The 114965-nt window shown below is 69.0% G+C and carries 113 protein-coding genes, 2 tRNA genes, 1 pseudogene and 1 riboswitch (1 of these 117 cut by a window edge); of the genes and pseudogenes, 102 read left to right on the forward strand and 14 right to left on the reverse strand.

All coding sequences use genetic code 11. The annotated features are described in order from the left end of the window. Positions 1-16: 16 nt before the first annotated feature. From R2910_06660 to asnS, 4 genes are all read left to right on the forward strand, one after another. On the forward strand, positions 17-1807 hold the full coding sequence (locus tag R2910_06660) for a hypothetical protein (protein MEZ4412645.1): 1791 nt from the start codon (positions 17-19) through the stop codon (positions 1805-1807). 105 nt (positions 1808-1912) lie between these two features. Next, complete coding sequence (gene ftsY / locus R2910_06665; protein MEZ4412646.1) at positions 1913-2758, forward strand: signal recognition particle-docking protein FtsY; 846 nt, start codon at positions 1913-1915, stop codon at positions 2756-2758. Beyond that, complete coding sequence (recG, locus tag R2910_06670) at positions 2742-4829, forward strand: ATP-dependent DNA helicase RecG (GenBank protein MEZ4412647.1); 2088 nt, start codon at positions 2742-2744, stop codon at positions 4827-4829. The genes ftsY and recG overlap by 17 nt, the downstream gene beginning before the upstream one ends. Before the next feature lie 47 nt (positions 4830-4876). Further along, positions 4877-6172 carry an asparagine--tRNA ligase gene (gene asnS / locus R2910_06675; GenBank protein MEZ4412648.1) on the forward strand — a complete coding sequence of 432 codons (1296 nt, stop codon included), beginning with the start codon at positions 4877-4879 and terminating at the stop codon, positions 6170-6172. Here asnS and mazG read toward each other — a convergent pair. Beyond that, positions 6169-6966 carry a nucleoside triphosphate pyrophosphohydrolase gene (gene mazG / locus R2910_06680; GenBank protein MEZ4412649.1) on the reverse strand — a complete coding sequence of 266 codons (798 nt, stop codon included), beginning with the start codon at positions 6964-6966 and terminating at the stop codon, positions 6169-6171. The two genes, asnS and mazG, sit on opposite strands and share 4 nt — an antisense overlap. 35 nt (positions 6967-7001) lie before the next feature. Between mazG and alr the strand changes: the two genes are divergently transcribed. The 45 genes and pseudogenes from alr to R2910_06905 all read left to right on the forward strand — a co-directional run bounded on the left by alr (position 7002) and on the right by R2910_06905 (position 50313). Next, positions 7002-8084: an alanine racemase gene (gene alr / locus R2910_06685; GenBank protein ID MEZ4412650.1), complete on the forward strand. Its 1083-nt coding sequence runs from the start codon at positions 7002-7004 to the stop codon at positions 8082-8084. Further along, positions 8081-8335 carry a DUF1844 domain-containing protein gene (locus R2910_06690; GenBank protein MEZ4412651.1) on the forward strand — a complete coding sequence of 85 codons (255 nt, stop codon included), beginning with the start codon at positions 8081-8083 and terminating at the stop codon, positions 8333-8335. Before alr ends, R2910_06690 begins: the two co-directional genes overlap by 4 nt. Then, entirely contained in the window at positions 8332-9501 is a 1170-nt protein-coding gene (locus R2910_06695; GenBank protein MEZ4412652.1) for a phosphopentomutase, read from the forward strand. The genes R2910_06690 and R2910_06695 overlap by 4 nt, the downstream gene beginning before the upstream one ends. Next, complete coding sequence (locus R2910_06700; protein MEZ4412653.1) at positions 9494-9889, forward strand: cytidine deaminase; 396 nt, start codon at positions 9494-9496, stop codon at positions 9887-9889. Before R2910_06695 ends, R2910_06700 begins: the two co-directional genes overlap by 8 nt. Further along, positions 9886-11115 (forward strand): hypothetical protein, encoded by a 1230-nt coding sequence (locus R2910_06705; protein ID MEZ4412654.1) that lies wholly within the window; start codon positions 9886-9888, stop codon positions 11113-11115. Before R2910_06700 ends, R2910_06705 begins: the two co-directional genes overlap by 4 nt. Beyond that, a complete protein-coding gene (locus R2910_06710) occupies positions 11116-12258 on the forward strand; it encodes a hypothetical protein (GenBank protein MEZ4412655.1) in 1143 nt (380 codons plus the stop codon). Position 12259: 1 nt separating this feature from the next. Next, positions 12260-13588 carry a tRNA (N6-isopentenyl adenosine(37)-C2)-methylthiotransferase MiaB gene (miaB, locus tag R2910_06715; protein ID MEZ4412656.1) on the forward strand — a complete coding sequence of 443 codons (1329 nt, stop codon included), beginning with the start codon at positions 12260-12262 and terminating at the stop codon, positions 13586-13588. Continuing rightward, positions 13585-13869: a late competence development ComFB family protein gene (locus R2910_06720; protein MEZ4412657.1), complete on the forward strand. Its 285-nt coding sequence runs from the start codon at positions 13585-13587 to the stop codon at positions 13867-13869. The genes miaB and R2910_06720 overlap by 4 nt, the downstream gene beginning before the upstream one ends. A 13-nt stretch (positions 13870-13882) precedes the next feature. Next, positions 13883-16141, forward strand: a complete 2259-nt coding sequence (locus R2910_06725) for a DNA internalization-related competence protein ComEC/Rec2 (protein MEZ4412658.1) — start codon at positions 13883-13885, stop codon at positions 16139-16141. Beyond that, positions 16138-17160: a class 1 fructose-bisphosphatase gene (fbp, locus tag R2910_06730; protein MEZ4412659.1), complete on the forward strand. Its 1023-nt coding sequence runs from the start codon at positions 16138-16140 to the stop codon at positions 17158-17160. The genes R2910_06725 and fbp overlap by 4 nt, the downstream gene beginning before the upstream one ends. Next, on the forward strand, positions 17157-18710 hold the full coding sequence (locus R2910_06735; protein MEZ4412660.1) for a methylmalonyl-CoA mutase family protein: 1554 nt from the start codon (positions 17157-17159) through the stop codon (positions 18708-18710). Before fbp ends, R2910_06735 begins: the two co-directional genes overlap by 4 nt. A gap of 71 nt (positions 18711-18781) precedes the next feature. Then, positions 18782-19120: a zinc ribbon domain-containing protein gene (locus R2910_06740; GenBank protein MEZ4412661.1), complete on the forward strand. Its 339-nt coding sequence runs from the start codon at positions 18782-18784 to the stop codon at positions 19118-19120. Beyond that, entirely contained in the window at positions 19117-20754 is a 1638-nt protein-coding gene (argS, locus tag R2910_06745; protein MEZ4412662.1) for an arginine--tRNA ligase, read from the forward strand. Before R2910_06740 ends, argS begins: the two co-directional genes overlap by 4 nt. Before the next feature lie 4 nt (positions 20755-20758). Next, positions 20759-21679: a PfkB family carbohydrate kinase gene (locus R2910_06750; GenBank protein MEZ4412663.1), complete on the forward strand. Its 921-nt coding sequence runs from the start codon at positions 20759-20761 to the stop codon at positions 21677-21679. Next, positions 21676-22713, forward strand: a complete 1038-nt coding sequence (gene purM, locus R2910_06755; protein MEZ4412664.1) for a phosphoribosylformylglycinamidine cyclo-ligase — start codon at positions 21676-21678, stop codon at positions 22711-22713. The genes R2910_06750 and purM overlap by 4 nt, the downstream gene beginning before the upstream one ends. An 18-nt stretch (positions 22714-22731) precedes the next feature. Then, positions 22732-23808 (forward strand): bifunctional diaminohydroxyphosphoribosylaminopyrimidine deaminase/5-amino-6-(5-phosphoribosylamino)uracil reductase RibD, encoded by a 1077-nt coding sequence (gene ribD, locus R2910_06760; GenBank protein MEZ4412665.1) that lies wholly within the window; start codon positions 22732-22734, stop codon positions 23806-23808. Continuing rightward, positions 23808-24407 (forward strand): riboflavin synthase, encoded by a 600-nt coding sequence (locus tag R2910_06765; protein ID MEZ4412666.1) that lies wholly within the window; start codon positions 23808-23810, stop codon positions 24405-24407. Before ribD ends, R2910_06765 begins: the two co-directional genes overlap by 1 nt. Beyond that, positions 24407-25609 (forward strand): bifunctional 3,4-dihydroxy-2-butanone-4-phosphate synthase/GTP cyclohydrolase II, encoded by a 1203-nt coding sequence (locus tag R2910_06770; GenBank protein ID MEZ4412667.1) that lies wholly within the window; start codon positions 24407-24409, stop codon positions 25607-25609. Before R2910_06765 ends, R2910_06770 begins: the two co-directional genes overlap by 1 nt. 6 nt (positions 25610-25615) lie before the next feature. Then, entirely contained in the window at positions 25616-26095 is a 480-nt protein-coding gene (ribH, locus tag R2910_06775) for a 6,7-dimethyl-8-ribityllumazine synthase (GenBank protein MEZ4412668.1), read from the forward strand. Beyond that, positions 26082-26489 carry a transcription antitermination factor NusB gene (nusB, locus tag R2910_06780; protein ID MEZ4412669.1) on the forward strand — a complete coding sequence of 136 codons (408 nt, stop codon included), beginning with the start codon at positions 26082-26084 and terminating at the stop codon, positions 26487-26489. Before ribH ends, nusB begins: the two co-directional genes overlap by 14 nt. Then, positions 26486-27004, forward strand: a pseudogene (locus R2910_06785) (glycosyltransferase family 4 protein). The gene nusB and the pseudogene R2910_06785 overlap by 4 nt, the downstream one beginning before the upstream one ends. A gap of 33 nt (positions 27005-27037) precedes the next feature. Further along, entirely contained in the window at positions 27038-27595 is a 558-nt protein-coding gene (locus R2910_06790) for a glycosyltransferase (GenBank protein ID MEZ4412670.1), read from the forward strand. Between the two features lie 24 nt (positions 27596-27619). Further along, positions 27620-27937, forward strand: coding sequence for an HPF/RaiA family ribosome-associated protein (locus R2910_06795; GenBank protein ID MEZ4412671.1), 318 nt, complete (start codon positions 27620-27622; stop codon positions 27935-27937). After that, positions 27934-28899 carry an HPr(Ser) kinase/phosphatase gene (gene hprK, locus R2910_06800; GenBank protein MEZ4412672.1) on the forward strand — a complete coding sequence of 322 codons (966 nt, stop codon included), beginning with the start codon at positions 27934-27936 and terminating at the stop codon, positions 28897-28899. Before R2910_06795 ends, hprK begins: the two co-directional genes overlap by 4 nt. After that, complete coding sequence (locus tag R2910_06805) at positions 28892-29266, forward strand: hypothetical protein (protein MEZ4412673.1); 375 nt, start codon at positions 28892-28894, stop codon at positions 29264-29266. Before hprK ends, R2910_06805 begins: the two co-directional genes overlap by 8 nt. Next, entirely contained in the window at positions 29266-29739 is a 474-nt protein-coding gene (locus R2910_06810) for a PTS sugar transporter subunit IIB (GenBank protein ID MEZ4412674.1), read from the forward strand. Before R2910_06805 ends, R2910_06810 begins: the two co-directional genes overlap by 1 nt. A gap of 279 nt (positions 29740-30018) precedes the next feature. Continuing rightward, positions 30019-30429 carry a hypothetical protein gene (locus tag R2910_06815; GenBank protein ID MEZ4412675.1) on the forward strand — a complete coding sequence of 137 codons (411 nt, stop codon included), beginning with the start codon at positions 30019-30021 and terminating at the stop codon, positions 30427-30429. Continuing rightward, positions 30426-31169 carry a PTS system mannose/fructose/sorbose family transporter subunit IID gene (locus R2910_06820; protein MEZ4412676.1) on the forward strand — a complete coding sequence of 248 codons (744 nt, stop codon included), beginning with the start codon at positions 30426-30428 and terminating at the stop codon, positions 31167-31169. Before R2910_06815 ends, R2910_06820 begins: the two co-directional genes overlap by 4 nt. After that, complete coding sequence (locus R2910_06825; protein ID MEZ4412677.1) at positions 31166-31432, forward strand: HPr family phosphocarrier protein; 267 nt, start codon at positions 31166-31168, stop codon at positions 31430-31432. Before R2910_06820 ends, R2910_06825 begins: the two co-directional genes overlap by 4 nt. Further along, positions 31429-33240, forward strand: a complete 1812-nt coding sequence (gene ptsP / locus R2910_06830) for a phosphoenolpyruvate--protein phosphotransferase (protein ID MEZ4412678.1) — start codon at positions 31429-31431, stop codon at positions 33238-33240. Before R2910_06825 ends, ptsP begins: the two co-directional genes overlap by 4 nt. 31 nt (positions 33241-33271) lie before the next feature. After that, the gene (metK, locus tag R2910_06835) at positions 33272-34507 is read left to right on the forward strand and encodes a methionine adenosyltransferase (GenBank protein MEZ4412679.1); all 1236 of its coding nucleotides are present in this window, start codon (positions 33272-33274) and stop codon (positions 34505-34507) included. A 7-nt stretch (positions 34508-34514) separates the two neighbouring features. Beyond that, complete coding sequence (locus tag R2910_06840) at positions 34515-35006, forward strand: bifunctional nuclease family protein (protein ID MEZ4412680.1); 492 nt, start codon at positions 34515-34517, stop codon at positions 35004-35006. A 91-nt stretch (positions 35007-35097) separates the two neighbouring features. Next, positions 35098-36102: a hypothetical protein gene (locus tag R2910_06845; GenBank protein ID MEZ4412681.1), complete on the forward strand. Its 1005-nt coding sequence runs from the start codon at positions 35098-35100 to the stop codon at positions 36100-36102. Between the two features lie 43 nt (positions 36103-36145). Then, positions 36146-36255, forward strand: a riboswitch (cobalamin riboswitch). Positions 36256-36367: 112 nt separating this feature from the next. Further along, a complete protein-coding gene (locus tag R2910_06850; protein ID MEZ4412682.1) occupies positions 36368-37261 on the forward strand; it encodes a helical backbone metal receptor in 894 nt (297 codons plus the stop codon). After that, positions 37258-38232, forward strand: a complete 975-nt coding sequence (locus R2910_06855; protein MEZ4412683.1) for an iron ABC transporter permease — start codon at positions 37258-37260, stop codon at positions 38230-38232. The genes R2910_06850 and R2910_06855 overlap by 4 nt, the downstream gene beginning before the upstream one ends. Further along, complete coding sequence (locus R2910_06860) at positions 38229-39023, forward strand: ABC transporter ATP-binding protein (protein ID MEZ4412684.1); 795 nt, start codon at positions 38229-38231, stop codon at positions 39021-39023. Before R2910_06855 ends, R2910_06860 begins: the two co-directional genes overlap by 4 nt. Further along, positions 39020-41065: a TonB-dependent receptor gene (locus R2910_06865; protein ID MEZ4412685.1), complete on the forward strand. Its 2046-nt coding sequence runs from the start codon at positions 39020-39022 to the stop codon at positions 41063-41065. The genes R2910_06860 and R2910_06865 overlap by 4 nt, the downstream gene beginning before the upstream one ends. Beyond that, positions 41062-42111 carry a hypothetical protein gene (locus tag R2910_06870; protein ID MEZ4412686.1) on the forward strand — a complete coding sequence of 350 codons (1050 nt, stop codon included), beginning with the start codon at positions 41062-41064 and terminating at the stop codon, positions 42109-42111. Before R2910_06865 ends, R2910_06870 begins: the two co-directional genes overlap by 4 nt. Before the next feature lie 17 nt (positions 42112-42128). After that, on the forward strand, positions 42129-42881 hold the full coding sequence (gene recO / locus R2910_06875) for a DNA repair protein RecO (GenBank protein MEZ4412687.1): 753 nt from the start codon (positions 42129-42131) through the stop codon (positions 42879-42881). After that, complete coding sequence (gene selB, locus R2910_06880; protein MEZ4412688.1) at positions 42878-44713, forward strand: selenocysteine-specific translation elongation factor; 1836 nt, start codon at positions 42878-42880, stop codon at positions 44711-44713. The genes recO and selB overlap by 4 nt, the downstream gene beginning before the upstream one ends. Positions 44714-44830: 117 nt before the next feature. Continuing rightward, the gene (locus tag R2910_06885; GenBank protein MEZ4412689.1) at positions 44831-45268 is read left to right on the forward strand and encodes a T9SS type A sorting domain-containing protein; all 438 of its coding nucleotides are present in this window, start codon (positions 44831-44833) and stop codon (positions 45266-45268) included. 139 nt (positions 45269-45407) lie between these two features. Continuing rightward, positions 45408-48017, forward strand: coding sequence for an ATP-dependent chaperone ClpB (gene clpB / locus R2910_06890; GenBank protein MEZ4412690.1), 2610 nt, complete (start codon positions 45408-45410; stop codon positions 48015-48017). Further along, positions 48010-48477, forward strand: a complete 468-nt coding sequence (gene tadA / locus R2910_06895; GenBank protein ID MEZ4412691.1) for a tRNA adenosine(34) deaminase TadA — start codon at positions 48010-48012, stop codon at positions 48475-48477. The genes clpB and tadA overlap by 8 nt, the downstream gene beginning before the upstream one ends. 70 nt (positions 48478-48547) lie before the next feature. Continuing rightward, positions 48548-49579: an endonuclease/exonuclease/phosphatase family protein gene (locus R2910_06900; GenBank protein ID MEZ4412692.1), complete on the forward strand. Its 1032-nt coding sequence runs from the start codon at positions 48548-48550 to the stop codon at positions 49577-49579. Between the two features lie 101 nt (positions 49580-49680). Continuing rightward, on the forward strand, positions 49681-50313 hold the full coding sequence (locus tag R2910_06905) for a sterol desaturase family protein (GenBank protein MEZ4412693.1): 633 nt from the start codon (positions 49681-49683) through the stop codon (positions 50311-50313). 85 nt (positions 50314-50398) lie between these two features. Here R2910_06905 and R2910_06910 read toward each other — a convergent pair whose 3' ends face one another. Beyond that, positions 50399-52003 (reverse strand): peptide chain release factor 3, encoded by a 1605-nt coding sequence (locus tag R2910_06910; GenBank protein MEZ4412694.1) that lies wholly within the window; start codon positions 52001-52003, stop codon positions 50399-50401. A 99-nt stretch (positions 52004-52102) separates the two neighbouring features. Between R2910_06910 and R2910_06915 the strand changes: the two genes are divergently transcribed. Continuing rightward, positions 52103-52189: transfer RNA gene (locus R2910_06915), tRNA-Ser, on the forward strand. A 138-nt stretch (positions 52190-52327) separates the two neighbouring features. Here the strand turns inward: R2910_06915 and R2910_06920 are convergent. Next, positions 52328-53245, reverse strand: coding sequence for an SPFH domain-containing protein (locus tag R2910_06920; protein ID MEZ4412695.1), 918 nt, complete (start codon positions 53243-53245; stop codon positions 52328-52330). 79 nt (positions 53246-53324) lie between these two features. On the opposite strand from R2910_06920, the gene R2910_06925 reads away from it, so the two are divergent. The 9 genes from R2910_06925 (at position 53325) to R2910_06965 (ending at position 61109) form a co-directional block, all read left to right on the forward strand. Further along, positions 53325-53642: a PQQ-binding-like beta-propeller repeat protein gene (locus R2910_06925; GenBank protein MEZ4412696.1), complete on the forward strand. Its 318-nt coding sequence runs from the start codon at positions 53325-53327 to the stop codon at positions 53640-53642. Between the two features lie 10 nt (positions 53643-53652). Further along, positions 53653-55281, forward strand: coding sequence for a serine/threonine-protein kinase (locus tag R2910_06930; GenBank protein MEZ4412697.1), 1629 nt, complete (start codon positions 53653-53655; stop codon positions 55279-55281). Positions 55282-55354: 73 nt separating this feature from the next. Next, positions 55355-55443, forward strand: a tRNA-Ser gene (locus R2910_06935). Between the two features lie 265 nt (positions 55444-55708). Then, a complete protein-coding gene (msrP, locus tag R2910_06940; GenBank protein ID MEZ4412698.1) occupies positions 55709-56614 on the forward strand; it encodes a protein-methionine-sulfoxide reductase catalytic subunit MsrP in 906 nt (301 codons plus the stop codon). A gap of 7 nt (positions 56615-56621) precedes the next feature. Continuing rightward, positions 56622-57218: a protein-methionine-sulfoxide reductase heme-binding subunit MsrQ gene (locus tag R2910_06945; GenBank protein MEZ4412699.1), complete on the forward strand. Its 597-nt coding sequence runs from the start codon at positions 56622-56624 to the stop codon at positions 57216-57218. A gap of 52 nt (positions 57219-57270) precedes the next feature. Beyond that, a complete protein-coding gene (pyrR, locus tag R2910_06950) occupies positions 57271-57792 on the forward strand; it encodes a bifunctional pyr operon transcriptional regulator/uracil phosphoribosyltransferase PyrR (protein ID MEZ4412700.1) in 522 nt (173 codons plus the stop codon). Further along, positions 57782-58756 (forward strand): aspartate carbamoyltransferase catalytic subunit, encoded by a 975-nt coding sequence (locus tag R2910_06955; GenBank protein ID MEZ4412701.1) that lies wholly within the window; start codon positions 57782-57784, stop codon positions 58754-58756. Before pyrR ends, R2910_06955 begins: the two co-directional genes overlap by 11 nt. Further along, positions 58753-60042, forward strand: coding sequence for a dihydroorotase (locus tag R2910_06960; GenBank protein MEZ4412702.1), 1290 nt, complete (start codon positions 58753-58755; stop codon positions 60040-60042). The genes R2910_06955 and R2910_06960 overlap by 4 nt, the downstream gene beginning before the upstream one ends. A 140-nt stretch (positions 60043-60182) precedes the next feature. Beyond that, complete coding sequence (locus R2910_06965) at positions 60183-61109, forward strand: hypothetical protein (protein MEZ4412703.1); 927 nt, start codon at positions 60183-60185, stop codon at positions 61107-61109. Between the two features lie 77 nt (positions 61110-61186). On the opposite strand, the gene rpsT is transcribed toward R2910_06965, so the two are convergent. After that, on the reverse strand, positions 61187-61441 hold the full coding sequence (gene rpsT / locus R2910_06970; GenBank protein ID MEZ4412704.1) for a 30S ribosomal protein S20: 255 nt from the start codon (positions 61439-61441) through the stop codon (positions 61187-61189). Between the two features lie 260 nt (positions 61442-61701). On the opposite strand from rpsT, the gene R2910_06975 reads away from it, so the two are divergent. From R2910_06975 to R2910_07070, 20 genes are all read left to right on the forward strand, one after another. Then, complete coding sequence (locus tag R2910_06975; protein ID MEZ4412705.1) at positions 61702-62397, forward strand: ScpA family protein; 696 nt, start codon at positions 61702-61704, stop codon at positions 62395-62397. After that, positions 62372-62956, forward strand: a complete 585-nt coding sequence (gene scpB / locus R2910_06980; GenBank protein ID MEZ4412706.1) for an SMC-Scp complex subunit ScpB — start codon at positions 62372-62374, stop codon at positions 62954-62956. Before R2910_06975 ends, scpB begins: the two co-directional genes overlap by 26 nt. A gap of 5 nt (positions 62957-62961) precedes the next feature. Continuing rightward, on the forward strand, positions 62962-63684 hold the full coding sequence (locus R2910_06985; protein MEZ4412707.1) for a pseudouridine synthase: 723 nt from the start codon (positions 62962-62964) through the stop codon (positions 63682-63684). A 46-nt stretch (positions 63685-63730) separates the two neighbouring features. Continuing rightward, complete coding sequence (locus R2910_06990) at positions 63731-64711, forward strand: MoxR family ATPase (protein ID MEZ4412708.1); 981 nt, start codon at positions 63731-63733, stop codon at positions 64709-64711. A 34-nt stretch (positions 64712-64745) separates the two neighbouring features. After that, entirely contained in the window at positions 64746-65630 is an 885-nt protein-coding gene (locus R2910_06995; GenBank protein ID MEZ4412709.1) for a DUF58 domain-containing protein, read from the forward strand. After that, positions 65630-66379 carry a hypothetical protein gene (locus R2910_07000; GenBank protein ID MEZ4412710.1) on the forward strand — a complete coding sequence of 250 codons (750 nt, stop codon included), beginning with the start codon at positions 65630-65632 and terminating at the stop codon, positions 66377-66379. The genes R2910_06995 and R2910_07000 overlap by 1 nt, the downstream gene beginning before the upstream one ends. Next, on the forward strand, positions 66376-67347 hold the full coding sequence (locus tag R2910_07005) for a VWA domain-containing protein (protein MEZ4412711.1): 972 nt from the start codon (positions 66376-66378) through the stop codon (positions 67345-67347). Before R2910_07000 ends, R2910_07005 begins: the two co-directional genes overlap by 4 nt. Next, complete coding sequence (locus R2910_07010; protein MEZ4412712.1) at positions 67344-68975, forward strand: VWA domain-containing protein; 1632 nt, start codon at positions 67344-67346, stop codon at positions 68973-68975. The genes R2910_07005 and R2910_07010 overlap by 4 nt, the downstream gene beginning before the upstream one ends. Continuing rightward, a complete protein-coding gene (locus R2910_07015; protein ID MEZ4412713.1) occupies positions 68969-71317 on the forward strand; it encodes a BatD family protein in 2349 nt (782 codons plus the stop codon). Before R2910_07010 ends, R2910_07015 begins: the two co-directional genes overlap by 7 nt. Before the next feature lie 9 nt (positions 71318-71326). Then, on the forward strand, positions 71327-73039 hold the full coding sequence (mutL, locus tag R2910_07020) for a DNA mismatch repair endonuclease MutL (GenBank protein MEZ4412714.1): 1713 nt from the start codon (positions 71327-71329) through the stop codon (positions 73037-73039). Then, positions 73026-73943, forward strand: coding sequence for a tRNA (adenosine(37)-N6)-dimethylallyltransferase MiaA (miaA, locus tag R2910_07025; protein MEZ4412715.1), 918 nt, complete (start codon positions 73026-73028; stop codon positions 73941-73943). Before mutL ends, miaA begins: the two co-directional genes overlap by 14 nt. Continuing rightward, positions 73940-75067: an N-acetyl-alpha-D-glucosaminyl L-malate synthase BshA gene (gene bshA / locus R2910_07030; GenBank protein MEZ4412716.1), complete on the forward strand. Its 1128-nt coding sequence runs from the start codon at positions 73940-73942 to the stop codon at positions 75065-75067. Before miaA ends, bshA begins: the two co-directional genes overlap by 4 nt. After that, the gene (locus R2910_07035) at positions 75067-75876 is read left to right on the forward strand and encodes an undecaprenyl-diphosphate phosphatase (protein MEZ4412717.1); all 810 of its coding nucleotides are present in this window, start codon (positions 75067-75069) and stop codon (positions 75874-75876) included. Before bshA ends, R2910_07035 begins: the two co-directional genes overlap by 1 nt. Further along, on the forward strand, positions 75873-76577 hold the full coding sequence (locus R2910_07040) for a biotin--[acetyl-CoA-carboxylase] ligase (protein MEZ4412718.1): 705 nt from the start codon (positions 75873-75875) through the stop codon (positions 76575-76577). The genes R2910_07035 and R2910_07040 overlap by 4 nt, the downstream gene beginning before the upstream one ends. Positions 76578-76620: 43 nt before the next feature. Further along, positions 76621-77400 (forward strand): type III pantothenate kinase, encoded by a 780-nt coding sequence (locus R2910_07045; protein ID MEZ4412719.1) that lies wholly within the window; start codon positions 76621-76623, stop codon positions 77398-77400. Next, positions 77397-78338, forward strand: a complete 942-nt coding sequence (locus R2910_07050; protein ID MEZ4412720.1) for a UbiA family prenyltransferase — start codon at positions 77397-77399, stop codon at positions 78336-78338. The genes R2910_07045 and R2910_07050 overlap by 4 nt, the downstream gene beginning before the upstream one ends. A gap of 63 nt (positions 78339-78401) precedes the next feature. Then, a complete protein-coding gene (locus R2910_07055; protein ID MEZ4412721.1) occupies positions 78402-79031 on the forward strand; it encodes a hypothetical protein in 630 nt (209 codons plus the stop codon). 4 nt (positions 79032-79035) lie between these two features. Then, complete coding sequence (locus R2910_07060; protein MEZ4412722.1) at positions 79036-79338, forward strand: hypothetical protein; 303 nt, start codon at positions 79036-79038, stop codon at positions 79336-79338. Beyond that, entirely contained in the window at positions 79335-79739 is a 405-nt protein-coding gene (locus R2910_07065; protein ID MEZ4412723.1) for a hypothetical protein, read from the forward strand. The genes R2910_07060 and R2910_07065 overlap by 4 nt, the downstream gene beginning before the upstream one ends. 14 nt (positions 79740-79753) lie before the next feature. Next, positions 79754-80713 (forward strand): C40 family peptidase, encoded by a 960-nt coding sequence (locus tag R2910_07070; GenBank protein ID MEZ4412724.1) that lies wholly within the window; start codon positions 79754-79756, stop codon positions 80711-80713. Positions 80714-80757: 44 nt separating this feature from the next. On the opposite strand, the gene R2910_07075 is transcribed toward R2910_07070, so the two are convergent. Beyond that, a complete protein-coding gene (locus R2910_07075; GenBank protein MEZ4412725.1) occupies positions 80758-81813 on the reverse strand; it encodes a hypothetical protein in 1056 nt (351 codons plus the stop codon). 324 nt (positions 81814-82137) lie between these two features. Between R2910_07075 and R2910_07080 the strand changes: the two genes are divergently transcribed. From R2910_07080 to R2910_07095, 4 genes are all read left to right on the forward strand, one after another. Then, on the forward strand, positions 82138-82452 hold the full coding sequence (locus tag R2910_07080; GenBank protein MEZ4412726.1) for a co-chaperone GroES: 315 nt from the start codon (positions 82138-82140) through the stop codon (positions 82450-82452). A gap of 32 nt (positions 82453-82484) precedes the next feature. Further along, positions 82485-84116: a chaperonin GroEL gene (groL, locus tag R2910_07085; GenBank protein MEZ4412727.1), complete on the forward strand. Its 1632-nt coding sequence runs from the start codon at positions 82485-82487 to the stop codon at positions 84114-84116. 73 nt (positions 84117-84189) lie between these two features. Beyond that, positions 84190-84612: a hypothetical protein gene (locus R2910_07090; GenBank protein MEZ4412728.1), complete on the forward strand. Its 423-nt coding sequence runs from the start codon at positions 84190-84192 to the stop codon at positions 84610-84612. Positions 84613-84817: 205 nt separating this feature from the next. Next, entirely contained in the window at positions 84818-85471 is a 654-nt protein-coding gene (locus R2910_07095; GenBank protein MEZ4412729.1) for a hypothetical protein, read from the forward strand. Between the two features lie 58 nt (positions 85472-85529). Here the strand turns inward: R2910_07095 and R2910_07100 are convergent, their stop codons facing one another. From R2910_07100 to R2910_07120, 5 genes are read right to left on the reverse strand one after another with little or no spacing between them, the layout of a single operon-like run. Further along, positions 85530-87032 (reverse strand): glycosyltransferase family 39 protein, encoded by a 1503-nt coding sequence (locus R2910_07100; GenBank protein MEZ4412730.1) that lies wholly within the window; start codon positions 87030-87032, stop codon positions 85530-85532. 49 nt (positions 87033-87081) lie between these two features. After that, positions 87082-87891 (reverse strand): MBL fold metallo-hydrolase, encoded by an 810-nt coding sequence (locus R2910_07105; GenBank protein ID MEZ4412731.1) that lies wholly within the window; start codon positions 87889-87891, stop codon positions 87082-87084. Beyond that, positions 87888-89063 (reverse strand): putative sugar nucleotidyl transferase, encoded by a 1176-nt coding sequence (locus R2910_07110; GenBank protein ID MEZ4412732.1) that lies wholly within the window; start codon positions 89061-89063, stop codon positions 87888-87890. The genes R2910_07105 and R2910_07110 overlap by 4 nt, the downstream gene beginning before the upstream one ends. Further along, positions 89056-90081, reverse strand: a complete 1026-nt coding sequence (locus R2910_07115; protein MEZ4412733.1) for a sugar phosphate nucleotidyltransferase — start codon at positions 90079-90081, stop codon at positions 89056-89058. The genes R2910_07110 and R2910_07115 overlap by 8 nt, the downstream gene beginning before the upstream one ends. Further along, on the reverse strand, positions 90081-90431 hold the full coding sequence (locus tag R2910_07120; protein ID MEZ4412734.1) for a roadblock/LC7 domain-containing protein: 351 nt from the start codon (positions 90429-90431) through the stop codon (positions 90081-90083). Before R2910_07120 ends, R2910_07115 begins: the two co-directional genes overlap by 1 nt. Positions 90432-90547: 116 nt before the next feature. On the opposite strand from R2910_07120, the gene R2910_07125 reads away from it, so the two are divergent. The 7 genes from R2910_07125 to gatB are packed head-to-tail and all read left to right on the forward strand — an operon-like array spanning position 90548 to position 98939. Beyond that, a complete protein-coding gene (locus R2910_07125) occupies positions 90548-91114 on the forward strand; it encodes a hypothetical protein (GenBank protein ID MEZ4412735.1) in 567 nt (188 codons plus the stop codon). Between the two features lie 4 nt (positions 91115-91118). Further along, positions 91119-92402, forward strand: a complete 1284-nt coding sequence (serS, locus tag R2910_07130) for a serine--tRNA ligase (GenBank protein MEZ4412736.1) — start codon at positions 91119-91121, stop codon at positions 92400-92402. Further along, positions 92395-93564, forward strand: coding sequence for a HAMP domain-containing sensor histidine kinase (locus R2910_07135; protein MEZ4412737.1), 1170 nt, complete (start codon positions 92395-92397; stop codon positions 93562-93564). Before serS ends, R2910_07135 begins: the two co-directional genes overlap by 8 nt. Further along, positions 93561-95810 carry a UvrD-helicase domain-containing protein gene (locus R2910_07140; GenBank protein MEZ4412738.1) on the forward strand — a complete coding sequence of 750 codons (2250 nt, stop codon included), beginning with the start codon at positions 93561-93563 and terminating at the stop codon, positions 95808-95810. The genes R2910_07135 and R2910_07140 overlap by 4 nt, the downstream gene beginning before the upstream one ends. Continuing rightward, positions 95807-96106 (forward strand): Asp-tRNA(Asn)/Glu-tRNA(Gln) amidotransferase subunit GatC, encoded by a 300-nt coding sequence (locus R2910_07145; protein MEZ4412739.1) that lies wholly within the window; start codon positions 95807-95809, stop codon positions 96104-96106. The genes R2910_07140 and R2910_07145 overlap by 4 nt, the downstream gene beginning before the upstream one ends. Continuing rightward, entirely contained in the window at positions 96103-97506 is a 1404-nt protein-coding gene (gene gatA / locus R2910_07150; GenBank protein ID MEZ4412740.1) for an Asp-tRNA(Asn)/Glu-tRNA(Gln) amidotransferase subunit GatA, read from the forward strand. Before R2910_07145 ends, gatA begins: the two co-directional genes overlap by 4 nt. Further along, positions 97506-98939, forward strand: a complete 1434-nt coding sequence (gene gatB, locus R2910_07155) for an Asp-tRNA(Asn)/Glu-tRNA(Gln) amidotransferase subunit GatB (protein MEZ4412741.1) — start codon at positions 97506-97508, stop codon at positions 98937-98939. The genes gatA and gatB overlap by 1 nt, the downstream gene beginning before the upstream one ends. A gap of 14 nt (positions 98940-98953) precedes the next feature. Here gatB and R2910_07160 read toward each other — a convergent pair whose 3' ends face one another. The 3 genes from R2910_07160 to R2910_07170 are packed head-to-tail and all read right to left on the reverse strand — an operon-like array spanning position 98954 to position 101023. Then, the gene (locus R2910_07160; GenBank protein ID MEZ4412742.1) at positions 98954-99610 is read right to left on the reverse strand and encodes a hypothetical protein; all 657 of its coding nucleotides are present in this window, start codon (positions 99608-99610) and stop codon (positions 98954-98956) included. Continuing rightward, entirely contained in the window at positions 99600-100550 is a 951-nt protein-coding gene (locus R2910_07165) for a zinc dependent phospholipase C family protein (protein MEZ4412743.1), read from the reverse strand. Before R2910_07165 ends, R2910_07160 begins: the two co-directional genes overlap by 11 nt. Then, complete coding sequence (locus R2910_07170) at positions 100547-101023, reverse strand: hypothetical protein (GenBank protein MEZ4412744.1); 477 nt, start codon at positions 101021-101023, stop codon at positions 100547-100549. The genes R2910_07165 and R2910_07170 overlap by 4 nt, the downstream gene beginning before the upstream one ends. An 86-nt stretch (positions 101024-101109) precedes the next feature. Here R2910_07170 and murA point away from each other — a divergent pair, with 86 nt between their 5' ends. Then, complete coding sequence (gene murA, locus R2910_07175; protein MEZ4412745.1) at positions 101110-102393, forward strand: UDP-N-acetylglucosamine 1-carboxyvinyltransferase; 1284 nt, start codon at positions 101110-101112, stop codon at positions 102391-102393. Positions 102394-102429: 36 nt separating this feature from the next. Here the strand turns inward: murA and R2910_07180 are convergent, their stop codons facing one another. Then, positions 102430-103194 carry a hypothetical protein gene (locus R2910_07180; protein ID MEZ4412746.1) on the reverse strand — a complete coding sequence of 255 codons (765 nt, stop codon included), beginning with the start codon at positions 103192-103194 and terminating at the stop codon, positions 102430-102432. A 131-nt stretch (positions 103195-103325) separates the two neighbouring features. Between R2910_07180 and R2910_07185 the strand changes: the two genes are divergently transcribed. The 11 genes from R2910_07185 to R2910_07235 all read left to right on the forward strand — a co-directional run. Further along, entirely contained in the window at positions 103326-104099 is a 774-nt protein-coding gene (locus R2910_07185; protein ID MEZ4412747.1) for a polyphenol oxidase family protein, read from the forward strand. A gap of 291 nt (positions 104100-104390) precedes the next feature. Then, positions 104391-105719: a transcription termination factor NusA gene (gene nusA / locus R2910_07190; GenBank protein ID MEZ4412748.1), complete on the forward strand. Its 1329-nt coding sequence runs from the start codon at positions 104391-104393 to the stop codon at positions 105717-105719. An 8-nt stretch (positions 105720-105727) separates the two neighbouring features. Continuing rightward, complete coding sequence (locus R2910_07195) at positions 105728-106033, forward strand: ribosomal L7Ae/L30e/S12e/Gadd45 family protein (protein MEZ4412749.1); 306 nt, start codon at positions 105728-105730, stop codon at positions 106031-106033. Continuing rightward, entirely contained in the window at positions 106034-108808 is a 2775-nt protein-coding gene (gene infB, locus R2910_07200) for a translation initiation factor IF-2 (protein ID MEZ4412750.1), read from the forward strand. A 3-nt stretch (positions 108809-108811) separates the two neighbouring features. Continuing rightward, positions 108812-109171, forward strand: coding sequence for a 30S ribosome-binding factor RbfA (gene rbfA / locus R2910_07205; GenBank protein MEZ4412751.1), 360 nt, complete (start codon positions 108812-108814; stop codon positions 109169-109171). Positions 109172-109185: 14 nt separating this feature from the next. Further along, a complete protein-coding gene (truB, locus tag R2910_07210; GenBank protein ID MEZ4412752.1) occupies positions 109186-110016 on the forward strand; it encodes a tRNA pseudouridine(55) synthase TruB in 831 nt (276 codons plus the stop codon). Continuing rightward, entirely contained in the window at positions 109964-110950 is a 987-nt protein-coding gene (locus tag R2910_07215) for a bifunctional riboflavin kinase/FAD synthetase (GenBank protein ID MEZ4412753.1), read from the forward strand. The genes truB and R2910_07215 overlap by 53 nt, the downstream gene beginning before the upstream one ends. Positions 110951-110972: 22 nt before the next feature. After that, the gene (gene secD, locus R2910_07220; protein MEZ4412754.1) at positions 110973-112610 is read left to right on the forward strand and encodes a protein translocase subunit SecD; all 1638 of its coding nucleotides are present in this window, start codon (positions 110973-110975) and stop codon (positions 112608-112610) included. A gap of 2 nt (positions 112611-112612) precedes the next feature. Continuing rightward, positions 112613-113587 (forward strand): protein translocase subunit SecF, encoded by a 975-nt coding sequence (secF, locus tag R2910_07225; GenBank protein ID MEZ4412755.1) that lies wholly within the window; start codon positions 112613-112615, stop codon positions 113585-113587. Between the two features lie 4 nt (positions 113588-113591). Next, positions 113592-114359, forward strand: a complete 768-nt coding sequence (locus R2910_07230) for a TatD family hydrolase (protein MEZ4412756.1) — start codon at positions 113592-113594, stop codon at positions 114357-114359. 81 nt (positions 114360-114440) lie between these two features. Continuing rightward, on the forward strand, positions 114441-114965 hold the 5' portion of the coding sequence (locus R2910_07235) for a formate--tetrahydrofolate ligase (GenBank protein MEZ4412757.1). Its footprint extends 1152 nt past the window's final position; the window shows 525 of its 1677 coding nt (coding positions 1-525); it begins with the start codon at positions 114441-114443; its stop codon lies off the right edge, out of view.

A 114965-nucleotide genomic window follows, 5' to 3' on the forward strand; every position in this document is an offset into this window, starting at 1 on the left:
GATTCTCCAGACCGCCATGCTGACACTCCTCCTCATCCCCCTCGCGGCATCGCTCGCGCTGATCGCCTATCGCCGGCTGGAAGCCCGGGGCGAACGGACCTGGATCCCGATGCTCCTCCGGGCAATCGCCTGGGGCGGGCTCGGCGCGTTGCTGGTCAACCCCAGCTGCCCCGGGCCGGTCGATACCCGCCCTCCCCTCGTGCTCCTCGATGCGTCGCTCAGCATGCTCGCCGACTCTGCACACTGGAGCATTGCCGTCGACACGGCGCGCAGCCTTGGCCGGGTCCGCTGGTTCGGCGACGCCCGGCCCTGGACCGATTCGGTCCCCGGCCGCGGGCAGAGCGACCTCGCCCCGTCACTTGCCGCCGCGTCGGCCATCGGACGGCAGACGGTTGTCGTCACCGACGGGGAACTCGACGACCTGGGTGACGCACCCGCGGACCTGCTCGCATCCACCGGGTTCGTCGTGCTCCCGCGGACGCGGGGCCGCGACCTCGCGGTGCGGCAGGTTCGGGCGCCCGCCCGAGCGACGGTCGGCGACACCATCATCGTGAACGTGGAAATTTCCTCCGGTGGGACAACGACGCCCGAGAGCGTCTCGGTGCTCGTGCGGGCGGGGCCGCGAGTCATTGGACGAACGACCGCGATCCTGCCGCCGGACGGCTCCCTGCCGCTGCGTGTCGCGGCCGCGACTCGTGGCGTCGCGGTCGGGACGCAGTTCCTGACCGTGGGCATCGAGGCGGCCGCCGACGCGGAGCCGCGAGACGATGCGCGCCTCGTGGCGGTCGACTTCAGCGGTACGCCGGGCATCGTGCTGCTGGCGAGCCCCGGCGACTGGGACGCACGGTTTCTCTACCGCACACTGCGCGATGTGGCCGACTTGCCCGTGAAAGGGTTCGTCCGGCTCGACGGGGAACGGTGGCGCGATATGGACGGCCTGGCCGTGGTTGGTGCGGCGTCCGTGCGCGCATCCGCCGCCGGCGCGGATCTGCTGATCGTGCGCGGGGAAGCGCCCGCACTGGTTGACATCTCCAGGGCGCGCGGGCTCCTGCGGTGGCCTGAGGCCGAGTCCGGCGCGGGCGAGTGGTATGCGTCGGCCGCACCTGTCTCTCCCGTCGCGTTGGCCTTCCTCGGCGTCCCCGTCGATTCGCTCCCGCCGCTCACGGGTATCAGGACGCTCACCCCCGCCGCGGGGGACTGGGTCGGTCTTATGGTCCAGCTCGGGCGGCGGGGCGCCGTGCGGCCGGTCATGGTCGGGAAACAGCTTGGGAGACGCCGGGAAGTCGTGCTCGGGGCAGATGGCCTCTGGCGATGGGGGTTCCGGGGTGGTCCGAGCGCGGATGTCTATCGTGCGTTGGTCGCCGCCGCCGTGTCCTGGCTGCTGGCAGAACCGGACGCGGGAAGTTCCGAGGCGCGCATCCTTCAGCGGGTCACGGAGCAGGGGATGCCTCTCACCTTCGAGCGGGCAAACGATTCGCTGACGATACTGCCCATCACTTTCGAGCAGCAGGGACGGGAACAGCTTGACACCCTTCGTTTCGGCGGCGACGGGCGCGCGTCGATCTGGCTTTCACCGGGGATCTACCGCTACCGGCTGGGCGGGCCTCGAGGGGGCACCGGCGTCGCCGCCGTGGACAGCTGGTCCCGAGAATGGCTCCCACGGGAGGCGGTCGTCTCCTCTCGCCCCGTCCCTGCGGCTGGGGCGGGTGCCCGGCGTTCCGCGCGGCAGTCGGCATGGCTCTACCTGCTGGTGTTGTTGTCGCTGGCGGGGGAGTGGCTGGCCCGCCGCCGCCTCGGTCTGCGTTGACTCCCGGCGTTAGATTCCGTCCATGAAACGCGACCGTGTCACCGAACAGAAAAAGCTGGGCCTCTGGGGCCGCCTCAAGCGGTTGGCGCTCACCGACGTGGGGCGATGGTCCGGGGCTTCAACGCCGCCGATCTCGAGTCGGTGGAGCGGCTGTTGCTGGAGGCCGACTTTGGCGTTCCCGCCACGATGGACCTCATGGCGGTGCTCGAAAATGGGGTCCGGCGAGGGACCTGGAAGAGCGAGGCCGACCTCAAGGAGGCGCTGGTCGACCGGATTGCGGAGCTGCTCGCCACCGCGGAGGGCTCGGGCGAGATCGCCCGGGCCGCGTCCGGCCCCACGGTCGTGCTTGTCATGGGGGTCAACGGCGTCGGCAAGACGACGACGGTGGCGAAGCTGGCGCATCGCCTCAAGGGGCAGGGACGGAAGGTCCTTTTGGGCGCCGCCGACACCTGGCGGGCCGGGGCCATTGCGCAGCTGGAGGTGTGGGCGGAACGACTCGACGTGCCGTGCGTGTCGGGCGCGCCCGGAGGGGATCCCGCCGCGGTGGCCTTCGACGCCGTCGAGGCGGCGGTAGCCCGCGGTGCCGACACCGTGCTGGTGGACACGGCCGGCCGGCTGCACACGCAGGAAGGGCTGATGGACGAACTGCGCAAGGTGGCACGCGTGGTCGGCCGGCGTGCCCCGGGCGCTCCTCACGAGTCGCTGCTCGTGCTCGACGGCACCGTCGGACAGAATGCGGTGCAGCAGGGCCGGCTCTTTGCCGAGGCCGTGCCGCTGACCGGGCTGATCATCACCAAGCTCGACGGCACCGCCAAGGGCGGGGCGGCGGTCGCGTTGCGACGCGAGTTGGGCGTGCCGATCCGGTTCCTGGGCCGCGGGGAGGGCGTGGCGGACCTTGTCCCCTTCAATCCGCGAGACTTCGCCAGGCACCTCCTTGCCGACGAAGGGTAGCGCCCCCTCCAGCCTCCGGCTCGACACGCCCGTCAAGTTCCTCAAGGGGGTCGGCGAGCGGCGCGCCGACGCCTTTGCGCGACTCGGTGTCGTGACCGCGCAGGATCTTCTCTGGCATCTCCCGCATCGATATCTCGACGCCTCGTCCGTCATTCCGGTGGCCCGCGCCCGGGTTGGGGATGAAGTCGCCTGTATCGGACGCGTCGTGGACAAGGGCGTGGTGCCGACCCGTAAGGGACTCCGGATCTTCCGCGCGGTGCTGCGCGATGCGTCGGGCGTTATCGAATGCGCGTGGCCAGGTCAGGCATTTCTCGATCGGACCATCGAGGTTGGGCAGACGTTGCTGGTCGCCGGTACCGTCCGCTTCTACCACGGCAGGCAGCTCGCTCCCTCCGAATTCCTGATCCTGGCGGATGAGGACGAGGCGATTGCGCCGGAAAGTGGCCGGGTGCTGCCGGTCTACCCCGCCACCGAGGGACTCAGCCACAAGATGATCCGCTCCCTCGTGGACCGGCATCTTGACCACCTCCTCCCGTTGGTGAAAGACGCGCTGCCGGCGTCCATCCGGTCGGAACTTGCCCTCCCCACGCTGGTGGACGCGCTGCGCGACGTACACCGGCCCGCCACCGTGACGGACGCCGAGCGGGGCCGGAGGCGTCTCGCCTTCGATGAGTTGTTTGACTTGCAGCTGATGCTGGTGCGGGCCCGGACGCTCGCCAAGCGCCAGCGCAGCGGCATCGCCTTCGAGGTCAAGCGCGACCTCACGTCGGCGCTGAAGGCGGCGCTTCCCTACGAGCTGACGACCGACCAGAAGCAGGCCATTCGGGAAATCACGACGGACATGACCGCCCCGGAACGGATGCATCGCCTGCTGATGGGCGATGTCGGGACCGGGAAGACCGTCGTGGCGCTCTTTGCCATGCTCCTGGCGGTCGAGAACGACTTCCAGGCGGCGCTGATGGCGCCCACGGAGTTGTTGGCCGAGCAGCATGCGCGGACCCTCACCGAACTCCTGGCCCCGCTCGGCATCGTGCCGGAGCTGCTGCTGGGGAAGATGACGGCGGCCGCGAAGAAGGCGGCAAAGGCCCGGCTGGGGCAGGGTGGCGCGCGCATCGCGGTCGGGACGCACGCGCTGATGCAGGAGAGTGTAGCCTTTCGCCGGCTCGGCCTTGTGGTCATCGACGAACAGCACCGGTTCGGCGTGGAGCAGCGCGCCGCCCTGATCGGGAAGGGATCCTCCCCGGACGTCCTGCTGCTTTCCGCCACGCCGATCCCCCGGTCGCTGGCGCTCACCCTCTATGGCGACCTCGACCAGTCCCAGCTGCGGGAGCGGCCGCCGGGGAGAGGGACGGTCCGGACCACCATCCGCAGCGAACAGCATCGCGAACGGGTCATGGCGTTCATCGAGGCTGAGTGCCGCGCGGGGCGGCAGGCGTATGTCGTCCTGCCGATCATCGACGAATCGGAAAAGGCGGATCTCCGTGCAGCCACCACGATGGCGGAGATGCTCGATGCACGGTGGCCTGACCTCGTGGTCGAGCTCGTGCACGGCCGCCTCAAGGCGGACGAGCGCGACCGGGTCATGCGCCGGTTTCGGGATGGCGCGGTGCAGGTGCTCGTCGCCACCACGGTCATTGAAGTGGGAATCGACGTGCCGAACGCCACCGTCATGGTGATCGAGCACCCGGAGCGGTTCGGGCTGGCGCAGTTGCACCAGCTGCGGGGCCGCATCGGGCGCGGTGCAGGGGACAGCCACTGTATCCTGCTGCCGGGTGGGCGGACGCCGGACCGGTTGAAGGCGTTCGCGGCCACCAATGACGGGTTTGCGATCGCGGAGCTGGATCTCAAGGAGCGGGGGATGGGCGACCTGATCGGCGCGCGCCAGTCTGGCGGCATCGAGGTCCGGCACGCGCGGCTCCCCGAGGATACGGCCCTGCTGCAGCGCGCGCGTGAACTGGCGGGGCAAGTGCTGGCCGCCGACCCGATGCTCCAGCGGACCGTCAACCAGTCGATCCGGGCCCGTGCGCTGGCCCGCTTTCCGAGAGCGACGGAGTTGTTTCGCATCGGGTAGGGGGTGTACAATCCTACCCTCAACGACCCTTACTGCAGCAGAGCCCCATGCCATACGTCAGAATCAACGAACTGGATCGCCACGTCGGTCAGTCTGTCACCGTCCGCGGATGGGTCGCCACGACCCGATCCAGCGGCAAGATCGCCTTCGTGGTGCTCCGCGACGGTTCCGGGTACCTGCAGACGGTCTTCTCGAAGCGCGAGGTCCCGGAGGCCACCTGGCTCCGGCTCTCCGAACTCACCCAGGAAGCCTCGATCGCGGTGACTGGCGAGGTGCGGGCGGATGCGCGCGCGCCCGGTGGCCATGAGCTCACGGCAACCGAGGTGGAGATCCTCGGTACCAGCCCGGATTATCCCATCTCGCCCAAGGAGCATGGGAGCAGCTTCCTCTTCGAACACCGGCACCTCTGGCTGCGCAGCCGTCGCCAGGTGGCCATCGCCAAGGTGCGCAATGAGGTGGTGCAGGGCATCCGGGACTTCTTCTACGACCGCGATTTTGTGCTGGTGGACACGCCGATTCTCACCGGATCGATCGGCGAGGAGGCGGGCAACCTCTTCAGCACCGATTACTTCGACCTGGGCAAAGCGTACCTCGCGCAGACGGGCCAGCTCTACGTCGAGGCGGCGGCCGCCGCACTCGGCAAGGTGTACTGCTTCGGTCCGACCTTCCGGGCGGAGAAGTCGAAGACGCGGCGCCACCTGACCGAGTTCTGGATGGTGGAGCCGGAGGTCGCGTGGAACGACTCCGACGCCAACATGACCCTACAGGAGGAGTTCATCTCCGCCGTGGTGGCGCGCGTGCTGGACCGCCGGAAGGAAGAATTGAAGGAGCTCGAGCGTGACACGGCGCCGCTTGAGCGGGTGACCGGCCCCTTTCCGCGCATCAGCTACACCGATGCCGTGGCAAAGCTGCAGGGGCTCGGCTCCGACATCACGTGGGGGAAGGACCTCGGGGGAGACGACGAGACGCTGCTGGCGAAGGAGTACGACCGGCCTGTATTCGTCTTCAACTACCCCAAAGAGGTCAAGGCCTTCTACATGAAGGAGAACCCCGACGACCCCCGGACGGTGCTGAACAACGACTGCCTGGCCCCCGAGGGGTACGGGGAGATCATCGGCGGTTCACAACGCGAGGATGATCACGATCGGTTGCTGGCCAGGATCCTCGCCCAGGGGCTCGACCCCGAGGCGTATCGCTGGTATCTCGACCTGCGAAAGTACGGGACCTTTGTGCACAGCGGTTTCGGCCTCGGCGTCGAGCGCACCATCGCCTGGATCTGCGGCAACCCGCACATCAGGGAGTCGATCGCGTTCCCGAGGCAGATTCACCGGCTCTACCCCTAGCGCGACTTCACCTCGTCCCAGAGCTCGTCCAGTTTTGTCAGCCCCGCCGAGTGGAGATCGATTCCCCGCTCGGCGGCAAGCCGTTCTACCCCCCGGAAGCGCTCGATGAACTTCCGGTTGGCCCTGTCGAGTGCGACACCGGGTGCCACGCCCGCCTTCCGTGACAGGTTCACCACCGCAAAAAGCAGGTCCCCAATCTCCTCGATCAACTCCGGCGACGCAGCCTGCTCAGCAGTGTGCTCCACATACGGCCCCGCTGCCTCGCTGCCCCGCTGCCCAGCCGCGGGAAGTTGTTCCACAACTTCCGCGATCTCCTCGCGCACCTTTTCCAGCGGCCCCTGTACGTCGTCCCAGTCGAACCCGACGGATGCCGCTCGTTCCTGCAGCCGGAATGCGTGGAGCAGGGGAGGAAGCGTCGGGGGAAGGCCCTCGAGGGTGCCACGGGGGCGCTCCTGCCGCTTCAGCTGCTCCCAGGGCTGCGCGGGGCCCAGATCGAAGAGGTGCGGGTGCCGACGCTGCATCTTGGCGACCAGGTCATCCGCCACCTGCTTGGCGGTAAACTCGCCGAGCTCCTCGGCCAGGACGAGTTGCCAGGCGAGATGAAGGAGAAAGTCCCCCATCTCATCGCGTAACAGCGCCGGGTCACCGGAGCCGATGGCCTGATCGACTTCCAGCACCTCCTCGACCAGGTAGGGCCGCAGCGTCTCCCGGGTTTGCGCACGGTCCCAGGGGCACCGGACACGCAGATCCCTGACCATCTCCATGGCACGTCCAAGCGCTGAATTCTCTTGCATTTATCCTCCGTGAACGGTATCATACCCGCCGTCTCGTGAGCGCGTCAAACCCTATCCCGCCAGCCCGTGCCTGGGCCGATATCGACCTTGGCGCCCTCGTCGCCAACGCCCGGACCGTGCTCTCGGTCTCCGGCTCCCGACTCCTCCCCATGGTCAAGGCCAACGCCTACGGCATCGGCGCCGCAGCGGCGACGCATGCCCTCGAGGCGGTCGACCCATGGGGCTACGGTGTCGTGACCCCGGAGGAAGGGTTGGCGCTTCGCCGGGAGGGGATTCGTCGGCCGATCGTCGTGTTCGGGCCGCTGTCGCCCGAGGGGATGGACCACTGTCTCCGCGGCGACTTGCGCCCGGTCATCGGCGACCTGGAGCAGCTGCGACGCTGGCTGGCCGCAGGCGATCGGCCGTTCCATGTGGAAATCGACACCGGCATGAGCCGGCTCGGATTTTCCTGGAACGATCGTCATCTCCTCGGGGAGGCTGGGTCGCTCCTCGAGAAGGCGTCGGGATGGGAAGGTGTATTCACCCACTTCCATTCGGCCGACACCGACCTGGATTCAGCGGGTGGCCAGTGGGACCGGCTGCAGGCGGTGATTGCGGCGTTCCCGCGGCGCCCGCCGCTGGTTCATGCGGCCAACAGCGCCGCGGCCATGCAGGGACATCGCTTCGCGGGCGATCTGATTCGGCCAGGCATCTTCCTCTACGGTGGCGTGGCCGGGATGGCGTCGCCCGAGGTCGTCGTGCGGTTTCGCGCGCCGGTTGTGTCGAGTCGGCGGGTCGCGGCGGGGGAATCGGTCAGCTACGGTGCGACGTGGCGCGCTGGGTCCGACGTCAATATCGTCACGCTCGGGGCCGGTTACGCGGACGGCCTGCCGCGGTCGCTGAGCGGCGTGGGGAAGGTGGAGCTCGGCGGCATCCTCCGCCCGATCGTCGGGCGGGTGACCATGGACTTCACGATGGTCGATGTGGGCGACGCCGAGGTTCCGGTCGGAGCGGTCGCCACCATCTTCGGCAGCGCCCCGTCGCTCGACGCACAGGCGTCGGCGGCCGGGACGATCAGCTATGCACTGTTGACGGGGCTTGGGCCTCGGGTGATCCGTCGCTATTCGGAGGGAGTATGAACCAGCATTTCATGTCGCTCGTGCTCGGGTTGGCCCAGCAGGCGGAGGGAGCCTTGGCGGGCAACTTGCCGCCCGGTGCGGAAGGGCTGAGCCCGGCCGACGCCCGACAGGTGGGACAGGCGTTGATCGATACGCTCGGCATGCTGCAGGAAAAGACCGCAGGGCAGCTCGAGCCGGACGAGAAGAAGCTGCTCGACGAGGTCGTCACCGCGCTTCGCTTCCGGTTTGTGCAGGGGACTGCCAAACCATGAGCCGGCGGGCAGTGATCATTGTGCTGGACGGTCTGGGGATCGGACCGGCGCACGACACCGCCACCTATGGCGACACCGGGAGCGACACGCTCGGCAACACGCTCCGGAGTGTCGGAGGGCTCTCGCTCCCGAATCTCGAAGCATTCGGGCTCGGCTGCTGCGCTCCGCTGCCCGGGATCGCGGAGGTGACCGCACCGTCGGCTGCGTACGGAACCTGCCAGCCTGCCGGCGCGGGCAAAGACTCGACGACGGGGCACTGGGAACTCTGTGGATTGACGCTTGAGCGGCCCTTCCCGACGTATCCAGATGGATTCCCGGACGAGGTCATCGCGGAGTTCTCGCGCCGCACGGGGCGAGGGGTGCTGGGGAACGTGGCGGCATCGGGGACCGCGATCCTCGATCGGCTGGGTGAGGAGCACCAGCGGACCGGCTCGTGGATCGTCTACACGTCGGCGGACAGCGTCTTCCAGGTGGCGGCGCATGAGCAGGTGGTGCCGCTGGAGGAGTTGTACAAGGCCTGTGCGGAGGCGCGCGACATCCTGCAGCCCCCGCATGGCGTCTCCCGCGTCATCGCGCGGCCCTTCCTCGGGGCGCCCGGCGCCTGGACCCGCACCTCCCACCGGAAGGACATCAGCCTGCCGCCGCCGGGCCCCACGCTGCTCGACCGGCTGGCCGAGCGGCATATTCCGAGGCTCGGCATCGGGAAGGTGGACGATCTCTTCGCGAGCCGGAACATTGCCAGCGTGCACGCGGCCACCAACGCCGAGGGCTACCACCTGATCGGCTCCGCCCTGCAGACGGCCAGGCGGGGGCTCATCTTCGCGAACATTCTCGAGTTCGACCAGTCGTGGGGCCACCGGAACGACGTACCGGGATTCGCCGGCGGGCTCCGGGAACTCGATCGGGCACTGCCGGGACTTCTGGCAGGGGTGCGGGAGGAGGACCTCGTTATCTTTACCGCGGACCACGGGAACGACCCGACCACCCCGTCCACCGACCATTCGCGTGAACGGGTGCCGCTGCTTGTGTATGGTCCCCGGGTGCGGCCGGTCCCGCTCGGTGAACGGTCGACGTTTGCGGACATCGGGCAGACCGTCGCCGAGTTCCTCGGCGCCGCGCCGCTCGAGTCGGGGCGCTCGTTCCTCGGGGAGATCTGGAATGCCTGACGATGTGCTGCTCGAGGCGGCTCGTGCCGTCCAGCTCCATGCCTACGCGCCCTACTCCGGCTTTCGGGTGGGGGCCGCGCTCGAGGGGATGGATGGCCAGGTGTTTGTCGGTTGCAACGTGGAGAGCGCTTCGTTCGGGCTGACCATCTGCGCGGAGCGGTCGGCGCTGGTCGCCGCCGTCGCGGCGGGTCACAGGGCATTCCGCCGGATCGTCGTGATCAGCGACAGCGACCCTCCGGCCTCGCCCTGTGGCGCCTGCCGCCAGATGCTGGCCGAGTTCGGGTTGGACCTCCGTGTGGACGCGGTCGGGCCAGGGCGGGCACAGACCTGGACGCTGGCCGAACTGCTGCCTGACGCATTTACCTCGCACCGTCTTGAGGCACCTTGATCGACTTTCTTTCCCGGCTCGGCGCAGGGCGCGTGTTCCTCGGAGCGGTTGGCCTGCTGGTGCTTGGCCTGGCCGGATGCACCGAGGACTTTACCACCCCAGGTTCCTGTCCCCAGACCTGTCCGGGGGGGAACATCGTCATCCGCGACACCGTCATCGACGCGGTGTTCGACGGTGACAGCACCTACTCCGGTTACGTTGCCGCGGGTGACGGCACGGGGCTCCTCGTGTCCACCGCCGACTCCGCCGATCAGATTCTGACGGCGATGCGTTTCGGTCTGCTGCCCGACTCCGTCAGTATCCTCGACACCCTCTACACCTTCACGATCGACAGTGTCGCGATCAGTCTCGGGGTCCTGGCCCGGGATTCCTCCGCGACGGGCCTGGCGCTGCAGGTGTACCGGGCGCCGGCAACCCTCGACAGCGGGGTCACCTATACGGACGTGGCCGGGTATCTGACGCCCGGGACGTTCGTGGACAGCCTCCTAATTCCCGATACGCTGCAGAACGGGAACGTGCGGGCGGTGTTTGCCGGAGCCGACCTCGCCAAGCTGGAAATCCCGGCGGCCGACAGCGGCGTGCTGGCCCTCGCGGTGTCCCTCACGGCCGACGCCAGCACCGGGGTCGAACTGGGCAACCTCACCGCCGGCACCTTCATCCCGACGGTCACCTGGTACATCAGCGTGCCGGAAGTCGACTCCGCGAACCAGCCGGCGGCCATTCGCCGGGTGCCCAACTTTGCCACTTTCGTCCAGCAGAACCCGCCTGTGCCCACGGCGAATCAGCTGCTCGTCGGCGGCGCACCATCGTCACGGTTCATCGTCCGGTTCAACGTTCCCGACAGCATCCTGATCGGCGTGCAGATTCTTCGGGCGGAGCTGCTGCTCACGCCCGTCCAGCCGATCCAGGGCGTGCGGGACATCGGTACGACGCTCACGGCCCGCGGTGTGCTCAGTGACCAGGGGGCCAAGTCGCCCTTGGTCCCGTTGCTCGCTGCCGTGACACCGGTGACGGTCGGCTCGGCGGACTCGGTGGTCATGGAAGTGGTGGACATCGTGCGCACCTGGCAGGTGATCAACAATCCGCCCGCGCAGGCGTTCTTCATCTCGCTGCAGCCGGAAGCGTCCTCCTTCACGGTGCCGATCTTCGCGTCGACCCGCAGTGGCTCGGGCGTCCCGCGTCTTCGCGTCACCTACGTGGCCCCGCTCGACTTTGAGGAGCCCTGAGTGCGACGCTTCCTGACGGTCCTGGCACTCGTGTGCGGCGTCCAGGGCACCGCAGCCGCGCAGTCGTCGATCTTCGACACGCGTGCCCTTGGCATCCCCCAGCCGCCCCTCTCGGCGCGCGCGGTCGGCATGGCCGGCAGCATGAGCCTGCTCGATGGCATGTCCGCCACCAACCCGGCCGCGATCACCTCCATCGTCGGGCTCACCATCGGCTTCAACGTCTTCCAGGACTGGAGAAGCAGCACGAGTCCCGGGGGGACGGGGTCCGGCTCGGATGCCGGCATGCCGAACATCATCGTCATCAACCGGATCAAGGAGTCGCCGTTCTACGTCTCCGGGAGCTTCGGGTCCTATACCGACCGCGATTTCGGGTTCGTGACCACCGACTCCACGCCGGTCAACGGGCAGCCGGTCGGCTATCGCGATTCGCTGGAGTCGCGCGGCGGCACCTCAGATTTCCGGCTGGCCGTCGGGTACCGGGACGGCAAGAAGCTGGCGCTCGGATTCGGCCTGCACTTCCTCACCGGTTCGAACCGTTTCTTCCTGAGCCGCGTCTTTGACGACTCGCTCTTTGCGCCGGTGCGCCAGCGGTCCGAACTCGCCTACAACGCCGTCGGTCTGAGCGTCGGCGCGGTGTACCACCCGATCGAGCCGCTCCTGGTCACCGCCCTCGTGCGTCACGACGGGTCGATGAACGTGGACCGCGATTCGCTCCAGGCGTATACCTTCGCCCTCCCCTGGACCATCGGTGGCGGGGCGCAGTACCAGCTGAAGCGGCGCGGGACCATCAGCGCCGAGGTGACCTACACGACATGGGCGGACGCCAACGCCGAGTTGCTTGCCAATGGGGGGGCCGGGGCGGAAAACACCCTCAACGCTGCGCTGGGCGCGGAGCTCTACACCTCGCCGCTGAACCCCGGCAAGTTTCCGCTTCGGCTCGGTGTGCGCAGCCGGCAACTCCCGTTCCCGCTGACGCCAGGGATACAGCCCTCCGAGTTCAGCGTGTCCGCCGGGACCGGCGGGCGGTTCGCCAAGGGGCACGCCGCCGCCGATGTCGCCCTCCAGCGCCTCTGGCGGAAGGACGACAACGGTTTCTCCGAGGATGCGTGGGTCCTTTCCTTCGGCCTGACGCTGAAGCCCTGAGATGAGCCCCGAACCCGCACCGCGCCGCGTGTACGTCGAGACGTACGGCTGCCAGATGAACGTGGCGGACTCGTCGCTCATTCTTGGCGCGCTGGGGCGTGAGGGCTTCGTCGCCACCGACAACCCGGATGGCGCCGATGTGCTCCTGGTCAATACCTGCGCCGTCCGCGACAACGCGGAACAGCGCGTCCTCGGCCGGGTGGGGGAGCTGCAGCGGTATACCCGCCCGGGCACCGTCCTCGGGGTCGTCGGGTGCATGGCTCAGCGTCTTGGCCCCGAGCTGCTCGCGCAGGTTCCCCGGGTCGACCTCGTGGCGGGACCGGACGCCTATCGCCATCTGCCTGACCTGATTCGTCAGGCGCTGGCAGGCGAACGGGTGTCCGACACCGAGTTCCGGTCGTGGGAGCACTACGAGGATGTCCCGCAGGCGCGGGAGTCCGGCCCGATGGCGTTCGTGACCGTCCAGCGGGGCTGCGATTACAAGTGCACCTTCTGCATCGTTCCGTACACGCGTGGCACCGAGCGAAGCCGCACGTTGGATGAAGTCGTCGGAGAGGTGCAGCGACTGGTCGCCACCGGCACCACCGAGGTGACCCTCCTCGGCCAGACCGTCAACAGCTACCACGACGGCACGCACGACTTCGGGGACCTGCTGCGCGCCGTCGGCGCCGTGGACGGCTTGCGGCGGCTGCGCTTCACGAGCCCCTATCCGACCGACTTCACGCCCCGGGTCATCGAGGCCATGGTGGAGACGCCCGCGGTCTGCGAGCACGTCCACCTCCCGGCCCAGAGCGGCTCGGATGCCGTGCTGCGGCGCATGCTGCGCCGATACACCCGCGCGCGGTTCCTCGAGGTCGTGGCGGAATTGCGCGCCGCGATGCCCGGGCTCACCATCTCGACGGACCTCATCGTCGGATTTCCGGGCGAAACCGAGGCCGACCTCAGCGACACCATGTCGCTGGTGGATGCGGCCGGGTTCGACGAGGCGTATACTTTCCTGTATTCGCCTCGTGACGGCACACCGGCGGTGCGCATTCCCGGCCATGTGCCCGAGGCAATCGGGTCGGAGCGGTTGCAGCGGCTCATCGCGCACGTCCGGGGCGGGACCCGTCAGCGGAATGCCGCGCGGGTGGGCGGAGTCCACGAGGTGCTCGTCGAGCGGCCGGCGCGGCGTGGCGGGCAGATGCTGGGACGGACACGCTCCAACCTGCTGGTGGTGCTTGACCTCCCGGCCGACAGTATTGGCGAGTATCACACGGTGCGGCTCACTGGCACCACAGGATCCACGTTCACGGGCGCCGTGGTCGCCCCCCAACTGGCGGTCCTATGATTCACAACCTGGTGGAAGAGCACGTGGTCGCCGCCTATGAGGCGCTGAAGGGGCATTTCCCCGACTTTTGCGGTTGCGAAATCTGCCGGAGCGATGTGCTGGTCTACGCGCTCAATCGCCTCCCCGCGCGGTACGTGGCGAGTGTCGAGGGCAAGGTGGTCACGGAGCTGAATCTCGACAAGGACCAGACCAGGGTCACGATCGAGATCCATGTCATGGAAGGCTTTCGCAAGGTCACCCGGACGCCCCGGTGCGGCAGGGTGGCACCTCCCCCCACATGATTTCACCGGGCCCATGAGGCCCCCGCTGTCTGCTTCCATCGCAATTGCCTACGGGGCCGGTCTCGCGACCGGCCTCGCGCATTTTCCGGCCCCAGTTGTCGTTCTCCTCCTCCTGATTCCGATGCTGGTCTCCCTCCCCGGCTGGCCACGGCGGGTGAGCGTCGCCGGCATCCTCCTCGGCCTTGCCGCCGGTTCGTTCGCCAGAGGAGCGGACCAGGCCAGTTGTGCGGCGATCCTCCCGGCGGGTCGACTCGCGCTCACCTTGCGCACCGAGGAGCCGGTCGATTCGGGAGGCGGACGAACGCGGGCCTCCCTGCCGGCGGCCGGATGCCAGGGGAGTATTGCCGTGGCCTGGCCGCGGACCCTTGAGGCGCCGGCCGGCACGGAATTGGACGCCGTGGGACAATGGCGGCCAAGGCAGGCACGATTCGGCCGCCCGGGCGGGATTCTGCTTGTCGCGGAGGTAAGCCATGCGGTGACCAGGGCCACCCTGGGCGACCGGATCAGGACGCGCATTCACCTGTCGGCCCGGCGCCTCTACGGCCGGCGGGCACCGCTGATTGACGCACTCGTCCTGGGGCGGAGGACCGATCTCGATCGAGACCTGCTCGAGAACTTCGCCGGCGCAGGGTTGATGCATCTCCTGGCCATCAGCGGCTTCCACCTCGGCCTGCTCGCCGGGTGGGTCTTCATCCTGCTGCGGCTCCTCGGGCTCCGGCGGGAATCCGCCGGCTTCGGGGCCGCCCTGTTTGCCGTCGCCTACACCCTGTTTCTCGGGTGGCCCGCCCCCGCCGCGCGCGCCGCCACCCTCGCCGTGCTGCTCGCGCTCGAACGAAGCCGGCAGCGGATGCCGCGGGGAGGGGCATTGCTGGGCGCGACAGCGCTCCTCGTGCTGATCGTTGATCCGTGGGCGGTCCTGGCGGTGGGTGGTTGGCTCTCCATCGCCGCGCTCTGGGGGGCCGTGACCTTTGCCGGGTGGGCCGGGAAGCGGCTGAACAGCGGGGCACTGGTCCGGACCCTCGCCACCTCGATCGGGGCGACCTTCGCCACCGCGCCGATCACGGCCGCGGCCCTCGGAACAGTGGCGTTGGTCGGCATCGGGCTGAACCTCGTCGCGATTCCGCTGGCGGCACTCGTCGTCCCTGCCGTGGTGGCAAGCCTGGTCTTCGGGTCGGTGCTGCCCGCGATTGCTGCCCCGCTCGCCGCCGGGGCCGGCGTCGGACTCGGGCTGCTGCAGGAAGTGGCGCGCTGGGGCAGCGCGCTTCCCGGCGGGCACCTGATCATGCCCGCCACTCCAGGGGCGGCGATCCCCTGGCTCGGCGCGCTCCTCGCACTCCTCTGGTCAATCCGTCGGACCACCCGGACGGAGGCACTCCGGCGGCTGGGGTGGATGTCGGTGGTGGGGGTCTGGGGCTGGATTGCCCTTGCGGGGCTCTCCGATCTTCGGATTCGACCTGACGAGGGGTCGGAACTGGCGTTACATTTTCTCGATGTCGGGCAGGGGGATGCCGCGGCCATCCGGACCCCCGGCGGGCACTGGATCCTGGTCGATGGCGGTCCGATCGGGCGTTCCTCCGATGCCGGCCGGAGCGTGGTGCTGCCGTTTCTGAGGCGGCATGGTGTTCGTCGGCTGGATGCGATGGTCCTCTCCCACGCCCACGCCGACCACCTCGGCGGCTTCCCGTCGATCCTCGACCGGATGACGGTCTCGGAGGTCATCGACCCGGCGGTGGCAAGCGCGGAGCCGCTCTACGCCGGGTTCCTCGCGCAAGTTGATGAAGTCGACGCGCCGTGGATGCGGGCGCGACGCGGAGACGGCTTCGTGCTCGACAGTGTGCGATTCCTGGTCCTGCACCCGGATACCGCCTGGGACGGGTGGGGGCAGGACCTCAACGAGAATTCGATCGTCCTCCTGGTCGAATATCGTGGGTTTCGGGCGGTACTGGCGGGCGACGCCGGCCTCCCGGCGGAGGCGGCACTCGCAGGCCGGGTCGGCCGGGCCGACCTGCTGAAGGTCGGGCACCACGGAAGCCGAGGGGCCACGGGGGCCAGCTGGCTGGCGGAATTGCAGCCGACGACGGCGGTGATCAGCGTCGGCGACGGCAACCGGTATGGCCATCCGGCGCCGGAGGCGATGGCCCGCCTGACCGCGGCGGCGGTCGAGATCTTTCGCACCGATCGGGACGGTACCATCGAGGTTCGGACGGACGGCCGGGCCATGACCATCCATTCCCGCAGGGGAGTGGTCACGCACACAGTGAGTGAGCCATGATCGGAACCACGGCGGTCACGACCATCGAACGCTTCATCATCGACCAGGAACACAAGTATCCCGAGGCCACCGGGGAACTGTCGAACCTGCTCTATGACATCGCGCTGGGTGCCAAGCTCATCGCCGCCGCCACGCGGCGGGCCGGGCTGGTGAACGTGCTCGGGGCAATGGGAAGCGTCAACGTGCAGGGCGAGGAGCAGCAGAAGCTCGACGTCTTCGCCAACGAGATCCTGAAGAACGCGCTGAACCATACCGGCCGGGTCTGCGTCATGGCCTCGGAAGAGGACGACGGGCCGATTCCCATTCCCCCCGAATATCCGGCCGGCAAGTACGTCGTGCTGTTCGACCCGCTGGACGGGTCCTCCAACATCGACTCGAACGCCTCCGTCGGGACCATCTTCAGCGTCTACCGCCGCGTCTCGATGGAGGGGCGCGGGACGATGGCCGACGTCCTCCAGCCGGGTCACAAGCAGGTGGCCGCCGGGTACGTGCTGTACGGCTCCAGCACGATGCTGGTGTACACGACGGGCCAGGGCGTGCACGGCTTCACGCTCGACCCCACCATCGGCGAGTTCCTCCTCTCGCATCCCGACATCAAGACGCCCGAGGTCGGGAAGTACTACAGCGTGAACGAATCGAACTACGCGCGCTGGAACCGCGGGAGCCAGATGTCGGTGCGGGGCTTTCACGGTGACACGCCGGAGCGGATGAAGGGGAAGAACAGTCGGTACATCGGCGCCTTCGTGGCGGACTTCCATCGCAACCTGATCAACGGGGGGATCTTCCTCTATCCGGCCGACACCAAGAACCCCAACGGAAAGCTGCGCCTGCTGTACGAGTGCAGCCCGATGGCGTTCCTGGTGGAGCAGGCGGGGGGGGCGGCCACCGACGGTGTGCGTCGCATCCTCGACCTGCAACCGGAGTCATTGCACCAGCGGGTGCCGCTCGCGATCGGGTCGAAGGCGGACGTCGAGTTCGTGACGCGCACGATGCTGGAATTCGGGACCGACGCTCCATGACCGAGCGGGCGCCCAAGGCGCTGTACGGGCCGGCGGACTGGGCGGGCGACCCCGCGCGCGACCTCGGCGCGCCGGGCCGCTTTCCGTTCACGCGCGGGCCGTACCCCACGATGTACACCGAGCGGCTCTGGACGATGCGCCAGTACGCCGGTTTCGGCACCGCCGAAGAGACCAACACCCGCTTCCACCACCTGCTCGCGGCCGGCCAGTCGGGGCTGTCAACGGCGTTCGACCTGCCGACGCAGATGGGGCTCGATTCCGACCACCCGCTGGCCGAGGGGGAGGTGGGGCGGGTGGGCGTGGCGATCGACACCGTGGACGACCTGGCCCTCCTCTTCCGCGGCATTCCGCTCGACCAGGTGTCCACGTCGATGACGATCAACGCCACCGCCGCCATCCTCCTCGCGATGTACATCGTGGTGGGCGAGGAGCAGGGGGTGGCACCGGCGGCCCTGAGCGGCACCATCCAGAACGACATCCTGAAGGAGTACATCGCGCGCGGCACCTACATCTTCCCGCCGACGCCCTCCCTCCGCCTGATCGGCGACATCTTCCGGTACGTCTCGGAGCAGGGGATGAACATCAACCCCATCTCGATCAGCGGCTACCACATGCGCGAGGCGGGCGCCACTGCCGCGCAGGAAATCGGGTTCACCCTCGCCAACGCCCTCGAGTACGTGCGTGTCGGGGTCGACGCGGGGTTGCCGGTCAACAGCTTCGGCCCGCGGCTCTCCTTCTTCTTCGCCGCGCACAACAATCTCTTCGAGGAAGCGGCCAAGTTCCGCGCGGCGCGGCGCCTCTGGGCGCGGCTGGTGCAGGCCCGGTTCGGCGCCGACGACAAGACCGCCCGGCTACGCTTTCACACCCAGACCGGCGGTGTCACCCTGCAGGCGCAGCAGCCGCTGAACAACGTGGTGCGCGTCACGGTCCAGGCCCTCTCCGCCGTCCTGGGCGGCACCCAGTCGCTGCACACCAACGGCTTCGACGAGGCGCTGTCCCTGCCGACAGCCGACGCCGCCACGCTGGCGCTGCGGACCCAGCAGATCCTCGGCTACGAGAGCGGGGTGGCGGAGGTGATCGATCCGCTGGGCGGGAGCTATTTCGTGGAGGCGCTCACCGACCGGATCGAGGCGGAGGCGTTGGCCCTCATCGAGGCGGTGGACGCGCTCGGAGGCGCTGCGGCAGCGGTGTCCAAGGGACACTTCCAGGAGGCGATCGCCAAGAGCGCCTGGGAGGCGCAACAGCGCCAGGAGGCGGGGGCGCAGGTCGTGGTCGGGGTCAACCGATTCACCGATGATGAACCGCCGCCGGTCATCGCGATGCCCGACTTCGCCGAGCTGGCGGGCCGCCAGCGCGCCCGCCTGGAAACGATCCGCAGCGAGCGCGATGGCGGCCGTGTCGCCTCCGCCCTGGCCGCCGTCCGGGGGGCCGCCGGGGGCAGCGACCCGATGATGCCGACGATTCTCGAGGCCGTCCGGAGCAGGGCCACGCTGGGCGAGATCAGCGATGTGCTGCGCGAAGTCTGGGGGACCTACCGACCCGGGCGGTGACGCTTCCTTGAACCCCGCTTCCTGAGAGGCTAAGTTTATCGGCTGGCTTTACTTAGACCGGATGGAGCGGCATGCCGACGTACGATTATCAGTGCTCCTCAGGGCACAATTTCGAAAAGATCCACAAGATGTCCGAGTCGCCACGGGTCAAGTGCCCGATCTGCGGCAAGCCGGCAGCTCGCCAGATTTCCGGCGGGGCCGGCCTGGTCTTCAAGGGCAGCGGGTTCTACATCACCGACTACGGCAAGGACGGGAAGGGCGCCCGGAAGGCGGACACCGGAGAGGGGGCGGGGTCTTCGCCGGCCAAGCCGGATGCCGCGGCACCTGCAACGCCCGCCAAGCCCGAATCGAAATCGGGCAAGGATGCGGGTTCGAAGTCGGGCAGCGGCTCGAAGAAGGCGGCCGAGTGAGCGACGCGCTGCGGGAGGCGCTGGCCCGCGTGGCCGCGGAGCTGGGTGCGGCTGACGCCGAATTTGTGCTGGAGCGCCCGAAGGATGCCGGCCACGGTGACCTCGCCACGAACCTCGCCATGGTGCTCGCCCGGGTGCAGAAGACCTCCCCCCGCGCGGTCGCCTCGCGGATCCTCGAATCGCTCACATTGCCCGACGGGATTATCGAGAAGACCGAGATTGCCGGCCCCGGCTTCATCAACTTCTGGCTCGCCACCGACGAACTTGCCGCCGCGCTCCATGCCATCATTGAGGCCGGCGATCGGTATGGTGCGCACGACTACGGCAAGGGGACGCGGGTCAACGTCGAGTTCGTCTCGGTCAATCCCACGGGGCCGCTGCACGTCGGGCACGGGCGGGGCGGGGCGCTGGGTGACGCTGTCTCCTCCCTGCTGGAATGGACCGGGCACGAAGTCACGCGGGAGTTCTACCTCAACGACGCCGGGGTCCAGATCGATCGCCTGGCCCAGAGCCTCTGGGCGCGCGTGCAGGAGGCGGTGGGCCGGTCCGCCACGATTCCCGAGGGAGGCTACCACGGGGAGTACCTGCGCGGCGACGCCGCCCGGCTCCTCGAGCGGGAGGGCACGGCGTTCGCCGACCTGCCCGAGGATGAGGGCGTGCGGCGTTGCCGGGTGCTCGCGGTGCAGATGCAGCGGGCGACGCAGGACGAAGACCTGGCGAGCTTCGGGGTGCACTTCGACCTGATCTCCTCCGAACAGGCCATCTACGACCGCGGGGCGATTGGCGAGACGCTCGCGCTCCTGGACGGACGCGGGCTGACCTTCGAGCGCGACGGCGCCCTCTGGCTGCGAACCACCGACTTCGGCGACGACCAGGACCGGGTGCTTCGCAAGAGCGACGGCACCTACACCTACTTCCTTCCCGACATCGCCTACCATGTCGACAAGCATGACCGGGGGTTCGACCGGGTGATCGACGTCTGGGGTGCGGATCACCACGGGTACGTCCCGCGGGTCCGGGCCGCGATGCGGGCGCTCGGGTATCCCGACGAATTCTTCCACGTCTCCATCGTCCAGCTCGTGAAGGTGCTGCGCGGAGGCGAAGAGGTGAAGATGTCGAAGCGCTCGGGGGAGTTCATCACCCTGCGCGACCTGATCGACGAGACGGGGCCGGACGCCGCGCGCTACTTCTTCCTGATGCGCCGCGGGGACTCGCAACTCAACTTCGACCTCGACCTGGCCACCAGCCAGAGCGACGAGAATCCGGTCTTCTACGTGCAGATGGCGCACGCCCGGGTGAGCGGCATCTTCCGGGTGGCGGAGGTCGATCCGGACACCGTCAGTGCCGATGTCCAGCTCGACGCGCTGCCCGCACCCGAGGACCGCGAACTGCTCAAGAAGCTGACGGCGTTTCCCGAGGTGACCGCCCGCGCCGCGCGGGAACTGGAGCCGCACCGCCTGACCGGCTACCTCGAGGAACTCGCCCGCCTCACCCACGGCTGGTATCACAAGTGCCGCGTCCTCGGCGAACCGCCCGAGGTGGAGCGCGCCCGGCTGGCGCTGGCCCGCGCCACGCGCATCGTCCTGGCCAACGGCCTCACTCTTCTCGGCCTCACGGCCCCCGACCGGATGTGATCTGATGACCCTGATGGTGGTTGGCAGCGTCGCCCTCGACTCGATCCACACCCCCTTCGGCGAGACCGCCGATGCGCTCGGCGGTTCCGCCGTCTACTTCAGCGTTGCGGGGTCGCTGATGCACCGGGTGCACGTCGTCGGGGTGGTCGGCGACGACTACCCGGTCGCCGAGCTCGACCGGCTCGCGCCGCGCGGAATCGACTGGAGTGGTGTCGAGCGGGCCAAAGGCGAGAGCTTCCGGTGGAAGGGGAAGTATTCCTACGACCTGCAGAGCCGGGAGACCCTCGAGACCAGGCTCGGCGTCTTCGCCGAATTTCAGCCCAAGATTCCGGCGGCGCTCCGCGCGGCAAAGTTCGTGTTCCTCGGCAATATCGACCCGGTGCTCCAGAACGGCGTGCTGGACCAGGTCACGTCGCCGACGCTCGTGGTCTGCGACACGATGAACTACTGGATCCAGAGCAGCAAGCCGGAGTTGATGAAGTTGCTCCAGCGCGTGGACATCCTCATGGTCAATGACGGGGAGGCCCGCGAACTGTCGGGCGACTGGAACATCCACCGCGCGGGGCGCTGGATCCTGGCCCACGGACCGAAACGCGTCGTCATCAAGCAGGGCGAGTTCGGCGCGCTCCTCATCGAGCCCGGCCGGACGTTCTATGCGCCGGCCTTCCCGCTCGAGGAGGTGTTTGACCCGACCGGCGCCGGCGACGCCTTCGCCGGCGGATTCATGGGGTACCTGGCCCGGGCCGGCAGCGCGGACGGCGAGCAGCTGCGGCGCGCCATGATCTACGGCGCGGCCATGGGGTCGTTCGCGGTCTCCCAATTCGGCATCAAGGGCTTCGACGGGGTGACGACCGTGGACGTCGAGAAGCGGGTGCGGGCCTTCTATGACCTCACCCATGTGGCGCAGGCGGAGCGGGTCCCGTGACGCAGCCCGGCGAATCGCGCCAGTACGCCGCTGCGGGCGTCAACCTCGCCGACGCGGAATCCGCGAAGGCACGGATCGGGCGCCTCGTCGCGGGCACGCGCACACCGCTGACCGCCGGCCGGGTCGGTGCCTTTGGCGGCATGGTCCGGATTCCCCCTGGGATGCGGAACCCGACGCTGGTCATGAGCACCGACGGCGTTGGCACCAAGGTCCTGGTGGCCCAGCAGGCGGGGCGCTTCGACACCGTCGGCGAGTGCCTCGTCAATCACAGCGTCAATGACATCCTGGTCCACGGCGCCCGCCCGCTGGCCTTCATGGACTACATCGCCGGTGCGGGACTCGGCATCGAGATGCTCGCCGACATCGTCGAGGGCGTGGCCCGGGGGTGCCGGGCGCACGGGATGGATCTCGCCGGCGGGGAGACGGCGCAGATGCCGGGACTCTATGCCCACGGGCACTTCGACCTGGCCGGCACGATCGTCGGCGTGGTCGAGGAGGACGCAGCGCTGCATGGCGACGCCGTCGTGCCCGGCGATGTGCTTCTCGGGTATGCGTCCAGCGGGCTCCACACCAACGGCTACACCCTGGCGCGCAAGATCGCGTCGGAGGACCTCGGGCTTGGGATCACCGACGAGTGGCCCGGTCTGGGGCAGTCCGTGGCGGACGCCTTCCTTGCGGTCCACCGCAGCTACGCCAAGGCCGTCACGCCAGTCCTCGACCGGATGCATGCGCTGGCCCACATTACTGGTGGCGGGATCCCCGGCAACCTCATCCGGGTACTTCCGGCAGGCTGCGAGGCGGTGGTGGAGACCGCCAGCTGGGAATGGCCCTCGATCTTCCGGTTCATGCAGGCGGCCGGCAAGGTCTCCACCGACGAGATGCGCGATGTCTTCAACCTCGGCGCGGGCCTGATTGCCGTCTTGCCGGCGGACGCCGTTGCGGCGGCGGAAGCGGCGGCAGCGGCTGACGGCGTGAAGACCTGGGTGATGGGACATGTCGAGGCCGGTCCCCAGGGCGTCCGGTTCACGAGCTGAGCGGAAAGTCAGGCTGACGTGACCGAGGCCGCCGCGATGGATCGTGCGATCGAACTCGCCTGGCGCGGCTGGGGGTGTGTGCACCCGAACCCGCTGGTGGGCGCCGTGCTGCTCGATGCCGCGGGCGAGGTGGCGGGGGAGGGTTGGCACGCGGAGTTCGGGGGGCCGCACGCGGAGCGCGCGGCCCTAGCGGTGGCCGGCGAGCGGGCCCGGGGTGGCACACTTGTCGTGTCGCTGGAGCCATGCTCCCACCACGGCAAGCAGCCGCCCTGCACTGAGGCGATCCTGTCCGCCGGCGTCGCGCGCGTCGTCTATGCACTGGAGGATCCCAACCCCGACGCCGGTGGGGGGGCGGAGGTCCTTCGGGCGGCAGGCCTGACCGTTGAGGGAGGCGTCGGCCGGGCGACGGCGGCGGCGCAAAACGCCGCCTTCCTCGCCCGCTGGCGTGGTGTCGAGCGCCCATGGGTGGCGCTGAAACTGGCGACGTCGCTCGATGGCCGCATCGCGGACCGCTTTGGGCGGTCGCGCTGGATTTCCGGCGAGGAAGCGCGGGACTACGTGCACTGGCTCCGGGCGGGAATGGACGCCATCGGCGTCGGTGGCGCGACCGCCCGAGTGGACGATCCGTCCCTGACGGTGCGCGGCGCGATTGAACCGCGGACCGCGCCGCTTCGCGTCATCTTTGACCAGACCGGGAACCTGCCGACCTCACTCGAGGTGTTGCGGACGGCGCCGGAGCTGCCGACCACGGTTGTTGTCGGCCCCCTGCTGTCCAGTGAGCGGGCGGATGCCATCGAGGCGACCGGCGCCCGGCTGCTGCGCACCAGCGGTCTGCAGCATGGGCTCCACGAGCTCGGCCGGCTGGGCGTCGGCTCGCTGCTGGTCGAGGGGGGTGGGCAGCTGGCGGGGGCCTTGCTTCGGGAGGGATTGGTGGACCGTTACTACTGGATCCAGAGTCCCATCTGGCTTGGCGACGGGGCCGTGCCCGCTGTCGCCGGGCTGCCGGGGATCGAGCTCGCCACGGTGGACCGCTGGGAAGTCGTGGAGCGTCGGGTGCTGGGTGCCGACACCTTGCTGGTGACGGACCGGGGCTGATGTTCACCGGCCTGGTCACCGCCGTTGGCACGATCCAATCCGCCCGGGCCAAGGACGGCGGGCGCGTCCTCACCATCCGTGCGCCATGGCGGGGGCTCGCCTTGGGAGAAAGTATCGCGGTGGACGGGGCCTGCCTTACCGTGGCACAGCGTTTGAAGGGCGCATTCGCGGTGCATGTCATCGCCACCAGCCTTGAGCGCACCGGCTTCGGGGACTATCGCGCCGGCCGGCGGGTCAACCTCGAGCGGGCCCTGCGTGCCGGTGACCGTCTTGGCGGGCATCTCGTGCAGGGGCATGTGGACGGGGTCGGCACGGTACGCCGCCTCACGCGGAAGGCCGACGCCCTGCTGATGGACATCACCGTGCCGAAGGCGGTTGCCGAGGCGTCAATTCCGCTCGGTTCGATTACGGTGGACGGCGTCAGCCTGACGGTCAACGCGCTGCGGGGGCGGCACATCGTCCAGGTATCGCTGATACCATTTACCTTGCAGCATACCACCCTTGGCGAGCGCCAGGTCGGCGACCGGGTCCATCTCGAGGGCGACACCATCGGCAAATATGTGGCGGCGTGGCTGTCGCGCCGCGGAAAGCACATCTGATGTTTGCAAAGATCGAGCAGGCGATTGAGGACCTGCGCAACGGCAAGATCGTCATCGTGGCGGACGACGAGAACCGCGAGAACGAGGGCGACCTCGTCTGCGCCGCGGAGCTCGTCACGCCGGAGATGGTCAATTTCATGGCGTTGCACGGTCGGGGACTCATCTGCCTGGCTCTCACCGGCGAGCGGTGCGACCAGCTGGGCCTTCCCCAGATGGCGGAACACAACACCGAAGCCTTGAGCACGGCCTTTACGGTCAGCATCGACGCCGAGCGCCGCTTCGGCGTCACCACCGGTATTTCGGCGGCCGACCGCGCGGCCACGATCCATGTGGCCATCAACCCGGCCACTGTCCCGGCAGACTTGCGGCGCCCGGGGCACATCTTCCCGCTGCGCGCCCGTCCGGGTGGCGTGCTGCAGCGGGTCGGCCAGACGGAGGCGAGCGTCGATCTCGCACGCTTGGCGGGGCTCGCACCCGCGGGCGTCATCTGCGAGATCCTCAATGTGGACGGCACCATGGCGCGCCGCCCCGAGTTGGAGGTGTTCGCGGAGCAGCACAAACTCACCTACGTCACCGTGGCCGATCTCGTGGCCTACCGGCTCCAGAAGGAGCGGCTGGTGCACCGGGTGGCCACCGCCCGACTGCCCACCGAATTCGGGGAGTTCCGCGTCATCGGGTACCGCAACGATGTGGACGACGCCGAACACGTCGCGCTGGTGCACGGCGAGGTGGAGGGGGCGTCGAACGTGCTGGTGCGCATGCACTCCAAGTGCCTGACCGGCGATGTCTTCGGTTCCCGGCGCTGTGACTGCGGAGCGCAGCTCCACGCGGCGATGCGCCAGGTCGTTTCGGCCGGCGCCGGGGTCATCGTTTACCTCGACCAGGAAGGGCGGGGCATCGGTCTCCTGAACAAGCTGCGGGCCTACGCGCTGCAGGACGGGGGCGACGACACCGTCGAGGCCAATGAACGCCTCGGGTTCGCCCCGGATCTCCGGAACTACGGCATCGGCGCGCAAATCCTTCGCGACCTCGGCCTGACCACCATTCGCATCCTCACCAACAACCCGCGCAAGCTGGTGGGGGTCGAGGGGTACGGGCTCGAGATCACCGAACGGGTGCCGTTGCTGATCGACCACACCCGTGAGAACACCGACTATCTCGCCACCAAGCGCGACAAGCTCGGCCACCTTCTGGCCCACTGAGCCTCCATGCCTGAATACACCGGTCGACTCGGCCCGGTTGGCCGCATTGCCATCCTGGTGAGCCGCTACAACGAGCTCGTGACGAGCCGCCTCCTGGAGGGGGCCCGTCACTGCTGCCGCGACGCCCGGATCGCCGACCGGCATGTGGACATTTTCTGGGTCTCCGGCGCGTTCGAACTGCCGATGCTCGCGGAAGAGCTCGCCCGCACCGGACAGTACGCCTGCCTCGTGGCCCTCGGCGCCGTGGTGCGTGGCGGGACACCCCACTTCGAGTTCGTCGCCGGCGAAACCACCCGCGGACTCGGCACCATCGCCCGGACCCATGTCCTGCCGATCGGGTTCGGCCTGCTGACCGTGGACACCATGGATCAGGCGCTCGAGCGGGCGGGGGGCGCCGCCGGGAACAAGGGATACGAAGCCGCCGAGGCGGCCATCACCGCTGCGGACGCCCTGGCCCGGATCAGGAGAGCCGATGCTCCGACCTGAGACGCGCGCCCGGGCGCGTGCGCTTCAACTGCTCTACGCCTGCGAACTGACCGGCACCGACCCCGCGGCCGCGATGCAGGGCCTGGCACGGCTCACCGGACCGGAGCGGGCCCTCGATGGGGCGGAACTGCTGGCCAGCGGAGTCGTGGCCAACCAGGAGTCACTGGATCGACGCATCCGTGCTGCCGCGGACAACTGGCGTGTCGAGCGCATCGGTGTCGTGGAGCGCATCATCCTGCGACTCGGCATCCACGAACTGGAGCTGGGGGAGACGCCGCCCAAGGTCGTGATCGACGAGGCCATCCGGTTGGCGCAGTGGTTTGGCGGACCGAAGACGCCGGCGTTCGTCAACGGGGTGCTCGACCGGATCGCGCACTCGCTCGGCCGGTTGTGAACCTCCTCGTCGTCAACTGGCTCGACCGGCTCAACCCCCTCGCGGGCGGGGCGGAGATCCACCTCTTCGAGATCTTCCGGCGGATCGCGGACCGGGGACACCGGGTACGCCTGATCTGTTCCGGCTGGCCGGGCTGCGCGCCGACCGAGGTCGTGGACGGCATCGAGGTCACGCGGGTGGCCGGCAGAAACTCCTTTGCGCTCGCGGCACGGGGTGCGGTGCGCCGGGCCCTGGCCGCGGAATTGCCCGACGTCGTGGTGGAGGACATCAACAAGCTGCCCCTCTTTCCTTGCGGGGCTCACTGACCGTCCATTCTTGCGTCCTGGTCCCGCACCTTCGGCACCACCGCCTTCCAGGAAGCGCCGTGGCCGATGGCGGCCACGGTCTGGCTCGCAGAACGGCCGATTCCATGGGGATATCGACGGGCGGGGTTCGAGGCGATCAGCGAGAGCACCCGTGACGACCTGATCGCGCGCGGCGTGCCGGCGGAGCGGATCCGGGTCATTCATCCTGGTGTGGACGCCGAGCTGTTCCACCCCGATCCCGGAGTGCGCCGCACGAGCCCGCCCTCGTTCCTGTACGTGGGGCGGCTCAAGCGTTACAAGGGCGTGGACCTGGCCGTGCGCGCGTTGGCCGTCGCGCGGAAGACGCGCCCGGAGCTGACGCTCGACATCGCGGGGTCGGGGGACGACCGCCCGCGGCTGGAGGCGCTCGCCGCAGAGCTGGGACTCACCGGGGCGGTTCGATTTCACGGATTCGTCTCGGAGGAGCGGAAGCTGGAACTGCTCCGGCGCACTTGGGCCAACCTCTTCCCTTCGCCGAAGGAGGGGTGGGGTATTACCGTTGTGGAGGCGGCAGCGTGCGGGACCCCCTCGCTGGCCTCGGACAGTCCCGGTCTCCGGGACTCTGTGCGGCCGGGAGAGACCGGGTATCTGGTCCCCCACGGGGATCCCGCCGCGCTCGCCGCCCGAATGCTGGACCTGGCGGCAAATCCGGCCCTTGTCGAGCAGTTGGGCATGGCCGGCCGCCGGTTTGCCGAATCTCATTCCTGGGAGCGTGCGGCCGATCTCACTGAGTCCCACCTCCGGGAACTCGCCGGCCGCTGACCCGTCAACTTCACGGGGGAATGCATGCCCGTCACGATCACCGCCCGCCACTGCGAACTGACCGAACTGCTGCGCGAACGCGCCCAGGAGATTGCCGAACGGCTCGAGGCCAGAGCCGGACGGCCGTCCGATGTCAGCGTGATCTTCGATCTCGAGGCCGGAGTCTCGACCGCGGAGCTTCGATTGCTCGCCTTCGGGCAGGAACCCATTCTCTCCACCGGCCGTGGCGATGACCATCGCACTGCGCTCGACCAGGCGGAGGCCCGTCTCCGCCGGCAGCTTGAGAAGCCGGGCACGCGACGGCTCCGCGACCGGAAATCCACCGAACTGGACAACGTGTGACCCTCCGTCTGCGCGACCTGGTCGAAGGGAGCGGTGAGGTACTCCAGCTTGAGAGCCTGACCGGAGCCCTTGGCCTGGACCGCTTCCTGCCGGACTCCGAGGTGGCAAGCCCGGGCCTGGCGCTGGCGGGGTTCACCAACCGCTTCATCGCGCAGCGCATTCACGTGTTCGGCGAGACCGAGATCACCTACCTCGGCTCGCTCGATTCCGCGGGGCGCCAGTCGGCGCTCGAGGCGCTCTTCGCGTTCGAACTCCCCGTCATCTTCGTGACCAAGGGACTCGCCGTCCCGGCGGAGTTGATGGAGCTCGCGGAACGCCGGCAGGTGCCGGTCGTTCGCACGCAGCTCAAGACGGCGGAGTTCTATCGTCGGATCAAGCCGGTGCTGGAAGAGGCCTTCGCACCCCGGACGACGCTGCACGGCTCCCTGGCGGACGTCTATGGCGTCGGGCTCCTGTTCATCGGCCGCTCCGGCATCGGCAAGAGCGAGTGCGTCCTCGACCTGGTGGAGCGGGGGCACCGGTTGGTGGCCGACGACGTGGTGCAGGTGTCGCGCCGCGGCAATGGGGTCCTGATCGGCAAGGGGCACGAACTCGCCCAGCACCACATGGAAATCCGCGGGATCGGTCTGGTGGACATCTCCGCGCTCTTCGGCGTGCGGGCCATTCGGCAGCAGAAGCGCATCGAGGTCGTCGTGCAGCTCGAGGACTGGGAGCACGCCCAGGAGGCGGAGCGCACCGGGCTGGCGCAGCAGGATGTTGAGATCCTCGACGTGAAGGTCCCCAAGGTGATCGTCCCGCTGAACCCAGGAAAGAATCTCACGGTGATTTCCGAGGTGGTGGCGATGATGCACCTGCTCCGGTATTCGGGTGTGGACGTGGCTGCGGCGTTCAATGAGCGCCTGATCCGGCGGATGAAGGAACAGCGGGGCATCCGCGAGTACCTGCAGGAAGACTATGAGTGAGGCGCTGCGCGGGGTCGTGGTGTGTCACGGCGCGCTGGCGGCAGCGCTGGTCACCGCCGCGGAGCAGATCACCGGCCTGACCGGGCGGTTGGTACCGGTCTCGAACACCGGCTGCGATCCCGCCACCATCGAGGCGCGCATCGCCGAGGCCATCGGCGGGGTGCCGGCGATGGTCTTCGTGGACATGCCGAGCGGCTCCTGCCTCTTTGCCGCGATGCACCGGCTCCGCGAGGAGCCCCACGTGAAGGTCGTCACCGGGGTGAACCTCGCGATGCTGATCGATTTTTCGTTTCATGTCGAGGAGACGCCGGAGGAAGCGGCCGCGCGCGCCGTGGCCACCGGCGAGCGGGCCATCAAGGCGCCCTGATGCCGATCCGACTCTGTCGTATCGACGATCGCCTGATTCACGGGCAAGTGGTGCTCGGCTGGGCGCGCACCCTTGGCATCGGCGACATCGTGCTGGTCGACGACGAGGTGGCCGCCAGTCCCTGGGAGCAGGATCTCTACCGGATGGCGGTCCCCCCGGAGCTGCAGGTGGAGTTCGTCAACACCGCGCAGGCCCGTCAGCGGCTGGCCGCGTGGCAGAGTGGTCCACTCGCCGTCCTCATCCTCACCGGCTCCATTGAGACGATGGCGCGGCTGCTCGAGGACGTTCCCCATCCCCCCGCGGTCAATCTCGGCGGCATCCATCATCGCGATGGGCGGACCGAACGATTGCCATATCTCTACCTGACGGACGAGGAACTCGCCCAGCTCCAGCGGCTCCGGGCCGCCGGCATCGAGGTGTCCGCCGAGGACGTCCCCGGCGCCGGGGCCGTCCGGCTCGAGTCGCTTGCATGAATCCCGAACACCTCCTCCTGCTGCTGGCGGCACTGCTGGGATGGGGCACCATCGTTGGACTGGACCTGGTCAGCGTGCCGCAGGGGTTGCTGGCACGCCCGCTGGTGGCTGGGGCGGCAGCCGGCTGGCTGGTCGGCGACGTTCGAGGGCCGGGCTGCGGGTCGGGGCGGTGCTGGAGCTCTTCGCGCTGGACGTGCTGCCTGTCGGGGCGAGCAGGTACCCCGAGTACGGCCCCGCCACGGTGGGCGCCGTGGCCGCGGCAGCCTTTCTGCCCCCGCCTTGGGTACAGGGGTTGGGGTACTCCTCGGCCTGGTCGTCGCGCTGATCGCGGCCCGGACACTCGACTGGCTGCGTCACGCGAACGCACGACACGTGCATCGGCTGACCGAAGAACTGGACGGTGGCTCCCTGGGCGCGATCTACCGCCTCCAGTGGGCGGGGATCGCGCGGGATGCCGTTCGAAGCGCGGGGGTCACCGCCGTCGGGTTGCTGCTCGCGCTGGCGCTGATGACCTGGATGCGCGTCGAGTGGATGCCGCCGTTGCTGACCCCGGTCCTCGTGGGCGTCGGTCTGGCATCGGCGCTGCATGGCGCGCTTCGCACGGCGGGGCGGGGGCGCCGCCTCGCATGGCTGGGGCTCGGAGTGGCCACCGGGGTCCTCGTCGTGGTCGGATTCGGGACCCTCGCGTGAAAGGGCGCGGGCGGGCACTGATGCGGTTGATGGCCGTCCAGGGGGCGTGGAGTTACGAGCGGATGATCGGCGTCGGCATGGGGTACGCCTCGCAACCGCTCCTGAAAGACCTGGGGGCCGGGGATCCGAACCGGCTCCGGGAGGCGACGGCAAGGTCGGCCGAGTTCTTCAACTGTCACCCGTACCTGGCCGGCCTCGCCCTGGGGGCCTCGGCACGAGCCGAACATGACGGAGTGCCGGGAGCGCAGATCCAGCGTCTGCGCACCGCGCTCTGCAGCCCCCTCGGCGCCCTCGGCGACCAGCTGTTCTGGGCCGGCCTGGTCCCGGCCCTGATGTCGCTGGCGCTGGTGGGCCTCGCCCTTGGGGCCGGCGCGTGGATCCTGCTGCCGCTCGTGGTGCTGTACAACGTGGTCCGGGTGCTCGTCACCCGCTGGGCGCTCCTGACCGGACTCGACACCGGCCTGCAGGTGGGGACGGCCATCTCCGCCTCGTGGCTCCCGAAGGCCGTGTCGCGAATTGCCGGGCCGGCGGGGTTCTGCGCGGGGATGGCGCTGCCGATCGCCGGTGCCTGGTTGTTGGCGCCGTGGGTGGCTGCGATCCGCGCCCCGGTCCTGGTGACGCTCTTGAGCGGTGCCATCACGCTGGCGGCGCGACGGTGGGGCGGGGCGCGCTGGTCGTCACTCCGCGTCGGGCTGGTGCTGGCCGCATTCACTCTACTCTGGACGAGGTTTTCGCCGTGATCGAACGCCAAGCGACGATCGTGAATCCGCTGGGAATGCACGCCCGGCCGGCGGCCCGTCTGGTCAAGCTGGCCTCCGGCTTCCAGTCGCACATTGAACTCGTCAAGGACGACCTGGCGATCAACGGCAAGAGCATCATGGGTGTCATGATGCTCGCGGCCGAATGTGGCAGCAGCATCACGATCCGGGCCGAGGGGCCGGATGCCGAGGCCGCCCTCGACGCGCTCGTCACGCTGGTGGCGGAGGGGTTTGGCGAATCGTGACCGATCCGCGCCGGTTGCAGGGAATCGGGGTGTCCCCCGGGGTGGGCTTTGCGCCCGCCATGGTGGTGCACTGGGGGTTTCCGGACGTCCCTGACCGGACGGTGACGGAGCCGCAACTCGAGGGTGAAGTCGCCCGCCTGCACGCGGCGGTACGGGAAGCCGTGGCGGGGTTGGAGACGCTGCGGGAGCGCGTGCTGGTCCGGGCCGGGGTGGAGGAGTCGCGGATTTTCGAGGCGCAGATCCTGATGGTCCAGGATCCCGACTTCCTGGCCGGCGTCGAGTTGCTCATCCGGAAGAACCTGCTGAGCGCGGAGACGGCCTACGAATTCAAGGCGCTCGAGCTCCGGAACCTCTGGGCGAGTTCCGGCAGTGCGCAACTTCGCGAGCGGCTGGCGGATCTGACCGCGATTCAGCGGCGGGTCGTGTTGAAGCTGATGGGGCAGGCGGAGCGCGAGCCGTGGTCCGGCACGCTCGACGAGCAGGTGATCGTCGTGGCCCACGAGCTTTCTCCCGGCCTGACGGTGCAGCTCGACCGGGAGCATGTGGTGGGGCTGCTGAGCGAGGAGGGCACCCGAACCTCGCATGCCGCCATCCTGGCGCACTCCCTTGGCATTCCGGCGGTGATGGGCGTGGCGGGGGCCATCCAGCGCGTTCGGGACGGCCAGATGATTCTTATCGACGGTCGCACCGGCACGGTGATTCTGGAACCGACGCGGGGTGAGCTGGAAGAAGCGAAGACCCGGCTGCACCGGCGCCACCGGCTCGAGCTGAAGCTTGAGGCGGGGCTGTCGGCACCCGCCGTCACGCCGGACGGGCGGCGCCTGTCACTCCGGGGCAACGTTGACCTGCCGGAAGAGATCGAGACGGCTGTGCGGCACGGGGCAGAGGGCGTCGGTCTCCTGCGCACCGAATTTCTCCTGACCGGCCGCGCGGTGGTGCCAACCGAGTCCGAGCAGACCGAATATTTCAAACGGGTGGCACAGGCGTTTCCCGGCCAGCCGGTCGTGGTGCGGACGTTCGACCTCGGCGGCGACAAGTTTCCCGTGGCTTTCGACGCGCCGATCGAGGCGAATCCCTTCCTCGGATGGCGTTCGATTCGGGTGTGTCTCGACCATCCCGAAATCTTCCGGCCCCAGATCAGGGCCATCCTGCGCGCCGCCGTGGGGCGGGACATCCGCATGATGCTGCCGCTCATCACGCGGGTCGACGAGGTCCAGCAGGTGCGCGACCTGGTCGATGAGGAGCGGGCGGTCCTGCTGGCCAACGGAGAGCAGGCGGCGGAACGCATCCTCATCGGCGTCATGATCGAGACACCCGCGGCGGTCATCCTGGCCGACCGGCTGGCCGCAGTTTCCGATTTCTTCAGTGTGGGGACCAACGACCTCACGCAATACACGCTGGTGGTGGACCGCGGCAACGCGCGTCTCGCGGACCGTTTCCGGACCGAGCATCCCGCCATTCTCCGGCAGCTGCGATCGGTGCACCTGGCGGCCAGTGCCGCCGGCATCCCCGTCAGCATCTGCGGGGAGATGGCCTCGGAACCGCTGTCCGCGGTGCTCCTGATGGGACTGGGATTCGTGGAGTTGAGCGTGGCGCCACCGGCCCTCCCACTGCTCAAGCTGATCGTGCGCAGCGTCCCGGCGTCGGTGGCCGAGGCGGCCGCCACGGAGGCGCTCGAGGCGGCCACCTCCGAGGAGGTCCGAGCCATCTTGCGCACCGCCGTCGGGGCGCACCTTGATCTTGCGCTGATCGATCCGGCCGGCGCGTTGCCCACGTATCGACCGCCCACTAGTATTCCATCGAACTGACCGCTCTCATTCTTCTCTCAATGGTTGCCTGATGACTGCCAAGCGCGTGAAGCACAAGCGATACCTGTTCACGTCCGAGTCCGTGACCGAGGGCCACCCGGACAAGGTGGCCGACCAGATTTCCGATGCCGTGCTCGACGCGATCCTCGCTGAGGACCCGCACGGGCGCGTGGCGTGCGAGACGCTGGTCACCACCGGCATGGTCATGGTCTCCGGCGAGATCACCACCAAGACCTACGTGGACATCCCGGGCATCGTCCGGCGGACCATTGAGCGGATCGGCTACAACGACGCCACGCACGGCTTCGACGCGCACACCTGCGCGGTGCTCTCGTCGATCGGGCGTCAATCGCCCGATATCGCCATGGGGGTGGACGAGACCGGCGACAAGGCGCAGGGCGCCGGCGACCAGGGGATGATGTTCGGGTATGCCACGCGCGAGACCCGCGAGCGGATGCCGCTCCCGATCATGCTCGCCCACCGGATTGCCGAGCGGCTGGCGGCAGTCCGCAAGGGTGCCCACGGCCTCGATCGGCTCGAGTGGCTCCGGCCGGACGGGAAGTCCCAGGTGTCGGTCGAGTACGAGGGGAACAAGCCGGTGGCGGTGCGCACCGTGGTGGTGTCGACCCAGCACGCCGAGCGGCACGCAGGCCGGCAACTGGCGCAGTCGACCATCCGGCAGGCCATCATCGAGCATGTCATTCGCCCGGTGCTGGAGAAGGCGGGCTTCGGCGACACGCGGGTCAAGTTCCTCATCAACCCGACCGGCCGCTTCGTCATCGGCGGCCCGCATGGCGACGCCGGACTGACCGGTCGGAAGATCATCGTGGACACCTACGGCGGCATGGCGCGACATGGTGGCGGCGCCTTCAGCGGCAAGGACCCGTCGAAGGTGGACCGCAGCGCCACCTATGCCGCCCGGTGGGTGGCCAAGAACATCGTCGAGGCCAAGCTCGCCGAACGGTGCGAGGTGCAGGTGGCCTACGCCATCGGTGTCGCCGAGCCGGTGTCCATCATGGTGGATACGTTCGGGACCGGCGTCATGCCCGACGAGCGCCTGGAGCGCGTGGTCCGGCGGGCGTTTGACCTCACGCCGCGAGGCATCATCACCGCGCTGAAGCTCAAGCGCCCCATCTATGGACCGACCGCCGCCTACGGCCATTTCGGCCGGAAACCGGTCAAGGCCAAGGTGAACGGGCGGGTGCAGGAGTTCTTCACGTGGGAACAGCCCAGCCGGGTGCGCGCCCTGCTCAGCGAAGCGCGGTAGTGCCCCGATGATCGAGGTTCAGGTGGCGCATCTCGGCCTCGATCAGAACACGAACAGCCCCGTGGTCCTGCTGAAGGAGCGCGATGGGGAGCGGGTCCTGCCGATCTGGATCGGGCCCGCCGAGGCGAGCGCCATCGCCATGGAACTGCAGGGGGTCAAGGCGCAACGACCCATGACGCACGACCTTCTGAAGCACGTGATCGTCGGATTGGGCGGCGAACTGCGCCGGGTCACGATCACGAACGTCCGGGACAATACCTATTTTGCCGAACTGCTTATCCGCCGCGACGAACAGATGGTCCAGGTCGATGCCCGCCCTTCCGACAGCATCGCGCTGGCGCTCCGGCTCCGGGCGCCGATCTTCACCACGGATGACCTCCTCAATCACAGCGGGACCGATGCCGGCCCGCCGGCACCCGAGCGTCGGCTCGACGCCGAGTCTCTCAAACAGTACCTGGAAAAGCTTGATCCGCAGGATTTCGGCCGCTTCACGCCGTAGTGCCGCCCTCGTGGGAGCCGGGGTTGCGCTCCTCACCGCCTCGCCTCTCGCGGGGCAAGTCCCCCTCAGCGTCTCCGGAACGGTTGTCCGCGTGCACGATGGCGACTCCACGTCCGTGGCGGGCGTCCCCGTCACGCTGCACCGGGTCGGCCGCACCGCCCAGGGCGCGATCGATTCGACGGTGTCGGATCGTGACGGAGCCTTCCGTTTTCGCAGCGTCGGTGACACGGCGGCGATCTACCTGGCGAGTGCGCGGTATGCGGGGATCGAGTACTTCAGCGAACCGATGCGCGCGCCTGGGGCGGGGAGGATCCGGCTCGTGGTGTCCGACACCTCCTCCTCCGCCCCGGTGCGGCTCGGGAGCCGCCATGTGATCATCCGGCCTCCCGATGAATCCGGGACGCGGGCGGTCCTCGATCTCCTTACCATCCGGAACGACGGTCCGGACACCCGCGTCGGCCGCGACAGCCTGGGCGCCTCATGGGCACTCGAACTCCCCGCCGGTGCGCTGCAGCCCGAGGTGTCGGAGGGGGACGTCAGCCCGACGGCCATCCGGTTCCAGGGTGATTCGATCCTGGTTCTGGCGCCGATCGCGCCCGGCCGCAAGAACATCATGGTCAGCTATCGCCTCCCGGTCGCGGTGAATAAGCCAAGCTGGCTGTCGCCGGTCGACTCGTTCGATCTGCTGGTCGAGGAGCCCGGTGCGACCGTGCAGGGCGCCGGGCTCGCGGCCGTTGCACCGGTCGAGCTCATGGGAAGCACGCTTCGGCGCTGGACGGCCGTGCCTCCGACCGGCGCGTCGGGTGAAGTGGACTTCAGCGCGGCGTCCGGACTCGGAAAGGCCCTCTACTGGCTGGTCGGAGTCGTCGGGCTCCTGTTGCTCGGTGGGGCAGGACTCGCCTTCCGCCGGGCACGCCGGACCGGCGACATGACCGCAGCCGCCGCCCCCGTGAACTTCATCGACGAGCTGGCCCGCCTCGACGCGAAGTACGTCGGCAGGCAGGATGAAGTCCCGGCGAAGGAATGGGCGGCGTACGAAGTGGAGCGGGCGCGACTCAAATCAGCCGCCCTTGCCCGGGGCCGCTCCCGACCGTAGGTTTGCGGCAGTCATAACTGATCGACAGCGAACGCAGATTTTCGGAAGCCGGTGCAATTCCGGCGCGGCCCCGCCACTGTAACGGGCAACATTCTCCGCTCACGACGCCACTGGGAAACCGGGAAGGCGAGCGGAGGCCCGAAGCCAGGAGACCTCTCCGTTCGCGCCACCGCAAGTTCCCTCGGGGGAGGGACTGGTGGCGTGCCCCGGTGTCATTCTGCCGAGTCCCGCCCATCTCCGCCCTCCCGGAAGTGGGCGATTTTCTTTGAGACAGAGCCGTCGCTCCAGCTGGTTGTTCGTCGCGCTCCTGCTCGGCATGGCGGCGTGCAGCGAGGGACGGGCACCCGCGTCCGCGCCGCTCACGGCGGTGGACGATCTAGGCGACACGGTGCGCCTCGCCGCGCCGGCCACCCGAATCGTGTCGCTCATCCCGGCCACAACCGAGCTGCTCTTTGCCCTCGGGCTTGGGGATCGCGTTGTGGGGCGCACCACCTGGTGCGACTATCCCGCCGCCGCGAGCCAGGTGCCCAGCCTCGGCGATGGTCTCCAACCCAACCTCGAAGCGATCGTCGCTGCGCGACCGGACCTGGTCGTCCTGTACAACTCCACCCAAAATGTCACGGCGGCCGAGCGGCTCCGCGCCCAGCAGATTCCGACGCTGCTCGTCAACACCGATCACCTCTCGGATGTGCCACGCCTCGCCCGCCTGCTCGCGCCGCTCGCCGGCAATGCCGCCGCGGGCGACAGCCTCGCCCGCCGTTTCGAGGCCGAGCTGGACAGCGCCACCGTTCGGGCTCCCGCAGTGGAGAAGCGCATCCTGATCCTGGCTTGGGATCAGCCGCCGATCGCCATCGGGGCGGGGAGCTTTCTCAGCGAGCTGGTCGCGCGGGCCGGTGCACGAAATGTTTTCGACGACCTCGCGGCACCCTCTGCACCCGTGAGCCTGGAGGCGATCGCCAGTCGCAACGTCGATGCCGTGCTCGTGCTGGGGGACACGCTGCCGGCATGGGCCGGCCGACCCGAGTGGCAGGCGGTCAGCGCGGTGCGTGCGCATCGGTTTGTCTATGTGCCGGCAGACCTCTTCAGCCGCCCGAGTCCGCGAAGTCCTGCGGCGCTGCGGGCGCTGATTGCCGCCCTGCAGACGGGAACCGCCTCGTGACCCGGGGCCGGTGGACCGTCCTGCTCGGTGCCGCCGCGCTGGCCCTGCTCGCCGGGCTCGTGGCAGGTGCGGTCGACATCGGGTGGGAGGGACTGCTGGGCGCCTTCTTCCCGGCGCCCACGGGCGACGCCGCCCTCGTGCGGTACCTGCGGATGCCCCGTGTCCTCTTGGCCTTCCTTGTGGGCGGCGCGCTCTCGGTGGCGGGGGCCTCGCTCCAGGCCCTGGTGAGGAATCCCCTCGCCGACCCGTACCTGGTCGGATTGTCCGGCGGGGCGGGTCTCGGCGCCGTCCTGGCCATCGCGCTCCACCTCGGCGGCGTGTGGGCGGTGCCGATCGCTGCGTTCGCTGGTGCGCTGGGCGCCGTCGCCATCGTCTACCGACTCAGCGTCGTCACGGGGCGCCGACTCGATCCCCATGTCCTCCTGCTCGGCGGCGTCGTCGTCGGGGCCTTCGCCGGTTCCCTGATGAGCGCGGTAATCATTCTTGCGCCTGCGGCGGAACTGCGCAGTGCCATGCTATGGCTCCTCGGGGGCTTCGGCATGGCTTCGTGGCCGGCGGTCGTGATTTTTGCCGCGTACGCCCTGGTGCCGCTCGGCCTGCTCGCCGCGAGTGCCCGCGGGCTCGACCTCCTCACGCTCGGGGAGGAGAACGCGCAGCACCTCGGCGCCGAGGTGGAAGTGCTCAAGCGGCGGGTGTATCTGTCGGTGGCGGCGCTCACGGGAGCCGCCGTCGCCGTGTCCGGTATCATCGGATTCGTCGGGCTCGTGGTGCCGCACGTGATGCGGCGGTGGGGCGGGCCGTTGCACCGGCAACTCCTCCCGGCGGCGTTTCTGGCCGGTGGTGGGTTCCTCGTGCTGTCCGATCTCCTGGCGCGGAGCCTGTTCCGGCCGATGGAACTGCCCGTCGGCGTCGTCACGGCGCTGGTCGGGGTGCCGATCTTTGCCCTCCAACTGCGGCGGTCGATGCAATGACGCTGCGCGGCGTGAATCTCGGCGTCCGGTATCCCGGCGCACCGCTCCCGGCGCTCCGGCAGGTGAACTGCGAGGTGGCGCCAGGGCGCCTGCTGGCCGTCGTGGGCCCGAACGGAAGCGGCAAGTCGACGCTCCTCCGGGCGCTGCTCGGCCTTGCCGAACTCGAGTCAGGGACGGTGACGCTCAAAGGCCGCCTGTTGGCCGACTGGCGGAGACCGGAGATCGCCACGGTCCTTGGGGTGGTGAGTCAGCGGGAGGAGATCCTCTTCCCGCTCACTGTGGAAGAAGCCGTCCTCATGGCCCGCTACGCGCGCCTTGGACCGCTGGCGCCTCCCGGCGAGCGCGATCGGGCCGCCGTACGCGACGCGCTCGAGCGGTGTGACGCCTGGTCGCTTCGGCACCGCCGGACGGAAACGCTCTCCGGCGGTGAATGGCAGCGGGTCCGGGTGGCGCGGGCCCTGGCCCAGGAACCCGAAGCCCTGCTCCTCGATGAGCCGACCGTGGCGCTCGACGTGCGCCACGAGATGGAGGTCTTCGAGCTGGTGCGCGCCCTGGTCGACGCCGGACTCGGGGCGCTGGTCATCACGCACCACCTCAACCTCGCGGCGCGGTACGCCGACGAGCTGCTGCTGCTCAACGAAGGCAGGGAAGTGGCGCACGGGACACCCGCCGAGGTGCTGCGCGAGGAAACGCTCTCATCCGTCTTCCAGTGGCCCGTGGCGGTATCGCCGTGGCGAGACGGCGCGCCACAGGTGGTTCCCCTCCGTCCCACGGAGGTGCAGCGTCCATGAAGGCGGCGATCGTCGCGCTGGCGTTCGCGATGTCCGTCCCTGTGCTCCTCCCGGCCCAGGCGCCGGGGATCGTCGAGGGACAGGTGCTGGATGCGGCCACTGGCGCGCCGGTCACCTCGGCCAAGGTGGAGATCGCATCGGTGTCTGGCGCCGTCGGCGCGGACGGGCGGTTTCGCCTCGGTGGACTGCCACTCGGCCCCGCGGTCCTCGTCGTGACGGCGGTTGGCTATCGCCCGAACCGCACTGAGTTCGAACTGCTCCCTGGACTGACCATCGAGCGAACGGTACGCCTCGACGCGATGCCACCGGTGCTTCCGGAGATCAGCGTGCAGGCCGCACGCGGGCAGGGAGGAATGCTGGGTCACGAGGCGCTGGTGCAGCGCGGGAGCGACCTCGCTTCAGCGCTCGACGGATGGGAGGGCGTGGTGGTGCGGAGGAGTGGGGGGAACGGTCCGGCTTCGCCGCAGGTGCGGGGAAGCGCCCCGGAGGAGGTCATCGTGCTGGTCGACGGGTTTGCGATCAACGATCCTCTGACCGGTCGCGCCGATCTGAGTCGGCTCGCTACCCGTGATGTGGCCTCGGTCCACATCCGGCCGGGAGCGCAGTCCGCGGGTGGCGCCGGAACCGCCGTTGGCGGTGTCATCGACATCAGGAGCCAGGCGCGGGGCGACGCCGATATCTCCGGCTGGATGGGCAGCCATGGCTCCGGCGGGGGTACGCTCGCGAGTTCGATTGCCGGCGTGCGCCTGTTCGTCCGGGGGGAACGGCTGGCGGACGACTTCCCCTATCTCGTCCCCGCGAACAGGGGAGGGGGCGAGGCGATCCGGGGAAACGCGGGGGGCACGATCGGATCGCTGTCGTTTCGGAGATCGGGTGCCGTGGCCGTTCAGGGGCGCGCGAGTGCGTCCAGTCGCGGACTTCCGGGGTCAGTCGGGAACGAGACGCCAAACGCCACCGCCGAAGATCGGGCCGCCTTCCTGGGTGTGACCATCACCGGAGGCTCGACCCTGAGCGGGTCGGTGCAGTACCTCCGGACGCGGGCAGCGGATCCAGCCCCGCCGACCGGTGCCGCCTACGACGTGCAATCGACCGGCTGGAGCGGAACGGCGGACTGGTCCATTGGACTGCCGCTCGTCGTCGGCGGATGGCAGGGAGACATCGAGCTCGGCGCCGCGGCGCGTCACGACACCTATCAGGGAGCTGTGGTCCGAGACGGCACCCAATTTTCTCGCGGTGGGGTGCGTGCCATCGGTACCTTTCGCCCAGCGGCGGCTGCTCCCTGGTCTCTGACTCCGTCACTGCGGCTCGACTGGTGGACCGGAGAGACCGCCCCGCTGGGGAGTGCGCGTCTCGACGCGGGATGGCGGAAGAACGGGACGGCCTTGCAGGCGTCCGTCGGCTCCGCCGTGTCGGCCCCGCCGCTGGCGGATCTCTTCTTTCGTGAGGGAGTGGGGGTGGCGCTCAACCCCACGCTTCGACCCGAGCGCGTCGCCTGGGAAGTGGAGCTTGGTGTGACGCAGGACTGGTCGGTGCTGGGGTCTCCCGCCACTGCCTCCGTCAGGGGATACTACGGACGGGTGGACGACATGATTCTGTGGGCTCCCGGCGCCGGGTTCATCTGGAGCCCGCGCAACTTTGACGTGATACGGCGGGGAGTCGATGGTTCGTTGAGCGTCCGATTCCTCCGCTCCGTGACCGTGGCGGTGCAGGGCGCCTGGACCCCCGTCACCTATGACGTCCCTGGTGGCGCACAGGTGCAGTACCGGCCGGTGGGGACGTGGGGAGCGTCCGCGGGGTGGGTGTCCGCAGGTTGGGGGGCTGACGCGCGGTGGCGCTGGGTGGGCGAGCGATACCCGAATCCGGGCGGCGTCAACCCGCGTCCGGCCTACGGTGTGATGGACATCGGGGCTGAACGCGCCATCGGGACGGCGATCGTGCGGGCCGACCTGCGCGACCTCTTCGATACGCGCGCCGAATTTCTCGCCGGCTATCCCAGTCCCGGGCGCACGGCGGTCGTCTCTATTTCTCTGGAGTGGCAATGATGGGTCAACATCCGCTGCGCAGCGTGTTCTTTGCCTGCCTCTCGGCGTCTGTCGTGGGGTGTGCCGATCCGGAAGCGCCGCTGCCCGCGCCCTCCGAAGTGGTGCTGGTCGTGAACTCGATCGAATCCTCGCTCAGCGTCATCCCGATTCATTCGACGAGTGCGACCTACAAGATTCCGCTGGGCGGGACGACTCCCACGCCCGTCGGTGTGTCGGCGCTCGGCGCGTATGCGGTCGTCCCGATGGGGGTCGATCATGCCGCCACCATCGTCGACCTGGCGACCGGCACCGTGTCCCGCGTCGTCCCGCTGGCTGACGGCTCCGACGCGACCGGGTCGGCCATCGTGGACGATTCCATCGCCTATGTCGCGAATCCCGGCCTGAACACCGTCACACGCATCAACTACCTGACGGGGGACACGGCGAGCGTGGACGTCGGGGTCTACCCGCAAGGCGTCGTCGCCACGCGGGGCAAAGTCTTCGTCCTCAACGGCAACCTGGTCAACTTTGCCGTGGCCGGTCCTGGGTGGATCACGGTCATCGATCCCATCACCAATGCCAAGGCGGTCGGCATCGACTCGATCCCCCTGCCGGCGCCGGGCAACCCGCAGTTCGCCGTGGTCGGCGGCGACGGCCGCATCTATGTGATGAACGTGGGCAACTATGTCGACGACGGCCGCCTGTCGGTTGTCGATCCGGTGGCCCGCGTCGAGCTGGCCAACTTTGGCGGCTTCGGCCCCGGACCGGGTGACGTGGCCACCGATGGCGGCGACCGTCTCTTCGTCAGTTCGTTCACCGAGGGGCTGATGGAGTTCAATATCGCCACGCGCACACTGGTGCTCGGGGCGGGTGACGGCATTCCGATTCCCGACAACTCCGGCGTCGCCGTGGACAGCGACGGCCAGGTGTACGCGATTTCAGGGGGATGCGCCGGCGGCGGTGGCGGGGAGGCCCATATCCTGCGGGCCGATCTCACCGAGAAGAAGACCGTTGCCCTGGGGGTCTGCGCCATCGGGTCGGCCGTCACGCGCATCCCCGCGGAGTAGATTGGGGGATGCCCCCCGTGACCACGCCAGCGATCATCCTGGGCGCCCTACGCTACGGCGACACCTCGAAGATCGTGCGCCTCGCCACCCGAGATCTTGGCATTCGGAGTGCCTTGGCCAAGGGCGCGCTCCGGCCCCGGAGTCGTTTCGGCGCGTCGCTCCAGCTCCTGAGCGAGGGCGTCGCGCATCTCTATCTCAAGGACACCCGCGATCTCCAGACACTGGCCGCCTTCGACCTGACCAGCCTCCGGTCCGGGCTGGCCGCGGACCTCCCACGCTTCGCCGCGGCCGCAGCGATCGGGGAGGTCGCCTGGCGCTTCTCTCCCGCCGAGGCCCATCCCGACAGCTTTGATCTCCTCAGCGGGGCGCTGACCGTCCTCGAAACGGCGTCCGCGGAGGCCGTGGAGGTGCTGGGGCTGCGCATGCTCTGGCGCCTCGTGAGCGTGCTCGGGTTTGCCCCGGCGCTGAATCGATGTGCGCGTGACGGGACTCCGCTGGCCCTGGACGCGCCGCTCCGCTTCAGCGCGGCCGAAGGGGGAGCGCTCTGCCCGCGGTGTGCCGAGGGGCATGGGGTGACCACCCTCTCGCCGACCGATCGCAGCGACCTCGAGGCGCTGGTCAGTTCGACGGCCGAGCTGCCGGTCCTCGATGACCGACATGCCGCCTCGCACCGGAGGCTCTTTGCCCGCTTCCTTCGCCACCACCTGGCCGAGGGCGGGGAAATGCCGGCGATCACCTTCTGGGAAGACCGTCCCTGGGTGTCGGCATGATCGTCGGGACGGCGGGGCACATCGACCATGGCAAGTCGGCGCTGGTCGAGGCGTTGACCGGCCAGCGGATGGACCGGCTGCGGGAGGAACGCGCCCGTGGCATCACGATCGACCTGAACTTTGCGCCGCTCCGGCTGGCCGATGGGGTGGTGGCCGGCGTGGTGGATGTGCCCGGTCACGAGGACTTTGTTCGAACCATGGTTGCGGGGGCGGCCGGGATGGACCTCGTGCTGCTGGTGATCGCAGCCGACGAAGGGATCATGCCGCAGACGCGGGAACATCTCGCCATCGTCGAGGCACTGGGCGTGCCCCGTGGGATTCCGGTGCTGACCAAGAGCGACCTGGCCGACCCGGAGTGGCTGTCGCTGGTGCGGGACGAGGTCAACGCCCTGCTGGCGGGCTCGACGGTGGCTTTCGGACCGGCGCTGGCGGTCTCCGCGCGTACGGGCGCGGGGCTCGAAGAGCTGCGCGCCGCAATCGTGGAGGCAGGAGCCCTGGCCCGACCCCGCGACGCGTCGGCCCCGTTCCGAATGCCCGTTGACCGGGCCTTTTCGGTCGCGGGAGCAGGAACGGTCGCCACCGGGAGCATCTGGTCGGGCTCGGTGGCCGTCGGCGACCACCTTCGTCTGCTGCCGTCCAACCTGCCGGCACGCGTCCGGACCATCGAGAGCCATGGCGAGCGGAGCCCCCGAGCGATGCCGGGAAGCCGCGCGGCGCTGGGCCTCGCGCACCTGGATCGTGATGCGATTCGGCGCGGCAATGTCCTCGTCGACGACAGACTGCCATGGGAGCCGACGTGGGCGCTGGATGTGCGAATCCACCACCACGGTGACGCGGTGCGTCCGCTGACCTCGCGCACCCGGGTGCACCTGCACCTCGGCACGAGCGAAGTCGTGGCCCGGGTGCTCCCCCGTGCACCGATATCACCAGGCGCCTCGGGGCTGGCCAGGCTTCGCTGCGAGGCGCCGCTCGTGGCACGGGGCGGCGATCGATTCGTGCTGCGCAGCTACAGCCCGGTGTCCACCATCGGTGGTGGCGTGGTGCTCGATCCCCGGCCGCCACGCCGGCGAGCACTCTGGCCCGGGCAACTGGGCTCACTGGAGCCCAGGGAGCACCTCGTTGCGCTCCTCTTGCGGCATCCACCCGGGATGACGACGGCGTCGCTGGCGCTCCGGGCAGGTCTTCCCATCGACACCATCGTCACTCTCCTGGAGCGGGATGCCCGGGTACGCGAACTCGACTTCGGCTGGGTGCTGACCGACCTGCTCACGGAAGCCAGGGAGCGGGCGCTGCAACTCCTGACCCGGTACCACGCCGATTACCCCTCGCTGCCTGGTATGCCGGTGGAAACGTTACGGCGAACGGTCCATCGTGCCGCAGGGGTGGCCGAGGCCGCCGTGGGCGACCTGGCAGCGGCTGGATCGCTGCTGCTGGAGGGGGGAACGGCGCGGCTAGCGGGGTTCAAGCCCCGGATTGCCGGGGGGGCGGCGGCGGTTGACCGAGTCCTGACCGCGGTCCGGGCGGCCGGACTCGGGGCTCCGACGGTTGGGGACCTCCAGGCGCAGCTGGCGGGCGTGGATGTGGCCGGGGCGCTCCGTCTCGGGGCCGGTGAGGGCCGGGTCGAGGCCGTGACCCCCGACTGGTACGTTGCCAGCGAGGTGCTCGAGGATTTCAGGGACACCCTGACATCGGCGGCAGTGGCAGGGGACATCACCCTCTCGGCGGTGCGCGAGCGGACGGGGCTGTCGAGAAAGTACTTGATCCCCCTCCTCGAATGGGCGGACCGCCGGGGAATTACGCGACGGATCGGTGAGGCCAGGCGTCTCACTTGACACAGTGCTTGAAGGGGCCGCATACTTAGGGTGAAGTAGCGTAAGTGCGTCACTATCAATCGCTTCGACGGAGGTGCTTCCACCCGCTTCATAACCCTTGTTCGAGTGAGGTTCCGAATGACAGGCCGTGCCTGGACGGGGCTGTTGCTCGGGCTCATGGTGGGGATGGCAGCACCGGCGACAGCTCAGGTCCCGTCCGCCCCGCCTGCGTTTGAGCTTGGAGACAACTTCCCCAACCCGTTCTTCCCGGCCACGTCCATTCCGTTCGTACTGACACCGGAGGCTTGCACCGACGGTCATGTCCCGTTGGTGACGCTGGAGATCTACAACGTGCTTGTGCAGGTCGTCGCCGTTCCCGAACTTCAAACCGGGGGGCGCGAGCGAGTGCGCGGTCTCCGGCTCCAGTGTGGGTCCTATGTGGCCTATTGGAGCGGCCGCTATTTGGGCGACGAACGGGAGGTCACGCCCGGGGTCTACTACTACCGTTTGACCGTGGATGGTCGCAGTCAGGTGAAGAAAATGATCGTCCGCAAGGAGAATCAGCCAGCAATGTGAATCGATGGTCTCGGCGAGGGACATTCCATTCGGATGTCCCTCGCTGCGTTTGTAAACCTGTCGGTGGACGCTGTCAGAACGGCAGTTCTGTCCGGTATACCCCTTGCCCTTGTGGGTCACCATGCTAAGACCCGAACGCTTGACCTTAAAGGCCCAGGAGGCCTTCCGCGACGCCTCGGAAGATGCGCGGCGGCGCGGGAACCCTGTCCTCAACGATACCCACCTCTTCGCAGCCCTCCTCGCCCAGGATGAGGGGGTAGTGCAGCCCCTCCTCCAGAAGGCGGGCTTGAACATCGCGGCCCTCCGGGAGGAGGTCGAGCGGGAGCTCGCCCGGCTGCCTCGGCAGGAGGGCGCCACGGGGGAACCGACCTTCAGCAGGGAACTGCACAAGGTCTTCGACCGTGCCGAGGAGGAGGCGAAGGCACTGAAGGACGCCTATGTCTCGACCGAACACCTGATTCTGGGCCTCGCGGCCGAAAAGGGGACGACTGCCCGCAACCTGCTCAACGAGCAGGAGGTGACGGCGGACACCCTGCGGGAGGCGCTGGAGGGCGTTCGAGGCGGGCATCGCGTCGCGGATCAGTCGCCTGAAGACCAGTACCAGGCGCTGCAGCGTTTCACCCGCAACCTCACCGATCAGGCCCGCAAGGGGAAACTCGACCCGGTCATCGGTCGTGACGAGGAAGTCCGGCGGGTTATGCAGGTCCTTTCGCGCCGCACCAAGAACAATCCAGTGCTCATCGGCGAGCCGGGCGTCGGCAAGACCGCCATTGTCGAGGGGCTGGCGCAGCGCATCGTGCATGGCGACGTCCCGGAGTCGCTCAAGAACAAGGATATCGTGGCGCTCGACGTCGGCCTGTTGCTCGCGGGTGCGAAGTACCGGGGCGAGTTCGAGGAGCGCCTGAAGTCAGTCATCAAGGAACTGACCGAGGCCGAGGGACGGTACATCGTCTTCATCGACGAGATGCACACGCTCGTCGGGGCGGGGGCCGCGGAGGGGGCGGTGGATGCCAGCAACCTGCTCAAGCCCGCGCTGGCGCGCGGGGAGCTTCATGTGGTGGGCGCCACCACCCTCGACGAGTACCGGAAGCATGTGGAAAAGGACGCTGCGCTGGAGCGCCGGTTCCAGCCGGTCCTCGTGGGCGAACCCAATGTGACGGACACCGTCGCAATCCTTCGCGGGCTGAAGGAGCGCTACGAGGTGCATCACGGCGTGCGGATCACCGACAACGCCCTCGTTGCCGCGGCGACGCTCTCGGATCGCTACATCGGCGACCGGTTCCTGCCGGACAAGGCCATCGACCTGGTCGACGAGGCCGCCAGCCGGCTCCGGATCGAGATCGACAGCCTGCCGCAGGAAATCGACGAGGTGGAACGGCGGCTGGTGCAGCTCGAGATCGAGCGGCAGGCGCTGCTCAAGGAAAAGGACAAGGCCGGCAAGGAGCGCCGCAAGTCGGTGGAGCAGGAAATGTCGGAGCTCAAGGAGAAGAGCGCCGGGATGAAGGCGCAGTGGCAGTCGGAAAAGGCGGCCATCGGCGAGCTGCAGGCCGCCCGGGCCGAGGTCGACGAGCTCCGTACCGAGGTGGACCTGGCCACGCGCCGGGGCGACCTCCAGAAAGCCGCGGAGCTCCGGTACGGCCGGATTCCCGAGCTGGAGGCGACGCTGCAGACGCAGGAGGCCCGTCTGCAGGAGGTGCAGCGCAACGCCCGCTACCTGAAGGAGGAGGTGGACGCCGACGACATCGCCGAGATCGTCGCAAAGTGGACCGGCATTCCCGTCTCCCGGATGATGGAGTCGGAGCGCGAGCGGCTGACCCGCCTCGAGGAGGAACTCGCGGAGCGCGTCGTCGGACAGCCGCAGGCGGTGGCCGCGGTGTCGAACGCCGTCCGGCGGAGCAGGGCAGGGCTGCAGGACCCGAACCGGCCGACCGGCTCGTTCATCTTCCTCGGGCCCACCGGCGTCGGCAAGACGGAGACGGCGCGTGCGCTGGCCGATTTCCTCTTCGACGACGAGCGCGCCATCGTGCGGCTCGACATGTCGGAATACATGGAAAAGCACGCCGTCGCCCGGATGATCGGTGCGCCGCCGGGCTATGTCGGCTACGAGGAGGGTGGCCAACTGACCGAGGCGGTCCGCCGCCGGCCGTACAGCGTCGTCCTCTTCGACGAAATCGAGAAGGCGCATGCCGATGTGTTCAACGTGCTGCTGCAAATCCTCGACGACGGTCGGTTGACGGATAGCCAGGGCCGGGTGGTGGACTTCCGGAACACGGTCATCATCATGACCAGCAACATCGGCGGCGGCCATATCGTGGAGGCCGGCGCGACGGTGGACGAGGCGGCCTGGGCGGTCGTGGACCGGGCTGTCCGGAATGACCTGCGCCAGCATTTCCGGCCGGAATTCCTGAATCGCGTCGATGACATCATCGTCTTCCGTCCGCTGTCACGCGAGGACATTCGCCAGATTGTGGACCTCCAGCTGACGCGGCTGCACGCGCTGCTGGCCGACCGCAAGCTTGGGCTGGAGGTCACGCCGGAGGCGCGGCAACTGCTGTCGGAACTCGGGTACGACCCGGTCTACGGCGCACGTCCGCTCAAGCGGGTCATTCAGCAGCGGCTGCAGAACCCGATCGCGCTCGAGGTCCTGGAGGGCCATTTCCCCGAGGGCGCCACCATCAAGGTCGATCGCGACGGCGATGAGCTGGTGTTCACGAACGCCGTGCCGGCGCTGGAGCCCGCCGGTGCGTAGGGGTGGGGCCTCGCCGGCCGATGTCGCCTTCATGGAGGCGGCCCTGCGCCTTGCCCGGGCGGCTGCCGTCCGTGAGGAGGTGCCGGTCGGGGCGCTGGTGGTGCGGGAGGGGAAGGTCATCGGCCAGGCGCACAACGAGATGGTGCACCGGAAGGACCCCACCGCGCACGCGGAGCTCCTGGCCATCCAGGCTGCCATTGCCGCGGTGGGGGAGGATCGCTTGGTCGATGCGACGCTCTTCGTGACTCTGGAACCGTGCGCGCAATGCGCCGGCGCCATCGTCCTCGCGAAGGTCGGTACCGTCGTCTTCGGCGCCTGGGACAACCGTGCCGGGATGGCGGGCTCGGTGCATGACATCCTGCGGCACCCACGCCTGAACCATCGTCCCGAGGTTGTGGGAGGTGTGCTGGAGCAGGAATGTGGGGAGCTGCTGAAGGAGTTCTTCCGTGCCAAACGGTAGCCGGACGAGACTCCTCGTGGGGCTCGCTTGCGCTGTCTGGGTGTCCCTGGGTTGCGCCTCGACCCCTGTCATGAACTCGGTGCCGCTCGCGGGCGGCTGTGAACGCGCGATCTTCTACGGGCCCGCTCCGGTGCCGGCGGGGGGTGTGCAGTGGATCACCCCTGCCGAGGAGGGCGACCGCGACGACCTCGCACGGTGGTGCCGGACCGTCGGTCCGGCGCTGGTCGCCGCGCAGTCGGCCCGAGTCGAGTCGGCGCCGGTGCGGCAGTTTGCCGTCGTCTCGTGGAACCAGAATGTCGGGCGGGGTGACCTTCGACGGCTGGTGGCCGACCTGCAGGCGGGCGCACTGACCGGGGGCGAGCCCGTTCAGGAGTTCGTGATCCTCCTCCAGGAAGCCTATCGGGCCGGAGACGAAATCCCTGTCCGTCCTCCCGCCTCCGCACCGGTGCCGGCGGGTATTCGGGATCCCGATCCCGATGGTGCCCACCGCGAAGACATCCTGACCCTCGCCCGGTCGCTCGGCCTGGGGTTCTTCTACGCCCCCTCGATGCGGAACGGCCGGGAGGAGGTCGGGGAACCACGAGAAGATCGCGGCAACGCCATCCTCTCCACCATGCCGATGGAGGGATTTCGCGTGGTCACCCTCCCGCACGAACGGCAACGGCGTGCCGCCGTACTGGCCACGCTCCTCGTCCCGGGCCACGGGGAGTCGGAAGCACCGATCGCGCTCGCCAGTCTCCACCTGGACGTCTGGCCGGCGATTCTGCCGTCGCTCCTCGATCCCTCCCGGCGGAACCGGCAGGCAGGGGGTTTCCTGGCCGCCGGACCGGCGGCGGGCAGTCCCGTCATCCTCGGTGCCGATCTCAACGCGATTTCACCGGGCGATCCACAGGTAATGCTCTTCCGCGCGCGATGGCCAGAATGGGAGGAATCCGCCCCGTGCCACACGCGGGGTCCGTTCTGCACCGATTACCTCTTCACCGGTGACATGCAAGGGTGGGCGGTGTCGCCATATCGTGCGACCCCTGAGAGTTACGGCTCCGACCACCTGCCGCTGGTGACGGTGTTGACGAGAGTGGATGAGGTCGCTGAACGGCGTTGACCGTGCCAGTCCGGGCCCCTATTTTCGGGTATCGGCGCCGGCGGTGTTTGTGAAATTGATCCTGGTGCGCCGACGTGTTTCCGTGACAGGAGTGCCGATCCATGCCTGCCAAATTCGTGTCGAACAAGGATGAGACGATTCCCCTGTTCGAGAATCCGATGCTTGAGCGTCTCACACACATTCACCCGGCGACCCCGGCCGTGCTGTTCCTCCCGATTGCGGGATGGTTCCTCTGGCAGGGTCTGCAGCTGGGCACGTGGCCCATGGTACTGGGCCTGGTCCTCGTTGGGCTGTTCATCTGGACGTTGACCGAGTACTCGCTGCATCGCTGGGTCTTTCACTACCAGCCCAAGAGCGGTATCGGCCAGAAGCTGCACTTCCTGATGCACGGGATTCACCACGACTACCCGCAGGATCACACCCGGCTCGTGATGCCGCCCCCGGTCAGCCTGCCGCTGGCGGCCCTCTTCGGGTTTGCGTTCCGCGGCATCTTCGGCGTGCAGTTCCCGGCCATCTTTGCCGGCTTCCTCGTCGGGTACGTCATCTACGACACCACGCACTACGCGACGCACCACTGGAAGATGAAGGGGCCGATCGGCAAGTATCTTCGGGAGTACCACCTCCGTCACCACTACCGCGACGACGACCTCGGCTACGGCGTCAGTTCCCCGATGTGGGACTACGTGTTCGGCACCGTGGCACGGCGGACCCGCACCGACCGCCAGGCCGCGTAAGGGACGGAACGACAGACATACCCTGACGCACGGCGGGCCACCGAGATATCTCGGTGGCCCGCTCGCCATTCGGCGCCTGTCCGGTCTAGGGCGCCACCTCGTGGAACTCAAGCTTTCGCTCGTTCTCCTGCGCCCACCGCAGTGCCCACTCGTTTTCGAACAGCAGCAGCGGGTGCCCCTTGGCGTCGTAGAGCCTGAGACGCCCGCGCGCCGAGGCCGCCTGTTCGATCGCCTCGGGCGTCCCGGTTACCCAGCGCGGGTACCGGTACCCCACCGGTTCGAATCGGCAGGGGGCGCCGTACTCGTTCTCGAGCCGGAACAGCATCACGTCGAACTGCAGTTGCCCGATCGCGCCCACAATCGGCGCGGGGCCGGTCTCGCTCTCCGCGTAGAAGACCTGCGCGGCGCCTTCCTCGGAGAGCTCGCGGAGGCCGGTGTCGAGCTGCTTGCGCCGCAGGGGGTCGGCCGGGTAGGCGCGGGCAAAGTGCTCCGGCGGGAAGCGCGGAATGTCGTGAAACTCGAGGTCCGGGCCGGCGGAGAGTGTGTCGCCGATCCGGAGACTGCCGCGGTCCATGATGCCGATCACGTCGCCGGGCCAGGCCTCCTCGATGCTCACCCGCTCCCGCGCCATGAACTGCTGCGGCGCCGACAACCGCATCGCCTTCCCGGTGCGGATCTGCCGCACCTCCATCCCCGCCTCGAAGTGCCCCGAGCAGATCCGCACGAAGGCGACCCGGTCCCGATGCCGCGGGTCCATGTTCGCCTGGATCTTGAAGACGAATCCGGTGAAGTCCGGGGAGAGCGGCGACACGGGACCGATCGAGGACTCCCGGGCAACCGGTGAGGGCGCCAGCGTCAGGAACTCGCGCAGGAAGGGCTCCACGCCGAAGTTGCTGAGCGCGCTGCCGAAGTAGACCGGCGACAGGGTGCCGGCCAGGAAGGCATCGCGGTCAAATGGATGCCCCGCGCCCTCGAGCAGGTGGAGTTCGTCGGACAACTGGGACACTGCCTCCGCCCCCAGCTCCCGGGCCAGGGCCGGGTCGGCAAGGGTGAACCGCTGGGTCTGCGAGCGGGAGGCGCCGTGGTCGGTGCGCCGGTCGAAGAGCAGCACTTCGTTGGCCGTCCGATCCACCACACCGACGAACCGGTCCCCCTGATAGACCGGCCAGGTGGCGGGCCAGCAGGCGATGTCCAGGTCGCGCTCGACGTCGCCGAGCAGGGTCATGGGGTCCACGCCAGCCCGGTCGCACTTGTTGACGAAGGTGACGATCGGCATCCGGCGTCGCTTGCAGACATCGAACAGCTGGCGGGTGCGCTCCTCGACACCCTTCCGGTTGTCGAGGAGCATGACGGCGCTGTCGGCGGCCACGAGGGTGCGGTAGGTGTCCTCGGAGAAGTCCTGGTGGCCGGGGGTGTCGAGCAGGTTCACCTGGCAGTCGGCGTACTCGAACTGGAGGACGCTGGAGGTGACCGAGATGCCTCGTTGGCGCTCCAGCTCCATCCAGTCGGAGGTGACGTGGCGGTCGGCACGCCGCGCCTTGACCGTCCCGGCCAGGTGAATGGCGCCGCCGTACAGCAGGAGCTTCTCTGTGAGGGTGGTCTTGCCGGCATCAGGATGGCTGATGATGGCAAAAGTCCGGCGTCGCGCCACGGCGCGTTCGAGGTCGATTTCCCCTGATTCAGCCGCCAAGGTACGCTCTCCGTCTGGGTCGATTCAGCCGGGGTCGCTTGGCGGCGGCGGCATCGTCCGTTATTTTGCGGCCGGCGACAGATGCGCGGTCGCCGATGAGGACAGGTGTCCGAGTGGCTGAAGGAGCCGGTCTCGAAAACCGGTGGGCCCGCAAGGGTCTCGTGGGTTCGAATCCCACCCTGTCCGTTTCTATCGCTCCAACTCCCCAATCACAGCGGCGATCCAGTTCGTGGATTGACCTGCGACGCGCGGCGAAGCCGCGGCCCGGCTGGTGTCGCTGAAGCGACACGGCCAACCTGCCGCCGGGCCCCGGTGCCCCGCCGGCTACTGGCTCAGGTTCTTCCGCAGGGTCCCCACGTCCAGCACCGGAATCCCGCCCTCGGTCGGCACCATGATCACCATGTTGCTCGACCCCTTCATGTCGTGCAGCACCTCCAGATACTGCTTGGTCAGCTGCTCCGGGGTGAGCGTCAGGTTCAGCAGCCGCTGCTGATCGCTCTGCAGCCGGGCCACTTCCACCCGGTGCTTCTCGGTCTCGATCTGCTGCTCCTGGGCGATCTTGTTGTTGATGGCCTGGACCACCTGCGGGGGGGGCTCCAGGTTCCGGAGGTAGAACGCCGTCACGGTGGCGATGCGGAACCGCTCGCCGCCGTCCCGCGGCGTCGTGACCAGCGCCGAGTCCACCTCGTGCTCCATCGTCTGGGCGATCAGGTTCCGCTTGGACACCTCGTTGATGGAGAACTCCACCATCCCGTCCCGCACGCCGTTGCGGATCGCGTTCCGCACGATGTTGTCGATCTGCGCCTGGGTGCCGATCTCCTGGAAGAGACGCGGCGCCAGCGCGGGGTTGATCTGGTAGCGGAGGGCCGCGTCCACCTTCATCGACATCTGTTCGCTGGAGAGCGCCTCCATCCGTTCCGCCTCGTCGCCCACGCCAGGAAACTGCTCCTCCCGGGTCGAGTAGCGCTCCACCTCCGACCATGGGCTCACGATCCGGATGCCGGGCATCAGGGCGATGGGATCGACCGTGCCGAAGGCGTGTCGGACCCCGACGGTGCCGGGCTGGATGACGATCACCGCCGAGGTCAGCAGGATGAACCCGCCCAGGCCCAGGAGCCCCATCCCGACAGCTCGGCCGATCGTTCCGCCCTGGGACGGGCCCTTGGCCCGGATCCCAGCCGAGCCGAGAAGGACGAGCGAGCCGACAACCAGGACGAAGAAGCCGAGAACCAGGTGACTCATGGGGACTCCCACCAGTGAAAGGTTGGTGTAAGATAGAGGGCGTAGGGCGCAGGGCCAACGAGCCGACCGGAGGAATGCGATGGCGGATATGCCGCGGGATCGGATTTATGTCGGGGCGCAGGGCCACGTGGTGGCGCTCGAGGGGGCGTCGGGCCGTGAAGTCTGGCGGACCAAGGTGCGGGGCCGCGGCTTCGTGACCGTCGGCGTCCAGGGCGACCGCCTGCTGGCGGCCACCGGCGGCTATCTCTTCTGCCTCGATCCCGTCACGGGCACCGTGCTGTGGGACAACGCGCTGAAGGGACTGGGGCTGGGCCTCGTCAGCATTGGCGGCGCGTCCACGCTGGAGGCCGCCGCGATCCAGGCGGAACGGCAGCGGCGCTCGGCGGCGTCCGCATAAGGCGGGAACGATGAACTCTGCAACCGGCTCACGGAGCGTGCTCGCCTCCACGTCCTTCCTGCCCAATGACCTGCTGGAAGACGCCCGGAAGCGGATCGGCGTGGCGGGGGTGGTGATCGCGGCCATCTGGCTCGTCATCATCGTGTTTTTGGGAATCGCCGGGCGATTCTTCGCCTCGGCACTGCCAAACCTCGACGCGACCTGGCCGGAACCGGGACGTTACTTCGCGATCACGGGCATCCTCGGTGGCCTCGGGCTGGCGTTTGTGGCCCGGCGGGTGGGGCCGCGTTCGCACTGGTTGCGCGACGCAGCCGCGCTGCTCATGGTCGGCACCTGCCTGATGCTGGCCATCCTCGAGTCACGGATCACCATCACGCAGCCCGGTCGTCTGTCGTGGGTGAACGTGATCATCCTGCTCTACCCGCTCATCGTCCCCGAGTCCCCCAGGCGGACGCTGGTCGTCTCGCTGCTCGCCGCGTTCACGGTCCCTGTCTCACTCGTGCTGGCCAGCCTCCGGGGGGTGGCCCTGCCGAGCGAGACGATCTCCGTGGTGCTCCTGATCGTGCCGCCGTTCCTCTCTGCCGCGATTGCCGTGCTCCCCGCACGGCTCATCCGCCAGCTCGGTCAGGCGGTGAAGGAGGCCCGGGAAATCGGGGCGTACCGGCTCGGGAAGCTGCTCGGGGAAGGGGGGATGGGGCAGGTGTTCTACGCCACGCACCAGCTCCTGGCCCGGCCCGCGGCGGTGAAGCTCATCCGTTCCGACAACATCAAGGGCGTCAGCGCCGAGTCGGCGCGGACGGCGATGGAGCGGTTCCGCCGCGAGGCGGCCGCGGCGGCAGCCCTCACCTCCCCCCACACCATCGCGCTGTATGACTTCGGGCCGACTGGCGATGGGAGCTTCTTCTACGCGATGGAACTGCTCACGGGGATGAGCCTCGAGGACATGGGCAAGAAGTTTGGGGCGCTCCCCGGCGAACGGGTGGTGTATCTCCTGCGCCAGGCCTGTCTCTCGCTCGCCGAGGCGCATCGCCGCAACCTCGTTCATCGCGACATCAAGCCCTCGAATCTCTTCGCCAGCAGGGCAGGGGTGGAGGTGGACTTCGTGAAGGTCCTCGACTTCGGTCTCGTCAAGGAGAACGTGGCGAGCGAACCGGCCGACATGAAGCTGACCGCCGCCGACGCGCTGACCGGCACGCCAGCCTTCATGGCGCCGGAACTGGCCCTGGGCGATCCCGACGTGGATCACCGCGTGGATATCTATGCCCTGGGGTGCTCGGCCTACTGGCTCCTGACGGGCGACCTCCCGTTCTATGCCACCAACACCGTGCAGATGCTCTTCAAGCAGGCCAACGAGCCGCCGCCGAAGCCGTCGGCCAAGGCACGGTTCCCGGTCCCCCCGGCGCTGGACGACGTCGTGCTCGCCTGCATGGCCAAGGCACCCAACGACCGACCGGCCGACGCCGAGACACTCATCACGATGCTCGACGCCGTCCGCTTCGACTCCCCCTGGACGCCGCAGCGCGCGCGCGACTGGTGGGATGAGCATATCCCGTCGACGCTTCCCCCGACGCCGATCGACAACCGGATGGCGGATCGCGGCGAGTGGATCCGCTTCCTGAAGGACTCGAAGGTCCAGTGAGGGAGCGCCCGCAGGACGTTGACCTCGCCCGATCCCGCGGCTAGTATGCCCCCCGGCCGAAGTCGGCCGCCCTGGACGGGTGCTCGAGTGGTTTAAGAGGCACGCCTGGAAAGCGTGTAAACGGTTTACGCCGTTTCGAGGGTTCGAATCCCTCCCTGTCCGTTCTGATCCCTCCTGCATTGCACCGGATACCGGCAGCCAGCTCGAGGGTTGACCTGCGGCCTGCGGCCTCGGTCTCCTTGCCCGCTGGCGCGGGCGGCGGATCGAATCCCTCCCTGTCCGTTCCCTCACATTGCTCCCTCGGCCGATCGCGGCTGAAGCCGCGGCTCGGCTGATGTCGCGGAAGCGACACGACCCCGCCGCCCCGCCCGGGAACCCTCTCCCGCCTCCCAGCGTATAGTTAGGGTCACCCATCGGAGCCTGACCTGTGCTGATCCGCCGCGGCGGGGACCTCCCCGCGTCTGCCGTCACCCCGGAATCGACCTACCTGAACCGGCGGGCCTTCGTGGCCGCTGCCGGGGGCGTGGCCCTTGGCGCCCTCCTGCCGCCGCAGTTGCGGGCGCTGGCCGGCCCGGACGACCTCAAGCCCACGCCGTACAAGACCATCACCACCTACAACAACTACTACGAGTTCGGGACCAGCAAGGAATCGCCGTCCGAACTGGCGGGGAGCCTCCGGGTGTCGCCCTGGACCGTGGAGGTGGCGGGCGAGGCCCGGCGCACCGGGCGGTTTGACTACGACGACCTGATCCGGCCGATTCCCACGGAGGAGCGCGTCTACCGCCACCGCTGCGTCGAAGGGTGGTCAATGGTGGTGCCCTGGCTGGGGTTTCCGCTCAACGAGCTCATCAAGAAACTCGAACCGACCAGCAAGGCGAAATTCGTCTCGTTCACCACGCTCGAAGACCCGGCCCAGATGCCGGGCCAGCGGAGCGGCATCCTCCCCTGGCCCTACGTCGAGGGGCTGCGGATGGACGAGGCCATGCATCCCCTCACCATCCTCGCGACCGGGTTGTACGGGAAGCCGCTCCCCAACCAGAACGGCGCGCCGCTCCGGCTGGTGGTGCCGTGGAAGTACGGGTTCAAGGGGGGGAAGGCCATCGTCAAGATCACCTTCATGGAAACCCAGCCGCGGACCACCTGGAACGTGGCGGTCCCGAACGAGTACGGCTTCTACGCCAACGTCAATCCCCAGGTGGATCACCCGCGGTGGAGCCAGGCCCGCGAACGGCCGGTCGGCGAGTTCTTCAAGAAGGACACGCTGATGTTCAACGGCTACGGCGACCAGGTGGCCAGTCTGTATGCCGGCATGAATCTCCGCACCAACTACTGACCCGCGCATGACACGGGCGCAGGTCATCCGGTGGGTGGTCAAGCCGCTGGTGTGGGCCGTGGGCCTGGGCATCCCCGCCTGGCTGACATGGGGAGCGTTCCACGATGCCCTTGGCAGCGATCCGGTCCTCACCATGCAGGAGTGGACCGGGAAGGGGGCGCTGGTCGGCCTCCTCCTGACCCTCTCGGTGACACCGCTGCGCCGGCTCACGAAGTGGAACGAGGTGATCCGCCTCCGGCGGCTCTTCGGCACCTTCGCCTTCTTCCTCGCGACGCTGCACTTCCTGACCTATCTCGTCTTCGACCAGTCGTTGTCGCTCACGATGATCCGTGACGATGTGATCGAGCATCCCTGGGTCACGGCGGGGTTCACCGCGTGGCTCCTGATGCTTCCGCTGGCGCTCACCTCGACGCGGGGCATGGTGCGGCGGCTCGGCGGGCGGCGCTGGCAGCGACTGCACCTGCTGGTGTACCTGGCGGCGGCCGCCGGGGTGTTCCACTTCCTCTGGCTGGTCAAGAAAGACACCACCACGCCGGCGCGGTTCGGCCTGGTCCTCGTCCTCCTGCTGCTCACGCGGCTGCCGCTCTGGAAGCGGCGCGCTTGATTCGATCCGGGGCTCCCGCTACTATTTGCACTCGATGCCCTCACGTTCCCCTTTGCTCGATGAACGAGCCATCGCACGCACCCTGGCGCGCATGGCCGTTGAAATCGTCGAGCGATGCGCCGGAACGGAGGGCCTTTTGCTGGTCGGGATCCAGCGCCGGGGCGTGGAGCTCGCCGAGCGGATCGGGCGGCTGATCGGCAGCGCCGAGGGGGTGGAGGTGCCCCTGGGCAAGCTGGATATCACGCTCTATCGCGATGACCTGCAGACCGTCGGTGTCGGGCCGGTGGTCGGGGAAACCAAGCTCCCCGGTTCGCTCGACGGACGGACGGTCGTGATCGTGGACGACGTGCTCCACACCGGGCGGACCATCCGCGCCGCCCTGGATGAACTGGCCGATTTCGGCCGCCCCCAGCGGATCCTGCTCTGCGTCCTGGTGGACCGGGGCGGCCGGGAACTCCCCATCCAGCCCGACATTGCCGGTCAGACCGTCCGCGTGCGGCCAGGAGAACGGGTGGATGTCTTCGTCTCCGAACTCGATGGCCATGACGCCGTGGAGCTTGCCCGTGTCAGCTGACGCAGCCGCCCTGGCGCTGGGCAAGGACCTGATCGGGCTCGAAACGCTGAGCCCGGCCCAGCTCCGCTTCATTCTCGACACCGCAGAGCCCTTCAAGGAAGTCAGCGAACGGGCCATCAAGAAGGTGCCGGCCCTCCGCGGCAAGACCATCGTCAACCTCTTTTTCGAAGCCTCCACCCGCACCCGCATCTCCTTTGAATTCGCCGAGAAGCGTCTCTCGGCCGACACCGTGAACGTGGCGTCGGCGGGTTCGTCCGTCTCCAAGGGTGAGACGCTGGTGGACACCGCCCGGAATCTCGAAGCGATGCGGATCGACATGGTGGTCATCCGCCACGGCTCCTCGGGCGCCGCGAAGTTCCTCGGCGACCGGATCGCGTCGAACGTGATCAATGCGGGCGACGGCAAGCACGAGCATCCGACGCAGGCGCTCCTCGACCTCCTGACCCTGCGCGACACGTTCGGAAAGATCGAGGGACTGAAGGTCGCCATCTGCGGCGACATCCTCCACAGTCGCGTGGCGCGCAGCAATATCTGGGGCCTCACCAAGCTGGGCGCCGAGGTCGGCATCTGCGGCCCCCCCTCGCTGCTTCCGCGCGATATCGAGGCGCTCGGCGTCACGATCCTGCCGAGGATCGAGGATGCGATCGCCTGGGCCGACGCCCTGAACGTCCTCCGCCTGCAGCTGGAGCGGATGCAGGCCGGGTTCATCCCGTCCCTGCGCGAATACAACCGGGTCTTCGGCGTCACGCGCGAGCGCCTGTCGCGCGCGCCGAAGGACCTGGTCATCCTGCACCCTGGCCCCATGAACCGCGGCGTGGAGATTGACAGCGACGTGGCGGACGGGGAGCACAGCGTCATCCTGCCGCAGGTCACCAATGGTGTGGCGGTGCGGATGGCGGTCCTGTACCTGCTGGCGGGCGGCACGGGAGCCGTGGCCGCGGCCGCACGAGGAGAGGCCGCGTGACGACGATCCTGATTCGTGGTGGCCGTGTCATCGACCCGTCGCGCGGCACGGACGGGCTGGCCGACCTCCTGGTGGAGGAGGGCAAGATCACCGCCGTCGGGCGCGGCGTGGAGGCGTCGCCGGGCGCCCGGATCATCGACGCCGCGGGCAAAGTGGTGGCACCGGGGCTGATCGACCTGCACGTGCACCTGCGCGAGCCGGGTCAGGAGGATCTCGAGACGGTCGCCTCCGGGGCGATGGCGGCGGCCGCCGGCGGGTTCACCGCCGTCTGCGCCATGCCCAACACCGATCCGGTTACTGACAACCAGGCTGCCGTCGGGTTCATCGTCAGCCAGGCCCAGCGTGCCGGCAAGGCGCGGGTCTACCCGATTGGGGCGGTGACCCTCGGGCAGCGCGGTGAACAGATGGCGGAATTCGGCGAGCTCGTGGGTGCCGGCGCCGTGGCGGTCAGCGACGACGGGAAGCCGGTCGCGTCCAGCCACATGATGCGCACCGCGCTGGAGTACGCCCGCACCTTCGGGATCCCGGTCGCCAATCACTGCGAGGAAATGAGCCTGGCGCAGGGTGGCGCCATGCACGAGGGGCTGGTCAGCACCCGACTCGGCCTGAAGGGAATTCCGGCCGCTGCCGAGGAGATCATGGTGGCGCGGGATATCATCCTGGCGGAACTGACGGGCGGGCACGTGCACCTCTGCCATATGTCCACCCGCGGCTCGGTCGAGCTGATCCGCCGGGGGAAGGAGAAGGGGATCCGGGTCACCGCCGAGGCGACGCCGCACCATTTCTCCCTGACCCACGAGCGGTGCGCCGGGTACGACACCAATGCCAAGATGAATCCGCCGCTGCGGGAATCGGCGGACGTTGCGGCGATCCGGCAGGGGCTGAAGGACGGCACGATCGACGTCATTGCCAGCGACCACGCGCCGCACCACTACGACGCCAAGGAACGCGAGTTCGATCACGCCCCGAACGGGATCATCGGGCTGGAGACGGCGCTCGGGGTGGCCATTCGCGACCTCGTCGAGTCCGGCGTGCTCACCCTGCCGGAGCTGATCGACCGGATGAGCACGCAGGCGGCCCGGATCTTTCACCTGCCCGGCGGTACCTTGGCGGTCGGCGCGCCGGCCGATGTGGTGGTGTTCGACCCGGCGGAGCGCTGGGTGGTGCAGCCGGAGCGGTTCTATTCCAAGAGCCGCAACACCCCGTACGCGGGGACGGAACTGGTCGGTCGGACGCACCAGACGGTGGTGCGGGGCCGGGTGGTCTACGACCTCGGGGCCGCCTAGGCCAACCGGAAGGGTCGCCGGGGTTCCCACCGCCCCGCACCGCGTTACATTTGGCGAAAGCGCACCGGTGCGCGCATTCTGACCGCCCGCCGTGCCGCCAGCTGTGCTGGCGTCCGCCGTCACGAGAGGGAAGTCCGACCATGGCGAAATCGACCCCCAAATCCGACAACCCGATCGACGCCCTGCTGGAAGAGCGGGCGCGGTTCCAGACGTGGTTGACGCGCCTCGACGCCGCCGGTTCCGACGCGCCCGCGGCGGTACGGGACAAGATTCGCGGGGACTACCAGCAGCGCCTCGATCAGGTCATCGAGGAGCTCCGGACCCACGCGGCCTCGGTGGCGGAGCAGCTGGCCACCCTGCGCGTGCGCGAGGACGACCTGGCCACCCAGGAAGCGGCGGCGCAGGAGACGCTGGCCGAGGCGGAATTGCGCCACGCAGTGGGAGAGTACGAGGAATCGGAGTGGGAACGGGTGCGGGGCGGCAGCGAGCGGGTGCTGATCGATGTGCGGGAGGAACTGGCGCGGGTCAGCGACGAGATCACCCGGCTGGGCGAGGTCCAGGCGCTGATCGCGGCCGAGCCGGAGGAACCGGAGGCCCCTGAGCCGGAACCTGAGCCGGAACCCGAGGTCGAGGCGACCGAGGCCGCGGCCGAGGAGTCGGACGGCTCGGATGATTGGGAGCCGGACATTCCGCTGGCCGAATCGCCGGCGCCGGTCATTCCCAGCGCGCCGCGGTTCACACCGCGCGCCAGTGGCCGGACCTCGGAGCCGGCTCCGCCGCGGACCATTCCATTTCCCAAGCGGACCGAGCCGTCGCCGGACGACCTGGCCTTCCTGAAGTCGATGGCCGATGAGCAGCCGGTACCCAAGCGGGGCAGTGGATCGACCTCGCGGGTGAGCGGCAGCGGTGCGCCGCCGGCCGAGGATGCACCGAAGCCGGGCGCCGGGCTGGAGCGGCCGAGCCAGGCCGCCGCGCCGAAGACGCTGAAGTGCGGGGAGTGCGGGACGCTCAACCGGCCCACGGAGTGGTATTGCGAGCGCTGCGGCGCGGAGCTGGCCGCGCTCTGAGCCGGCCGGTCTACCGCACGCAAACGGGGCCCGGCAAGCTGCCGGGCCCCGTGTCGTTGATGCGCTGTGCTGGAGGTCTACGCCTTGGCGTTGATGGCCTTGGCCAAGCGGCTCTTCTGACGCGCCGCCGTCCGCGGGTGCACCAGGTTCTTCCGCCCGGCGCGATCGAGCAGGCTCGCGGCCTCGGTGAGCGCCTTGGTGGCCTCGGCCTTGGTGGCGGCGGTACGAACGTTCTTGACGGCCGTGCGCAGCTTGCTCCGCTGGGCCTTGTTGCGGGCCGTGCGAACCTTCGTCTGGCGCATGCGCTTCTTGGCGGACTTGATGCGGGGCACAGCGGACCTCTCGGAATCGGTACGGCGGGAGGGCCCATCCCCCCCATCATGAGCAAGCGGGAATACTAGCCAGACACCCCCGCAACGTCAAGCGGCACGGTGCTTTGACTTGCTTCACGCCGTGGTGTATTGTTCCGCGCGCCATCAGTGGCGCCACACCCGGTCCACCCCACCCTCGATCCGGACGACGGTTGGAACAGCCTGCCGCCCTCACCTTGCCTGAACCGCCGACTGCGGCGTTGGGAGCCTCGCCGGCCTTCGTGGTCGAACTCGAGGCCTTTTCGGGTCCCCTCGATCTCCTGCTGCACCTGCTGCGGGAGGAAGAACTCGAGATCTCGGACATTCCGATCGCGCGGATCGCGGACCAGTTCCTCCACGTCATCCACGACCTCGGGCTCAACCAGGCGGCCGACTACCTGGAAATGGCGGGGCGCCTCCTCCGCCTCAAGGCGCAGATGCTGCTCCCGCGCCGGAGCGAAGAGGACGGCTGGGAGGATCCCCGCGCGGAGCTGGTCCGTCGCCTCCTGGAATACCAGCAGATCCGCGAGGTGGCGCTCTGGCTCGGTCGCGCGGCGGAGCGGCGGGCCGACCAGTATGCCCGCGGATACCTGCCCGCACCGCCTGCGCTCCCCCCACCGCCGCTGCAGGTCGACCTCGTGGAGCTGCTCGAGGCGGTGGCGCGAGTCATCGAGGGGATCCCGACGCCCGTCCTCCACCGGGTGGTGGCCCGTCCGCTCGATGTCGAAGGGGCAACCCGGCGGCTGCACGCCCTGCTCGAGGACCGGGACGAGTTCGGCTGGCGCGAGGCGCTGGGGCCGGAGCCGACCATTACCGATGTGCTTTCCACACTCCTCGCGCTGCTCGAACTGGCGCGCCGGGGGACTGTCTCCCTGACTCAGGCGGCTCCGTTTGCGCCTATGGTGATTCGCCGTGACACCTCTCGCGCAGTTGATTGAAGCGGCGCTGTTCGCCGCCGCCCGCCCGCTGACGGCGGAAGAGCTCACCGTCCTCGACGCCGACGCGTCGCTGGCCGATGTGCGGACCGCGCTCGAGCAGCTGCGGGAAGTCTACGACTTCAGCCAGCACGCCATCGAGCTTGTCGAGATGGCGGGTGGCTTCCAGCTCCTGACCCGGCCCGCCTTTGCGCAGGCCCTCGAGCGGGCCCAGTTCACCTCCCGCGCCTCCAAGCTCACCTCGGCGGCGCTGGAGACGCTCAGCATCATCGCCTACCGGCAGCCGGTGGGACGCAGCGAAATCGAGGAGATTCGCGGCGTGTCGGCCGGCGGCGTCCTGCGCTCGCTCCAGGAACGCGGCCTCATCGAGGTGGTCGGCCGGAGCGAGGCCCTCGGCCGCCCCCTGCTGTACGGCACCTCGCCGATGTTTCTCGAGCTCCTGGGGCTGAAGGATCTGTCGGACCTGCCGCGCGCGGAGGAACTGAGCATCGCCATCCAGCCCCCGCGGCCGCTGACGCCGGATGAAGACGCCGCCGCCGCCTACGTGCCGGCCGAATCGTGAGTGAAATGCGGCTGCAGCGCGCCCTCGCGCGCGCCGGGATCGCCTCCCGGCGCGCGGCGGAGGAACTAATCCGTGCCGGCCGCGTACGGGTGGACGGGAAGGTCGCCGAGCTCGGAAGCAAGGTCGACCCCGATCGGCAGAAGATCACAGTCGGCGGCAAGGCGGTGCAGGTCGTCTCCCGCCGCTGGCTCGCGTTCCACAAGCCACTTGGTGTCGTCACGACGGCGAGTGACGAGCAGGGTCGGCGGAACGTGCTCGAGTTCATCAAGGATCCGGCCGGGCTCACCTACGTGGGGCGGCTCGACGTCATGACGACCGGCCTGCTGCTCCTGACCACCGACGGCGAGGCCGTGCATCGCCTCACCCACCCCACGTACCGGGTCCCGCGGCGGTATACCGCCCTGGTCCACGGTCGATCCGCCGCCGAACTCGAGAAGCTGGTGCGCGAGCGGGTCGTGGTGGAGGGGCGCCCCGTGGTGGCGGAAGACGTCCGGGTGCGGCCCGGCAAGGAAGGGCGCTGCATCCTCGACGTGACACTGACGGAAGGCCGCAACCGGATCGTGCGACGCTGGTGTGAGGCGATGGGCCTCAAGGTCGAACGTCTGGCCCGGCTCTCGTACGGCCCCGTTCGGCTCGGTGACCTCCCCGTCGGGCGCTCACGGCCCCTCACGCCCCGCGAGGAGGCTGCGCTCTACAAGACGATTCGGCTCGATCCGTCCGGCGACTGACGGGCATTCGCCCCGCACGCGCGGACCACCCCCCGGAGGAGTACGCATGACCGCACCGCAGGCATCCACCCCCAGTGCCATCTCGGAACGCCTCCCGCTCGTCGTCAAGGAGGTCGGCCTCCGTATCGTCGGGCAGGACATGATGATCGAGCGGCTCCTCATCGGGCTGCTGACCGGCGGGCACGTGCTGCTCGAGGGCGTGCCGGGCCTCGCCAAGACCCTCGCCGTGCGTTCGCTGTCGGAGATCATCTCCGCCACCTTCTCCCGGATCCAGTTCACGCCCGATCTCCTCCCGGCCGACGTGATCGGCACGATGGTGTTTGACCAGAAGAACCAGGAGTTCCGGGTCAAGAAGGGACCGCTCTTCGCGCAAATCATCCTGGCCGACGAAATCAACCGCGCCCCCGCGAAGGTGCAGTCGGCGCTGCTCGAGGCGATGCAGGAAAAGCAGGTCACCATCGGCGGCGCCACCTTTCAACTGACCGAGCCCTTCCTCGTCCTGGCCACGCAGAACCCGATCGAGAACGAGGGCACCTATCCGCTGCCCGAGGCGCAGCTCGACCGGTTCATGCTGAAGGTGCGGGTCGGGTACCCGACGCGGGACGAAGAACGGGAGATCCTGCTCCGGATGGCTGGTGGTGCGCCGATTCCCGTGCGGAAGCTGCTCGATCCGGCGGGCATCATGGCGGCACGTGCCGAGATCGCGAACCTCTACGCCGACCAGAAGGTGCTCGACTACCTGGTTGATGTGGTCCGCGCCACGCGCGACCCGGCCTCGGTCGGTCTGTCCGAACTCAAGCCGTTGATTGCCTTCGGCGCCTCCCCGCGCGCCTCCATCGCGCTGGCGCAGGCCGCCCGCGCCCATGCCTTCCTCCGCGGCCGCTCCTACGTCGTGCCCGAGGATGTGCGGGCGCTGGCACCCGACGTTCTCCGGCATCGCGTGGTGCTGACCTTCGAAGCGGAAGCCGAGGACGTCGACGCCGACGTCGTCATCCAGCGCGTCCTGGCCGCGGTCCCCGTCCCGTGATGCCCGGCGCCCCCGCCTGGAGGCGCCTCCCGACATGACGCTGGTGTCCCAGGAAGTCCTCAAACAGGTCAAGACGATCGAGCTTCGCACCCGCGGGCTGGTGTCGTCGCTCTTTGCCGGTGAGTACCGCTCCACCTTCCGCGGACAGGGGATGGAGTTCGCCGAGGTGCGCGCGTACGAAATCGGCGACGACTACCGCACCATCGACTGGAACGTCTCCGCCCGCCTCGGCAGCCCCTACGTCAAGACCTTCACGGAGGAGCGGGAGCTTACCGTCCTCCTCGTGGTGGACCACTCCGGCTCCACCCGGTTCGGGGAGCCGCGCACCAAGGCGGGGCTCGCCGCCGAGGTCGCGGCCGTGCTGGCGCTCGCGGCCGCACGCCAGAGCGACCGCGTGGGCGCGCTGCTCTTTTCCGATCGCGTGGAGCAGGTGATCCCGCCCCGGAAGGGCCGGCGTCACGCGCTTCGGGTGATCCGGGACCTCGTCGCGTTCGAGCCCGCCGGGCGGAGCACCGATCTGTCGGCGAGCCTCACCTACGCGGTCCGGCTCCTGAACCACCGGAGCATCGTCGTCATCCTCTCCGACTTCCTCGCCCCCAACTGGGAACGGCCCCTCCAGCGTCTCGCCGGACGACACGAAGTGGTGGCGGTCACGGTGGACGATCCGCGCGAGCGCGCCCTGCCGGCGTCGGGATGGCTCGACCTGGAAGACGCGGAGTCAGGACAACGGGTCATGATCAACGCGGGGGACCGCGAGGTGCGAGGCCGACTGGCCAGCCTGGCGGAGCGCCGGGTCGAGGAGCGGCGCCGCAGCCTCGCCGCCGCGGGCGTCGATCACGTGGCACTCATCACGGGGCAGGACTATGCGCTGCCGCTGCGGCGGGCGTTCGCGCTCCGTGCCAAGCGGTTGCATCGCTGATGACCGCGCTCTTTTTGCTCCTCGCCCTGCAGCAGGCGCCGCTCCCGCAGGTCGGGGACACGATCTGGCTGGTCCGCACCATTCCCGCGCCCGTTGGCCGGGAGGCACGCGTGGCGCCCTGGAACCCCGAAGGGGCCGTCGAGGCTCTCGGGCCGGGGATGCTGGTTCGCCGCGGAGACTCGCTGGACGTGCGCTACCCGGCGGTCGGCTGGTTGCCGGGGTCGCACACGGTCGAGGTACCCGGCCCGGTGCTCGTGTCGCCCGACGGAACCACCGACTCGCTGCCGCCGGCGACGCTGACGGTGACCATCGCGAGCGTGCTGCCGGTGCTTCCCGGTGACTCGCTACCGCCTGCGCAGCCGGAGGCCGCCCCGATTCTCCGGCCGATCCAGACCGCGGTCCCGGTGCTGGTGCTGGTGTTGCTCGCCGTGCTCCTGCTGATTCCGGTCCACCTCTGGTGGCGCCGCCGCGGGCGTCCCATCACGGCGCCGAGCACCGGGGAGGCACCGCTGCCATCCGCGCTCCCGCTCGAGACCTGGATGAACGCCGGCGAGCCCCGCGCTGTGCTGGCCGCCTCCGCCGCGCGTCTCCGCGCCGCGGCGTCCGCCCACCCCTCGCCAGAAGCGGCGGCGCTGCTGCAGCAGCTGGACGACGCGCTCTTCGGGCCGGGCGATGTCTCGGCGGTCATCCCTCGTGCCGAGGCGGCGGTCGCCCTGGCCATGCGGCTCGAGGAAGCCCCGCCCGCATGAGCCTCGCGCGTCCCTTCCTGCTCCTGCTGTTGCTGCCTCTCGTCTGGTGGTGGTGGAGGCGACGAACGCCCTCACCCGGCCTCCTCTACAGCGACGTGTCGCTTCCGGCCGCGCTCGGCGGCCCGCCGTGGTGGCTTCGCCTGCCGCCCATCCTGCGCACGGCGGCGCTTGCCTGCTTCATCGTCGGCGCGGCGGGGCCGCGGGTCGGCGGGAGCCGAATCGAGATGAAGAAGGACGGCATCGCCATCGTGATCGCGATCGACATCTCGAGCAGCATGTACGCCGAGGACTTCGCGCCGTCGAACCGGCTGGAGGTGGCCAAGGCGCAGGCCATCGATTTCATCAACGGGCGCAGCGCCGACCGGATCGGACTGGTGGCGTTCGCGGCCGAAGCGCTGACCCAGGTGCCGGTCACGCTCGACTACCCGGTGCTCGAGCAGGCGGTCACCGATCTCCGGATCGGGAGCCTGGAAGACGGGACGGCCATCGGCAGCGGCCTCGCGACGGCCGTCAACCGGCTCCGTCGCGCCCCCGAAAAGTCGAAGGTGGTCCTGCTGCTGACGGACGGCGAGAACAACCGCGGACTGATCGACCCGCGCACCGCGGCGGCGACGGCGGCGTCGTTCGGGATTCGCGTCTACACGATCGGGGTGGGCACGGAAGGGGAAGCGCCGATTCCGACGGGGCGGAGCGCCACCGGCCTCCGCTACGAAGTCCTGCCGGTCCGGATCGACGAGCCGCTGCTGAAGGAGATTGCGGCGACGACGGGTGGCCGGTACTTCCGGGCGACGGACAGCGAGGCGCTCGCGCGCATCTTCAAGCAGATCGACGGCCTCGAGAAGACCCCGGTGCAGATCACCCGGTACCTGCACTACGAAGAACTGACCAAGCCGCTGGCCATCGCGGGGCTCGCGCTCCTCGGGCTCGAGTTGCTGATGGGCGCGACGGTGGCGGTGCGCGTCCCATGATCTTCGACTCGAAGTGGCTCCTGCTGCTCGCGCCGCTGATCGCGGCGGGTGGTGCCGCGCTCGCCTGGTGGGGGCGCCGCCGCCGCCTCGCCGCCACCGAGGCCTGGTCGGCCAGCCTCGGCGCCCGCGCCGCCCTCCGCGGTCGGGCCACGCCCTGGCTCATCGGCACGGCGGTTCTCCTGGCGTCGGTGGCTGTCGCGGGGCCCCGCGGCGGGCGGACCACGGTCAAGACCGAGGCGCGCGCGCTGAGCCTGGTCATCGCGACGGACATCAGCCGCTCGATGCTGGCCGAGGACGTCGCCCCCAGCCGACTCGGCCGCGCCAAACGGGAGGCGCGTCGCCTGGTGCAGGACCTCAGTGGCGACCGGCTCGGCCTCCTGGCGTTTGCAGGTCGCAGCTACATCCTGACGCCGCTGACGGTCGACGGCGGCGCGGTGGCACTCTATCTCGACGGGCTCGACCCCGATCTGGCCAGCGAGGGCGGGACAAACCTCGCGGCCACCCTGATCCAGGGGCGGGAACTGCTCGAGGCCACGACCGAAATTTCCGATCGGGTGCTGGTCGTCTTCACCGACGGCGAGATCCACGACTCGATGTCGTCGGTCAAGGAGGCGGCCGCCGCCATCAAGGACGCCGGGATTCGCCTGATCCTCGTCGGCGAAGGCACGCCGGTGCCCGTCAGGATTCCGATCCGGGACGCGTCGGGCCAGCTGATCGAATACAAGCTCGACCAGGAGGGCCAGGTGGTCGAGACCAGCCTGCACGAAGAAGTGTTGCGCGCCACTGCCGATGCCGCGGGGGGCACCGTCGTGCCGGCCTCGCTCACCGATCAGGCCGGCGCGGTGCGTGATCTCGTCGCGGCGTTCAAGCGCAGCCCGAGCACCGAGAGTCGGGCCGCCGATCTTCGCCCGATGGGCTGGCTGCCGCTCCTGCTCGCGGCGATCACGCTCCTCGGGGTCACCCTCCTGCGCCGGGGCGCGTCGCTGCTTGTCATCGCGCTCGCGCTGACGCTTCCCTCGCTCGCCCAGGCCCAGCGCCCCTCCGATGGTGCCCGCGCGCTCTCCTCGGGGGACGCGACCGGGGCGGCGGGTGCCTTCCTCAAGGAGGCACGGGAGGGGAGCGACCGGGACACGGCCTTCTACAACGCCGGGACCGCCGCCCTCCGGGCCGGCGATTTCAAGGTGGCGCGCCGCGCGCTTCTCGAGGCATCCAAGACGACCGATCCGGGCCTGCGGTACCGGGCCCTCTACAACCTCGGGGTCGTCGACCTGCGCGCCGCACTGGCCGACTCGGCCCTGCGCGACACGCTCGTCGGCGAGGCCGCCTCGCACCTGCGGGAGGCGCTCCTGCTGGAGCCCGGTTCCGAGCGTGCCAAGTGGAACCTGGAATTGGCGGAACGCATGCGGCCGCCGCCACCACCATCGTCTGGCGGGGGAGGGCAGCAACCACCCCCACCGCAGGGCGGGCAGCAGCCGAAGCCGCCTGAGCAGCAGCAGAACCAGAACCGGGGGCTGACCCGCGAGCAGGCGGAACAGATCCTGAATTCGGTCGAGCGCGAGGAGCGCGCCACCCGGAATCGCCAGTTGGATCGGCTTTCCGGCGGGATGGGAGGGGCCAAGGATTGGTAGCGGCATTCCTGGTGCTGGCCGCCCTCCAGCAGGCGCATCCGCCGGAACTGACGGTCACCCTCGATCGTGACGAGGTCGCGGTCGGCGAAGAGGTGTTGCTCACGGTTCGGACGCGCAGCGCGTCGGCGCTGCCAATCGAGCTGAGGCTCGGCGCGGCGGACGGATTCGTGGTGGTATCGCGTACTGAGGGCACGAGCGTCAACCCCAACGCCGACGTGTCGCGCATCAAGACCATCGAGCTGCGACTCCGCGCCATCCGTTCCGGCACCTGGAAGTTCGGTCCATTCCAGGCCCGGCAGGGGGACACGATCGCCGAGGTCGGGGCGCTGAGCGTCAAGGTGACAGATACCGGTAGCGCCGCCGTGGCTGCCCAGGTCAATCCGCGCATCAAGCGCCTCCTCGAGCAGGCACGCCCGCCGACCCGCCCGGGCGAGGTGGGCCTGTCGCTGCTGCTCTCCAGCCCCACGGCGACCGTCGGTGAGCAGGTGGACATCGTGACCGCGGCGTGGTTCCCCCGTGAGCTTCGCCTCCGCCTGCGGCGCGCCCCGACGCTGGTGCCTCCCGCGGTCGAGGGGATGTGGAGTTACCCCCAGCCGGCGCCGGTGGGCATCGCCGCGAGCCGGCAGGTCGGCGGCGTCTGGTACGATCTCTTCGTGGCGCACCAGATCGCGTTTCCGGTGCGGAGCGGGGAGCTGACGATCGCGCCTGCGCAGATGCAGTACTCGGTGCCTCTCGCGCTGCAGTTCTTCAGCCAGGAAGAACGGTTCGCGGTCAGCAGTGACAGCGGCTACATCTCGGTCCGCCCCATCCCGGAAGCAGGACGGCCGCCGGGGTTCGTCGGGGCCGTCGGGACCGACCTCTCGGTGGAGCGGGTGCTGGATCCGCCGACCGCGCGGGCGCGCGAACCGATTCACGTGTCGGTGGTCATCACGGGGAAGGGCAATGTGACGCTCTGGCCGGCGCCGGCGCTCAGTTGGCCGGCCGGCGCGCGCGCCTACCCGGAACTGGTGCAGGAGCGGCCCGAGACCCGCGATGGCATTGTGACCGGCACCAAGAGCTTCGGCTTTTCGCTCGTGCCGGACGCCGTGGGCACGCTGGCGCTCCCCGCCATCGAGTATCCGTACTACGACCTCGGTACGCGAAGCTTCCGGGTCGCGAAGGTCCCCGCGATGTCCCTGCAGGTGGCCGAAGCCGCCGCTCTGGCCGAGGGTGCCTTGCCGCCCCCGCTCCTCACTCCCCGCCGTGCGCTCCTCCCCAGCACCTTTCACCGGCTCCCTGGCCGGTGGGGCTGGCTGCTGCTGGGCTTCGGCCCGCCGTTGCTGTGGGGAGCGCTCCAACTGGTCACGCGGCGACAGAAGCCCGTGGCGGCGACCACCTCGCATGGGCTGAGCGCCAGGACGGTCGAGATCGAGCTCGACGGCCTGGTGACGGGACTCGCACCCGCGGCGGTCGTCTCGGGGGACGATTCCGACCTCTCGGCGGCGCTGCGGGCTGCGGGTCTCGAACTCGACACGGTCCGGCAGTTGCTCGAGTTGCGTGCCATGCTGCGCGAACGACGCTACGCCCCATCGCAGGAAGGCCAGGACGAAGAGATCGTCGCACGGTGGGAAGCGCTGCGGGCCCAGTTGGCCGGCGGTGGTCGTCGTCGCCGAGTCTCTCATGGGCTGCTTTCATCGCTGCTGCTGTGCCTGCTGCTGGCGGGCGGGGCCTCGGCACAGGACCAGGGCCCTGAAGCGCTCTACGAGAGTGGTGCGCTCACCGCGGCGAGAGCGGCGTTCGCCGCCCGGACAGAGGCCCAGCCCGATGTCGCCGCCAACTGGTACAATCTCGGTGCCACCGACTATCGCCTCGGCGACCCGGTCCAGGCGAGCGCGGAGTGGTATCGCGCCCTCCGCCTCGCACCGCGGAACGGCAGCGTGCGGCAGGCGCTGCAACTGACACCGCCGCCGGATCCTGTGTCGGCGAGCCGGCTCTGGACCGCGCCGGTCACCCCCGCGGAGCTGGCCTTCGCCGCGATCCTCCTCTGGCTCGCGGCATGGGCAGGGATGTTCCTCCGCCCGGCCCAGGCCAGAGGGTGGGCGTGGCTCGGTGCTGTGGGGCTCCTGCTCGGCGGGCTGACGCTCTGGCTGAGCCATCGCTACGCCCAGCCGGTCGACCTGGTGCTTCATGCGGTGCCGCTTCGCGTCAGTCCGCACGGCCGCGGATCGGCCGTCGCGGCCCTCGACGAGGGACAGGCGCTGCTCCGGCTCCAGAGCCAGCGCGGATGGCACCTGGTTCAGGATCCCTCGGGCCGTCTCGGATGGGTCCCGGGCGATGCCGTCGTCCCAGTCGACCCGGAGTAGATTGCAGGCATGCCTCGTCGCATTTCCATCCTCCCCGACGCCGTCGCCGACCAAATCGCCGCAGGCGAGGTGGTTGCACGCCCTGCCTCCGCGCTCAAGGAGCTGGTCGAGAACGCGATCGACGCCGGCGCCACGCGGGTCCGGATCGCCATCGAGAACGGCGGGAAGACGCTGATCGAGGTGGCGGACGACGGGTGCGGGATGGGCAGGGAAGACGCGGTGCTTTCGCTCGACCGGCACGCCACCAGCAAGATCCGCAGCGCCGCCGACCTGACGGGGGTGACCACCTTCGGCTTCCGGGGCGAAGCGCTCCCCGCCATCGGGTCGGTCAGCCGCCTGACCCTCACCACGGCGGAAGACGGGGGCGAAGGCACCGAACTGCAGGTCGTCGGGGGTCGCCTCGAGCATGTGGGGCCGGTCGCGCGCCAGCGCGGCACGACGGTCACGGTCCGGGGTCTGTTCTTCAACACACCCGCTCGCCGCAAGTTCCTCCGGTCCGCCGCCAGTGAATCCCGGGCCGCCTACGAGGCGGTCGCGACGCTGGCGCTGGCGCATCCGGCGGTCGGCTTGGAATTCACGCAGGACGGGCAGGTCCGCCTGGCGGCACCGCCGGACCAGGACGAGACGGAGCGGCTCGTCACGGTATGGGGCCGCGACCTCGTCGGTACGATGGTCGGTGTGGACTATGCCATCGGTGCCTTCCGGATCTCCGGATTTGTGCAGCGCCCCGGCGACGCCTCGCCGAGCGGCCGGCGCACGCAGCTGTTCGTGAATGGCCGCCCCTTCCGCGATCCCTTCCTGGTCCGTGCCGCCGAGGCGGGATACCGCGCCGCGATTCATCCCGGCGACCGGCCGTCGTTGTACCTCCGCGTCGACGTCGCCCCGGGGGAAGTGGACGTGAATGTGCACCCCTCCAAGATGGAGGTGCGGTTCCGGGACCGGATCGGGCTGGAGCGAACCATGGAGGACGCGGTGCGGCAGGCGATCGGCGCCCTGGTGGCCGCGGCGCCCGTCGGCGACTGGCGGCCCATGCCCGTCGGCCATTCCACGGTCGATGCGCAGGAAATGCTCACGTCGCTCTTCGGCGACGAAACGCCGTCGGCGGAGCAGTCGGAATCGGGCGCCTCGGAGGCGGTCGGCGCGGCCGACCCGTTCGCCGGCGGGCTCACGCAACTCTTCGACACCTACATCGTGTATCAGGCCGCCGAGGGCGTCGTTTTCGTCGACCAGCATTCGGCGCACGAACGCGTGCTCTTCGAGGAAGTCATGGCGGCGATCTCGGGCGCGGGTGCCCCCGCACAGCGGCTGCTGATCCCCGCCACGGTCGAGGTCACGGACGAGGAACTCGACGCCCTTGAGCGGCACCGGGAGACGCTGGAGCGAGTCGGATTTGGCGTGGAGGAGTTCGGCGGCAACACGGTGGTGCTGCAGGCCGTGCCCACGCCGCATCCCCGGTTCGACGCGGTCGCCTGCTTTCAGGAGATGATCGCCGACCTGGCGCGCGGCCGGTTCGGGGGATGGTCCAACCCGCTGGAACGGTTCGGCGCCACGTACGCCTGCCGCGCGGCAGTCAAGGCGGGGCAGCGGCTCAGTCAGACGGAGATGCGGGAGCTGCTGCTCCGCCTCTTTGCCACCGAACTGCCGCCTCACGATGTCCACGGGCGTTCGACCATCGTGCAGCTGCCGCGGGAAGAACTCGAGCGACGCTTTGGCCGTCGGTAGGGTCCCGGTGCTGGTCGGGCCGACCGCGGTCGGGAAGACGGCGGTCGCGCTGGCACTTGCCGCGCACTGGCCGCTGGAAGTCATCTCCGCCGATTCCCGGCAGGTGTACCGGCGGCTCGATATCGGCACGGCAAAGCCCACCCGGAAGGAGCAGGCGCGCGTCGTCCATCACGGGGTGGACATTCTCGACCCCGGCCACCGGTTCAGCGCGGGGCGCTGGGCCGCCGCGGCGAGTGCCTGGATCGAGATGGTGCAGGCCCGCCAGCGGCTGCCGGTGGTGGTCGGGGGAACCGGACTGTACGTGCGGGCGTTGATGGACGGGCTCTTTCGCGAGCCGGCACTCGACGCCACCCGGCGCAAGGGACTCGAGCGCTACCTGGCGGACCTCACGCCGGCGGAGCTGGTCCGCTGGGCGAGTCGGCTCGATGCGGAATACGCCGGCGGGGGACGGCAGCGGGCGCTGCGGTGTATCGAAATGGCCCTGATGACGGGCTATCCGCTCACCCACTGGCAACGCGCGGCCAGGGAGGGGCGACGCTTTGAGCCGTGGTACGTGGTGCTCAGCGTGCCCCGACCGATCCTGCACCAGCGAATAGAACGCCGTGCCGTCGAGATGGTCCAGCGCGGGCTGATCGAGGAGGTGGCCGCGGTACTGGCGGAAGGACACGCCGCGCACGCCCCGGGGCTCGACGGAATCGGGGTGAAGGAGGCCGTGGAGTACCTGCACGGCATGCGGCCGCGCGAATCCGTCGCCGAAGCGATCACCATCAGCACCCGGCAGTACGCCAAGCGGCAGGAGACCTGGTTTCGCCACCAGCTCGACGGCGAGGTCCTGCGGCTCGACGCCACGCGACCGCCCAACGAACTCGCCGCGGACATTGCCGCGCATTGGAGCAAGACATGAAGATCGGCATCACCTGTTACCCGACCTACGGCGGTTCCGGTGCCGTGGCCACGGAGCTGGGGCTCGAGCTGGCCCGGCGCGGTCACGAGGTGCATTTCATCACCTACGCCTCGCCCTTCCGGCTCCGCGGCGGGTTTGCGGAGCGGGTGTATTACCACGAGGTCGAGACGCGGCACGGGGCGTACCCGTTGTTCGATCACTTCCCGATTACCCTGGCCCTCGCGTCACAGCAGTACGAGGTGAGCCGCCGCGAAAAGCTCGACCTGCTTCATGTGCACTATGCGATTCCGTATGCCACGACCGCGTGGATTGCCCGGGAGATGCTCGCCAGGGAACATCCGATCAAGGTCGTGACCACCCTGCACGGCACCGACATCACGCTTGTCGGCCAGGAGTCGAGCTTCTTCGACATCACGCGATTCTCGATCGAGCGGTCCGACGAGGTGAGCGCGGTCTCGGCCTTCCTCCGCAGCGAGACCCTCCGCGCCTTCGGGCCGGTGCACGAGAATCTCCGGGTCATCCCGAACTTCGTCAGCCTCAGCGAATACCATCCGGTCGACTCGCCGAAGCGCGACGGCCTCGCCCCGGACGGCCACAAGATCATCAGCCACACCTCCAACTTCCGTGAAGTGAAGCGCGTCAAGGACGTCATCCGGATCTTCTCCCGGATTCGGCGCGCGATGCCGGCGACCCTCCTCATGATCGGCGACGGGCCGGAGCGCGCCGAGGCCGAGCGGGAAGCGGCCCTGCTCGAGGTGGCGGCGGATGTCCGGTTTCTCGGGCGCCTCGACCGCGTCGTGGAACTGATGCAGGCGACGGACCTCTTCCTGCTCCCTTCGCAGTCGGAGTCGTTCGGTCTCGCCGCCCTGGAGGCAATGGCCTGCGGGGCGCCGGTGGTGGCGAGTCACGCGGGCGGCCTCCCCGAAGTGGTGGAGGATGGTGTCAACGGGATTCTCGAGCCGGTGGGCTCCGTCGAGGCGATGGGACGCCGCGCCGTGGAATTGCTCCGGGACCCCGTCACGCACCGCAGGATGTCGGAGGCAGCCGTCCTGAAGGCGGCCGAGTTCTCGGCCGATCGCGTGGTGCCGATGTATGAGGCGATGTATCGCGAGGCGTTGGGCTAGTGGGCGCCCTCATCCTCCTGCAGGCCGCCCTGCTGGGGCTGGTCGAAGGGATTACCGAGTTCATCCCTGTCTCGTCCACCGGTCACCTCATCGTCGCCGGCGACCTCCTCGGCTTTACCGGGGAGCGGGCCAAGACGTTCGAGATCTTCATTCAGCTCGGCGCCATCCTCGCCGTCGTCTGGCTCTATCGCGAGCGCTTCCTCGCCATTCTGCGGAGCCTCAGGACGAGCGCCGAGAGCCGGACCTTCGTGGCCAACCTGGCGCTCGGCTTCCTGCCGGCGGCGGTCGTCGGCCTCCTCGCGCACAAGTGGATCAAGGCGCACCTGTTCACGGTGCCGACCGTGGCGGGCGCGCTGGTGGTGGGCGGCATCGCGATCCTCCTCATCGAGCGCACCAAGCCGGTGCAGCGGGTCGCCTCGGTGGATGGGCTGCCGCCGAGGCTGGCCTTCGGCGTGGGCGTCGCGCAGGTGCTTGCCCTCTTCCCGGGCGTGTCACGCGCGGGTGCTACCATCCTCGGCGGCTACCTGCTCGGGCTCTCCCGGACTGCCGCCACCGAATTCTCGTTTTTTCTCGCGATCCCCGTCATGGTGGCGGCCACCCTCCTCGACGTGGTGAGCAGCCGCGGCAACCTGTCGGCCGCCGACATCCCGGTGTTCGCGGTGGGGTTCATCGTCTCCTTCCTCAGTGCGCTGGTGGTGATCCGGGCGTTCATCGGTTTCGTCGCCCGGCGGAATTTCGTGCCGTTTGGCTGGTACCGCATTGTCGTGGGCACGGCGCTCCTCGTCTGGTGGAAGGCTGGCGGCGGGTGACCCCGGGCATCTGGCTCGAGGTAGTGGACTCCACGCTCGATCAGTTGCATGCCCGCGCCGCCGATGGCGCGGACGACGGTACCTGGCTGGTGGCGCGGGAGCAGTGGGCGGGGCGGGGGTCCCGGGGCCGCACCTGGTACTCGCCGCCTGGCGGGCTCTGGATGAGCGTCCTCCGGCGCGGGGCCGCCACGCCAGGCGGAGTGGAGGTGCTGAGCCTGCGCGCCGGGCTGGCGATTGCACGCGTGCTGGACGGACTCCCCCCCATCGTACCGGTGATGCTCAAGTGGCCGAACGACCTGATCGTCCGCGACCGAAAGGTGGGGGGCGTGCTGACCGAGGCCACCTGGCAGGGGGACCGGCTGCAATGGGTGGCGATCGGGCTGGGGTTGAATGTGGCCAACCCGATCCCGAGTGAGTTGAGCGGGCGCGCGACGACGCTCGCGGACCACTGCTCCGAGACCACCGTTCAGGCGCTCGCCGACCCGATCGCCGCGGCGCTCTGTGCCGTGGATCTCCAGACACCCGCCCTCACCCCGGAAGAGCTCGCCGAGTTCGCGAGTCGGGATTGGCTCCTCGGCCGGAACATCGACACGCCAATGGCGGGGACTGGCGCCGGGGTGCAGCATGATGGTCGCCTCCAGATCAGGGATGCGGCAGGCGTTGTCCACCGCGTTTCTACAGGCGATGTCGTGGCCCGCTGATTCGCCGCTTACCGACCGTCCCTTCCGCGCCTAGATTCCCCCAATGCTCCTCGCCCTCGACATCGGCAACACCGAGATCACCGTCGGCCTCTTTCGCGGAGACCAGGTCACCGCCCACTGGCGCCTGACCACCAATCCCGACCGCACCCCCGACGAATGGGGCACCGCCATCGGGACCTTCCTGCTGCATGCCGGCCATTCGCCCAACGAGGTCCGCGGTGTCATTCTCGCCTCCGTGGCCCCGCACATCACCCGGAGCGTGAAGGCAGGCATCGAGTCAGCCACCGCGTGCTCCGCGGTCTCCATCGACCCGCGGTCGCCACTGCCGCTCACGCTCGACGTGGATGAGCCGCTCAGTGTTGGCGCCGACCGGATCGTGAATGGCCTGGCGGTGCTTGAGCTGGTGCGCGCCGATGCGGTGGTGGTGGACTTCGGCACGGCCACCACCTTCGACTGCATCACCGGAGACGGGCGCTTCATCGGTGGCGCCATCATGCCCGGCCTCCGCACGGCGGCGGATCAGCTGACCCGGCTCGCCGCGAAGCTCCCGGCCACGGAACTCGCCGCGCCGGCGCGTGTGATCGGACGCCGCACCGAGGAGTGCATCCAGGCGGGCGTCCTGTTCGGCGCCGCCGACGCCGCCGACGGGATGCTCCGCCGGATCTTTGCCGAGTGGCCCACGCCGAACAAGCCGGTCGTGATTGCCACGGGTGGGCTGGCCGGCGTCATCGCGCCGTTTTCGGAACTGATCAGGCGCATCGAACCCGATCTCACGCTGCGGGGCCTCCGCATCGCCGCCGGACATCTGGGACTCCGCTGGTGAGCGACGCAGGCGCCTCCTCCTTCCGGCGCGCCGGCTACCGGCTGCTTGGCCCCTCGTTCGACTACCTCCTCCACACCCGACCCGCCGAATGGCCGATCATGGCGGCGCACACGGCGCTCGGGTACCTGATCGCTGTCGGGCTGCCGGCCGCCTTCGTCGGGGTTCCGCGCGGTGCGGCGGCCTTCGGGATCGTCCTCTGGGTCGTGTTCCTCAACGGTGGGACCCTCGCCATCAACTCCGCGTTCGACAAGGACGAGGGAGACATTGGGTACCTGCGGCAGCCTCCGCCGGTCCCGCGGCACCTCTTTGGGTTCGGGATGGCCCTGATGCTGATCGGTGGGGCGCTCTCCCTGCAGCTGCCGGCAGGGTTCACCGCGGCGTACGGCGTTTGCTTCGTCATGTCGGTGCTCTACTCGGTGCCGCCGTTCCGCTTCAAGGCGGTCGCGGGGGTGGACTGGATCATCAACATGATCGGGTTCGGCGCCCTGACACCGTATGCCGGCTGGGCGGTGACCGGCCGCCCCCTCGACCGACCGGCCTTCCTGGTGTTCGCCGCCTTCGCTCCCCTCTTCGCCGCGCTCTACCCGCTCACGCAGATCTACCAGTTCGAGGAAGACCGGCGCCGGGGCGACAAGACCCTGGCCCTGATGCTCGGTGAGCGGACCAGCCTGCTCCTCGCCCTCGGTTCTGCCGTGGCGGCCTTTGTGCTGTTCGGCGTGGCCGGGGCGGGACGAGGGTGGTTTCAGGCGGCGGCGTGGGGTGGGTGGCGCGGCGGCCTGCTGGTCGTGGCCTTCGGGGCCTGGCTGGCGGTGCTCCTGCCCTGGCTGGCGCGCTGGAAGTCGATGACCCCCGACCAGCACCAGCGGGGCATGTACGCCGCGCTCGGTGCCTGGGCCGTCACCGACATCGTGATTGCCCTTGGATTCGGCCTGGCCTGAACCCTTGGCCGAGCGGTTGGCCGTGCGCTATTATTCCGCATTCCACACTCTCCGGGAGTCGGCATGAGTTCCGCAGTTCGCGCCGCGTCAGGCACCGACCTGACCGACCTGCCCTACGTCCTCCGCTCGGCGGTCACGCTGGGCGTCATCACCGCCGCGGTCGTGGCGGCGATGTCGTTCATCACCCGGTACCTGGCCGGCGGGGCCGAATTCGGGCTCGGCGCCGTGGTGCTGGTGGCTGGACTGACCGCGGTGACGTTCATGCCCGGCAACTGGACCAAGCCCCGGACCATCGAGGGCATCGCCGGGGCGGCCGGGATCGGGCTGGCCGCCACGGTCGTCTTCCTCGTGATTGATGTGTCCCTCCTGCAGCCGACCGGGATGTACACCAACCGCTGGCGTGAAATCGGCGGTGGGAGCAACTGGTGGTACCACCCGGTCTGGTGGATGGTGGGAACCTACCTGGCGTGGATGGGTGCCCAGATCCTGGCCAGCCAGGCGCGCGCAGGGGGGGCGGTGTCGATCGCCAAGGGGATGATCACGGCCCTCGTCCTGACCGTCGTCTGCTGGGTGCTCGCGGTGGTGGTGCACTTCCCGGGCGCCGGGTGGAACCTGGGGACCTTCGGTGTGGCGTTTCTGCCAGGCGTGACCCTCACGGCAGTGCTCGGAGCGGTCACCGGTCGGCGCAGCTGAGGCGATGCGCGCGAAGATCATCTTCCTCCGCGCCTCCGGATGGCTGCTGACGCCCATTGTGGCGTTGGCAGCCTCTTTTGTTGGGGCCCTCCTGGGTACCGTCCTCGCCGCACTCCTGCCGAATCCGCTGCACGGTGTCGCGCTCACCATCGCCCTCGGGGGACTGGCCGGGTACATCACGGTCCACTACTGGCTCCGCGCGCTGCGTCATTCGCCCCGCCTCCAGCACGCCTTGCACGTGCTGCCGGACGGGACGCCCGAGGTTGCCGCGATCGAGGAAGCTCCGGCGGGCGAGGATGCGGAGTGAAGGGCCGCGGCGTGCTTGCCTCGGCACTCTGCCTCATCGCGCTCGGCGCCTGCGCTGGTGACCGGACGCCGCCACCCGAGGCGGCCACGGTCGACTCGACTCCCTCCCAGAGCACCTTTCCCACGCTGCCCGATTCGCTGGCGCTCGAGGCACCACACGGTGTGACCGTCTGGTTTTCCGGTGCGCGGGTCGGCACCGACTCCGCGGGGGTGACGTGCATGGAACGAGGGCTGGTCATCGTGCGAGACAGCGGCAGGACGCTCGTCCCGCTGCTCATGACAGGCGCGGCACCGGTGCTGGTCAACGACTCCACGATTCGCGCCCGGATCTGGCTGCACTGCCGGCCGGGCAACACCTACGAGGTGAACTTGCGCACCGGCACTCCGACGCGGGTCAAGTGAGGATGCACCCGCGCATGGCTCGGCGGTGGCTGCTGGGTGCGGTCGGCGCCCTCATGCTGCTGCTTGCGGGCCGGGCGGAGGCCCAGGGCATCGGGGCGGGCGTCTCGTGGTACTCCGGCTCACCGGAGACATACTGGATCTGGAGCATCGGGACGTCGCGGCGGCTCAGTTCCGCACTGTCCACGACCGTCTCCGCCTCCTGGTGGTCGCCCGAGAACGACGGCGGGGGCGACCTGGTTGGCCTGGGGCTCGACCTGAGCCTCTGGCGCGGGGGCAATCCGGGCCTCTACGTGGTCGGCGGGCTGGGCGGCGGGTTCGGTTTCAACGGTGCCGACGTGTTCTACGGCAACTATTCCATCGGGCTCGGTTACGACTTCCGGCTCTTCAAGGCGGTTGGGCTGGGAGCGGAGGCCCGTTGGGTGGGACTGACGCAGGGCGGGAACGAGGGGGTGCAGGTCGGGGTCCGGCTGGGCGGTGGCATGCGACGGAAGACCGCCGCGGCCACGACGCCTCCACCGTCTTCGACCACCACCACGAGTTCGACCGCCTCGGCTCCGCCGCCCGGGGTGCCGGGTACTCCCCTGGCGATGTCGGTGGTGGAGACCGCGCTGGGCGTGATGGGAACGCCGTACGCCTGGGGCGGGACCAGCGCCAACGGGTTCGACTGCTCGGGGTTGATCCAGTACGCATTCGGCGCGCACGGGGTGACCCTGCCGAGGACGAGCGCCGACCAGGCGAAGCAGGGGGTGGCGGTCGACAAGAGTCTCGCGGCGCTGGCGCCGGGGGACATCCTGACCTTTTCGAGCGGGGCGGGGGGCTCCACGGTGTCGCACGTCGGGCTCTACCTGGGTGGCGGCGAGTTCATCCACAGCGCCACGAACGGCGTGCAGAAGAGTGTCCTCAGTGCCACCGATCCCTACGGCAAGTGGTGGTACGCGCGGTGGGTCGGGGCGCGGCGGGTGGTGGGGGCGTGATCGTGCAACACTGATACGGGGTGGGGGCGCGCCGAGGCGCGCCCCTACTCGTGGTTCATGTGCTCGTGATCCATCCCCTTCATCTCTGAGGGCTTCCCGATCTTCTCCAGCATGGCGATGTCGGCCTCGATGTCCGGGTTGCTCGGGTCCAGCGCCGGCCACTCCGCCAGGTCGTCGGGGGCGAACGCGCCCGCCATCAGCCCCATCGCACCGCTCGGAATCGTCCTTCCCGTGACGTTGTTGTAGTCGGCGCGGACCCGGTACTTCCTTCCTGCGGTCAGCTTGAGTCCGTCCCCTCGAATGCCGTAGTACTTCCGCGGCATCTTGAGGAGGAGGCCGGACGGGGCGGTCTCCGCCTTCAGCATGATGATGGTCTTTCCGCTCTCGACATCCTCCAGCGACACAAACTCCGCGTAGTCATGCACGTGCCCGCCGATGGCCAGCACCCGGCCGGTCAGCGGCATGGTGAACTCGTAGGTCTTCGACGAGCGTCCCGCGGGGAGGTCGTAGGAGTCGGTGACGCGATTGTAGTTCACGTCCATGTAAATGGGGAGGATCGTCTTGGGACGGGGCGCCAGGTTCTGCGGGCTCCACGAGAGGCGCACGGTCAGCATGGCCCCCTCGATGTCGGCGTCGCCGAGGTTGTTCCAGGCGGCGTACATCGCGAGCTGATACCCCGGTTCCATCGGCATACCGATGGTCTTGGGGAGACTGACGCTCCCGGTCTCGGACCCTGCCGCCACCATCCGCTCGACGGCCGGATAGAGCAGCTGCCGACGATTGAAGTTCATGATGTTGAGGTGGTGGACGAGCTGGCTGCTGAGGGCGCGCCCGTTCGCATCCGTCACCTCGATGTCAAAGCCGCGGAACCAGGCCTCCATCGGCCACTCGAAGCGGAGCAGGGGGGTGGTGGTGCCGGGCATCTCGTGCATCATCCCGTGATCCATGTTCGGTGGCATGTGCGCAATCGTGAAGGGGCCGGCGGTGACCACCACTTCCTTCCGCGAGGAATCGATCGTGACGTGAATCGACGGGCCCGGGTCCGGTGCCTGGAGCGTCACGAGGGCGGGGGCGAGGAGGGCAAACACCGTGGTCAACATGGGCGATATCCCTGTCTGGGCCGAAGAGGGTGCGGGGTGAAGCATAGTGGCAATTGGCAGCGCGAAACAGCGCGACGAAGGTCGGAAATGTCCCTCTGGCAGGCATCAGGTCGCTCCGGCAAACCGAGGACACCTGGAATGGAGAAACTCCTGTCATTCTGGCTTAGCACTCTGGCCCGTCGATTGCCAAACCGGGGTGCGAACGCTTGACATCGGGGGCATTCGGATTACGTTTCCGGTGTTCTGGCACTCGCGGTGCTTGAGTGCCAATCTGTTGCCGCATCATACTTTACACCACCACATTCACGTTGCTGGAGGCAGGACATGTCCACTGCGACCAAGAGCAAGACGAAGGTCAGCATCAAGCCGCTCGAAGACCGCGTCGTCATCATGCCATCGGATGAGACCGAGAGCATGCGCGGCGGGTTGTACATCCCCGACACCGCCAAGGAAAAGCCGACCCAGGGTTCCGTGATCGCCGTCGGTCCGGGCCGGATGGACAAGGGCGCGCGGGTCCCGATGGACCTGGCCGTGGGTGACAAGGTCATCTATGGCAAGTACAGCGGCACGCCGTTCCAGCTTGGGGACGACGAAGTCATCATCATCAAGGCCTCGGACATCCTCGCCAAGATTGGCTGAGCGTCCGTAACACATTCCAGGAGAGTCACGACATGTCATCGAAGGAACTGATGTTCAGCGTGGACGCCCGCGCCAAGCTCAAGAAGGGCGTTGACCAGCTCGCCGAGGCGGTCAAGGTGACCCTCGGCCCCAAGGGCCGGAACGTCGTCATCGACAAGAAGTTCGGCTCGCCCACGATCACCAAGGACGGCGTCACCGTCGCCAAGGAGATCGAGTTGCTCGATCCGATCGAGAACATGGGCGCGCAGATGGTCAAGGAAGTCGCCACCAAGACCTCCGACCTCGCCGGCGACGGCACCACCACCGCCACCGTGCTTGCCCAGGCCATCTACCGTGAAGGCCTGAAGAACGTGACCGCCGGTGCCAACCCGATGGAACTGAAGCGGGGCATCGACAAGGCCGTCGAGCTGATCGTCGCCGAACTCGCCCGGCTTTCGGTCACCACGACCGGCCGCAAGGAAATCGCCCAGGTCGGCGCCATTTCCGCCAACAACGACAAGGAAATCGGCGATCTGATCGCCGAGGCGATGGAGAAGGTCGGCAAGGACGGGGTCATCACCGTTGAAGAGGCCAAGGGCCTTGAGACCACCCTCGAGACGGTCGACGGCATGCAGTTCGACCGCGGCTACCTCTCGCCGTACTTCGTCACGGACCCGGAGAAGATGGAGGCCTCGCTCGACGCCCCCTACATCCTGATCCACGACAAGAAGATCTCGGCCATGAAGGACCTGCTCCCGGTCCTCGAGAAGGTGGCCCAGACCGGCAAGCCGTTGCTGATCATCGCCGAGGACATCGAAGGGGAGGCGCTGGCCACCCTCGTCGTCAACAAGCTCCGCGGTACCCTGAAGGTCGCCGCCGTCAAGGCGCCGGGCTTCGGCGATCGCCGCAAGGAAATGCTGCTCGACATCGCCAAGCTGACCGGCGGCAAGGTCATCTCCGAAGAACTCGGCTTCAAGCTCGAGAACGCGGTGCTGGCCGACCTCGGTTCCGCCAAGCGCGTCACCGTCGACAAGGACAACACCACGCTGGTCGACGGCAAGGGCAAGGAAGGCGACGTGCAGGGACGGATCAAGGAGATCCGCGCCGCCATCGAGAAGAGCACCAGCGACTACGACCGTGAGAAGCTCCAGGAGCGTCTGGCCAAGCTCGCGGGCGGTGTGGCCGTCATCAACGTCGGCGCCGCGACCGAGACCGAAATGAAGGAGAAGAAGGCCCGGGTCGAGGACGCGCTCCACGCCACCCGTGCCGCGGTCGAGGAAGGCATCGTCCCCGGCGGCGGCGTCGCGCTCATCCGCGCGCAGTCCGTGCTCGAGAAGATCAAGGGGCTGACCGAGGACGAGAAGATCGGCGTCGACATCGTGCGCCGTGCCATCGAGGAGCCGATCCGCGCCATCTCGATCAACGCCGGCGTCGAAGGCTCGATCGTCCTGGCCAAGGTGAAGGAGTCGAAGGACAAGAACTTCGGCTACAACGCCGCCTCGGACACCTACGAGGACCTGGTCAAGTCCGGCGTCATCGACCCGACCAAGGTCACTCGCACGGCGCTCCAGAATGCGGCGTCGATCGCGGCCCTGCTGCTCACGACGGAGTGTGTGATCGTCGAGCGGAAGGAAGACAAGCCGGCCCCGGCAGCGCCGGGCGGCGGCATGGGCGGGATGTACTAGTCCCGACCAGCATCAGCGGACGAGGCGGGCGCACTCCGGTGCGCCCGCTTTGTTTTCTGGTTATTGTTGATGCATGACTCTTGACCCCAACAAGGTGAATCGCGCCATGCGCTTTGGAATAGCAGTGCTCGCCGCCGTCGCCCTCGTGCCCGCCGGCGCCACCGCCCAGACGAAGTCTGCCACCGGCCCCGCCGTGGAGGGGACGTGGCAGGTCGACGCCTCCTCCGTGGCCGGCAAGGGACCTCGCGAAGTGATCATCCGCGCCGACAGCAGCGCGTCCTGGGGGAAGGAAACGGTGCGCTGGCGCCTCCCCGAGGAGAACCGGATCATGATCGCCCTCGGCGGCGAGTGGGAGACCTACCGGATGAAGCTCAAGGGCGACAAGCTCACGCTCTCCGGTGGCGATCTCAGTGAGCCGATCACCCTCAAGCGGACCGGTCCGCCGACCCCCCGGCCGGACAGCATTCCGGTGCCACCCGATCCCGACACGGAATAGGGCTCGCAGATCGCCGGAATGAGCAGGGAAGCATGGGGGCGACCAGGCGGTCGCCCCCTTTTTCGTGGTGCCCTAACAGACTGTCCAAAAATGACTTAGGAGGGGTTGCCGGAACCTGGCCTGGCCGGACTGAGTCTTGCACAGCCGAAGCATGTCCCTCGCGCTCGGGGCCCTCACCCGACCGCGACTCACGCTGGAGGATTGCATGCTTCGCCTTCGTCAGTTGACAGTGGCCGCGGGCCTGGTGCTTGGCGCCGCCGCACCCGTGAGTGCCCAGGTCTCGTTCAGTCCGACCATCGGCGCGTACCTGCCGACGTCGAACATCGCCGATATCGTCGTCGGCACCGACAGCATCGCGAATTTCAAGCAGGATGTCGGCCTGGCCCTCGGCGCCAACCTCGGCGTGGGCCTCAGTTCCCGCGTCGGGCTCATGTTTGCCGGGTCGTATGTTCCGAGCCAGTTGAGCGGCACCATCGGCGGCGACGGGACCTGGTCCCAGTCCGACGCCAACCTCTTCTTCGGCAACGCCAACGTGACCGTCTACCTCATCAAGCCGACGAGCCCCGTCTGGATTTCGTTGAGTGGGGGCGGCAGCATGGTGAGCCGGAGCGGGCAGGCCTACGACGGCTGGACCGGCACCACCGACTTCGGTGGACTGGCCGGCGCCACGATCGGTTTCAATCTCGGTATCGTGAATCTCAACGTGTCGGCCACCGACTACATCTACGGTGCGCAGTTCAGCAACGGGCTCGTCGAGACGAGCGAGGCGATGCAGAACGACATTCTCCTCGGCCTCGGTCTCGGCATCCCGCTCGGCGGGAAGAAGCCGCAGGCCAGCAGCCAGGCGTTCCAGCAGTAGGCTGGCTCCACCGCCGACATGCGAACGGGGGCGACCATCCGGTCGCCCCCGTGTGCGTTCAGTAGCGCCCGGCGAATTTGGGCCACAGCGCCTGGATCGTGGTCTTCGGTTGTCGGCCTACCAGCACCTGGAGAGATTGCTCTTCCGGCACGCCCCATGGATTGCTGATCTGCGCGGCGATTTCCACCGAGTCCGCGAACTTGCGGAGTCCCTCCGGCTTGTCCCCAATCACGATCACCACCTCACCCGGCAGCGTCCCCGGACCAAAATGCCAGTAGGTCCCGGCGGCGGAAATCGCGGGGGGCAGCCCAAGCGCAGGGCCATACAGGTCCAGCGCCCCGGCCTCGCCGTAGTTGTCGGCGACGATGACCGCCTGGGCCCGCTCCTCGGCCGGCAGCGCGTGGTACACCGACGCCACGGTATCGACGATGGCCTTCCAGCCGAGCATGTCGGCGTAGTCCTGAGGGAGGGGGAGCATTTCACCGACGTTGGTGGTGACCGTCGCACTCACCCCCGAGCCCGCCGCATAGTGCGCCATTCGTGCCGGCGGGAGGATGGGAAGCCCGAACGGAAGGGCCACCAGGCCGTAGGCAAGCAGCGCGGCGACGGTCCCCCAACGCAGCGGGCGCGTCCACCTGCCGTTCCCGACGCCTTCAACCAGCACCGCCCCGGCCGCCCACAGGACCGGGTAGATCGGCCCGATGTAGTACGACTTCCCGTGGAGGGCCAGCAGCAGGAGAAAACTTGCCAGGGTGGCGATGCCGACGATCCGGGCGTCCCGAAGGCGTGTCGTCGTGAGGAGGGCAATCATGCCGACGATGGCAAGGAGAAACGCCGGGCCGAGGAGGACTTGCCCGGTGAGAAAGTCGGCGACACCGACGCGGTCCAGCTGGACCGCCTGCAGCTGCGCCATCTGCTGCCGCAGCGGCCATCCGAGCCGAATCTGACCGACAAGGCTCGCGGAACCGATCAGCAGCGCGGCGGCCACCGCCAGCCAGGGGCGGGGTGAGGCGAGTCGCCGCCGCCACGCCGGGAGTGCCAGCACCCCAACGACGACGCCAACGGCAAAGAACCCGATGCTGAACTTCGTCAGCAGGCCGAGCCCGACGACGACGGCGGCGAAGGCCCAGGACCGGTCTCGGTTGTCCGTGCTCAGCCGGAGGAGCGCGATATACCCCAGGGTCCACCAGAGCTGGTCGAACACCACAGGCTGGAAGAGGGTGCCGGCGCGGAGGAAGAGGGGGCTGGTGGCGACGGCGAGTGCCGCCACCCCCTGTGCCCAAGCCCCGCCACCGAGGCGCCGTGCCGTCCATCCCGCCAGGACGATGAGCGCCGAACAGGCCAGTGCCGAAGAGAGGCGCACGCTCCACGGCGCCAGTCCGCCACCCAACCATTGAGTCAGGCGGGCCACCGCGGCGATGAAGGGGGGGAAGTCCATCCGCCACCACTGCAGGTGGCGCCCCATGGCGAGGTAAAGAAATTCGTCCCGGTGAAACTCGTATGGCCCGAAGCCGCTGGCAGCGACGTGGGCGACCAGGACGGCAATTGCAGTTGCCCACACGACCCACACAAGGGGGCGCACTGTGCCCGGGCGGGACCTCGCCGCCTGCTCAGGCAATGGTCGGTGAGGTGATCGGCGGCGTCCGGCCGGCGAATTCGAATGGTCCTGTCGCGTCGTCCTGCCCCGCGACGTGCAGCTCGCCGGTGAATCCGGCCGCTTCGAGCGCGGGCGCGACGGCCCCGTGCGCGTGGTCGCGCGTGTTGCACCGGGCGCTCAGGTGCGCCAGCACGACGACGGCGAGGTCGGGGTGGACGAGGTCGGCAAGAAGTTCGGCTGCCACCCGGTTGGAGAGGTGCCCGCCGGCCCCCGCGATGCGCTGCTGGACCACGGGCGGATATCCGCTGGTACGCAGCAGCACGTCGTCATGGTTGGCCTCGAGGACCAGCGCCGTGCGCGCCCGCAGGAGGTACCGCACGGCCGCGGTCGGCCGGCCGAGGTCGTAGGCGACGCCGATGCTTGCGGTCGAGGTGGAGATGGCGAGCGCCACCGGCTCCATCGCGTCGTGGCTCGTTTCGGCTGAATCGATCCGGAAGGGCCCGAGCTCGACGGTGGTGGTCATCGAGAGCGGGGCGTGCCGTGCCTTGCCCAGTTTGTCGCGCAGGCGGGCCCAGGTGCCACCGCTGCAGACGATGGGCGCGTCGAGGTCGCGGGCGAGGAGGGGGGCGCCGGAGGTGTGATCGCCGTGCTCGTGGGTCAGCGCGATGCCGACGACCCGATCGAGCGAGACGCCCGCCGCGGCGGCGCGGCGGCGGATTTCCCTGGCGCTGAATCCCACGTCCACCAGGAGCGTGTCACCGTTGTGCTCGATGGCGAGGGCGTTTCCCTTGGAGCCGGAGCCGAGGACAACGAGTCGGGTCACGACCCCGTCAGCCGCCGGTAGGTCGCGGAGAGCGCCGCCGACCGTTCGGGGGTGAGCTCCACCTGGCGACGGGGGAACACCCGGCCGGCGATTTCGAGGAAGCCCGTCTCGGTCACCCGTTCCTCCCCGACCATGCCCCAGGCGAAGGGTGGCACTGACTTGGGGACCGGGCCGCCGAAGACGTTGGCCCCGGCGCCCACAATGGTGCCGGTGCTCAGCATCGTGCCGATGGCCGTCTTGGCGTGATCGGCGATCAGGCTCCCGAGAAACATGCGACCGGTCTCGATCCGCTCGCCGGATGGTTCCAAACGGATTTCACCGTAGGTGTTCTTCAGGTTGGATGTCGTGGTGCCGGCACCAAGATTGACCCAGGCGCCGAGGACGCTGTGTCCAACGAATCCGTCGTGGGCCTTGTTGACATAGCCGTGGAAGACCGATGCGCTGACTTCGCCCCGGACCCGGCACTGCGGGCCGAAGACCGACCCGCGCACATCGCCGCCGAGGATGACGGTCTGGGGGCCGACATAGAGCGGACCTTCGAGCCGTGCGCCGCTGCGTACCTGCGCGCCCTCATCGATGATGATCCCGCCGCCGCGGGTATCGAAGACGACGCCCGGCTCCACGAATCCGCCCAGGATGACGACTTCCGTCGGCTCGCCAATGACGATGGAGCCGCCCGGCAGGTCGTCGCCGCGATTGGCCAGGAGATCGGCGCAGTCGGCGGGGAGCAGGTGCTCGAGCGCGGTCAGGATGTCGTAGGCACCGTGGAGCAGGATCCCGTCGATTTCCTGGGCGTCGCCCTCGTCGTGGGGGGCGGTCCACTCTTCGCCGTCGGCCACCAGCCAGGCCACCGTCTCACCCTCGTGCGTCAGGCGCCGTGCCGCCGGGTCGAGCTCGAGCGGCTCCCCAGTGGGGGCAAACCAGCTGGCCGCCACGATGCACGGCCCCTGCACGGGGGCCATCGGCTGCACCGGCGGTTCCGCGCCCTCGAAGAAGCCGGCGCAGTGGTCCCCGAGAATGAGGGCGGTTTCCGCGTCGAAGAACCCCTCCCACCGGTCGCGGATGCGCCAGATACCGGCGCGGAGTTCCGCCACCGGCCGCACGCCGGCGAAGGGAGCCCAGGCGGCCCCGGGAGCGATCGGCTCAAGCAGGTAGAGTGGCCGGTCAGACATCACGGACCTCGGGGGGGAGGGTGTCGAGGGCTTCCTTGAGCCGCGCGGCGTCGGCGCGATTCATGACGAGGATCCGGCCGTTGGCGCGCACCACCACGATGTCCCGGACGCCGAAGAGCACGATCGGATCGCCGTCGGTCCAGGCGATGCAGTCCTCGGCGCCGTGGGCATGGACAGGCCCGACAAGCACGTTCCCGCCGGCGTCGTGCTCGCGGACCCTTGCGAGTGCTTCCCACGTGCCCACGTCGTCCCAGTGAAAAGCGCCGGCCACCACCGCCACGGCGTTGCTCCGTTCGAGCACGCCGACGTCGATCGAGACCGGCGTGACCATCGAGAAGAAGCGCGATACGTCACCGGCGCGCAGCGCGGCGAGCGCCACCGACAGCTCCGGGGTGTGCCGTTCGACCTCGGCGCGGAGCCGGGCCGCCGTCCACGCGAAGAGACCGCTGTTCCAGAGGGCACCGGCCGCGATGAGGTCGAGGGCGCGGGCCGCCTCCGGCTTTTCGACGAAGCGCGCCACCCGGCGTGCCGTGGCGTCGAGCTCGGGGCCCGGCACGATGTAGCCGTAGCCCGTCTCCGGCCGCGACGGTACCATGCCGACGGTCACCAGCCGGTCGTGCTTGCGGGCGCTCTCGAGTGCGGCGACGGCGGTATGGCGGAATGCCTCCGGATCCCTGATGACCCAGTCGGCGTGCAGCGAGAGGACTTCGGCGTCGGGATCGCGGCGCTGCGCCTCGAGCGTGGCCCAGAGCAGCGCCGGACCGGTGGAGGCCGCGCGCGGCTCGACCAAAATGTTTTCGGGAGGGAGGGGAAGCGCCTTCCGCAGCGGACCGGCGAGCGCTTCACCGGTCACCACCAGCACATGGGCGGGGTCCACCAGTCCGGCCAGTCGCTCGACCGCCTCTTCCGCCGTGGAGCGCGGGCCGGCCAGGGGGAGCAGTTGTTTCGGGTGCGCCGGGGTGCTGAGCGGCCAGAATCGCGTGCCGGAGCCACCGGCGAGGAGGACGGCCCAGCGCATCAGAGCAGTGCGGAGAGCGCTTCGGCTTCCGCGGAGAGTTCGAAGAGGAGGGTGCCCACGTTCACGTCCCGGCGCACGAGGAGGAGCAGCGAGGCGTCATCCCGCACGGGGTGGATGACCACGCGGCCGGATTCGTACTCGACGACGCCGATCTGGAGCTTGCCCTGCCTGGTGCTCTGACCCAGCTGGGCGAGCTGTCGCAGGGCGGCGGAACCGACCGCCGCCAGCTCATCGGCGGCGGGATCGTTGCCGGCCTGGGCGACCGAGAGACCGTCGTCGCTCAAGACCAGCACGCCGAGCACACCGGGGCGCGCGGCCAGGTCATCCAAGAGGCCTGAAATTGTGGGCATTCAGCGTGCTCCGCGGCGGGGGTCGAGGCCCGCGGAACGTAGATGGCGACCGGGGCGAAGTCAAGAAACCACGGTGGGTTGACCCACTTCATCCCCGTTGGTAACCTTCCGTTCTTATGCGCCTTCCACACCTGCTTTCCATGCTCGCCGCCGTCGCGACCGCTTCGGCCTGCAGCGACAACGTCAACCTCGCGCCGGCGTCGATCCCGAACGTGGTCGACACCTTCACGATCGGCTCGCTCACCAGCTCGCCGGTGTCGATCCCCAGCGCCTATTCCGTCGCCGACGGCAACGTGGTCCGTACCGACCTGACCTCCGCTTTCGACTTCGCGTACAACGTGGACGCCACGGGGCAGCACGTCCTCCTCACGCTCGAAGTGATGCGGTTGGTCACCACCAACGGGTCGGGGCCGGGCATGCAGTTTACCTCGAAGCCGTTCGACCAATTGAGCCAGGCGCCGTCGAACGGGTGGATCACCGGGGACACGATCAAGGTCGATTCCGGTACCGTGCTGCTGCTCCGCTCGCGGATCATTTGCGGCGGGCTCGGTGTCCCGCTCTATGGGAAGATGGAAGTGCTCTCCATCGACGACACGCCAGGGAACCAGACCATGACCTTCGCGGCGCTCTCCAACGAAAACTGCGGCTACAAGAGTCTGGTCCCCGGCCTCCCGAGGGACTGAGGCTGTGATCGACCTTCGCCAGCTGCGCCAGGATCCCGACGGCGTCCGGAGCCGGTTGGCCCGGCGCCTCGATCCGGGCGTCGACGCCAGGCTCGAGGAGATTCTCGCCCTCGACGTCCAGCGCCGTGCCATTCTCTCCCGCGTTGAATCCCTGAAGTCGGAACGGAACAAGGCCACCGAGGAGGTGGCGCGACGCAAGCGGGCCAAGCAGCCGGCCGAAGATCTCATGGCGGACCTGCGCGCATCCGGCGAGGAGGTGCGGGTGCTCGACGCCGAGTTGCGGGAGGTCGAGGCGGCGCTGGAAGCCCGGGCGCTGGACGTCCCCAACCTCCCGTCGCCCGAGTGTCCCGACGGCGATGCGACGGCCAACACCGTCCTGCGCAGCTGGGGCAGCCCACCGACGTTCGACTTTGAGCCGCGTCCGCACTGGGAACTCGGCGAACGACTCGGGATTCTCGACCTGCCGCGCGGGGCCAAGCTGTCGGGGAGCGGGTTCCCGGTCTTCGTCGGGCTTGGCGCGCGCCTGGTGCGCGCCCTCGAAAACTTCATGCTCGACCTCCACACGCGGGAGCATGGATACGTCGAGGTCGCTCCGCCGCTGCTGCTCAACGAGGCCAGCCTGCTCGGAACGGGCCAGCTGCCCAAGTTCGAGGAGGATCTCTACCGTGTCGAGCGCGACGGGCTCTACCTCCTGCCGACCGCGGAGGTGCCCGTCACGAACCTGCATCGCGACGAGATTCTCGACGGCGCCTCGCTGCCGATCGGCTATGTGGCCAGCACCCCCTGTTTCCGGCGGGAAGCCGGCGCGCACGGCAAGGACACGCGCGGCCTGATCCGCCTCCACCAGTTCGACAAGGTGGAAATCGTCCGGTTTGTGCGGCCGGAGCACGGTGCCGCGGAACACGAGCGCATCACCGGGCATGCCGAAGCGGTGCTGCAGCGGCTCGGGTTGCCGTACCGGGTGCTTTCCCTCGCGGCGGGGGACATCGGATTTGCCAGCGCCCGCACGCTCGATCTGGAGGTCTGGGCCGCCGGCGTCAACGGCTGGCTCGAGGTGTCGAGCGCCTCGACCTTCACCGACTTCCAGGCCCGGCGGGCCAACATCCGGTTCCGGCCGGAGCCGGGCGCCAAGCCGGAATTCGTGCACACCCTGAACGCCAGCGGACTCGCCTTCCCGCGCACCATCATCGCGCTGCTTGAGCACGGCCAGCAGGCGGATGGTTCCGTCCAGATTCCCGAGGCGCTTGCGCCCTATCTGGGGACCGATCGCCTGGTCCCTCGTGCGTAGGGACTCGGTCCGCCGCTTCGCGCCGGGCGTGATCGTCGCCCTGGCCGTCGGGCTCATTGCCCTGACGGCCGGCACGGGGTTGATGGTCACGCGGCACCTCCAGCAGGACGCCCTCAACATCAGTCGGCTCTATTCCGGTGTGTTTGCCGGCCTGAACGACCCCAGCCCTGGTGCTGAGGCGGGCGCGCTCCTCCAGCTCGGTGAGCGGGTGCGGCAGCAGGGGCTTCCGCTCGTCGTGACCGACGGGATGGGACAGGTCACCGCCTACGCGAACCTTCCCTTCCAGGCCGAACTGGATGACCCCCGCGTCAAGGACTACGCGAAGAAGCTGGACAGGGTGAACCCCCCGCTCGTGGAGCCGGGCCTCGGCACGGTGCACTTCGGCCCGTTGCCGGCCCGCCGGCAGCTTGGCCTCCTGGCCCTCCTGCAGGCGCTGACGGTGGCGGTGATGATCGGTGTGGCCTACTTCGCCTACCGGCATGCGATGTCCTCGCAGCGCGACCGCCTCTGGGTGGCCATGGCCCGCGAGGCGGCGCACCAGATGGGCACGCCGCTGACGAGCCTGCAGGGGTGGATCGAGGTGGTGCGGTCCCGGCCGACCCCCCCGGCGGATCTGGCCGAGCACCTGGCGGCGGATGCCGAGCGGCTGGAGCGCGTGGCGCAGCGCTTCGAGCGCATCGGCAACCCCGCCCGACGCGAACCGATTGGCCTCGGCGCGCTCGCCGATCGGGTGGCCGGGTATTTCCGGCCACGGCTCCCGCGCCATGCCAACCCCATCGAACTGCGGGTGGAGGCGGCAGGGGCGGGGCCCAATGTCCTCGGCGACACGATCCTCCTCGAGTGGGCGCTGGAGTCTCTGGTCAAGAACGCGATCGACGCCCTGCGTGGCCGCTCCGGCACCATCATCCTCCGGGTCGAGTCCGAGGGGCGGCAGGGGGTGCTCCGCATCATCGACGACGGACCGGGCATCGAAGGCAGCATCCGGCGTACGCTCTTCCAGCCGGGCATCAGCACCAAGACTGGCGGGTGGGGAATCGGGCTCGCCCTCGCCACGCGGGTCGCGCAGGAAGCGCACGAGGGGAGTCTCTCGCTGGAGCCCTCGCCAACCGGCGCCTGTTTCCGACTTGCACTCCCGCTCCAGGACGAGGCAGCCGCCACATGACCACACCGCTCCTCGGTTCCCTGAATCCCGCCCAGCGCGAGGCGGTCGAGCACGTCGAGGGACCGCTGCTCGTGCTGGCGGGCGCCGGCTCGGGCAAGACGCGCGTGCTCACCGCGCGCGTCGCGAACCTGATCGAGACGCACGGAGTGGCGCCCGACCGGATCTTCGCGGTCACCTTCACCAACAAGGCCGCCTCCGAAATGAAGGAGCGGATCGGCCGGCTGCTGGGACGCGACCCGGGCGGGCTCTGGATCGGCACCTTCCACTCGCTCTCGGCGCGCCTGCTGCGGCGGGAAGCCGAACTGCTGGGCTTCACGCGCCAGTACACCATCTACGACGAGGACGATCGGCTGCGCCTGATCCGGCGATTGCTGGAACAGCTGGGGCACCCGCCGAAGGCCTTTTCGCCCAAGGCGGTGCAATCGATCATCTCCGGTGCCAAGAACCGGATGGTGCCGCCGAGCGAGCTGCTGGCCTCGAGCACCTTCAACCCGATGGTGAAGGTGGCGGCGGAGGTCTACGCCGCCCTGGGGCCCGCGCTGCAGTCCGCCAACGCCATGGATTTCGACGACCTGCTGCTCCATCCGCTGGCGCTCTTCCGGAAGCACCCGGAACGGCTGGAGGCGTATCGCCGGAAGTTCCAGTTTGTCCTCGTGGACGAGTTCCAGGACACCAACCGCGCGCAGTACGAACTGATTCGCGCGCTGGGATCGCACGGGAACGTGAGCGCCGTGGGCGACGACGACCAGTCGATCTACGGCTGGCGCGGCGCCGAAGTGCGCAACATGGTCGATTTCCAGACCGACTTCGGCGGCGTGCACCTGGTCCGCCTCGAGGAGAACTACCGGTCCACCCAGGTGGTGCTCGACGCGGCGAATGCCGTCATCGCCGAGAACACGGGGCGGATCGGCAAGACGCTGCGAACCGCGCGGCGGGGCGGGGAATCGGTCACCCTGGTGGCGGCAGCCGACGAGCGTGACGAGGCGGAATGGATTTCCGGCGAACTCCGCCGCCGCGCCGCGGATGGCGACTGGGGCTACGGTGAAATGGCCGTGCTCTACCGCACCAATGCGCAGTCCCGCGCGCTCGAAGAGTCGTTCCGCCGGAGCGGGACACCATATCGGATCGTCGGGGCCATCAGCTTCTACGACCGCCGCGAGGTCAAGGACCTGCTCGCCTACCTCCGGCTCGTGGCGAATCCTGCGGACGATGAGGCGTTCCTCCGGGCCGTGGCCGTGCCCCGTCGCGGCATCGGCGACTCCAGCCTGGCGACGCTGATCGAATCCGCGCGGCAATGGGACAAGCCCCTCCTCGCGGCCGCCGGCATCGCCGATCGCATTGCCGACCTGCGTCCCAACGTGCGGCAGGCGCTGACCGGATTCGCGGCGCTGCTCGACCGGCTGCGAAGCGAGGCCGGGCATCAGCCCCCCGCCGACGTCCTGGAGGAGTTGATCCAGGCCATCGATTACGAGAACCTCCTGCACCAGGAGGGACCGGAAGGCGCCGACCGCTGGGACAACGTCCGGGAACTGGTGGCGAGCGCCGCCAACTGGTCGGAGGTGGTGGTGGAAGACCCTGAAGAGCCGGGCTCGCCGCTCGAACGATTCCTGGCCGACGCCGCCCTCCTGAGCTCGCACGACTCGATCGAAGGGTCGGAGGAAGGGGTCACCCTCATGACCATCCACACCGCCAAGGGGCTGGAATGGCCGGTGGTGGTGCTCGCCGGCCTCGAGGATGGGCTCTTCCCGCTGGCCCGTGCTGACGAGCAGCCGGGAGGAGTGGAGGAGGAGCGGCGTCTCTGCTACGTGGGCCTGACGCGCGCCAAGGACAAGCTGTACCTCACCTTTGCGCGCAGCCGTCGGCGCGGCGGCGACCTCAAGTACGGACGCCCATCCCGGTTCCTGGAGTCGTTGCCACCGGGAATCCTGGATGAACGGAGAACATCGGTCGCAGGCTGGCAGGGCAGCGGGGCAGCAGGGCAGCGGGGCAGTTGGCAGCGCCCGTCGGCCCCGCAGACCCGCAGCCCGGCGGCCCCGCCCGCGCCAGAAGAAATCTCGCAGGACGCCCCACGCTACGTGCGCGGGGAGCGCGTGACGCACCGGCGGTTCGGCAGCGGGTCGATCCAGGGACTCTCCGGGGGTGGGCGCGACCTGAAGGTGTCCGTCCAGTTTGACGACGAGGAAGTCGGGCTGAAACAACTGCTCGTGGCCTTCGCGGGTCTCGAACGAGAGTGGGAGAGCGCATGACCATTGGCCGGGATGAAATCCTGAATGTCGCAAAACTCGCGGAACTCGATGTCCCTCTCCAGGACGTCGAGGCGCTTGCGGCACAGATCGGGCGCATCGTCGACTACGTGGCGCAGCTGAACGACGTTCCCGCCGGTGAGTCGGCGGAGCCGTTTCTCTCGGGCCCGGCGTCGGTCACGCTCCGGGAGGATGTCCCCGGTTCCGTTCCCCTCGCTCACGAGATTGCCTCCTTTGCCCCGGCGTTTCGCGACGGACTCTTTCTCGTGCCGCGGCTCGGCTCCATGGAGGGGGAATGAGCGACGTGCAGGCGGAAGCGGCCTCGGTTGCCGGGCGCCTCCGCGCGGCGGAGGCGCGCGGCCTCAACGCGACCTTGCACTGGAGCGAGGACAACCTCGCCGCGGAAGCGGCCCGTGTCATGGCGATGCAGGCGTCCGGCGCCGCGCTCCCGCTGGCCGGGATGCCGATCGCCATCAAGGACAACATCGTCACCCTCGATGCCCCGACGACCTGCGCGTCGCGCATCCTCGAGGGCTATCGCTCTCCGTATGACGCGACGGTGGTGCACCGGCTTCGCAGTGCCGGGGCGCTGATCGCCGCCAAGGCCAACCTCGACGAGTTCGCCATGGGCTCGTCCACCGAGCACTCGGCGTTCGGGCGGGTGCAACACCCCACGCATCCCGATCGCGTCCCCGGGGGCTCGTCGGGCGGATCCGCGGCGCTCGTGGCCGCCGGAGTGGTGCCGGCCGCGCTCGGCTCCGAAACGGGAGGCTCGGTCCGGCAACCGGCCAGCTTCTGCGGGATTGTCGGGGTCAAGCCGACCTACGGCCGGGTGAGCCGGTACGGATTGGTGGCCTTTGGGTCGTCGCTCGATTGCGTGTCGGTCTTTGGCCGCACGGTCGATGACGCCGCCCGGGTGCTCTCCGTGATCAGCGGGCCCGACCCGCGGGACGCCACCACCGTTGCCGCCGAGCCGCTGGCGCTGGATGCCACACCCGGGTCGTTGCGCGGGCTGCGGGTCGGTCTGCCCGCCGAATACTTTCCCGCCGACCTCGATGCCGGGGTGCGTGCCGGCGTCGATCGCGCGAAGGAGGCGCTGCGCGCGCTTGGCGCGGAGCTGGTACCGGTGTCATTGCCACACACCCGGTTCGCGGTGCCGACCTACTATGTGCTGGCGCCGGCCGAGGCGGCCTCCAATCTCGCGCGGTACGACGGGGTGCGGTACGGCGTGCGGCGTGTCGGCGCTGCCGGGGACCTCCCCGCGCTCTACCGCGCGACGCGGGGCGAAGGGTTCGGCCAAGAGGTGCGGCGCCGCATCCTGGTCGGCACCTACGTGCTGAGCGCCGGGTATCACGACGCCTATTACAACAAGGCGCAGCAGGTCCGGAACCTGATTGCCGGTGATTTTACCCGGGCCTTCACGCCGGGCGGGGTGGACCTGCTGCTCACTCCCACGACACCCACCCCGGCGTTCCTCGCCGGGGAGAAGACCAGCGACCCGGTCGCGATGTACCTGGCCGACATCTTCGTGAGCGCCGTCTCCCTGGCGGGCCTCCCGGCCCTGAGCATCCCGGTCGGTCTCTCCGAGGGGCTGCCGGTGGGGGCGCAGCTGATCGCCCCGGCGTTCATGGAGTCGCGCATGTTGTCGGTGGCGAGCGCGCTCGAGTCGGCGCTCGGCCCCGCCGGGGAGGTCCGCTGATGACCTGGGAGACCGTGATCGGCCTCGAGGTTCACGTCCAGCAGAGTACCCGCACCAAGATGTTCTGTGGCTGCGTCGCTTCGTTTGGTGATCCGCCCAACACGAACGTCTGCCCCACCTGCCTCGGTCTTCCCGGCGCGTTACCGGTGCCGAATGCCGAGGCCATCCGGCTGGCCGTGCGAGGCGCGCTGGCGCTCGGCGGCACGATTCACCATCAGAGCGTCTTTGCCCGGAAGAACTATTTCTATCCCGACCTGCCGAAGGGTTACCAGGTCTCCCAGTTCGACAAGCCGCTTTCCACCGGCGGCGCGGTGTGGTTCGAGTCCCCGGAGCGGGGGCGGATCGCCTGCTCGATTACGCGGTTGCACATCGAGGAGGACGCCGGCAAGTCGCTGCACGACCGGTATCCCGGTCACACCGCGGTGGATCTCAACCGGGCGGGTACGCCGCTGGCCGAGATCGTGAGCGGTCCCGACCTCCGCTCGCCGGCCGAGGCGCGCGCCTACCTGGTGGCGCTGAAGCAGATCCTGGTCTACGCCGGGGTGAGCGACTGCAGCATGGAGAAGGGGACGCTACGGGTCGACGCCAACCTCTCCATCCGTCCGGCAGGACAGCAGGCGCTCGGCACCAAGACCGAGGTCAAGAACATGAACAGCTTCGCCAACGTCGAGCGGGCGCTGACCGCTGAGTATGAGCGGCAGGTGGGATTGATCGAGTCGGGGGGACGGGTGGAGCAGGTGTCGCTGCTGTTCAACGCGGCAAACGGCACGGTCCGTCCGACACGCTCGAAAGAAGACAGCCACGACTACCGGTACTTCCCCGATCCCGACCTTCCGCCGCTGGTGTTGACGGAGGCCTTCATCGAGGAGCAGCGCCAGGCGCTGCCGGAACTGCCCGAGGCCCGGCGTGCACGATTCGAGCAGGAGTACGGCCTGTCGGCGTATCACGCGCAGGAGCTCACCGGCGAGCGCGCCGTGGCCGACTATTTCGAGGAGACGGTCAAGGCGGGAGCGGACGCCAAGGCTGTGGTCGGGTGGGTGCTGGGGGACGCGATGGCGGCCTACAATACCGACGGGCGATTCCGGGTGTCACCTGCGCAGCTGGCGGAACTCGTCGGAGCGATTGGTGGTGGTGTCCTGAGCCAGCAGGGGGCAAAGCAGGTCTTTGCCCATGTGCTGCAGGCCGAGCCCGGGAACTACACGATCAAGGGACTTGCCGCAGAACTTGGCCTCGTTCAGGTCCAGGACACCGGCGCGCTCGAGGGGTGGGTCGATGAAGTGCTGGCCGCACACCCCGACGAGGTGACCCGCTTCCGCGGCGGCGAGGCCAAGCTGATCGGGTTCTTTGTGGGGCAGGTGATGAAGAAGAGCAAGGGGAAGGCCGATCCCAAGGGCGTCGCCCCGATCCTGCAGAAGAAACTCAACGGGGGCTGAGCACTCCTTCCGGCTCAGTCCTCGGCCTTCGGGTCTTCATCCGATGACCCGTCGCCCTCCAGCAACTCCTCGAGCAGCCGGTCCACCACCTCGGAGACCGGTCCCGTGAGCACCGTGAGCAGCACGTCGCGGGCTTCCTCCGCGAGGTCGTCGGGGTGTTTCCGGTCCCGCGAGAGGCGCACGATGTTGCCGAGGTAGACCGGCACGGCGGCGCCGTCCTCGAGGCTCGGCGTCTCGCCCTCGGGACGGGACGGCTGCTCGGTTTCCAGTTCGAACGACGGCGCGGGCACGCTGGCACGCCACGGCTCGCTGTCCTCCTCCTCGCCTTCCTCCGACTCCTCGGTCTCGTCGGACAGGGGAAAGCGCTCCGCGGGCAGGAGGGCGAGGAGGCGGCACTGCAGCCCCGGCGCGTCTTCGTAGGCCACCAGGCCAAGATGGACGGGCTCATCGAAGAGATGGAATTCACGCAACTCGTCGAGCGCTTCGGTCGGTGCCACCCGTCGCCCGACCAGCCGCTCCCCGATGAAGGTGCCGAGACAGACCGAGCCTTCGGGGGTCCGCTCGTCGTCCACCGGCTCGACGCGCACCAGGACCGGCGCGCTGGTGGCGACCAGCACGCTCGGACGGCCCTCGCCGTCTCCTTCGGGAAGCCCGAGATCGTCAGGCCGCATCGAACTCTCCATCGGTCCCGACCTGCCAGGGGCGCGAGGTGGACAGCTTTCGCCAGTAGGTGAGGTCCGCCTTGCGGGGGAGGCCGAAGTCTCGCTCGGCGAGCTTGTGCACCCGCATCGTGTCGGCGGCGCCACCGCTCTCTTTCACTTCCCGGCGGAGCGACTGCGCGGCACGGAGCGGTTCCGCCCCGGCCGGGTCGAGGCGCCGGGCGAGCGGCCGGTCATCCCCCAGCATTTCCATCACGAATTCATACGAGAGCGCCATGTGCTGCTCGACGTCTTCCTCGGGGAGGTCCCAGCGGCTGTGGTTGCGGGCCATCCGGAACGCCCGTTGCCAGCTGCGGGTCTCCACCAGGTGCACCATGCCGCGGAAGAGGCGGCGGTTGGTCCGCACGCTGAAGATCGTGGGGGAGATGATCTGGTCGAGGTGCGCGTCCGCCGGGGTGTGGTCGAGTTGGATGACTTCCTTGGCCGTGCTCGCGTACCCCTCGCCGAGGTGGGTCTCGAACCGGGCCTCCCAGTAGGCATGGCCGAGCCCGGAGCGCGAACTCGTGACGGCCAGCTGGCGGGGGACAAAGTAGTTGTGGGCGACGGTGTCGGCGGCCAGGTGCGCGAGGTAGCCGAGCCCGAACGCTCGCAGGGCATCGGTCGGGGCAAGGTCGTGGATTTCCTGCCCGACGTGCCAGTGGTGGCAGTGCCGGCTGACCGGCGCGAAGTTCTTTGCGATGCTGCTGTCCGCCGCGATGTTGCCGTACAGGAAATCGAAGGGAAACGCCCGGATGAGGTCGGCAACCGTCGGGGGGAGGAGGTGGCCGCTGGCCAGGACGTTCTGCGCGAGGTAGATGTGGGTTCCTGGACTCCAGGCGTGCAGGGCGTCCGGTGCGGCGGCCAGCGCGAGGCCGACCACCGCCAGCGCAACGGCGACCCGGGCGACGGTCATCGCCGCCGCCTGCGCCGCAACACCTTTGCGATGATGCCCGTGCTCAGGCGAGCGGTGCGCAGCGCGCTCGCGAAGCGCAGCGCCGTGTCTTCGACTTCCTCGTGCACGACCTCGTAGAGCGCGTCGAGGTCGGCCGCCCGTTCCGTGAATCGATCGATGCCATGATCGAGTCGCGTGCGGAACCGCCGGCTGGTTTCGACGTAGGCCTCGCCTTCCTCACGGACCAGGGACACGATCGACTCGCCCTGCTCGGCGACCCGCCTGGCGCCCTCCAGCATGCCGGCCAGGTCCTGGCGCAGGCCGCTGAGGTTGTCCGACATGGCGTCGATGCGCTTTTCGAGGGAGATGGCCGCGATGGCCGCGGCCGCGAACACCACCACCCACGCGAGCGCCATGATGGCGACCGAGATTGCGATGGTCGGACCGACCCAGCCCGGCATGGGCGGCGAAGCGCCCTGAAGCAGCAGGAGCATGTTCACGCTCGAAGTATGGCCTCCTCGGCGGCCATTCGGAATCCCTTGCGCTTGACGGCCCCCGGCACACCGGGCGAGGTTTGGCCATGCCCCCACGCTACCTCGTCCGCGGCGGTTCGACCCTCCGCGGCACTCTGCGCCCTGCCGGCAACAAGAACGCCGCGCTTCCCGCCATCGCCGCCGCCGTCCTCGCCGAGGGACCGGTCGAACTCGACAACATGCCGCGGATCCGCGACGTGGAGACGATGCTCGCCATCCTCGCCGAAATGGGGGCGGGGGTGGAGTGGATCGAGACGAATCACGTCCGGATCGACCCCCGCAGCATCGAGAACAAGCCGCTGGACCCGCGCCTCTGCGCCCGGATTCGCGCCTCGATCCTCCTGGCCGGCCCGCTGCTGGCGCGGTTCGGGCGGGTGACGCTCCCGCCGCCGGGGGGCGACGTGATCGGGCGGCGCCGTGTGGACACCCATTTCCTCGCCCTCGAGGCGCTGGGAGCGGAGGTGCAGCTCGGCGACAACTACGAGCTGTTCGGCAAGGCGCTCAAGGGCGCCGACATCTTCCTCGACGAGCCCAGTGTCACTGGCACCGAGAACGCCCTGATGGCCGCCGTGAAGGCGCAGGGCCGCACGGTCCTCCGCAACGCCGCCTCCGAACCACACGTGCAGGACCTCGCGCGGCTCCTCGTGGCGATGGGGGCGCACATCGAGGGAATCGGCTCGAACACCTACGTGATCGAGGGGGGGCATCCGCTGCACGGCGCCTCCTACACGATCGGGCCCGACCACATCGAGATCGGGAGCTTCATCGGCCTCGCGGCCGTCACCAACAGCACCCTGACCATCGACGGGGTGCGCGGCGACGACCTGCGGGGCACCCTCCTTGGCTTCGAACGGCTCGGCATCCGGCCGCGGCTCGACGGACAGAGGCTCATCATTGACGCCGACCAGGAGCGCCGGATCCGTCCCGACCTCGGCGGCCACGTGCCCAAGCTCGAGGACGGGCCCTGGCCGGCCTTTCCCGCCGACACGATGTCCATCGCGCTGGTGGCGGCCACGCAGTGTGAGGGGCTGCTGCTGGTGTTCGAAAAGATGTTCGAGTCGCGGATGTTCTTCGTGGACAAGCTGATCGGGATGGGCGCCCGGATCGTGCTCTGCGACCCCCACCGCGCGGTGGTGGCGGGGCCGGTCAAGCTGCGGGGCAGCACCGTCGAGTCGCCGGACATCCGGGCGGGCATGGCCATGCTCATCGCGGCGCTGGCGGCGGAGGGGACGACCCATCTGCACAATGTGGGGCAGATTGAGCGGGGGTACGAGCGGATCGACGAGCGGCTGCGCGCCCTGGGCGCCGACATCGAACGGTTCGAGGAGTAGGGGCGCGCGCTCGCGCGCCCCGTCCCTCCCGATATCCTAGAACTTGTAGCTGAAGCCGATCACCGGACCGTAGTTCGTCACGTTGTAGAGGAAGTAGTCTGCCTCTCCCTTGGTGCCAGTCGCGTAGTCGGCGTTGATGGCCCGATAGCCGAGTGAGGCGGACCAGCCCTTGCCGAAGCCGTAGTTCAGGTATCCCGCGCCCTGCCAGGTGTTGTTGGTCCCGCCGATGCCAAACCCACCAATGTCTCCGCGGCCGATCACGGTGAGGTGCGACCCGACCGGCAGCATGATGCGCGCGCCGATGAGGGGGGCAAACCAGCTCTCGGTCGAGCTCTTGGTGCTGACGTTCGGCAGGTTCACATCCGGCACGATTTCGGTCTCGATGACGGGCACCCGGATGCCGATCAGGGCGTCCATCCACGGCGTGACGCGATACCCGCCGTCCGCCTCCATGAGCCACTGCTTCAGCTTGACCTCGGCGATGGTGGCGCCAGTATTCGGCGTGGCGACGTCGGAGCCGAGTTTCATGTAGATGAAGTCGAGGCCGGTCACGAAGGTCTGCCCGCGACCCATGTAGTTGAACATGGCGCCCATCTTCAGGTTGTCCCAGATGTCGCTGAAGGGCACATCCACGCTGGCTTCCACGGGGCCCACACCGGCCGTCCCGGACATGTTGGCGCCCCAGCCATAGAGCGTCACGGTATTTTCCCACTTCGCGTCCTGCGCGTGCAGGCTGCCGAGCACGCCGAGGGCAAGGACCGCTGCCAGGCAGGCACTGCGAACCAAAGTTGTGCGCAACATCGTGTTGTCTCCGATGGGAGTAAGCCTTGCGGGCTGCATGAGGAAGCCCCGCCGGGAGCAATAATCACCGGGATGCTTGCCCGGCGCAATCGCCCCGGCCACACCTTACACACTGCAACCGGATCGCCGCCGTGACCGATGTCGCACCCGTCACCGAAGTCGTGCTTCCGCGCACGCCAGTGCCACGGATGGAACTGCCCGGCTGGAGGGAGCGGTTCGGGGTCATGGCCGGGATCACCACTCGGGGGAGCGAGGCGGAGCCATTTGATCTCGGGCTGGCCAGCCACCAGCCAATCGAAAAGGTCCTGGGGCAATGGGCCGCCTTCCGGACCGCCGAACCGGGATTCCCGCTGGTGACCCTGGGCCGGCAGGTGCATGGCACCGAGGTTGTCTGGCACGAAGGGGGGCGCGGGTGGCTGCTTCTCGACGGCGTGGATGGCCACGCCACGGACGCCCGGGGCATCCTGTTGACCGTGACCGTCGCCGACTGTACGCCGGTGTACCTTCTCGATTCGGCAACGGGCGCCATGGCGCTGCTCCATGCCGGCTGGCGGGGGGCCAGCGGACGGATACTGGAGCGGGGAATCCGCCTGCTGCAGGGCCGGGTTGGTACCGCGTCACAAGATATTGTAATGCATTGTGGCGTAGCTATTTGTGGTGCCTGCTATGAAGTAGGTTCTGAGGTGTTTGACGCGTTTGGTCTGCCGGTTCCCGCCGGGGGCAAGGGGCCGCTCGATGTGCGGGCCCAGCTGGTGCGTCAGGCGGAGGAACTCGGGGTCGGGGAGATCAGCGTTTCCACTCACTGCAGCGGGCACGATCAGGCCCTCTTCCACAGTCACCGCCGCTCGCTGGGTGCGGACGGCCGGATGATCGCGTATCTCGGCCGCCCGCTCGCAAGTCCCTGAGGTGATTGACGCCCCGGCGTTTGCGGGGTATCTTTTGATGCTGTGGGGGCCGCCAGTCCGGGGCCGGCTGTTGATGTGGGGGAGTTCCCCCACATTTTTTTTCACCCCGCGACGCGACTTCCGACCCCATACCCGATGCTGACACCAGCCGGGCCCGGGTGCCGGTTTCCGTCCGCCGGACGATTCGTCGTCCCGCGGGGGAGCCGGGCGGGTGCGGCCGCAATTGTGTGTATACGAGATGCGTACTCCCCGATGGACGGGGCTGACCGGTGACACCGGCATGGAGTAACGATGGCAACCTCGACTGAAATGCTCGCTGCGTTCCGCGAACTGTCCACCACCAAGCAGCTCGACCGCGCGGAACTGCTCGATCTCCTGCACGACGGCATCCAGGCCGCGCTGGTCCGCAAGTACGGGCCGACGGTGCGGTTCGAGCTCGCCGTGGATGAACTGAAGGGGGGCCTGACGGTCACCCGGCTTCGGCAGGTGGTGGAGGTGGTGGAAGACCCGGCCAGCCAGGTGTCAGTGGAGGAGGCCCGGTTCGAGGACCCGGAGTTCGAGCCCGGCGACATGCTGGAAGAGGACATCCCCTTCGCGGCGTTCGGCCGGCTGGCGGTGCAGGCCGCCAAGCAGCGGATCATCCAGCGGGTGCGCGAGGGTGAGCGGGCCCGGATCCGCGACGAATTCGAGGACAAGGTCGGCGAGCTGCTCAGCGGCGAAATCCAGCAGATCGAGCGCGGCAAGCTGGTCATCATGCTCAACAAGTTCCGCGAGGCGGAGGCGATCATCCCCTACCGCGAGCAGAACCACCGCGAGCACTTCCACCAGGGCGACACCATCCGCGCGGTGCTCAAGCGGCTGGAGGAGACGCCGAAGGGTCCGCGATTGATCCTGAGCCGCGCGGACGGGCTGTTCGTCAAGGCGCTCTTCAAGCTCGAGGTCCCGGAAATCCAGCAGGGCATCATTGAGATCCGCGCCATCGCGCGTGAGGTCGGCAGCCGGACCAAGGTCGCCGTCATTTCCCGTGACGACGCCATCGACGCCGTCGGCGCCTGCGTCGGCCTGAAGGGCTCGCGCGTCCAGGCGGTGGTCAATGAACTGAGCGGCGAGCGGATTGACATCGTCCCGTGGTCGCCCGATCCGGAGCGCTTCGCCAAGCAGGCGCTGGCCCCGGCGCGCGTGGCCCGCGTCATCGCCGATCCCGCCTCGAAGACGATCAACGCCGTGGTCGACGAGGACCAGCTCTCGCTGGCCATCGGGCGCAACGGGCAGAACGTGCGCCTCGCCTCCGAACTGACCGGGTGGAAGATCGACCTCTACTCGAGCCGTGAGTGGCTGGAGCGCGGCGGCGAGAGCCCGCTCTTCGCCCCGCTGCCGCCCGAGGAGGAAATCGCGCTGCAGGTGCCGCTGGCGGAGCTCGAGGGGCTGGCACCGGAACTCGTCGGCCTGCTGGCCAACGCTGGCTTCACGATGCTCAACGACGTGCTCGATCTCGAGCGCGACGACTTTCTCCGCGTGCCCGGCATGACGCCGGAAGCGGCGGATCAGCTGGTTGGCTTCCTGACCGAGCTCACGACGGACGAGAGCGAGGCAGGGGAGGACGCGGCGCCCTCCGCGTGAGTGGTGGCGTGCTCGGCCTGCTGGGCCTCGGCCTGCGGGCGGGGCACGTCGTGATCGGGGTCGACGGCGTCAGGCGGTCGATCCAGTCGGGGCAGGTGAAGTGCGTGGTGGTCGCATCAGACGCGAGCCCGCGCGCCGTGGACAAGGTGATTCGGCTGGCCGAGGCGCAGGGTGTCCCCCTGGTGCCGGGGCCGGCGGCCGATCTGATAGGCAGGCAGTTGGGACGGCCCCCTGTGATGGTGGCCGGAGTGCGGGACCGCGCGTTGGCCGAAGGTTTGGGCCGCCTGGCGCGGGAAGTCCCTGAGGAGGATTGAGTGGTCAAGACCCGGGTACACGAGTTGGCGGCAGAATTCGGTGTTTCCTCTGAGCAGCTGATCCAGACGCTCAAGGAAATGAACATCTTCGTGCGCAGTCACCTCTCCGCGCTGGAATCGGGGCAGGTGTCGGCGGTGCGCGTCCGCTGGGAGCGAGAGAAGCGGAAGAGCGCCGAAGAGCCCAAGCCGAAGCGCGGACGGCGCAAGAAGGCGGCGGCGGAGCCGGTGGCGCCTGAGGTGCCCGCCGCGCCGGTGCGCCGCCGCCGCACCAAGGCCGAGGTCGAGAAGGTCGAGGCCGAAGCCGCGGCGGAGGCGGAAGCCCAGGCCTCGGCGCTGGCCGCGCTGGAAGCCGAACGCGAAATCGCCCGCGGTGAGGCCGCCACGCCGGCCCGGTCGCTCGAGGACCGCGCCCGCGAGCTCTTCAAGGACGACGCGCCCGCCACCGAGGCCGGTGCGGAAGCCCCGGCGCCGGCCGCGGAAGCCTCACCCCCGGCGGCGCCGACGCGCCGCAAGGTGGAGGATCTCTTCCCGGCGACGCCACCACCGGCACCGGCGGCCAGCGGTTCTGGCACGTCCGCCCCGGCGGAACCGGCCACGCCGGCCCCCCCGCCGCCTGCGGCGCCGCGCAAGCCGTTCATCCCGCCCCGCATCCAGCGGCCCGCGCCGACCCCAGCCGCCTCGTCGGGCGCCTCCGGTGGCCGTCGCGGTCCGCCGTCCCGTGGCCCGCGCCCGGTGTTCAGCAGCGCCACCGGCCCGTCGGAGGCGTCGCGCCCCCGTGAATTCGGCCCGGACGCCAAGAAGGGCGACTTCAAGAAGGGGAAGAAGAAGCGCGGGAAGAACCAGGTCGACCAGGAAGCGGTGAGCAAGAACATCTTCAAGACGCTCAAGGGCATGAAGGGCGGCCGGAAGTCGCGCGGATCGCGCTCCGACGAGCCGTCCTACCGCGACGTGATGGCCGGTCGGGCCGCGGAGGAGCGGGAAAAGGAGAAGACGCGGATCCGGGTGAACGAGTTCATCTCGGTGTCCGAGCTCGCCGACCTGATGAAGGTGCCGTCGAGCCAGATCGTCCAGTTCGCCTTCAAGGAACTGGGCCTGATGGTGACGGTCAATCAGCGGCTGGACTTCGACCAGATCGAGCTGATCGCGTCGCAGTTCGGGTTCGAGGCGCTCCGCGAGGACGAATACGCCGCGGACCTCGGGCAGGAAGTGGATGAGGATCCGCCGGAAACGCTCCAGCCGCGGGCGCCGGTGGTCACCATCATGGGTCACGTCGACCACGGCAAGACGTCGCTCCTCGACTACATCCGCCATGCGAACATCGTCGCCGGCGAAGCCGGCGGCATCACGCAGCATATCGGCGCCTACCACGTCGAGCTGCCGAATGGCCGCCGGATCACCTTCCTCGACACCCCGGGCCACGAGGCCTTCACGGCGATGCGCGCCCGCGGCGCCCAGGTGACCGACCTCGTCGTGCTGGTGGTGGCGGCCGACGACCAGGTGATGCCCCAGACGATCGAGGCCATCAGCCACTCGAAGAACGCCGGCGTGCCGATGGTGGTCGCCATCAACAAGGTGGACCTCCCCGCGGCCAACGTGCAGAAGACCATGCAGGACCTCCTGCAGCACAACGTCGTGCTCGAGGAGTTCGGCGGCGACGTGCTCTCCGCCGGCGTCTCGGCGAAGAAGGGCACCGGGGTCGACCTGCTGCTTGAGAAGATCCTGCTCCAGGCCGACGTGCTCGATCTCAAGGCCAACCCCGACCGCAAGGCGCAGGGCACCGTGGTCGAGTCGACCCTCGATCCGGGCAAGGGCCCGCTCGCCACGCTGCTGGTGCAGCGCGGCACCCTGTCGGTCGGTGACGACTTCATCTGCGGCAAGTTCTCGGGCCGTGTCCGCGCGCTCTTCGACGAGCGCGGCAACAACATGACGTCCGCCGGTCCGTCGATGCCGGTGCAGATTCTCGGGTTCGACGGCGTGCCGTCGGCCGGTGACTCGTTCCTGGTGGTGGCGGACGCCGCCGAGGCCCGGGAAATCGCGCAGAAGCGGCAGCGCCTCGAACGTGAGGCCCAGAACCGCCGCGGTCAGCGGGGCGGCACGCTGGAAGACTTCAGCCGCGCCCTCAAGGAAGGGCAGGTCACCACGCTGCCGATCATCATCAAGGCCGACCAGGGCGGTCCCGCCGAGGCACTCGCCGACGCGCTCGCCCAGCTCAGCACGCCCGAGGTCCGGGTCGAGGTGGTGCACCGCGGCGTCGGCGCCATCAGCGACAGCGATGTGCTGCTCGCCAAGGCGTCGGGTGCCATCATCCTCGGCTTCCACGTGCGGCCGGACTCCAACGCCCGCGCCTCCGCCGAGCGGGAGCAGGTCGATATCCGCACCTATCGCGTCATCTACGAGGCCGTGGACGACATCCGGATGGCGCTCGAAGGGCTGCTCAAGCCCGAAGCGCGCGAGACGGTCCTGGGCGAGGCCGAGGTGCTGCAGGTGTTCAAGGTCAGCAAGGTGGGCACCATTGCCGGCTCCATCGTGCGGAGTGGCATGGTCCAGCGGGGCACCAAGGCCCGCGTGGTCCGCGACGGCGTGACGGTGTACACCGGCGCGTTCTCGAGCCTCAAGCGGTTCAAGGACGACGTCAAGGAAGTGCGCGAAGGGCTCGAGTGCGGTATCGGCATCGAGAACTTCAATGACGTGAAGGTCGGCGACCGCATCGAGTCGTTCCGCCTCGAAGAGATCAAGCGGACCCTCGAGCCGAGCGCCTCGGTTGGCGCGGCGTAGGCGATGAAGGGATCGTCGCGTCGCCCGGAGCAAATTGCCGAGAACATCCGGCAGGTGGTGGCGGACGCCCTCACCCGGGACATCCGCGATCCGCGCATCGGGCTCGTGACCCTCACTCACGTGACGGTGTCGGCCGACCTGTCGCATGCGAAGATCCGGGTCAGCACGCAAGGAGACGAGGAGACGAAGCAGCGCGCCCTCGAAGGGCTGCGGAGCGCGTCGGGGTTCCTCCGGACCCGGGTCGCCAAGGCGCTGACCACCCGTACCGTCCCGGAGCTGCATTTCGAGCTTGACCGCGGGCTGGAGCACGCGGCGCGGATCAATGAAGTGCTGGAGTCGCTGAAGCAGGAGGAGCAGGACTGACCGGGGCGCTCCTGATCGACAAGCCGGCGGGCCCCACGTCGCACGACGTTGTGGCTCAGGCCCGCCGGGTCTTCAAGGAGCGGTCGATCGGGCACACCGGGACGCTGGATCCCTTCGCCAGCGGCCTGCTGGTGCTGCTGCTCGGGAAGGGAACACGGGTTGCCCGGTTCCTCGACGGGCTCGCCAAGACCTACCTGGCGACGGCGCGCCTCGGACAGCGCACCACGACCGACGACCTGACAGGAGAGCCGGTCGGCGAGGGCTTCGAGGGCGAAGGGCCGGGTCGCGCCCGGATCGCGGAGGCGCTGGCCGGGTTCGTGGGCGCGCAGGAGCAGATGCCGCCGGCCTACTCGGCCAAAAAGCAGGGCGGCGAGCGGGCCTACGCACGGGCCCGGCGCGGCGAGGTGGTGGAACTCGCGCCGGCGGCGGTGACCGTGTACGCGGCGGAGTTGCTGGCGGTCGAGGGCAGGGATGTGACCTTTCGTGTCACGGTGAGCACCGGCACGTACATCCGTGCGCTCGCGCGCGACCTCGGCGAGGCGCTCGGCACCGGCGCCCACCTGACCGCGTTGCGCCGGGAGTCGATCGGCAGCCTCGAGGTCGAAAATGCGGTCCCGCTCGGCGCCCTGGAGCCCGGCACACCGCTCTGGCCGCTCGGGGCGGTCCTGGGGCATCTGCCGCGGGTTGTGGTGGATGAGGCGGGGCGGAAGGATCTCTCGCACGGACGCCCAGTGCGTGGCGTGACGGTCGGCACCGTGGTGCTGGCCTCCGACGCAGAGGTCATCGCGGTGGGTGAAGGGGACGGGGAGTGGCTCAAGCCCACGGTCGTGCTGGTGGCGCCATGACCACCTCCTCCCGCAGCACCCGGAAGGCACGGTGGTAACGGTCGGCTCCTTTGACGGTGTTCACCGGGGCCACGAGGCGGTGCTGACGGAGATCGCGGCGCGGGCCAGGGCGGCAGGGCGCCGTTCCGTGCTCGTCACCTTCGACCCGCACCCGATGGCGGTCGTGAATCCGGCGGCGGCGCCGCAGGTGCTGACCACCGGCCCGGAACGACGCGAAATCCTGGCGCAGACCGGGCTCGACTACGCGGTCCTGCTGCACTTCGACCGGGCGCTCGCGGCGATGCCGCCCGAGCGGTTTGTCCGGGAGATCCTCGTCGCCGGCTGCGGCATGCGGGAGTTGGTGATCGGCCACGACCATGGATTCGGCCAGGGCCGGCAGGGGGACGTGGAACTGCTCGGCCGGCTCGGCGCGGAACTCGGGTTTGCGGTCGACGTGGTGCCGGCGCTGGAAGTGGATGGTCACGCCGTCTCGAGCACGCTGGTCCGGCGCGCGGTGGCGGGCGGAGACCTCGCCACGGCGGCGCGCCTCCTCGGGCGGCGCTACTTCGCGACCGGTGAGGTGGTGTCCGGAGACGGCCGCGGGAAGACCCTCGGGTTTCCCACCGCCAATCTCAGCGGGATACCCGACCGGAAGCTGCTGCCGCCGGACGGCGTCTACGCGGTCCGGGTCGAGTGGCGCGGCGGACGCGCCGACGGGATGATGAATCAAGGAGGGAAGCCGACGTTCCAGCACGCGGAACGGTCCCTCGAGGTGCACCTGTTCGAGCACACCGGGTCCCTCTACGGCGAATGGTTGAAGGTGGAGTGGGTGACGCGACTGCGGGATGTGCAGCGCTTTGCCTCGCTCGATGCACTGCGGACGCAGCTGGATCGCGACCGCTCCTCGGCGCGCGCGGCGTTGGCCGCGGCCGCGACCGGCACTCTGTCTACCTGAATCAACGGCTGGCCCAGCGACGATGAATGCCTCAATCCGAAACCGCCTCCTGATCATCGGCGCCCTCGTGGCGCTCTCCGTCTACAGTCTCTTCCCGCGGGACGTGACGATTCGCACCCGCGCGCCGGACGGCGCCATGCGCGACACGACGGAGAAGAAGATCCCGCTGAAGCTCGGGCTCGACCTCCAGGGCGGCATGCACCTGGGCCTCGAACTCGACCAGACGAACCGGGTCTCCAGCGACGTCTCGCGCGACATCGACCTGGCCCTGACCGTGCTGCGCAAGCGCGTCGACGAGTTCGGCGTGCAGGAACCGGTGGTGCAGAAGGTCGGCGACGAGCGCATCGTGGTCGAGCTGGCCGGCGTCCGGGACCCGCAGCGCGCCATGGACATCGTCCAGAAGGCGGCGTTCCTGGAATTCCGGATCACCGACCGGACTGGCGCCCTCGACAAGGCGTTGCCGGCCATGGACCGCGCCCTCCGCGGGCTCGGCATCACGGCCACGGCCGGCAAGACCTCGCCCAGCGCGGTGCAGTCGCTCCTCGGCGGCGACTCGGCGGCCGCGGGGGCAGATTCGACCCCGGTGGAAGGCGGCGCCCTGAGCAGCCTGATCCAGCCCGGCACGGCGGCGGGGAGCGGCGTGCCCGGCGAGTACTTCGTGCCTGAGGCCGCCTACCCCCGGGTGGACAGCCTCCTCCGGATCCCTGCAGTCAAGCGGGCGCTTCCGCGCGGCGTTGAAATCCTCTGGACCGCCGCCCCCGTCAGCGTTGGGGTGCAGCCCTATCGCTTCTTCTACGTGGTCGATGACAAGCCCATCGTGACCGGCCGGAACCTGGTGGATGCGTCCGCCCAGTTCGACCAGCTGACCAACGGCCCGGTGGTGACGTTCGAGCTGGATCGTGCCGGCGGCCGTCAGTTCGGCGCGGCCACCCAGGCCCACATCGGCGACTACATGGCCATCGTGCTCGACGGGCGCGTGCAGGGCCCGCCGCCGGTCATCCAGGGGCGGATCGACCGGAACGGCCAGATCACCATGGGCGGCGGCAAGTCGATCGTGGAGGCGCAGGACCTGGCCCTCACGCTGAAGGCCGGCGCGCTGCCGGTGCCGCTGAAGATCGTCGACCGCTTCCAGGTCGGCGCGAGCCTCGGCGCGGACAGCATCCGCGGCGGCATCACCGCCGGCATCATCGGGACCCTGGTGGTCATCCTGATCATGATCGGGTACTACCGGATGAGCGGCGTGCTCGCGGTCGGCGCGCTGACCCTCTACCTCCTCTTCACGCTGGGCGGCCTGGCCATGATCGATGCCACGCTCACCCTGCCAGGACTGGCCGGCATCGTGCTGTCCATCGGCATTGCCGTGGACGCCAACGTGCTGATCTTCGAGCGCATCCGCGAGGAGCTGATTCACGGCCGGACCGTTCGCCTCGCCGTGGACGAGGGCTTCCAGCATGCCATGAGCGCCATCATCGACTCGAACGTCAGCACGGTGATCACGGCGCTGTTCCTCTTCCAGTTCGGCACCGGGCCGGTCAAGGGGTTCGCCGTGACCCTGACCATGGGCATCTTCGCCTCGATGATCACCGCGGTGTTCGTCTCCAAGACCTTCTTCATGATCTGGCTGCAGCGGCGGCCTGACCTCACTACGCTGAGCATCTGACGATGACCCGATTCTTCGCGAACGCGAACTACGACTTCATTGGCTTCCGGAAGTACGCCTACGGGCTGACGGCCGCGATCCTGGTGCCCGGCGTGCTCTTCCTGCTGTTCGTCGGCCTGAGCTACAGCATCGAGTTCACCGGCGGCACCCTGATCCAGATCAAGACCGAGCAGCCGGTCGACGCCTCGCAGCTCCGCTCGGCCCTCGACGCCCGGGGCATTCCCGGGGCCGAGATCCAGTCGATGGGCAACGCGCAGGAGTATTCGATTCGCGCCCGCGTGGCCAAGGAAGGCACCGACGCGAACAACACCGAGGAAACGGCCTCCGCGGTCGGCGCCGCGCTTGACGCCTCCCTCGGCGCCGGCACCTACACGATGCTGAATTCCGCCGCCGTGGGCCCGAAGGTGGGCGGCGAGCTCCGCACCCAGGCGTTCCTGGCCATCTTCCTCTCGTTCTTTGCGGTGCTGGCCTACCTGGCCTGGCGCTTCGAATGGCGCTTCGGACTGGCGGCGGTCGGCGCCACGGCCCACGACATCCTGGCGACGATCATCTTCATCGCCGTCATGCGCATCGAGGTCAGCCTCGTGGTGGTCGCCGCGGTGCTGTCGATGGTCGGCTATTCGCTCAACGACACGATCATCATCTTTGACCGCGTGCGCGAAGACCTGCACAAGTACCGGCGCGATGACTTCATCTCGGTGCTGAACCGGTCGATCAACGAGACGCTGCCGCGCAGCGTGCTGACCCACGGGACAACCCTCGCCACCCTGCTGGCGCTGGCCCTCTTCGGCGGGCAGGTGATCCGTCCCTTCGCCCTCGTGATGTCGTTCGGCGTGTTCACCGGCACCTTCTCCTCGATCTTCATTGCCGCGCCGTTGCTGTTGGGCATCGAGCGACGCTGGCCGGGCGCCGACGCCCGGGGCGTCAAGTCGAGCGCGCCGCGCGCCGGAGTCACGAAGGTCCAGCCCACCGTCTGATCCCGTGCTGGTCGACACCCACTGCCACCTCGGCGACGCCGCGTTTGCGGAGGATCGCGCCGAGGCGGTGGGGCGGGCGTTCGCCGCGGGTGTCAGTCACCTCGTCGTCGTGGGCGAGTCCCGCGCCGCCACGGCGCTGGGCCTCGCCCTGGCCGCCGACGCGCGGATCTCCACCACCGCAGGTCTCCATCCCCATGACGCCCGCACCTGGACCGACGAGACCGCCGGCTGGCTGGCGGAGACCCTGCGGGATCCACGGGTGGTCGCCTGTGGCGAGATCGGCCTCGACTATCACTACGACCACTCCCCGCGCGACATCCAGCGGCTCGTGTTCGAGCGCCAGATGGCCCTGGCGCAGGAAGCGGGAAAGCCGGTCGTGATTCACGCGCGCGACGCCGACGCCGACGTCGCCGCCGTGCTGCGGACGTTTCCCGCCGTTGTCGCCATCCTGCACTCGTTCAGCAGCGGCCCGGACCTGTTCGAAGCGGGCGGGGCGCTGGGGCACTACATCTCCTTCAGCGGCATGGTCACCTTTCGCTCGTGGCGGCTGGACGACCTGGTCCGCGCCACGCCCCCCGAACGGCTCCTGGTCGAGACCGATGCGCCCTACCTTGCGCCGGTCCCACACCGTGGGCACCGGAACGAGCCGGCCTACGTGCGGCTGGTCGCCGAACGGGTGGCGACGGTCCGGGGCGAAGAAGCCGCGTCGCTGATCGAGCGGACCGGCCAGAACGCACACCGGGTCTTTGGGGGACGATTGGGGCCCGCCTGATTCGAGGAGCCATTCCCGTGCGCCCCGGCGCCGGTTACCGTTACAGCACCTGACTTTGCCGCCTTTATCCGGAGAGTTCGCGTGACGCCCAAGTTTCCCACCGACATTGAAATCGCCCAGGCCGCCAAGCCGCGTCCGATCGCCGAGATCGCCAAGGAAGCGGGACTCGGCCCGGAGGAGTTCCTTCCCTACGGCCGCTTCAAGGCCAAGATCACGCACGAGGCCGCCGCCGCGCGCCCGCCGAAGGGGCGGCTGGTGCTGGTCACGGGCATCAACCCGACACCGGCCGGGGAGGGGAAGTCCACCGTGACGGTCGGCCTCGCCCAGGCGTTCCGGCGGATGGGGAAGGATGTGATGGTCTGCATCCGCGAGCCCTCCCTCGGCCCGGTCTTCGGCATCAAGGGCGGTGCAGCCGGCGGCGGCTACGCGCAGGTCATCCCGATGGACGAGATCAACCTGCACTTCACCGGCGACTTTCACGCGATCACGTCGGCGCACAACCTCCTGTCGGCGCTGCTCGACAACCATCTCCACCAGGGCAACGCCCTCGGCATCGACGTGCGCCGGATCCTGTGGCCGCGCACCATCGACATGAACGACCGGGCC

This window comes from Gemmatimonadales bacterium (genome assembly GCA_041390145.1).
Classification (GTDB): domain Bacteria; phylum Gemmatimonadota; class Gemmatimonadetes; order Gemmatimonadales; family GWC2-71-9; genus SPDF01.

Bases quoted from the DNA above. Each gene is read 5' to 3' on its own strand.
- R2910_07180 (MEZ4412746.1), bottom strand. From the start codon at position 103,194: ATGTTGCGCACAACTTTGGTTCGCAGTGCCTGCCTGGCAGCGGTCCTT.
- R2910_06885 (MEZ4412689.1), top strand. From the start codon at position 44,831: ATGACAGGCCGTGCCTGGACGGGGCTGTTGCTCGGGCTCATGGTGGGG.
- R2910_07055 (MEZ4412721.1), top strand. From the start codon at position 78,402: ATGAGTTCCGCAGTTCGCGCCGCGTCAGGCACCGACCTGACCGACCTG.
- R2910_07110 (MEZ4412732.1), bottom strand. From the start codon at position 89,063: ATGTCTGACCGGCCACTCTACCTGCTTGAGCCGATCGCTCCCGGGGCC.
- R2910_06865 (MEZ4412685.1), top strand. From the start codon at position 39,020: ATGAAGGCGGCGATCGTCGCGCTGGCGTTCGCGATGTCCGTCCCTGTG.
- R2910_07170 (MEZ4412744.1), bottom strand. From the start codon at position 101,023: ATGCTCCTGCTGCTTCAGGGCGCTTCGCCGCCCATGCCGGGCTGGGTC.
- R2910_06985 (MEZ4412707.1), top strand. From the start codon at position 62,962: ATGCGGCTGCAGCGCGCCCTCGCGCGCGCCGGGATCGCCTCCCGGCGC.
- R2910_06795 (MEZ4412671.1), top strand. From the start codon at position 27,620: ATGCCCGTCACGATCACCGCCCGCCACTGCGAACTGACCGAACTGCTG.
- R2910_06860 (MEZ4412684.1), top strand. From the start codon at position 38,229: ATGACGCTGCGCGGCGTGAATCTCGGCGTCCGGTATCCCGGCGCACCG.
- R2910_06905 (MEZ4412693.1), top strand. From the start codon at position 49,681: ATGCCTGCCAAATTCGTGTCGAACAAGGATGAGACGATTCCCCTGTTC.
- ftsY (MEZ4412646.1), top strand. From the start codon at position 1,913: ATGGTCCGGGGCTTCAACGCCGCCGATCTCGAGTCGGTGGAGCGGCTG.
- R2910_07080 (MEZ4412726.1), top strand. From the start codon at position 82,138: ATGTCCACTGCGACCAAGAGCAAGACGAAGGTCAGCATCAAGCCGCTC.
- secF (MEZ4412755.1), top strand. From the start codon at position 112,613: ATGACCCGATTCTTCGCGAACGCGAACTACGACTTCATTGGCTTCCGG.
- R2910_07160 (MEZ4412742.1), bottom strand. From the start codon at position 99,610: ATGCGGCCTGACGATCTCGGGCTTCCCGAAGGAGACGGCGAGGGCCGT.
- R2910_07070 (MEZ4412724.1), top strand. From the start codon at position 79,754: ATGGCTCGGCGGTGGCTGCTGGGTGCGGTCGGCGCCCTCATGCTGCTG.
- R2910_06990 (MEZ4412708.1), top strand. From the start codon at position 63,731: ATGACCGCACCGCAGGCATCCACCCCCAGTGCCATCTCGGAACGCCTC.
- R2910_07145 (MEZ4412739.1), top strand. From the start codon at position 95,807: ATGACCATTGGCCGGGATGAAATCCTGAATGTCGCAAAACTCGCGGAA.
- secD (MEZ4412754.1), top strand. From the start codon at position 110,973: ATGAATGCCTCAATCCGAAACCGCCTCCTGATCATCGGCGCCCTCGTG.
- R2910_06700 (MEZ4412653.1), top strand. From the start codon at position 9,494: ATGCCTGACGATGTGCTGCTCGAGGCGGCTCGTGCCGTCCAGCTCCAT.
- R2910_07095 (MEZ4412729.1), top strand. From the start codon at position 84,818: ATGCTTCGCCTTCGTCAGTTGACAGTGGCCGCGGGCCTGGTGCTTGGC.
- mutL (MEZ4412714.1), top strand. From the start codon at position 71,327: ATGCCTCGTCGCATTTCCATCCTCCCCGACGCCGTCGCCGACCAAATC.
- R2910_06870 (MEZ4412686.1), top strand. From the start codon at position 41,062: ATGATGGGTCAACATCCGCTGCGCAGCGTGTTCTTTGCCTGCCTCTCG.
- R2910_07120 (MEZ4412734.1), bottom strand. From the start codon at position 90,431: ATGCCCACAATTTCAGGCCTCTTGGATGACCTGGCCGCGCGCCCCGGT.
- R2910_07005 (MEZ4412711.1), top strand. From the start codon at position 66,376: ATGAGCCTCGCGCGTCCCTTCCTGCTCCTGCTGTTGCTGCCTCTCGTC.
- R2910_06925 (MEZ4412696.1), top strand. From the start codon at position 53,325: ATGGCGGATATGCCGCGGGATCGGATTTATGTCGGGGCGCAGGGCCAC.
- miaB (MEZ4412656.1), top strand. From the start codon at position 12,260: ATGAGCCCCGAACCCGCACCGCGCCGCGTGTACGTCGAGACGTACGGC.
- R2910_06810 (MEZ4412674.1), top strand. From the start codon at position 29,266: ATGCCGATCCGACTCTGTCGTATCGACGATCGCCTGATTCACGGGCAA.
- R2910_07125 (MEZ4412735.1), top strand. From the start codon at position 90,548: ATGCGCCTTCCACACCTGCTTTCCATGCTCGCCGCCGTCGCGACCGCT.
- R2910_07000 (MEZ4412710.1), top strand. From the start codon at position 65,630: ATGACCGCGCTCTTTTTGCTCCTCGCCCTGCAGCAGGCGCCGCTCCCG.
- R2910_07115 (MEZ4412733.1), bottom strand. From the start codon at position 90,081: ATGCGCTGGGCCGTCCTCCTCGCCGGTGGCTCCGGCACGCGATTCTGG.
- R2910_07140 (MEZ4412738.1), top strand. From the start codon at position 93,561: ATGACCACACCGCTCCTCGGTTCCCTGAATCCCGCCCAGCGCGAGGCG.
- R2910_06740 (MEZ4412661.1), top strand. From the start codon at position 18,782: ATGCCGACGTACGATTATCAGTGCTCCTCAGGGCACAATTTCGAAAAG.
- gatA (MEZ4412740.1), top strand. From the start codon at position 96,103: ATGAGCGACGTGCAGGCGGAAGCGGCCTCGGTTGCCGGGCGCCTCCGC.
- asnS (MEZ4412648.1), top strand. From the start codon at position 4,877: ATGCCATACGTCAGAATCAACGAACTGGATCGCCACGTCGGTCAGTCT.
- R2910_06720 (MEZ4412657.1), top strand. From the start codon at position 13,585: ATGATTCACAACCTGGTGGAAGAGCACGTGGTCGCCGCCTATGAGGCG.
- metK (MEZ4412679.1), top strand. From the start codon at position 33,272: ATGACTGCCAAGCGCGTGAAGCACAAGCGATACCTGTTCACGTCCGAG.
- R2910_06725 (MEZ4412658.1), top strand. From the start codon at position 13,883: ATGAGGCCCCCGCTGTCTGCTTCCATCGCAATTGCCTACGGGGCCGGT.
- ribH (MEZ4412668.1), top strand. From the start codon at position 25,616: ATGCCTGAATACACCGGTCGACTCGGCCCGGTTGGCCGCATTGCCATC.
- R2910_07075 (MEZ4412725.1), bottom strand. From the start codon at position 81,813: ATGTTGACCACGGTGTTTGCCCTCCTCGCCCCCGCCCTCGTGACGCTC.
- R2910_07165 (MEZ4412743.1), bottom strand. From the start codon at position 100,550: ATGACCGTCGCCCGGGTCGCCGTTGCGCTGGCGGTGGTCGGCCTCGCG.
- R2910_06765 (MEZ4412666.1), top strand. From the start codon at position 23,808: ATGTTCACCGGCCTGGTCACCGCCGTTGGCACGATCCAATCCGCCCGG.
- R2910_07090 (MEZ4412728.1), top strand. From the start codon at position 84,190: ATGACTCTTGACCCCAACAAGGTGAATCGCGCCATGCGCTTTGGAATA.
- R2910_06750 (MEZ4412663.1), top strand. From the start codon at position 20,759: ATGACCCTGATGGTGGTTGGCAGCGTCGCCCTCGACTCGATCCACACC.
- R2910_06805 (MEZ4412673.1), top strand. From the start codon at position 28,892: ATGAGTGAGGCGCTGCGCGGGGTCGTGGTGTGTCACGGCGCGCTGGCG.
- bshA (MEZ4412716.1), top strand. From the start codon at position 73,940: ATGAAGATCGGCATCACCTGTTACCCGACCTACGGCGGTTCCGGTGCC.
- murA (MEZ4412745.1), top strand. From the start codon at position 101,110: ATGCCCCCACGCTACCTCGTCCGCGGCGGTTCGACCCTCCGCGGCACT.
- R2910_06965 (MEZ4412703.1), top strand. From the start codon at position 60,183: ATGGCGAAATCGACCCCCAAATCCGACAACCCGATCGACGCCCTGCTG.
- nusA (MEZ4412748.1), top strand. From the start codon at position 104,391: ATGGCAACCTCGACTGAAATGCTCGCTGCGTTCCGCGAACTGTCCACC.
- R2910_06695 (MEZ4412652.1), top strand. From the start codon at position 8,332: ATGAGCCGGCGGGCAGTGATCATTGTGCTGGACGGTCTGGGGATCGGA.
- R2910_06900 (MEZ4412692.1), top strand. From the start codon at position 48,548: ATGAACTCGGTGCCGCTCGCGGGCGGCTGTGAACGCGCGATCTTCTAC.
- R2910_06770 (MEZ4412667.1), top strand. From the start codon at position 24,407: ATGTTTGCAAAGATCGAGCAGGCGATTGAGGACCTGCGCAACGGCAAG.
- mazG (MEZ4412649.1), bottom strand. From the start codon at position 6,966: ATGCAAGAGAATTCAGCGCTTGGACGTGCCATGGAGATGGTCAGGGAT.
- nusB (MEZ4412669.1), top strand. From the start codon at position 26,082: ATGCTCCGACCTGAGACGCGCGCCCGGGCGCGTGCGCTTCAACTGCTC.
- groL (MEZ4412727.1), top strand. From the start codon at position 82,485: ATGTCATCGAAGGAACTGATGTTCAGCGTGGACGCCCGCGCCAAGCTC.
- R2910_07045 (MEZ4412719.1), top strand. From the start codon at position 76,621: ATGCTCCTCGCCCTCGACATCGGCAACACCGAGATCACCGTCGGCCTC.
- gatB (MEZ4412741.1), top strand. From the start codon at position 97,506: ATGACCTGGGAGACCGTGATCGGCCTCGAGGTTCACGTCCAGCAGAGT.
- R2910_06945 (MEZ4412699.1), top strand. From the start codon at position 56,622: ATGACACGGGCGCAGGTCATCCGGTGGGTGGTCAAGCCGCTGGTGTGG.
- rbfA (MEZ4412751.1), top strand. From the start codon at position 108,812: ATGAAGGGATCGTCGCGTCGCCCGGAGCAAATTGCCGAGAACATCCGG.
- R2910_06920 (MEZ4412695.1), bottom strand. From the start codon at position 53,245: ATGAGTCACCTGGTTCTCGGCTTCTTCGTCCTGGTTGTCGGCTCGCTC.
- R2910_06840 (MEZ4412680.1), top strand. From the start codon at position 34,515: ATGATCGAGGTTCAGGTGGCGCATCTCGGCCTCGATCAGAACACGAAC.
- R2910_06690 (MEZ4412651.1), top strand. From the start codon at position 8,081: ATGAACCAGCATTTCATGTCGCTCGTGCTCGGGTTGGCCCAGCAGGCG.
- R2910_06735 (MEZ4412660.1), top strand. From the start codon at position 17,157: ATGACCGAGCGGGCGCCCAAGGCGCTGTACGGGCCGGCGGACTGGGCG.
- R2910_06660 (MEZ4412645.1), top strand. From the start codon at position 17: ATGCTGACACTCCTCCTCATCCCCCTCGCGGCATCGCTCGCGCTGATC.
- fbp (MEZ4412659.1), top strand. From the start codon at position 16,138: ATGATCGGAACCACGGCGGTCACGACCATCGAACGCTTCATCATCGAC.
- R2910_06930 (MEZ4412697.1), top strand. From the start codon at position 53,653: ATGAACTCTGCAACCGGCTCACGGAGCGTGCTCGCCTCCACGTCCTTC.
- selB (MEZ4412688.1), top strand. From the start codon at position 42,878: ATGATCGTCGGGACGGCGGGGCACATCGACCATGGCAAGTCGGCGCTG.
- R2910_07010 (MEZ4412712.1), top strand. From the start codon at position 67,344: ATGATCTTCGACTCGAAGTGGCTCCTGCTGCTCGCGCCGCTGATCGCG.
- R2910_07060 (MEZ4412722.1), top strand. From the start codon at position 79,036: ATGCGCGCGAAGATCATCTTCCTCCGCGCCTCCGGATGGCTGCTGACG.
- R2910_06995 (MEZ4412709.1), top strand. From the start codon at position 64,746: ATGACGCTGGTGTCCCAGGAAGTCCTCAAACAGGTCAAGACGATCGAG.